97 protein-coding genes and 2 pseudogenes (2 of these 99 only partly in view) are annotated in these 115,343 nt (G+C 67.2%); 50 read left to right on the top strand and 49 right to left on the bottom strand.

What is annotated here, in order from left to right; translation table 11 throughout:
- Positions 1 to 1,354, bottom strand: partial view of a helicase-related protein gene (locus PX554_RS08190; protein WP_093224899.1) — the 5' portion only. 1,139 nt of this gene lie to the left of the window's left edge; the window shows 1,354 of its 2,493 coding nt (coding positions 1-1,354); its start codon is at positions 1,352 to 1,354; the stop codon falls past the left edge of the window.
- Positions 1,355 to 1,649: 295 nt separating this feature from the next.
- Between PX554_RS08190 and PX554_RS08185 the strand changes: the two genes are divergently transcribed.
- A complete protein-coding gene (locus PX554_RS08185; protein WP_275500576.1) occupies positions 1,650 to 3,128 on the top strand; it encodes a M23 family metallopeptidase in 1,479 nt (492 codons plus the stop codon).
- 15 nt (positions 3,129 to 3,143) lie between these two features.
- Here the strand turns inward: PX554_RS08185 and PX554_RS08180 are convergent, their stop codons facing one another.
- The 3 genes from PX554_RS08180 to PX554_RS08170 form a co-directional block, all read right to left on the bottom strand.
- Complete coding sequence (locus PX554_RS08180; protein WP_275500574.1) at positions 3,144 to 4,799, bottom strand: ATP-binding protein; 1,656 nt, start codon at positions 4,797 to 4,799, stop codon at positions 3,144 to 3,146.
- Positions 4,800 to 4,870: 71 nt separating this feature from the next.
- Positions 4,871 to 5,614 carry a TIGR02186 family protein gene (locus PX554_RS08175; RefSeq protein ID WP_093225091.1) on the bottom strand — a complete coding sequence of 248 codons (744 nt, stop codon included), beginning with the start codon at positions 5,612 to 5,614 and terminating at the stop codon, positions 4,871 to 4,873.
- A gap of 107 nt (positions 5,615 to 5,721) precedes the next feature.
- Positions 5,722 to 6,636 carry a sulfite exporter TauE/SafE family protein gene (locus PX554_RS08170; RefSeq protein ID WP_093224895.1) on the bottom strand — a complete coding sequence of 305 codons (915 nt, stop codon included), beginning with the start codon at positions 6,634 to 6,636 and terminating at the stop codon, positions 5,722 to 5,724.
- 180 nt (positions 6,637 to 6,816) lie between these two features.
- On the opposite strand from PX554_RS08170, the gene PX554_RS08165 reads away from it, so the two are divergent.
- From PX554_RS08165 to PX554_RS08150, 4 genes and pseudogenes are all read left to right on the top strand, one after another.
- Positions 6,817 to 7,083 carry a FeoA family protein gene (locus PX554_RS08165; RefSeq protein WP_371128293.1) on the top strand — a complete coding sequence of 89 codons (267 nt, stop codon included), beginning with the start codon at positions 6,817 to 6,819 and terminating at the stop codon, positions 7,081 to 7,083.
- 16 nt (positions 7,084 to 7,099) lie between these two features.
- Positions 7,100 to 8,956 (top strand): ferrous iron transporter B, encoded by a 1,857-nt coding sequence (gene feoB / locus PX554_RS08160; protein WP_275500568.1) that lies wholly within the window; start codon positions 7,100 to 7,102, stop codon positions 8,954 to 8,956.
- Positions 8,957 to 8,965: 9 nt separating this feature from the next.
- On the top strand, positions 8,966 to 9,523 hold the full coding sequence (ssb, locus tag PX554_RS08155; protein ID WP_275500566.1) for a single-stranded DNA-binding protein: 558 nt from the start codon (positions 8,966 to 8,968) through the stop codon (positions 9,521 to 9,523).
- An 11-nt stretch (positions 9,524 to 9,534) separates the two neighbouring features.
- Positions 9,535 to 10,014: pseudogene (locus PX554_RS08150) on the top strand (GAF domain-containing protein); the annotation flags it as partial.
- Between the two features lie 117 nt (positions 10,015 to 10,131).
- On the opposite strand, the gene PX554_RS08145 reads toward PX554_RS08150, so the two are convergent.
- Positions 10,132 to 10,569, bottom strand: coding sequence for a GNAT family N-acetyltransferase (locus PX554_RS08145; RefSeq protein ID WP_275500564.1), 438 nt, complete (start codon positions 10,567 to 10,569; stop codon positions 10,132 to 10,134).
- Positions 10,570 to 10,680: 111 nt separating this feature from the next.
- Here PX554_RS08145 and PX554_RS08140 point away from each other — a divergent pair, with 111 nt between their 5' ends.
- Positions 10,681 to 11,589, top strand: a complete 909-nt coding sequence (locus tag PX554_RS08140; RefSeq protein ID WP_275500562.1) for a prephenate/arogenate dehydrogenase family protein — start codon at positions 10,681 to 10,683, stop codon at positions 11,587 to 11,589.
- 98 nt (positions 11,590 to 11,687) lie between these two features.
- Here PX554_RS08140 and PX554_RS08135 read toward each other — a convergent pair whose 3' ends face one another.
- Genes PX554_RS08135 through PX554_RS08125 form a run of 3 tightly spaced genes read right to left on the bottom strand, consistent with a single transcriptional unit; the run spans position 11,688 to position 17,434 of the window.
- A complete protein-coding gene (locus PX554_RS08135; RefSeq protein WP_420833429.1) occupies positions 11,688 to 13,100 on the bottom strand; it encodes an efflux transporter outer membrane subunit in 1,413 nt (470 codons plus the stop codon).
- Positions 13,081 to 14,235, bottom strand: a complete 1,155-nt coding sequence (locus PX554_RS08130; protein WP_093224885.1) for an efflux RND transporter periplasmic adaptor subunit — start codon at positions 14,233 to 14,235, stop codon at positions 13,081 to 13,083. Before PX554_RS08130 ends, PX554_RS08135 begins: the two co-directional genes overlap by 20 nt.
- Entirely contained in the window at positions 14,228 to 17,434 is a 3,207-nt protein-coding gene (locus PX554_RS08125; RefSeq protein ID WP_275500560.1) for an efflux RND transporter permease subunit, read from the bottom strand. Before PX554_RS08125 ends, PX554_RS08130 begins: the two co-directional genes overlap by 8 nt.
- A 141-nt stretch (positions 17,435 to 17,575) precedes the next feature.
- On the opposite strand from PX554_RS08125, the gene PX554_RS08120 reads away from it, so the two are divergent.
- The gene (locus PX554_RS08120) at positions 17,576 to 18,487 is read left to right on the top strand and encodes a LysR family transcriptional regulator (RefSeq protein WP_275500559.1); all 912 of its coding nucleotides are present in this window, start codon (positions 17,576 to 17,578) and stop codon (positions 18,485 to 18,487) included.
- A 42-nt stretch (positions 18,488 to 18,529) separates the two neighbouring features.
- Here PX554_RS08120 and PX554_RS08115 read toward each other — a convergent pair whose 3' ends face one another.
- Both PX554_RS08115 and PX554_RS08110 read right to left on the bottom strand, forming a co-directional pair.
- On the bottom strand, positions 18,530 to 19,555 hold the full coding sequence (locus PX554_RS08115) for a hypothetical protein (protein WP_256326249.1): 1,026 nt from the start codon (positions 19,553 to 19,555) through the stop codon (positions 18,530 to 18,532).
- Positions 19,552 to 20,952, bottom strand: coding sequence for a glycosyl transferase family protein (locus PX554_RS08110; protein ID WP_275500553.1), 1,401 nt, complete (start codon positions 20,950 to 20,952; stop codon positions 19,552 to 19,554). The genes PX554_RS08115 and PX554_RS08110 overlap by 4 nt, the downstream gene beginning before the upstream one ends.
- 143 nt (positions 20,953 to 21,095) lie before the next feature.
- Between PX554_RS08110 and PX554_RS08105 the strand changes: the two genes are divergently transcribed.
- Positions 21,096 to 26,894 carry an alpha-2-macroglobulin family protein gene (locus tag PX554_RS08105; RefSeq protein ID WP_275500552.1) on the top strand — a complete coding sequence of 1,933 codons (5,799 nt, stop codon included), beginning with the start codon at positions 21,096 to 21,098 and terminating at the stop codon, positions 26,892 to 26,894.
- Between the two features lie 228 nt (positions 26,895 to 27,122).
- Positions 27,123 to 29,246, top strand: coding sequence for a penicillin-binding protein 1C (pbpC, locus tag PX554_RS08100; protein WP_420833428.1), 2,124 nt, complete (start codon positions 27,123 to 27,125; stop codon positions 29,244 to 29,246).
- Between the two features lie 143 nt (positions 29,247 to 29,389).
- Here pbpC and PX554_RS08095 read toward each other — a convergent pair whose 3' ends face one another.
- Both PX554_RS08095 and PX554_RS08090 read right to left on the bottom strand, forming a co-directional pair.
- Positions 29,390 to 29,896, bottom strand: coding sequence for an RcnB family protein (locus tag PX554_RS08095; RefSeq protein ID WP_275500549.1), 507 nt, complete (start codon positions 29,894 to 29,896; stop codon positions 29,390 to 29,392).
- A 152-nt stretch (positions 29,897 to 30,048) separates the two neighbouring features.
- On the bottom strand, positions 30,049 to 30,537 hold the full coding sequence (locus tag PX554_RS08090) for an outer membrane protein assembly factor BamE (RefSeq protein WP_093225083.1): 489 nt from the start codon (positions 30,535 to 30,537) through the stop codon (positions 30,049 to 30,051).
- Positions 30,538 to 30,691: 154 nt separating this feature from the next.
- On the opposite strand from PX554_RS08090, the gene PX554_RS08085 reads away from it, so the two are divergent.
- Both PX554_RS08085 and PX554_RS08080 read left to right on the top strand, forming a co-directional pair.
- Positions 30,692 to 31,180: a ubiquinol-cytochrome C chaperone family protein gene (locus tag PX554_RS08085; protein WP_275500546.1), complete on the top strand. Its 489-nt coding sequence runs from the start codon at positions 30,692 to 30,694 to the stop codon at positions 31,178 to 31,180.
- The gene (locus PX554_RS08080; protein ID WP_275500543.1) at positions 31,177 to 31,707 is read left to right on the top strand and encodes a YceD family protein; all 531 of its coding nucleotides are present in this window, start codon (positions 31,177 to 31,179) and stop codon (positions 31,705 to 31,707) included. Before PX554_RS08085 ends, PX554_RS08080 begins: the two co-directional genes overlap by 4 nt.
- A 46-nt stretch (positions 31,708 to 31,753) precedes the next feature.
- On the opposite strand, the gene PX554_RS08075 is transcribed toward PX554_RS08080, so the two are convergent.
- The 8 genes from PX554_RS08075 to PX554_RS08040 form a co-directional block, all read right to left on the bottom strand.
- Complete coding sequence (locus PX554_RS08075; RefSeq protein WP_093224875.1) at positions 31,754 to 32,293, bottom strand: SixA phosphatase family protein; 540 nt, start codon at positions 32,291 to 32,293, stop codon at positions 31,754 to 31,756.
- A 13-nt stretch (positions 32,294 to 32,306) separates the two neighbouring features.
- Positions 32,307 to 35,015 carry an ATP-dependent DNA helicase gene (locus PX554_RS08070; protein WP_275500540.1) on the bottom strand — a complete coding sequence of 903 codons (2,709 nt, stop codon included), beginning with the start codon at positions 35,013 to 35,015 and terminating at the stop codon, positions 32,307 to 32,309.
- A gap of 83 nt (positions 35,016 to 35,098) precedes the next feature.
- Positions 35,099 to 35,395, bottom strand: coding sequence for a glycine zipper 2TM domain-containing protein (locus PX554_RS08065; RefSeq protein WP_275500538.1), 297 nt, complete (start codon positions 35,393 to 35,395; stop codon positions 35,099 to 35,101).
- A 94-nt stretch (positions 35,396 to 35,489) separates the two neighbouring features.
- Positions 35,490 to 36,248, bottom strand: coding sequence for a hypothetical protein (locus tag PX554_RS08060; protein ID WP_275500537.1), 759 nt, complete (start codon positions 36,246 to 36,248; stop codon positions 35,490 to 35,492).
- The gene (locus tag PX554_RS08055) at positions 36,245 to 36,406 is read right to left on the bottom strand and encodes a hypothetical protein (RefSeq protein ID WP_176787184.1); all 162 of its coding nucleotides are present in this window, start codon (positions 36,404 to 36,406) and stop codon (positions 36,245 to 36,247) included. Before PX554_RS08055 ends, PX554_RS08060 begins: the two co-directional genes overlap by 4 nt.
- A 73-nt stretch (positions 36,407 to 36,479) precedes the next feature.
- On the bottom strand, positions 36,480 to 37,214 hold the full coding sequence (locus PX554_RS08050) for a class I SAM-dependent methyltransferase (RefSeq protein WP_093224869.1): 735 nt from the start codon (positions 37,212 to 37,214) through the stop codon (positions 36,480 to 36,482).
- A gap of 110 nt (positions 37,215 to 37,324) precedes the next feature.
- Positions 37,325 to 38,866, bottom strand: coding sequence for a CehA/McbA family metallohydrolase (locus PX554_RS08045; RefSeq protein ID WP_275500533.1), 1,542 nt, complete (start codon positions 38,864 to 38,866; stop codon positions 37,325 to 37,327).
- Positions 38,866 to 41,367, bottom strand: a complete 2,502-nt coding sequence (locus PX554_RS08040) for a TonB-dependent receptor (protein ID WP_275500532.1) — start codon at positions 41,365 to 41,367, stop codon at positions 38,866 to 38,868. Before PX554_RS08040 ends, PX554_RS08045 begins: the two co-directional genes overlap by 1 nt.
- Positions 41,368 to 41,696: 329 nt before the next feature.
- Here PX554_RS08040 and PX554_RS08035 point away from each other — a divergent pair, with 329 nt between their 5' ends.
- The 7 genes from PX554_RS08035 (at position 41,697) to PX554_RS08005 (ending at position 52,604) form a co-directional block, all read left to right on the top strand.
- Positions 41,697 to 42,275 carry an RNA polymerase sigma factor gene (locus PX554_RS08035; protein WP_093224864.1) on the top strand — a complete coding sequence of 193 codons (579 nt, stop codon included), beginning with the start codon at positions 41,697 to 41,699 and terminating at the stop codon, positions 42,273 to 42,275.
- Complete coding sequence (locus tag PX554_RS08030) at positions 42,242 to 43,189, top strand: FecR family protein (protein ID WP_093224862.1); 948 nt, start codon at positions 42,242 to 42,244, stop codon at positions 43,187 to 43,189. Before PX554_RS08035 ends, PX554_RS08030 begins: the two co-directional genes overlap by 34 nt.
- Positions 43,190 to 43,332: 143 nt before the next feature.
- A complete protein-coding gene (locus tag PX554_RS08025; protein WP_275500528.1) occupies positions 43,333 to 46,086 on the top strand; it encodes a TonB-dependent receptor in 2,754 nt (917 codons plus the stop codon).
- Positions 46,087 to 46,270: 184 nt separating this feature from the next.
- On the top strand, positions 46,271 to 47,662 hold the full coding sequence (locus tag PX554_RS08020) for an efflux transporter outer membrane subunit (protein ID WP_275500526.1): 1,392 nt from the start codon (positions 46,271 to 46,273) through the stop codon (positions 47,660 to 47,662).
- The gene (locus PX554_RS08015) at positions 47,659 to 48,732 is read left to right on the top strand and encodes an HlyD family secretion protein (RefSeq protein ID WP_093224856.1); all 1,074 of its coding nucleotides are present in this window, start codon (positions 47,659 to 47,661) and stop codon (positions 48,730 to 48,732) included. Before PX554_RS08020 ends, PX554_RS08015 begins: the two co-directional genes overlap by 4 nt.
- Positions 48,729 to 51,467: a ribosome-associated ATPase/putative transporter RbbA gene (rbbA, locus tag PX554_RS08010; protein WP_275500523.1), complete on the top strand. Its 2,739-nt coding sequence runs from the start codon at positions 48,729 to 48,731 to the stop codon at positions 51,465 to 51,467. Before PX554_RS08015 ends, rbbA begins: the two co-directional genes overlap by 4 nt.
- 54 nt (positions 51,468 to 51,521) lie before the next feature.
- Positions 51,522 to 52,604, top strand: coding sequence for an ABC transporter permease (locus tag PX554_RS08005; protein WP_093225081.1), 1,083 nt, complete (start codon positions 51,522 to 51,524; stop codon positions 52,602 to 52,604).
- A gap of 69 nt (positions 52,605 to 52,673) precedes the next feature.
- Here PX554_RS08005 and gyrB read toward each other — a convergent pair whose 3' ends face one another.
- The 3 genes from gyrB to PX554_RS07990 form a co-directional block, all read right to left on the bottom strand.
- Entirely contained in the window at positions 52,674 to 55,187 is a 2,514-nt protein-coding gene (gyrB, locus tag PX554_RS08000; protein WP_093225079.1) for a DNA topoisomerase (ATP-hydrolyzing) subunit B, read from the bottom strand.
- A gap of 62 nt (positions 55,188 to 55,249) precedes the next feature.
- Entirely contained in the window at positions 55,250 to 55,912 is a 663-nt protein-coding gene (locus tag PX554_RS07995; protein WP_093224853.1) for an HAD family hydrolase, read from the bottom strand.
- A complete protein-coding gene (locus PX554_RS07990) occupies positions 55,909 to 56,589 on the bottom strand; it encodes a YggS family pyridoxal phosphate-dependent enzyme (protein ID WP_093224852.1) in 681 nt (226 codons plus the stop codon). Before PX554_RS07990 ends, PX554_RS07995 begins: the two co-directional genes overlap by 4 nt.
- Positions 56,590 to 56,611: 22 nt before the next feature.
- On the opposite strand from PX554_RS07990, the gene PX554_RS07985 reads away from it, so the two are divergent.
- On the top strand, positions 56,612 to 57,238 hold the full coding sequence (locus tag PX554_RS07985) for a thiamine phosphate synthase (RefSeq protein WP_093224850.1): 627 nt from the start codon (positions 56,612 to 56,614) through the stop codon (positions 57,236 to 57,238).
- Positions 57,239 to 57,265: 27 nt separating this feature from the next.
- Here the strand turns inward: PX554_RS07985 and PX554_RS07980 are convergent, their stop codons facing one another.
- Positions 57,266 to 57,949: a hypothetical protein gene (locus PX554_RS07980; RefSeq protein WP_338061576.1), complete on the bottom strand. Its 684-nt coding sequence runs from the start codon at positions 57,947 to 57,949 to the stop codon at positions 57,266 to 57,268.
- A gap of 264 nt (positions 57,950 to 58,213) precedes the next feature.
- Between PX554_RS07980 and PX554_RS07975 the strand changes: the two genes are divergently transcribed.
- Genes PX554_RS07975 through holA form a run of 4 tightly spaced genes read left to right on the top strand, consistent with a single transcriptional unit; the run spans position 58,214 to position 62,721 of the window.
- Positions 58,214 to 58,651, top strand: a complete 438-nt coding sequence (locus PX554_RS07975) for a DUF3576 domain-containing protein (RefSeq protein WP_093224849.1) — start codon at positions 58,214 to 58,216, stop codon at positions 58,649 to 58,651.
- A 34-nt stretch (positions 58,652 to 58,685) separates the two neighbouring features.
- Complete coding sequence (gene leuS, locus PX554_RS07970) at positions 58,686 to 61,217, top strand: leucine--tRNA ligase (RefSeq protein WP_275500507.1); 2,532 nt, start codon at positions 58,686 to 58,688, stop codon at positions 61,215 to 61,217.
- Positions 61,214 to 61,711 (top strand): LPS assembly lipoprotein LptE, encoded by a 498-nt coding sequence (gene lptE, locus PX554_RS07965; RefSeq protein ID WP_275500505.1) that lies wholly within the window; start codon positions 61,214 to 61,216, stop codon positions 61,709 to 61,711. The genes leuS and lptE overlap by 4 nt, the downstream gene beginning before the upstream one ends.
- Positions 61,708 to 62,721: a DNA polymerase III subunit delta gene (gene holA, locus PX554_RS07960; protein WP_275500503.1), complete on the top strand. Its 1,014-nt coding sequence runs from the start codon at positions 61,708 to 61,710 to the stop codon at positions 62,719 to 62,721. Before lptE ends, holA begins: the two co-directional genes overlap by 4 nt.
- A 3-nt stretch (positions 62,722 to 62,724) precedes the next feature.
- On the opposite strand, the gene PX554_RS07955 is transcribed toward holA, so the two are convergent.
- The 6 genes from PX554_RS07955 to PX554_RS07930 form a co-directional block, all read right to left on the bottom strand.
- Positions 62,725 to 63,555, bottom strand: coding sequence for a ParB/RepB/Spo0J family partition protein (locus tag PX554_RS07955; protein ID WP_420833427.1), 831 nt, complete (start codon positions 63,553 to 63,555; stop codon positions 62,725 to 62,727).
- 68 nt (positions 63,556 to 63,623) lie between these two features.
- Entirely contained in the window at positions 63,624 to 64,424 is an 801-nt protein-coding gene (locus PX554_RS07950; RefSeq protein WP_093224841.1) for a ParA family protein, read from the bottom strand.
- Positions 64,412 to 64,975 carry a 16S rRNA (guanine(527)-N(7))-methyltransferase RsmG gene (rsmG, locus tag PX554_RS07945; protein WP_338061574.1) on the bottom strand — a complete coding sequence of 188 codons (564 nt, stop codon included), beginning with the start codon at positions 64,973 to 64,975 and terminating at the stop codon, positions 64,412 to 64,414. Before rsmG ends, PX554_RS07950 begins: the two co-directional genes overlap by 13 nt.
- A gap of 59 nt (positions 64,976 to 65,034) precedes the next feature.
- Positions 65,035 to 66,876, bottom strand: a complete 1,842-nt coding sequence (gene mnmG, locus PX554_RS07940; RefSeq protein ID WP_275500496.1) for a tRNA uridine-5-carboxymethylaminomethyl(34) synthesis enzyme MnmG — start codon at positions 66,874 to 66,876, stop codon at positions 65,035 to 65,037.
- A gap of 54 nt (positions 66,877 to 66,930) precedes the next feature.
- Complete coding sequence (gene mnmE, locus PX554_RS07935) at positions 66,931 to 68,214, bottom strand: tRNA uridine-5-carboxymethylaminomethyl(34) synthesis GTPase MnmE (protein WP_275500494.1); 1,284 nt, start codon at positions 68,212 to 68,214, stop codon at positions 66,931 to 66,933.
- A gap of 2 nt (positions 68,215 to 68,216) precedes the next feature.
- On the bottom strand, positions 68,217 to 68,444 hold the full coding sequence (locus tag PX554_RS07930; RefSeq protein WP_093224835.1) for a DUF6489 family protein: 228 nt from the start codon (positions 68,442 to 68,444) through the stop codon (positions 68,217 to 68,219).
- Positions 68,445 to 68,494: 50 nt separating this feature from the next.
- Between PX554_RS07930 and PX554_RS07925 the strand changes: the two genes are divergently transcribed.
- Positions 68,495 to 68,962 carry a methylated-DNA--[protein]-cysteine S-methyltransferase gene (locus PX554_RS07925; protein WP_093224833.1) on the top strand — a complete coding sequence of 156 codons (468 nt, stop codon included), beginning with the start codon at positions 68,495 to 68,497 and terminating at the stop codon, positions 68,960 to 68,962.
- A gap of 98 nt (positions 68,963 to 69,060) precedes the next feature.
- On the opposite strand, the gene rho is transcribed toward PX554_RS07925, so the two are convergent.
- The 3 genes from rho to hemE all read right to left on the bottom strand — a co-directional run bounded on the left by rho (position 69,061) and on the right by hemE (position 71,940).
- Complete coding sequence (rho, locus tag PX554_RS07920; RefSeq protein ID WP_093224832.1) at positions 69,061 to 70,317, bottom strand: transcription termination factor Rho; 1,257 nt, start codon at positions 70,315 to 70,317, stop codon at positions 69,061 to 69,063.
- Between the two features lie 154 nt (positions 70,318 to 70,471).
- Entirely contained in the window at positions 70,472 to 70,924 is a 453-nt protein-coding gene (locus PX554_RS07915) for a CopD family protein (protein WP_275500487.1), read from the bottom strand.
- Positions 70,921 to 71,940, bottom strand: a complete 1,020-nt coding sequence (gene hemE / locus PX554_RS07910; protein ID WP_275500485.1) for a uroporphyrinogen decarboxylase — start codon at positions 71,938 to 71,940, stop codon at positions 70,921 to 70,923. The genes PX554_RS07915 and hemE overlap by 4 nt, the downstream gene beginning before the upstream one ends.
- A gap of 327 nt (positions 71,941 to 72,267) precedes the next feature.
- On the opposite strand from hemE, the gene PX554_RS07905 reads away from it, so the two are divergent.
- The 11 genes from PX554_RS07905 (at position 72,268) to PX554_RS07855 (ending at position 79,093) form a co-directional block, all read left to right on the top strand.
- A complete protein-coding gene (locus tag PX554_RS07905) occupies positions 72,268 to 73,077 on the top strand; it encodes a pyruvate, water dikinase regulatory protein (RefSeq protein ID WP_093224827.1) in 810 nt (269 codons plus the stop codon).
- Positions 73,074 to 73,670: a Maf family protein gene (locus tag PX554_RS07900; RefSeq protein WP_093224825.1), complete on the top strand. Its 597-nt coding sequence runs from the start codon at positions 73,074 to 73,076 to the stop codon at positions 73,668 to 73,670. Before PX554_RS07905 ends, PX554_RS07900 begins: the two co-directional genes overlap by 4 nt.
- The gene (locus PX554_RS07895; RefSeq protein ID WP_275500479.1) at positions 73,667 to 74,476 is read left to right on the top strand and encodes a shikimate dehydrogenase family protein; all 810 of its coding nucleotides are present in this window, start codon (positions 73,667 to 73,669) and stop codon (positions 74,474 to 74,476) included. The genes PX554_RS07900 and PX554_RS07895 overlap by 4 nt, the downstream gene beginning before the upstream one ends.
- Positions 74,473 to 75,066, top strand: coding sequence for a dephospho-CoA kinase (gene coaE / locus PX554_RS07890; protein WP_275500477.1), 594 nt, complete (start codon positions 74,473 to 74,475; stop codon positions 75,064 to 75,066). The genes PX554_RS07895 and coaE overlap by 4 nt, the downstream gene beginning before the upstream one ends.
- A 7-nt stretch (positions 75,067 to 75,073) precedes the next feature.
- On the top strand, positions 75,074 to 75,766 hold the full coding sequence (gene dnaQ, locus PX554_RS07885; protein ID WP_275500475.1) for a DNA polymerase III subunit epsilon: 693 nt from the start codon (positions 75,074 to 75,076) through the stop codon (positions 75,764 to 75,766).
- Between the two features lie 55 nt (positions 75,767 to 75,821).
- Positions 75,822 to 76,424 carry a ribosome hibernation-promoting factor, HPF/YfiA family gene (hpf, locus tag PX554_RS07880; RefSeq protein WP_093224820.1) on the top strand — a complete coding sequence of 201 codons (603 nt, stop codon included), beginning with the start codon at positions 75,822 to 75,824 and terminating at the stop codon, positions 76,422 to 76,424.
- Between the two features lie 71 nt (positions 76,425 to 76,495).
- Positions 76,496 to 76,963: a PTS sugar transporter subunit IIA gene (locus PX554_RS07875; RefSeq protein WP_275500472.1), complete on the top strand. Its 468-nt coding sequence runs from the start codon at positions 76,496 to 76,498 to the stop codon at positions 76,961 to 76,963.
- Positions 76,923 to 77,417 (top strand): PaaI family thioesterase, encoded by a 495-nt coding sequence (locus tag PX554_RS07870; protein WP_275500988.1) that lies wholly within the window; start codon positions 76,923 to 76,925, stop codon positions 77,415 to 77,417. Before PX554_RS07875 ends, PX554_RS07870 begins: the two co-directional genes overlap by 41 nt.
- Positions 77,414 to 77,755, top strand: a complete 342-nt coding sequence (locus PX554_RS07865) for a DUF1491 family protein (protein WP_275500470.1) — start codon at positions 77,414 to 77,416, stop codon at positions 77,753 to 77,755. The genes PX554_RS07870 and PX554_RS07865 overlap by 4 nt, the downstream gene beginning before the upstream one ends.
- Positions 77,756 to 77,844: 89 nt before the next feature.
- Positions 77,845 to 78,549, top strand: coding sequence for a cell wall hydrolase (locus PX554_RS07860; protein WP_338061572.1), 705 nt, complete (start codon positions 77,845 to 77,847; stop codon positions 78,547 to 78,549).
- Between the two features lie 58 nt (positions 78,550 to 78,607).
- Positions 78,608 to 79,093, top strand: coding sequence for an MmcB family DNA repair protein (locus PX554_RS07855; protein WP_275500468.1), 486 nt, complete (start codon positions 78,608 to 78,610; stop codon positions 79,091 to 79,093).
- 47 nt (positions 79,094 to 79,140) lie between these two features.
- Here the strand turns inward: PX554_RS07855 and PX554_RS07850 are convergent, their stop codons facing one another.
- Entirely contained in the window at positions 79,141 to 79,749 is a 609-nt protein-coding gene (locus PX554_RS07850; RefSeq protein ID WP_093224812.1) for an ankyrin repeat domain-containing protein, read from the bottom strand.
- 73 nt (positions 79,750 to 79,822) lie between these two features.
- On the opposite strand from PX554_RS07850, the gene PX554_RS07845 reads away from it, so the two are divergent.
- From PX554_RS07845 to PX554_RS07835, 3 genes are read left to right on the top strand one after another with little or no spacing between them, the layout of a single operon-like run.
- On the top strand, positions 79,823 to 80,428 hold the full coding sequence (locus PX554_RS07845; RefSeq protein WP_093225076.1) for an SCO family protein: 606 nt from the start codon (positions 79,823 to 79,825) through the stop codon (positions 80,426 to 80,428).
- Entirely contained in the window at positions 80,425 to 80,859 is a 435-nt protein-coding gene (locus tag PX554_RS07840; RefSeq protein ID WP_093224810.1) for a YcgN family cysteine cluster protein, read from the top strand. The genes PX554_RS07845 and PX554_RS07840 overlap by 4 nt, the downstream gene beginning before the upstream one ends.
- On the top strand, positions 80,856 to 81,533 hold the full coding sequence (locus tag PX554_RS07835; RefSeq protein ID WP_275500461.1) for a M48 family metallopeptidase: 678 nt from the start codon (positions 80,856 to 80,858) through the stop codon (positions 81,531 to 81,533). Before PX554_RS07840 ends, PX554_RS07835 begins: the two co-directional genes overlap by 4 nt.
- Here PX554_RS07835 and PX554_RS07830 read toward each other — a convergent pair.
- Both PX554_RS07830 and rpoZ read right to left on the bottom strand, forming a co-directional pair.
- The gene (locus PX554_RS07830; RefSeq protein ID WP_275500459.1) at positions 81,506 to 83,686 is read right to left on the bottom strand and encodes a transglycosylase domain-containing protein; all 2,181 of its coding nucleotides are present in this window, start codon (positions 83,684 to 83,686) and stop codon (positions 81,506 to 81,508) included. The two genes, PX554_RS07835 and PX554_RS07830, sit on opposite strands and share 28 nt — an antisense overlap.
- Positions 83,687 to 83,832: 146 nt before the next feature.
- Entirely contained in the window at positions 83,833 to 84,177 is a 345-nt protein-coding gene (gene rpoZ / locus PX554_RS07825; protein WP_093224805.1) for a DNA-directed RNA polymerase subunit omega, read from the bottom strand.
- 179 nt (positions 84,178 to 84,356) lie between these two features.
- Between rpoZ and PX554_RS07820 the strand changes: the two genes are divergently transcribed.
- Together PX554_RS07820 and nhaA are read left to right on the top strand one after the other, a co-directional pair.
- Entirely contained in the window at positions 84,357 to 85,535 is a 1,179-nt protein-coding gene (locus tag PX554_RS07820) for a phospholipase D-like domain-containing protein (protein WP_275500985.1), read from the top strand.
- A 71-nt stretch (positions 85,536 to 85,606) separates the two neighbouring features.
- Positions 85,607 to 86,869: a Na+/H+ antiporter NhaA gene (nhaA, locus tag PX554_RS07815; protein ID WP_093224803.1), complete on the top strand. Its 1,263-nt coding sequence runs from the start codon at positions 85,607 to 85,609 to the stop codon at positions 86,867 to 86,869.
- Here nhaA and PX554_RS07810 read toward each other — a convergent pair.
- Positions 86,770 to 87,969, bottom strand: coding sequence for an MFS transporter (locus PX554_RS07810; protein WP_093224801.1), 1,200 nt, complete (start codon positions 87,967 to 87,969; stop codon positions 86,770 to 86,772). The two genes, nhaA and PX554_RS07810, sit on opposite strands and share 100 nt — an antisense overlap.
- Positions 87,970 to 88,068: 99 nt before the next feature.
- Between PX554_RS07810 and PX554_RS07805 the strand changes: the two genes are divergently transcribed.
- Complete coding sequence (locus tag PX554_RS07805) at positions 88,069 to 88,995, top strand: DMT family transporter (RefSeq protein ID WP_275500454.1); 927 nt, start codon at positions 88,069 to 88,071, stop codon at positions 88,993 to 88,995.
- Positions 88,996 to 89,001: 6 nt separating this feature from the next.
- On the opposite strand, the gene PX554_RS07800 is transcribed toward PX554_RS07805, so the two are convergent.
- The 7 genes from PX554_RS07800 to PX554_RS07770 form a co-directional block, all read right to left on the bottom strand.
- Complete coding sequence (locus tag PX554_RS07800) at positions 89,002 to 90,042, bottom strand: sensor histidine kinase (protein ID WP_275500452.1); 1,041 nt, start codon at positions 90,040 to 90,042, stop codon at positions 89,002 to 89,004.
- On the bottom strand, positions 90,042 to 90,485 hold the full coding sequence (locus tag PX554_RS07795) for a response regulator (RefSeq protein WP_093224796.1): 444 nt from the start codon (positions 90,483 to 90,485) through the stop codon (positions 90,042 to 90,044). Before PX554_RS07795 ends, PX554_RS07800 begins: the two co-directional genes overlap by 1 nt.
- Positions 90,482 to 91,942 (bottom strand): sensor histidine kinase, encoded by a 1,461-nt coding sequence (locus PX554_RS07790; protein WP_275500449.1) that lies wholly within the window; start codon positions 91,940 to 91,942, stop codon positions 90,482 to 90,484. The genes PX554_RS07795 and PX554_RS07790 overlap by 4 nt, the downstream gene beginning before the upstream one ends.
- A 143-nt stretch (positions 91,943 to 92,085) precedes the next feature.
- Entirely contained in the window at positions 92,086 to 92,826 is a 741-nt protein-coding gene (locus PX554_RS07785; protein ID WP_275500446.1) for an exonuclease domain-containing protein, read from the bottom strand.
- A gap of 125 nt (positions 92,827 to 92,951) precedes the next feature.
- Positions 92,952 to 94,322, bottom strand: coding sequence for a phosphoglucomutase/phosphomannomutase PgmG (gene pgmG / locus PX554_RS07780; protein ID WP_275500445.1), 1,371 nt, complete (start codon positions 94,320 to 94,322; stop codon positions 92,952 to 92,954).
- A 10-nt stretch (positions 94,323 to 94,332) separates the two neighbouring features.
- On the bottom strand, positions 94,333 to 94,587 hold the full coding sequence (locus PX554_RS07775) for a J domain-containing protein (protein WP_093224789.1): 255 nt from the start codon (positions 94,585 to 94,587) through the stop codon (positions 94,333 to 94,335).
- Positions 94,587 to 95,381: a division plane positioning ATPase MipZ gene (locus tag PX554_RS07770; RefSeq protein WP_275500443.1), complete on the bottom strand. Its 795-nt coding sequence runs from the start codon at positions 95,379 to 95,381 to the stop codon at positions 94,587 to 94,589. Before PX554_RS07770 ends, PX554_RS07775 begins: the two co-directional genes overlap by 1 nt.
- Before the next feature lie 79 nt (positions 95,382 to 95,460).
- Here PX554_RS07770 and panC point away from each other — a divergent pair, with 79 nt between their 5' ends.
- Positions 95,461 to 96,312: a pantoate--beta-alanine ligase gene (panC, locus tag PX554_RS07765; RefSeq protein WP_275500441.1), complete on the top strand. Its 852-nt coding sequence runs from the start codon at positions 95,461 to 95,463 to the stop codon at positions 96,310 to 96,312.
- Between the two features lie 135 nt (positions 96,313 to 96,447).
- Here panC and topA read toward each other — a convergent pair whose 3' ends face one another.
- The gene (gene topA / locus PX554_RS07760) at positions 96,448 to 99,036 is read right to left on the bottom strand and encodes a type I DNA topoisomerase (RefSeq protein WP_275500438.1); all 2,589 of its coding nucleotides are present in this window, start codon (positions 99,034 to 99,036) and stop codon (positions 96,448 to 96,450) included.
- Between the two features lie 278 nt (positions 99,037 to 99,314).
- Between topA and rpsD the strand changes: the two genes are divergently transcribed.
- A complete protein-coding gene (gene rpsD, locus PX554_RS07755) occupies positions 99,315 to 99,929 on the top strand; it encodes a 30S ribosomal protein S4 (RefSeq protein WP_093224782.1) in 615 nt (204 codons plus the stop codon).
- A gap of 176 nt (positions 99,930 to 100,105) precedes the next feature.
- Here the strand turns inward: rpsD and PX554_RS07750 are convergent, their stop codons facing one another.
- The 3 genes from PX554_RS07750 to PX554_RS07740 all read right to left on the bottom strand — a co-directional run bounded on the left by PX554_RS07750 (position 100,106) and on the right by PX554_RS07740 (position 104,241).
- On the bottom strand, positions 100,106 to 102,091 hold the full coding sequence (locus tag PX554_RS07750; RefSeq protein WP_275500434.1) for an alpha/beta hydrolase family protein: 1,986 nt from the start codon (positions 102,089 to 102,091) through the stop codon (positions 100,106 to 100,108).
- Between the two features lie 144 nt (positions 102,092 to 102,235).
- Positions 102,236 to 103,375 (bottom strand): aldose epimerase family protein, encoded by a 1,140-nt coding sequence (locus PX554_RS07745; RefSeq protein WP_371128292.1) that lies wholly within the window; start codon positions 103,373 to 103,375, stop codon positions 102,236 to 102,238.
- Positions 103,376 to 103,485: 110 nt separating this feature from the next.
- Entirely contained in the window at positions 103,486 to 104,241 is a 756-nt protein-coding gene (locus tag PX554_RS07740) for a FadR/GntR family transcriptional regulator (RefSeq protein ID WP_256326243.1), read from the bottom strand.
- Between the two features lie 229 nt (positions 104,242 to 104,470).
- Between PX554_RS07740 and PX554_RS07735 the strand changes: the two genes are divergently transcribed.
- From PX554_RS07735 to PX554_RS07705, 7 genes and pseudogenes are all read left to right on the top strand, one after another.
- Positions 104,471 to 105,400: a Gfo/Idh/MocA family protein gene (locus tag PX554_RS07735; protein ID WP_093224776.1), complete on the top strand. Its 930-nt coding sequence runs from the start codon at positions 104,471 to 104,473 to the stop codon at positions 105,398 to 105,400.
- 14 nt (positions 105,401 to 105,414) lie between these two features.
- The gene (locus PX554_RS07730) at positions 105,415 to 106,974 is read left to right on the top strand and encodes an alpha-N-arabinofuranosidase (RefSeq protein WP_093224774.1); all 1,560 of its coding nucleotides are present in this window, start codon (positions 105,415 to 105,417) and stop codon (positions 106,972 to 106,974) included.
- A 102-nt stretch (positions 106,975 to 107,076) separates the two neighbouring features.
- A pseudogene (locus PX554_RS07725) lies at positions 107,077 to 108,108 on the top strand (glycoside hydrolase family 43 protein); the annotation flags it as partial.
- 5 nt (positions 108,109 to 108,113) lie between these two features.
- Positions 108,114 to 109,457 (top strand): glycoside hydrolase family 27 protein, encoded by a 1,344-nt coding sequence (locus PX554_RS07720; RefSeq protein WP_275500428.1) that lies wholly within the window; start codon positions 108,114 to 108,116, stop codon positions 109,455 to 109,457.
- Positions 109,458 to 109,461: 4 nt separating this feature from the next.
- Positions 109,462 to 111,495, top strand: coding sequence for an MGH1-like glycoside hydrolase domain-containing protein (locus PX554_RS07715; protein ID WP_275500426.1), 2,034 nt, complete (start codon positions 109,462 to 109,464; stop codon positions 111,493 to 111,495).
- A gap of 66 nt (positions 111,496 to 111,561) precedes the next feature.
- Complete coding sequence (locus tag PX554_RS07710) at positions 111,562 to 113,187, top strand: M28 family metallopeptidase (RefSeq protein ID WP_275500425.1); 1,626 nt, start codon at positions 111,562 to 111,564, stop codon at positions 113,185 to 113,187.
- A gap of 9 nt (positions 113,188 to 113,196) precedes the next feature.
- Positions 113,197 to 114,168, top strand: coding sequence for an agmatine deiminase family protein (locus PX554_RS07705; protein ID WP_275500423.1), 972 nt, complete (start codon positions 113,197 to 113,199; stop codon positions 114,166 to 114,168).
- A gap of 77 nt (positions 114,169 to 114,245) precedes the next feature.
- Here the strand turns inward: PX554_RS07705 and PX554_RS07700 are convergent, their stop codons facing one another.
- A protein-coding gene (locus PX554_RS07700) for a DNA replication/repair protein RecF (protein ID WP_275500422.1) crosses the window boundary here: on the bottom strand, positions 114,246 to 115,343 show its 3' portion. 72 nt of this gene lie beyond the right edge of the window; the window shows 1,098 of its 1,170 coding nt (coding positions 73-1,170); the start codon falls outside the window, past its right edge; the stop codon is at positions 114,246 to 114,248.

The following is a 115,343-nucleotide window of genomic DNA, read 5'->3' as shown; positions in this document are numbered from 1 at the left end:
CGGCGCGCGCGCTCCAATGTGCCGGGTCGGCAAGCCAGTCGGCGCGGTTGGCGATATAGGCCCAACTCCGCGCCGCCGCGATCCGCCCGGCAAGCGTCTCGACATCGCCCGCAACATTGTCGAGCCGGGCGATCTCGTTGGCGAACCATTCGTGCGGGACATGGCCGAGACCGTCGCTCAGATAGCCGAACACGCGCCCGACGAAGCGCGCGTGCGGATCGACCCCGAGCTTGCGGAAATCGGGCAGCCCGCAGGCGGCCCACAGCCGCGCGACCATCTTCGTGCCCCGCACCCGGTCGCGCACCCAATCTTCGCCCGCGAGCCGCTTGAGCACGGCGAGATCGGTCGCCTCCGGCGCGGCGCGCAACACGCGCGCTTCGGGGCGCTGCTCGAGGCTCGCGATCAGCGCGCCGATGCTCGACAGATCGGGCACGCCCTCGCGCCAATAGAGATGGTCGAGCGGGGCGAAGCGATGTTCCTCGATCGCCAGCACCTCCTCGGGGCCGAACGCGCTCGGGCCATCCTCCACCAGCGCGCCGAACGTGCCGTCGCGCTGGTGCCGCCCGGCGCGACCCGCGATCTGCGCCATCTCGGCGACGGTAAGGCGGCGCTGGCGATGCCCGTCGAACTTGTGGAGCGACGCGAAAGCGACATGGCTGACATCCATGTTGAGCCCCATGCCGATCGCGTCGGTGGCGACGAGATAATCGACCTCGCCCGCCTGGAACATCGCCACCTGCGCGTTGCGCGTGCGGGGGGAGAGCGCGCCCATCACCACCGCCGCGCCACCACGCAAGCGCCGCAGCATCTCGGCGACGGCATAGACCTCCTCGGCCGAGAAGGCGACGATCGCCGAGCGCTTGGGCAAGCGGCTGATCTTCCGCGCGCCGGCATAGCTGAGCGTGGAAAAGCGCGGCCGGGTGATGATCTCGGCGTCTTTCACAAGCGCCTTGACCATCGGGCGGAGCGCCTCGGACCCGAGCAGCATCGTCTCCTCGCGCCCCCGCGCGCGCAGAATGCGATCGGTGAAGACATGGCCGCGCTCGGGATCGGCGCCGAGTTGCGCTTCGTCGAGCGCGACGAACGCGACTTCGCGGTCGAGCGGCATGCTCTCGGCGGTGCACAGGAACCAGCGCGCGTCCTTGGGGACGATCTTCTCCTCGCCAGTGATGAGCGCGACCTGGTTGGCGCCCTTGAGTTTGACGACACGGTCGTAGACTTCGCGGGCGAGCAGCCGCAACGGGAAGCCGATCATCCCGCTCGAATGCGCACACAGCCGCTCGACCGCGAGATGCGTCTTGCCGGTGTTGGTCGGCCCCAGAACGGCGGTGACCCGGTGGTCGGCGCGTGACATGACGCTGGTAACATCGGCTGCCGGGAGGGGATGCGCAACCACAAGATCGTCCTTGACCGGCGATTTTCGCGCCGTGATGTTCGCGGGCGTCTTGCGAAAGGCGGCGCGTAACCCCGTACAAAGAGCGCGATATCCGCATGTCGAAACTTCTTGCCCGACTCGGCGAACGCCTCGCCGCAGCGGCGGGAAAGCGGGTGGCGGGTTAAATTGACTTTCATCCTTTGGCGCCACACACATCCTGACCTCACGCCGGGGGTCGATGTATTGGGCGGCGTCATGAGGGGGGCGGTCAGCCGTGTTCTTGCGTAGCGATTCCGGGATCGAACTGGCTGGCGGCACGGCCACCGTGTCGCTCGGCCGGACGCTGTCGCCGCTTCGCGCCCCCACCCCGCTCGAACGCTTTCGCGCCGCGCTGGAGAAGATCGACTGGGTGCCCGACCTGGGCGCGCGGATCGGGTCCGCGGACTGGTGGCGGGGTGCGCTGACCTGCACGCTCTTGTGCGCCGGCGCGGTGGCGCTGGCGCCGCGCATCCACCCGATCGCCGGCACCGTGGCGCCGCCGCTCGCCGGCGCGCAGTGGGACGAAGCGCGCGCGCAATCGATCGCGCCGCTCGCTTATGGCGCCAACACCGGGCATCGGATGGCCGCCAATGATTTCGTCGCGCCGCTCACCGAGACGCCCGAGCGGCCGAGCGTCGACCTGTCGGCAAGCTATGGCGCGGGCGACAGCTTCGCCGCGGTGTTGCGCCGCGCGGGCGTGTCACAAGGCGATTCGGACGCGGCGATGCGGCTCATCACGGCGGCGACCTCGCTCGACGAGCTCAAGCCCGGTACGCAGATCGACCTGACGCTCGGGCGGCGGGCCAGCAAGCGTGTGGCGCGCCCGCTCGACCAGCTCTCGTTTCGCGCGCGCTTCGATCTGCAACTCTCGCTGAAGCGCGTTGGCGGGGCGCTCACCCTTAGCCGGCAGGTGATCGCGGTCGATCATACGCCGCTGCGCATTCAGGGGCTGGTCGGATCGAGCCTGTACCGCTCCGCACGCGCCGCCGGCGCCCCGGCCAAGGTGGTCGAAGCCTATATCCGCGCGATCGCCAGCCGGCTCTCGGTCGGGCGCGACGTGCATGCGGCGGACAGTTTCGACCTGATCGTCGAGCAGGCGCGCGCCGCCACCGGCGAGGTGCAACTCGGCGGGCTGCTGTTCGCCGGGCTGAAGCGCGGCGGCGGCAAGCCGCTCCAGCTCGTCAAATGGGGCGACGGCGAGCGCGCGCAATGGTTCGAATCGTCGGGCCAGACCGAACGGCGCGGTGCGATGGGAATGCCGGTTTCGGGCCACGTCACCTCCACCTTCGGGCTGCGCATGCACCCGATCCTCGGCATTCTCAGGATGCACAAGGGCATGGATATCGGCGCGCCCTGGGGATCGCCGATCCACGCCGCGACCGATGGCGTGATCCAGTTCGCCGGCCGCACCGGCGGCTACGGCAATTTCGTCAAACTCGCCGGGCCGGGCGGGATCGCGACCGGCTATGGCCATATGAGCCGGATCGCGGTGCGCACCGGCACGCGCGTCGCGCGTGGGCAGGTGATCGGCTATGTCGGCTCGACCGGGCTTTCGACCGGGCCGCATCTGCACTGGGAGGTGTGGCGCAACGGCGTGTCGGTCAATCCGCGCACGATCTCGCTGTCGAGCGTGGTGCAGCTTTCGGGCGACGCGCTGCGCGCGTTCAAAGCGCGGGTGGGGTCGCTGCTGGCGGTGAAGCCGGGCGCCCGGTGACAGGCGTCGCCGGGCTTACCGCCCCTGCGCGCGCCAGCGCGTGATCGTGCGCGCAATGATCTCGTCCTCGCCGCCGACTTCGGTCCAAAGCGCCGAGAACACCGGATCCTCGGAGGCCGGGCGTTTCACCTCTTCCAGCCCGTCGAACGCGACGCGGATCGGGATCGCGACGCCTTCGCCGCAGATGATGCATTCGCGGTTGCGCAGCGCGGGGATCGCATCGAGGAAGCCGCGCGCGCCCTCGGGCATCGCCGCGCGGACGAACGCCTGATCGCGATCGTTGTTGAGCCGCATCGCGATGATCGTGCCGCATTGCGACAGCACGCCCTCGGCGAGATCGGACGGGCGCTGCGTGATGAGGCCGAGCGAGACGCCATATTTGCGGCCCTCCTTGGCGATCCGGCCGAGGATGCGCCCGACCGACGAGGCATCGGCGTTGCGCTCGTTGGGGATGTAGCGGTGCGCTTCCTCGCAAACGAGCAGGATCGGGCGCCGCGGTTCGTGGCGCGACCAGATCGCGAAATCGAACACCATCCGGCTCAGCACCGCCACCACCACGGAGGTGATCTCGGAAGGCACGCCCGACACGTCAATGATCGAGATCGGCTTGCCGCCGCCGGGCAAGCGGAAAATCCGTTCGATGAACCCGGCCATCGTATCGGCGACCAGCAGGCCCGAGAACATGAAGCCGTAGCGCGGATCGGCCTTGATCTCCTCGATCTTGGTCTTGAGCCGCATATACGGCGCGGTGTCGCCGGCGCGGTCGAGCTTACCCATTTCAAGCTGGATGAAGGCTGTGAGATCGCTGAGCAGATAGGGGACCGGCGCATCGACCGTCAGCTTCGCGATGGCCTGCCCGAGCCGGCCCTTACCGCGCGCGAGCAACAGGCATTTGGCGAGAATGTCGGCATCGGCCTGGCGCGACGAGCCGGTCGTGGTGAGAAACACCTCGCAATGCTCGGCGAAGTTCATCAGCCAATAGGGCATCTGGAGGTTCGAGACGTCGAAGATCGCGCCGTTGGTCTTGAACGCGGCGGCATATTCGCCGTGCGGGTCGATCATCAGGATATGGCCCTGCGGTGCGAGATCGCAGATACGGTGCAGGATCAGCGCGGCGCTGGTCGACTTGCCGGTGCCGGTGCTGCCGAGCAGCGCGAAATGCTTGCCGAGCATCGCATCGACGTACAGCGCGGCACGGATATCGCGGGTCGGGTGGACGGTGCCGATTTCGATATGGGCGCGATCTTCGGTGGCGTAGATCTGGCGCAGATCGGCGGTGGCGACCGGATGAACGTGGCAGCCCGGCATCGGATAGCGCGTGACGCCGCGCCGGAAGCGGGCGAGCACGTCGGTTCGCGGGCTCGCATCGCCTTCGCCGAGGAAATCGACCAGCGCGACGATCCGCTCGCCATCGTCGGCGAGTTCGAGCGATCGCACGCTGGCGACCAGCCAGACGCCGCCGACGCGAAGCTTGATCTGGCTGCCGACCGAACCGGCGGCGGCGACGATTGGATCGTCCTGCCGCTCGAGCGCGGCGAGCCGGCCGGGATCGAACACGACCCGCCCGCATGATCCGGCGATCTCGATAACGATCCCGATCGGGTCGCGCGGGCTGGCCGCACGCGGCGGGGCGGGTGTGGCGAAGGCGTGGCCGCCCGGCATCTCGATCATTCGCGGCTCGTCCCAATTGAGGGCGGTGTGCTTAACGCTCGAGTCGTAAAGATTGGGTGTGGCGCGATCGCTCAGAACCGCCGCGCGATCAGCCCCGCGCCCCAGCCGAACGCGACCGACAGCGCGACCGCGACCAGCCCGTAGAGGACCGCGTTGCGTTCCGCCGAGCGGGCGACGAAGCGTTCGAAGCCCGATTTGCGGATTTCGATGTCGCGCGTCGCCACCGCCAGCACATGGCCGTCGCGCACCAGGAAGGTCTCCGCAGTGAAGCGGCCGACCGGCACGCGCGCGGGGATCGTCACCACCGCCCGGTACAGCACGCCGTCGGTGATCTCGACCGCGCCGGGCGCCTCGACATACAGGCCGGCGCGGCGCTTGAGATCGACCAGCCCGCGCGCGAACCGGTCCTGCCGGTCGTCGAGCGCGCTGGTGGCGGGCGAGAGTTGCAGGCTGTCGAGCCCGAGTTCGTAGATCGCGCGGGTGCGCTCATCGAGCAGGCTGGCGATCGGCCGCGACGAGGCGATCGCGTAGAAGCTCGGCGCGGAGCGATAGCGCAGCCGCGCGGCATTGACCCAGATCAGCCCGCCGAGCTTCTCCTTCTCGCGCACCAGGATCGATTGCGTCGGCCCCTTCACCACCACGACGATGTCGGTCGGCTTGTCGTCGTCGGGCAGGCGCCCGCCGGGATAGAGGATCGCGCCGAACAGCAGCAGGTCGGCGCCGGTGAAGCTGTAGACGATCTCGACATTGCGCTGCGACACGTCGGGGACGAGCACCGGCTTGCTCTCCGCCGCGATCAGCAGCGGCGCCAGCATCAGCGCCAGCCAAAGACGCGTCCCCACGCCCGCTCGTCCCGAGCGAAGTCGAGGGACACGCCCCGGACGGTGCCTCGACGTCGCTCGGCACGAACGGGCGGGCTGTTTCACGACACTTCGACCGAGTAGATTTCGGCGGGCCGCCAACCGAGCCCGATCGCGATCCACACCGCGAGCGACAGCACGATGATCGCGAGGGCAAGCCGCAGATATTCGGGCTTGGCCTTGGCGGCGAAGCGCGCGCCGACCTGCGCGCCGGCGACCGAGCCGATCAGCAGCAGCGCCGCGAGCACGATATCGACCGCCTTGGTGGTGGTGGCATGGACCATCGTCGCCATCGCGGTGACGAACAGCGTCTGGAACAGCGAGGTGCCGACCACCACCTGGGTGGTCATGCCGAGCAGGTACAGCATCGCCGGGACCAGGATGAAGCCGCCGCCGACGCCGAGCAGGATCGTCAGCATGCCGACGAAAAACCCCAGCAGCAGCGGCGCGAGCGGCGAGATGTACAGCCCGGAGCGATAGAAGCGCGTGCGGAACGGCAGCGCCGCGACCAGCGGGTGGTGCCGCCGCTTGCGCGCGCGCGGCGGCACCGCGCCGCGCGCGACCCGGATCGCGCCGATCGACTCGCGCGCCATCATCGACCCGATGAAGCCGAGCAGCAGCACGTAGATGATCGCGATCACCGTATCGATCTGCCCGGTCGCCTGAAGCAGCCGGAACACTTGCCCACCGGCGACGCTGCCGAGCAGCCCGCCCGCCACCAGCACGCCGCCCATCTTGGTATCGACCCCGCCGCGCCGGAAATGCGCGAACACGCCGGAGACGCTCGCGCCGGTCACCTGGCTCGCGGCGGAGGCGGCGGCGACGGTCGGCGGGATGCCGTAGACGATCAGCAGCGGCGTGGTGAGGAACCCGCCGCCAACGCCCAACATGCCCGACAACAGCCCGACCCCGCCGCCGAGCAGCACGATCACCAGCGCGTTGACCGACAGATTGGCGATGGGCAGGTAGATGTCCATTGCCGCCACGCGATACCCGGTTGCGCGCACGAGGCAAAGCGCGGCCGGGTGTTCGGTCGAAAATTGCCGGGGCGGCGTCGCCGCACCTTGCGCGCGCCGTTCGCGGGAGAACGCCCGGCTTCACCGCACGATAACGCTGGCGTTGGCGCCGTTCTATTGATAATCACTCGCATCATGAACATGTTCTCGCGTGTGGACACACAGCTCAGTCTGGAATCGCTGCCCAATCGTCAGCCCGCGACCGTCGCGGCGATCGACTGGACGCGGCTCAGCGTGCCCGAGGCGCGCCGGTTGCGCGAACTCGGTTTCGACGAGGGGGTTGGGGTCGAAGTGCTGCACCGCTCGCTGATCGGCAAGGGACCGATCGCCTGCCGGATCGGGCGGATGACAGTGGCGTTGCGCCGTACCGTCGCCGGCGCGATCCGCGTGTCGCAGCACGCCGCGTGACGATGGCGGCCTGACCATGAACGCCGCACCGTTGGTGGCGCTGGTCGGCAACCCCAATGCCGGCAAGAGCGCCCTGTTCAACGCGCTGACCGGCGCGCGCCAGAAGGTCGGTAACTATCCCGGCGTCACGGTCGAACGCCACTCGGGCCGGCTGGTGCTGCCCGATGGCCGCCCGGCCGAACTGGTCGATCTGCCCGGCGCCTACAGCCTCGAACCCTCCAGCCCCGACGAACGCGTGACGCGCGACTTCCTCGCCGGCACGCAAGCGGGCGAGCGGCTGCCCGACGCATTGGTGGTGGTCGTCGATGCCTCCAACCTCGACAACCATCTGCGCTTCACGCTGCAACTGATCGCGCTCGGCCTGCCCGTCGTGGTCGCGCTCAACATGATCGACCTCGCCGAGCGCGACGGACTGAAGCTCGATCCCGATCGGCTCGCGCGCGAACTCGGCGTGCCGGTGGTGCCGACCGTTGCGGTGCGCCGGCGCGGCCTCGACGATCTGCGCGCGCAGGTGGATGGCGTGCTGACCAGCCCGCCGCGCGCCAGGCCGGCAAACGCGGACGCCGAGGACATCGTCACGCTGCAACGCCGCGCCCGGAAAATCGCCGCGCTCGCCACCGTGTCGGAAGCGCCGGCGCGGCGCTGGGGCCATGCGCTCGATTCGGTCGCGCTCCACCCGGTCTCGGGCGTGCTGCTGCTGCTCGCGATCCTGTTCGTGATGTTCCAGACGGTGTTCTGGGCCGGTGCCGCCCCCGCCGATGCGATCGCGGACGGGTTCGATTGGCTCTCCGGCCTCGTCAAGCAGGTGATGCCCGATTCGGTGCTGCGCTCGCTCATCACCGACGGCGTGATCGCCGGGGTCGGCGCGGTGGTGAAGTTCCTGCCGCAGATCCTGGTGATGTTCTTCTTCATCCTCGTGCTGGAAGCGAGCGGCTATATGGTGCGCGCCGCGTTCCTGATGGACCGGCTGATGGCGCATGCCGGCCTGTCGGGGCGCGCGTTCATTCCGCTGCTGTCGTCTTTCGCCTGCGCGGTGCCTGGCATCATGTCCACGCGCACGATCGACGACGAGAAGGACCGGCTCACCACCATCCTGATCGCGCCGCTGATGACCTGCTCGGCGCGGCTTCCGGTCTATACGCTTATCATCGGCGCGCTGATCCCCAACGTCCGCGTGCTGCCGTTCGTCGGGTTGCAGGGGCTGGTGATGCTCGGCCTGTACGTCATGGGCGTGGCGGGCGCGTTCGTGGTCGCGGTGGTGCTCCGCAAGACGGTGACGCAGGGCGCGTCGTCGGGCTTCATGATGGAGATGCCCAAATACCAGCTTCCCCAACTCAACCATCTCGCGATCGGACTATGGAGCCGCGCGGCGATCTTCCTCAAGCGCGCCGGCACGACGATCGCCTTCACGACGATCGTGCTATGGGCGCTGCTCAGCTTCCCCAAGCCGCCCGAGGGCAGCGCCGCCTCGCCGGTCAATTATTCGGTCGCGGGCCGGATCGCCAACGGGATCGAGCCGGCATTTCGCCCGATCGGCTTCAACCGTGACATCGTGCTCGCGCTGATCCCGGCGATGGCCGCGCGCGAGGTCGCGGTGGCGGCGCTCGGCACCGTGTACGCGATCGATGAATCGGGCGGCGACAAGGGCGAGGCGCAGATCGCGACGACGCTCGCCAAACGCTGGAGCCTGCCGACCGCGCTCGCCTTCCTGATGTGGTTCGTGTTCGCGCCGCAATGCATCTCGACCATCGCCGTGACGCGGCGGGAAACCAACGGCTGGAAATGGCCGGCCTTCATGGTTGGCTATTTGTTCGCACTCGCCTACGGTGCCGCCGGAGCGACCTATTGGGTCGCGAAATCGTTCGGTTTGTAGGAAAAGAAGATGGCGGGCAGCGTCAATAAGGTGATTCTCGTCGGCAACCTCGGGCGGGATCCCGAGAGCCGTTCGTTCCAGAACGGCGGCAAGGTGGTCAACCTGCGCATCGCCACGTCCGAATCGTGGAAGGACCGCAACACCGGCGAGCGCAAGGAAAAGACCGAGTGGCATTCGGTCGCGATCTTCAGCGAGGGCCTCGCCAACGTCGCCGAGCGCTATCTGCGCAAGGGCAGCAAGGTCTATATCGAAGGCCAGCTCCAGACCCGCAAATGGCAGGACCAGCAGGGGCAGGACCGCTACTCGACCGAGATCGTGCTGCAAGGCTTCAACGCCGTGCTGACGATGCTCGACGGCCCGGGCGGCGGGGCTGGCGGCGGCGGCGGAGCCGTTCGCGACGATTTCGGCGGCAGCGAGGATTTCGGCGGCGGTGCGCGCGGCGGGTATAGCGGTGGTGGCGGTGGCGGCGGTTTCGGGGCCGGCGGTGGCGGCCGGTCGAACGCCCCGGCCGGCGGCAATCGTGGCGGCGGCTTCGCCGACGATCTCGACGACGACGTGCCGTTTTGAGCGCGCTCGACATGACCGTGGCCGGCCGCGGCTGGCGGATCGACGAGGCGGCGCGCGCGGAAGCCCTCGCCGCGTACGATCTCGCGGCGTTGCGCGGCGCCGCCGCATTGCGCCGCATCACCGATTTCGCGGCGGCGCTATGCGGCACGCCGGTCGCGCTCGTCAGTCTGGTCGAGGAGCATGTCCAGTGCTTCGTGTCGCGCACGGGCACCGACCTCACCGAGACGCCGCGCGATGTGTCCTTCTGCCAGTTCGCGATGACCGGCGACGACGTGATGGTGGTGCCTGACGCCCGTGCCGATCCGAAATTCGCCGACAACGCGCTGGTGACGGGCGAACCGTTCATCCGCTTCTACGCGGGCGCGCCGCTGGTCAGCGACGCGGGCGTGCCGCTCGGCGCGCTATGCGTGATCGATACGGAGCCGCACACCGGGCTGACTCCGCTCCAGCATCAGGGGCTGCTCGTGCTCGCCGAGGACGTGATGGCGCGGTTCCGGGCGGTGGAGATGGCGCGGCGGTAAGGCGCTACCGCCTCCTTCTCCTTTCGCACTGAGCCGACCGCGACACGTCCTTCGACTTCGCTCAGGACGAACGGCGTATTCCGTGCCTCACGGCTCGTTGCGCAGCATCTCCGCCATGCCCGGCTGGAGCCGCTCCATATAACGGTCCGCGCGCGCGAGCGGGTGAAAGCCCAAGGCCGCATAGACGCCATGCGCGTCCCTGGTGACGAGGCCGATGCGGCGGAGCCCGGCGAACTCGGGATGGTCGAGGAACCACCCGACCATCCGCCGCCCCAGCCCCCGCCCGCGCGCGGACTCCTCGATCCACACATCGGCGAGCCAGGCGAAGGTGGCATGATCGGTGATCATCCGCGCGAACCCGACCTGTTCCCCGTCCCGATACGCGCCGAGGCAGTGCGACCCCGCGATCGCCTTCTCGACCACCGCGCGCGCGATGCCGGGTGACCAATAGCTCGACGCCAGCCAGCCGTGGATTCGCTCGACCTGCAACAGCGCGGCGTCGTCGGACAATGTGATCGCGGTCATTAGGATTCCCCCCATCGCTGATAGCAAGCGCGCCCTGATAGCAAGCGCGGGGCGGAGCGCCAGCCCGCGCCCAGCTTGCCTTGACACGCGGCATCCGCCATCTGCGGCACCATGCTGCCCTTTTCTCGCGTCACCATCATCGGCATCGGCCTGATCGGCTCCTCGATCGCGCGCGCGGTGCGCGCGACCATGCCGAGCGTGCGGCTGACCGGATATGACGCCGACGCCGGTGTGCGCGAGATCGCCGATCGGCTCGATCTGTTCGACGACGTCACCGACACGCCGGGCGCGAGCGTGATCGACGCCGATCTCGTCATCCTGTGCGTGCCCGTGGGCGCGATGGGCGCCGCGGCGGCGGCGATCGCCGAGGATCTGCCCGCCGACGCGATCGTCAGCGATGTCGGCTCGTGCAAGGCCGAGGTGGTGCGCGCGCTTGCAGAGGCGCTCCCGGACGCGACCGTCATCCCCGCGCATCCGGTCGCCGGTACGGAGAACAGCGGCCCGGAAGCGGGCTTCGCGACATTGTTCAAGCATCGCTGGTGCATCGTCACCCCGCCTGAGGGCGCGGCGCCCTTCGCGGTCGAGCGGGTGTGCGAGTTCTGGCGGCGGCTCGGCTCGGACGTCGAGACGATGGCGCCCGACCATCACGATCGCGTGCTCGCGATCACCAGCCATTTGCCGCATCTGATCGCCTATACGATCGTCGGCACCGCATCGGACATGGAGGAAGTCACCCAGTCCGAGGTCATCAAATATTCGGCGGGCGGGTTCCGCGACTTCACCCGCATCGCCGCTTCCGATCCGACGATGTGGCGCGACGTGTTCCTGTCGAACCGCGAAGCGGTGCTCGACATGCTCCAGCGCTTTTCCGAGGATTTGAGCGCGCTGCAACGCGCGATCCGCTGGGGCAAGGGCGACGAGCTGTTCGACCTGTTCACCCGCACCCGCGCGGTGCGCCGCAGCATCATCGACCAGGGCCAGGACGATCCGGCGCCGGATTTCGGGCGAGCGCGGGAATAGTCGGGATCGTCGCCCCGGCGTAGGCCGGGGCCGCTGCGTAATCTGCCGAGCCGCTCGCCCCATAGCCATCGGCCCCGACCTTCGCCGGGGCGCCGATCTTATTTGCCCGCGCGAAAATCCCCGCCCAGCGCGCGGAACGTGTCGCTCGCCGCCTGCAATTGCCGCGTCCGCAACTGAAGCAGCGCGCGTTCGGCATCCAGCGCGGCGGTCTGCGCGGTCAAGACCTCCAGATAATCCGCCGCGCCATCGCGGTAGCGGATCAGCGCGAGGTCGCGCGTGCGTTCGGCGGCCTTGGCGGCGGCGGCCTGATCGGCTTCGCCCGCGACGAGCAGCCGTTGCGTGGCGAGATCGTCCTCGACCTCGCGGAACGCGTCGAGCACGGTCTGGCGATAGGTGGCCGCGGCCTCGTCGAACTCGGCGCGCGCTTGCCGGACCTGCGCCGCGCGCCGGCCGCCGTCGAACACGGTCAGCGCCGCCTGAAGCGGGCCGAGTGCCCAGAAGCTGCTCGCCGCATTGAGCCAGTCGCCGCCGACCGATTCGAATCCGCCCTGCGCGCCGAGCGTCACGTTGGGGAAGAACGCCGCGCGTGCCACGCCGATCCGCGCGTTGGCGGCGGCGACGCGCCGCTCGGCGGCGGCGATGTCGGGCCGGCGTTCGAGCAGGGTCGATGGGAGGCCGGGCTGGATCGTGGGCGGACGCGTTTGTGGATCGGCGACGGTGATCGAGAAGGTCGCGGGGGCCTCGCCAACCAGCACGGCGATGGCATGTTCGTCCCTCGCACGGTCGATCTCGACCGCCGACAGCTCGGACCTCGCGCTCGACAATTGCGCCTGCGCGCGGCTGACGTCGATGCCGGAGGCGATCCCACCCGAATGGCGCGTATCGGTCAGGTCGAACGCGCGCTGGAACGATTCGACGGTCTGGCGCAGCAGCAGGATGCGCGCGTCGAGCCCGCGCAAATCGAAATAGGTCGCGGCGAGTTGACTCTGCAGGCCGAGCCGCACGCCTTCGACGTCGAATGCGGCGGCGTGCGCGTTGGCCCGGCCCGCGGCGATGCTGTTGCGCACCCGCCCGAACAGATCGAGCTCGTACGCGAGCGAGCCGCCCATGATCTTGTCGGTCTGCGTCGACGCAAGGCCGCGACTGATCGGCCGATTGGCGGAGAGCCGGTTGCGGTCGACGCTCGCGCTGACTCCGATCTGCGGGAAGAGATCGGCGCGCGCCTGCCGCACCAAAGCCTGCGCCTGATCGTAGCGAGCCGAGGCCGCGGCGAGATCGAAATTGCCGGCGTCGATCCGCGCTTCGAGCGCATCGAGCGCGGGATCACCGAACGCCTGCCACCATTTTCCGGCGGGCGCCGGGGTCGTGGTGGCCGCCTGCCACGGTGCGCCTTCCTTGAACGTGGCCGGTGGCGTCATCGCCGGGTGCTGATACGCGGGCGCGAGCGAACACCCGCCGAGCAGCGCCGCCGCGCTCAGCAGCCAGCCGGTCTTACTTGCCACCGGCCGCACCCTGGCGCTGCGCGATCTGCACCTTGTCGCCCGACTGGAGCGAATCGGGCGGGCTGTCGATCACGCGGTCGGTGGCGGAGAGCCCCGCACTGATCTGCACGCGATCGCCGAGATCGTGCGCGATCGTCACGGTCTTGAGCATCGCGCGCCCGTCGTTGCCGACCACGGCGACCTGCGTGCCGTTCTGCCCGACGATCATTGCGCTCGCCGGCAGCTCGACCGCGCCGCCGCTACCCGAAACCGGGAAGCTCGCCTGCGCATAGGCGCCGGGTTTGAGCGCGCGGTCGCCGTTGGGCGCCTGCAACTCGACCAGCACCGTGCCCGAACTGGTATCGACCGCATCGGCCGAGCGCGTCATCGTCGCGGTGAAAGTGCGGCCCGGATATTCGGGCAAGGTCAGCTTCACGTCCATGCCGGGGTGGACCTGCGCCGAATAGGCCTGCGGAACCTTCACATAGATGCGGATGCGGCTGATGTCGGAGACGGTGAACAGCGGCGTCGAGGCCGCGCTTCCCGCCGTCACCAGCGTGCCGACGTTGGTCGAGCGCGTCGTGACCACACCCGAGAACGGCGCGATCAGCCGGGTGAAGCCCTGCGTGTAGCGCAAGCGGTTGACGTTCGCGCTCGCCGCGTTGGCGAGCGCGGTCTTGGCGGCGAGATCGCCGACCTTCTCGTCGGTCTCCTGCTTGGACACCGCATCCTTGGCGAGCATCGTCTTCCAGCGAGTCGCGGTGCTGGCGGCGAGCTGCTGGTTGGCGCGAGCGGTCTGGTAATCAGCTTGCGCCGCGGCGAGCTGCTGATCGACCTCGGGCGCGTCGAGCACCGCGAGCACTTGACCACGCCGCACGTCGTCACCGATGTCGACATACCATTTGCGGATATAACCGCTGGTGCGCGCGAAGATCGGCGCGGATTGCAGCGCGGCGAGCTGCCCGGGCAACACCAATGCGCCGGTGCCCTTGCTCACGCTCGGGCGGATCACGGTGACGGTCGGCACCGCCTGCGTGCTCGTCCAGGTCGCGAGTTCGGTCTCGGAATGCGAGCGCGCGGCGATCCCCGCGCCGACCACCGCCACCGCGGCGACCACGCCGATGATGCCGATCCGTTTCAAGTTGCGGGCATCGCCTTCAGGCATTTGCAAGCTCCAGATGGCCCGGCGTCGCGCCAGGTGCGGTTTTGGTATGGCGGCGATGCACCAGGCTGAAGATGACGGGCACGAACATCAGCGTCGCGAAGGTCGCGACGGTGAGCCCGCCGATCACCGCGCGGCCGAGCGGCGCGTTCTGCTCGCCGCCCTCGCCGAAGCCCATCGCCATCGGCAGCATGCCGATGATCATCGCGAGCGCGGTCATCAGCACCGGGCGGAAGCGGACCTGCCCGGCTTCCAGCGCGGCGGCGGTGGCGTCGCCCAGCACCTCGAGCCGCTCGCGCGCGAAGCTGACCACCAGGATCGCGTTCGCAGTGGCGACGCCCATGCACATGATCGCGCCGGTCAGCGCCGGCACCGACAAGGTGGTGCCGGTAATGAACAGCATCCACACGATCCCGGCGAGCGCGCCCGGCAGCGCGGTGATGATGACGAACGGATCGAGCCAGCTCTGGAAGTTGACCACGATCAGCAGGTATATCAGTACGATCGCGGCGATCAGGCCGAAGCCCAGCCCCGAGAAGGCGGTGCGCATCGTCGCATATTGGCCGCGTAGCGTCACCGTCACGCCCTTGGGGGTCTCGCTCTTCAGGCTCGCGATCACCGCGTTGATGTCGCCGGCCACCGCGCCGAGATCGCGGCCGTTGGTGGTGGCGTACACGTCTGTCACCGGCGCGATGTTGTAGTGCGAAACGACCGCCGCCGCGTTGGCGCGGCTGATGTTGCCGATCCCGCCGATGATCTGCGCGCTGCCGCCATTGCCGGCGGTGACCGGCACGTTGGCGAGATCGCTGAGCGAGCCGATCTGATATTCGGGCGTCTGCGCGACGATCGGGTAGGACACGCCGTTCTTCGGATCGAGGAAGAACACCGGCGCGGTCTGCGACGTGCCCGCGAGCGAGCTCGCCAGGCTCGTCGTCACGTCGCGTTCGTTGAGCCCGTATTGGCCGGCGCGGCTGCGATCGATGTCGACGTTGAGCTGCGGATAGCGCGCCGATTGCTGGATCCGCGCGTCGGCGACGCCGGGGATCGTGCCGATCCGCCGCAGGATCGCCTTGGCGAGCTTCTGGTTGTCGGCGTCGTTCTTGCCGGCGATCTGGATGTCGATCGGGGCGGGGGCGCCGAAGTTGAGGATCTGGCTGGTGATGTCGGCGGGCAGGAACGAGAAGGTCGTGCCGGTGAACGCCTTGGGCAGCACCTCGCGCAGCTTGCGTACATATTCGGCGGTCGGCTTGTGATCCTCGCTGAGTTGGATCAGGATATCGCCGTCCTGCGGACCGATCGTGCCTGAGTTGTTGTAAGTCGTGTTGATCGAGCTGACTGGCAGGCCGATGTTGTCGACGATCGAAACCAGCTCTTTCGCGGGGATGATCTCGCGGATCTTGCGCTGGATACGGTCGAACTCGGCCGACGTGTCCTCGATCCGCGATCCCACCGGCGCGCGCACGTGCAGCGCCATCTGCCCGGCATCGACCGAGGGGAAGAAATTCTCACCGAGGAACGGCGCGAGCAGGAACGACAGCCCGACGCAGACGAGGAAGCCGACCACGAACATCTTCCGCGCACCGAGCGCACGTTCGAGCAGGCCGATATAGCCGCTGCGCACCTTTTCGAACTGCCGTTCGAAGCCGCGCTGGAACCGAACCAGCGGGTTACGCGACGCCGGCGTGCCGGCCTCGTGCAGCGATTCGTCGTCGTGACCGGCATGGGGTTTCAGCAGATACATCGCCATCGTCGGCACCAGCGTGCGCGACAGGATGAACGACGCGATCATCGCGAACACCACCGCGAGCGCGAGCGGCACGAACAGGAAGCCCGAGACGCCCGGCAGGAAGAACATCGGTACGAACACGATGCAGATGCACAGCAGCGACACGAACGCCGGCGTCACGATCTGCGCCGCGCCGTCGAGGATCGACTGGGTGACGCCCTTGCCCTGTTCGAGATGCCAGTTGATGTTCTCGATCGTCACCGTCGCATCGTCGACGAGGATGCCGACCGCGAGGCTGAGGCCACCGAGCGTCATCGTGTTGAGCGTGTTGCCCGTCACCGACAGCGCGATGATCGCCGCCAGGATCGACAGCGGAATCGAGATCGCGATGATGACGGTCGAGCGCCACGAGCCGAGGAAAAGCAGGATCATCACCGACGTCAGCGCGGCGGCGATCGCGCCTTCCTTGATGACGCCCTCCACCGCCGCCTTCACGAACAGCGACTGGTCGGCAAGCGGCACGATCTTCAACTCGGGCGGCAAGGTCGCCTGAATCTTCGGCAGCGCATCCTTGATGCCCTGCACGATCGCCAGCGTCGAGGTCGCGCCGTTCTTGAGGATGGTGATGAGCACCGAGCGCGAGCCATCGACATGGACGACGTTGGTCTGCGGCGCGGAGCCATCGCGGACATGCGCCACGTCACGCATGTAGATGGTCGCGCCGTTGACCACCTTGATCGGCAGCGCGTTGAGTTCCTCGATCGTGCTCGGCGCGTTGTTGAGCTGGACGCTGTACTGGAAGCCGCCGATCTTGGCAAAGCCGGCGGGGTTGATCTGGTTCTGCGCGGCGATCGCGTTGCCGACATCCTGGCCGGACAGACCCTTGGATTGCAGCGCGGCCGGATCGAGGTCGATCTGTATCTGCCGCGTCCGCCCGCCCGAGGGATACGGCACCGCCGCGCCCGGCACCGTCACCAGACCGGGGCGGATCTGGTTCTGCGCGAGATCGAACATCCGCCCTTCGCTCAAGCCTTTGCCCGAGAGCGCGAGCTGGAGGATCGGCACGGTCGAGGCGTTGTAGTTAAGGATCAGCGGCGGCGTGATGCCCGGCGGCAATTGCTTGAGCACGGTCTGCGACACGCTCGTCACCTGCGCCGTCGCGGTGCGGATGTCGGCGCCGGGCTGGAAATAGATCTTCACCACGCCGATGCCGGGCAGCGACTGGCTCTCGATATGGTCGATGTCGTTGACGGTGGTGGTCAGCACGCGCTCGAACGGCGTGATGATGCGCCCGCTCATCTGGTCGGGCGGCAGGCCGCTATATTGCCACGCCGTCGCGATCACCGGCACGCGGATGTCGGGGAAGATGTCGACGGGGGTGCGGATCGCGGTCAGCACGCCGATGATCGCGATCAAGATCGCCATCACGATGAAGGTCAGCGGCCGCGTCAGCGCCATCCGGACGATACCGATCATCGCAGGTTCCCGATGCTGGACTGGTGCGGCGGAGCGACCCGTGCGCGTGTCATGGTGAGCTATCGCCGTCAGATATTGTGCGATGCGGCGAACTGCGCCTCGCAAACATCGCTGTCCAATATTGTTTACGGCATGATTGATATGGTAGCCCTATCAATCATGGAGCTGCGCCACCTCCGCTATTTCGTCCAGGTCGCCGACGATCTGCACTTCGCGCGCGCCGCCGCGCATCTCGGCATCTCGCAACCGCCGCTCAGCCAGCAGATCCGCGCGCTGGAGGACGAGTTGCAGGTGCGACTGCTCGAACGCACCAGCCGCCGTGTCGCGCTCACCCCGGCGGGGCGGCTGTTCCTTGATGCCGCGCGCGCGACGCTGCGCGAGGCGGACAACGCCATCTCGGTCGCGCGCCGAGCGGCGCGTGGCGAACTCGGCGAACTTGCGATCGGCTTCAGCGCCTCGGCGCCGTTCGTGCCCGAGATCGCGCACGCCATCTCCAATTTCCGTGATCGCTATCCGCAGATATCCCTGGTGCTGCGCGAGATCGCCGGCTCGGACCATCTCGAACAGATCGAGGATCATCTACTCGACATCGGTTTTCGGCGGGGGCGCGCGATCCCCGACCTGCCCGATACGGTGATCGCCGAACCGTTCCTCAGCGAACGGCTCTATGTCGCCTGCCCGCCCGGCCACCGGCTCGCGCGGCAAGCCGGCGTGCGCATCGTAGATCTCGCCGACGAACCGATCGTACTGTATGCCAACGAGCGCAGCACCTTCACCAGCCACCTGCTCGATCTGCTCCGCGAAGGCGGCGTCGAGCCGCGCATCGCCCAGATCGTCACCGACGTGACCTCGCTGTTCGGGCTGGCCGCGGCGGGAATCGGCGTGATGGTGATGGTCGAATCGCTCTGCACCCTCCAGTCGCCGATGCTGACCTACCGGCTGATCGAGGACGATGCCGCGACGATCATGCTCTGGCTGGTCCGCCACCGCGATCCGACGCTGCCGTGCCGCAACTTTCTCGCGCTGCTGGATTCGCCTGGGCGGAACCCATGATTGGCGGATCCGTCCTTGCTCGCCGGTTGCGTGCCAGGCGCCTCAGAAATCCGCGCCCAGCGTCAGCGCCACGCCGGAGCCGGGCCGCGCCGCGCCGGCGACGCGTTCGCGCCAGTCGAGCGAGAGGCGCGCGGCGCGTCCGGCGATCGGCACGGTCGCGGTGATCGAGGGGCCGACGTCCAACCGCTCGGCGCCGCGTTGCGCGCCGCCCCACAGGCCCGCGCCGAGGTCGATCGGGATTGGGCCGAGCGCGCCGATCGGGTGCGACAGGTGCGCCGCGCCATCGACGAAGCCTTCGGTGCGCTCGCGGTGGATTGCGCCCGCCTGCGCGTAGCTTTCGAGGCGGAACCCGCCGCCGACCGGCAGCGGCCCGAAGCCGCCGACCAGTTCGACCGCGGGGCCGCCCTTGCCATCGGCGATCGCGATGCGCTGCTCCGCGACGATCCGCACCGGCAGCCGCGTCGGCTGCCATTCGACGCCGAGCGCCGCCTCGCGCAGCCCCGATCCGAGCGGGCTGGTGACACGCGCCATCGCCGCGAGACGGTGCTTGCGATCGAGCAGATAGGCCAGCCGCAACCCCGCCTGCGACCCGCCGAGCTGCCCGCCGAGCGGCGCGCTGGTGACGCCCCCGCCGCCGCGCGCGACCAGCCAGAAGCTGCCAGAGAGCCGCGACGCGCGGGCCGTGCCGACAGCAGCCGGGGCGGGACGCGGCAGGCCGGCGATCGGCGGCGCGACTGCTTGCGGACGCTCGGGCGCGTCAATCGCCCCGGCCGAGGGCAGAACGGGCTGGGCGATCCCACCGAGGCGGTTCGCGACCGCGCGCGTGCCATGCCACGGCCCCGCCACCCGGATCGGCGCGATCGGCACTACCGACGGGCCAGCGTCGGTGGCGACCGCCACGCCCGCCGTTCGCGCGCCTGCGATCGGCGCGCGCACCGTCGGCGCGGCGCGGCGCGCGGGGTCCGGGACCGCGTCCGCTTGCGGCCACAGCATCACCGCGCGTACCCCGATCCAACCCGCGACCAGCACGCCGATGAAGCGCAGCGGGCGCCCCCGCCCCGCGATCATGGTTCGATCGCCGCGTCGTCCGGGAAGACATGCGCGGTCTTGTCCCAGCGCACATGCGCGCCGCGCAACATCGCCGCGTAGCGCCAGAGCGCGCGGCGCACCGCGAGCAGCGCGATCAGATTGCCGACGAGCATGCGCGGCAGCGACCACAGCCCCTCGCGCCAGCCGTAATCGCGGGTCGTGAATGCCACGCGCGCGACGATCCGCCACAGCAGCATCGCGGCATTGGCCTGCAACAGCAGCGCGGTCGCGGTGCCCACGCGCGGCATCGGCGCGCCCGCGATCCAGTGCGCGACCTGCGAGGCGCCCCAGCCGAGCAGCGCGACATAGGCCACCGCCAGCACCAGCATCGCCAATGGCGCGCGGCGATCGCGCATCCGCATCCAATGTTCCGACCAGTGCCGCACCCGCCCCCAGCCGAGCCGATCCCAACCGGCGAGCGCGATACCGATCATCCAGCGCGTCTTCTGCCGCACCGCCGTCTGCAGCGTTGCGGGGAAATAGGCGCGTACCGCGACCAGCGGCGTGCCGGCGCCTTCGCGGACGCGCGCGAGCACGCCGGTGGCGCCACGCTGGCTCAGCAGCAGGCCGAGTTCGTAATCCTCGGTGAGACTGCCGCCGTCGAACGGATCGCCGCCGCGCATCGCCGCGACGGCGGCAAGAGCGTCGCACGCGACCGCGCAGCCGACGCCCGCGAGCGGTAACCCAGCGCCAACCGCCTGGCGCACCACTAGATTTTTGGTGTGCGCTTCCGAAAACTCATCGGCGTAGTGGCCCGAGACAAGCCGCGCGCGGCGGTCGATCAACGGCAACACCGGCAGTTGCACGACCGCATAGCGATCGAGCAGCGCGTCGTAGATCCGCAATTCATGGCGATCGACGACATCCTCGGCATCGTGCAGCACGATCGCCGCGGTGCGCGCGCTTTCCGCCGCATCGCGCCGCAACGCGTGCCAGAGCGTGTTGAGACAATCGGCCTTGGTCGTGGGTCCGGCGGCGTCGCCAATCACCAGCCGCACCCGCGAATCCTGTTCCGCGACCGCGGCGACCGCGTCGATCGTCGCGCGGTCATTCGGATAGGTGCCGACGTAGATGCGATAATCGGCCGCGCCGAACCGCGCGAGCGTGGTGCGCAGCATCTGGCCGATCACCGCCGCCTCGTCCCAGGCGGGCACGAACACCGCGAAGCGGCGTGGCAGGGCGCGCGGCGGATATTCGGCGAGCGTCCCGTCGCCATCCCCCACGCTCGCCGGACTCAGCCGCCGCCGCGCCCACACCGCTAGGAAAACGAGATCGACCGCGAGATCGTCGATCCCGCCGATCAGGAAACCCACGCCCGCGAACAACATGGTTTCCCGCGCGGCCGCATCGAGCGCCGCAAGGACGATACCCCCCATCTCCAACGCCTCACCCCCCGAATCAGCGTTAACGATTCTTCAAGAGTGTTTCGCATTTGCAACGATCGAGCAAGCTACAATCAAGGCTTTACGCCCGCCGTGCCGCCGCCTAGCGTCGCCGCGCTCCTGGGGAGGAACGTTCGATGAAGGTCGTAGGCCGTATCGCGCTGCTGATGATGGCGCTCGCGCCAGTCGCCGCGCTTGGCGACGCCTCTCCGCAAGTCGTGATGGCGACGCCCGGCATCGGTGACGGCGCGATCGAGCGTTTCACCACCCGGTTCAGTCAGCCGATGGTCGCGCTCGGCGATCCGCGCGCGGCGTCGCCCTATGACGTGACCTGCGCTGTCGGCGGCACCGGCCGCTGGGTCGATACCCAGACCTATGTCTATGAATTCGCGAACGGCCTGCCCGGCGGCACGACCTGTTCGTTCACGATCCACGACAAGCTCAAGAGCGTGTCGGGCTATGAGGTGACGGGCCAGCGCGTGTTCAAGGTCGATGCCGGCGGTCCGGTCGCGCGCGCGGTGCTCCCCGCACAATATGACGGCGAGATCGAGGAGGACCAGACCTTCCTCGTCGCCGCCAACCTGCCCGCTACCCCCGCCTCGATCGCCGCCAACGCCTATTGCGCGGTCGATGGCATTGGCGAGAAGATCCCGGTCGATGTGCTCCCCGCCGATCTGCCCGGCAAATTGCTCGGCGAGATGGGGACGAGCAACTGGAACGTGCGCAACTTCCTCGACAATGGCGGCTTGCCCGCCGCCGTGCCGGCGAGCGAGGCCGACCGCCAGAAGGCCTATGCCGGCGTCACCGCGCTTAAATGCCATCGCCCGCTGCCCCCGGGCCGCGATATGGCGCTGGTGTGGGGCGCGAACATCGCCAGCGCGGGCGGCAAGACCGCCGGCGCCGACCAGCGCTTCGATTACACGGTGCGGAAACCCTTCAGCGCGCGGTTCGAATGCAGCCGAGTCAACGCGCAGGCCGGCTGTTCGCCGGTCGAGAAGGCGTATGTCCGCTTCACCGCGCCGATCGCGATGTCGGCGGCGCAGGCGATCCGCATCACCACCGTCGACGGTAAGGCGATCGCGCCCAAGTTCGACAAGGACGACGCCAAGAAGGCGACGATCAGCGACATTACCTTCGATGCGCCGCTGCCGACCGCGACCACGGCCAAGGTGACGCTCCCCGCCGGCCTCAAGGACGAGAGCGGCCGCGTGCTGTCCAATGCCGAGCGCTTCCCGCTCGACGTGAAGTTCGACGAGGCACCCCCGCTCATCAAATTCGCCGCGCCGTTCGGCATACTCGAAGCCAAGCAGGGCGGCGTGCTGCCCGTCACTGTGCGCAACGTCGAGCCGGCGTTGCAGGGGCAGAGTCTGGCGATGCCCGGCCAGAGCCTGCGCGTATCAGGGTCGGACGGCGAGGTCGCGCAGTGGCTGCGCACCGTCGCCAAGGCGGGCGAGGAGAAGAGCCACACCGTCAAGCGCGGCGGCAAGGACGTGCGGATCAACGATACAGGCGCGGCGGCGATCCTGAGCGCGGGCCAGGGCAAGGCGCTGTCGCTCGGCCTGCCCGGCAAGGGCAAGGATTTCGAGGTGTTCGGCATCCCGCTTGGGAAGCCCGGCTTCTACGTGGTCGAGCTGGCCAGCCCGGTGCTGGGGCAGGCGCTGCTCGGACGCAATGCGCCGCGTTATGTCGCGAGCGCGGCGCTTGTCACCAATCTGGCGGTGCATTTCAAATGGGGCCGCGAGCGCAGCCTCGCCTGGGTGACACAGCTCGATACCGGCAAGCCCGCCGCCAATGCCGAGGTGCGCGTGACCGATAGCTGCACCGGCGATCTGCTCGCCCGCGGCACCACCGACAGGGCGGGCGGGCTATATGTGCCCAAGGGCCTGCCCGAACCCGAAACCTATGCGAGTTGCGACGAGAGCAGCTCCGCCCACGCGCTCATGGTGTCGGCGCGGCGCGGCGACGATTTCAGCTTCACGTTGACCGACTGGGGGGAGGGCATCCGCCCCTATGATTTCGACCTGCCCTATGGCTATTCGGCGGCGGGCGACCTGCTCCATACCGTGTTCGATCGCGCGCTCGTCCGCCAGGGCGAGACGATCCACATGAAGCACATCCTGCGCCAGCAGATCGGTGCGGGCTTCGGCTTCGCGCCCGCCCTTTCGGGCACGCTCAAGCTGTCGCATCGCGGATCGGACACGGTGTTCGAACAGCCCGTGACGACCGACGCCAACGGCATCGGCGAATCGGAGTGGACCGCGCCGCAGGGCGCCCCGATGGGCGATTACGACATCAGTATCGAAGCGGGTGGCAAAACGCTCTCCTCGGGCCAGTCGTTCAAGGTCGACGAATATAAATTGCCGACGATGCGCGCGACGGTCAGCGGACCCAAGGACGCACAGGTGCGCCCCAAGACGCTGCCGCTCGATCTGTTCGTCGGCTACCTCTCGGGCGGCGGGGCGCCCAACCTGCCGGTCGATCTGCGCATCGGCTATTTCGGCCGCACCGCCACGCCCGAGGGCTATGAGACATACACCTTCGGCGGCGCGGACGTGACCGAGGGCACCAAGCCGCTCGACGGCGACGGCGAGGAGGCCAAGACTCCGCTGCCGCCGACGCAGACGCTGCCCGCCAAGCTCGGCGGCGACGGCACCACCAAGACGAATGTCGATGTGCCGCAAAGCCTCGACGCCGCAACCGACATGCTCGTCGAGATGGATTATCAGGACGCCAATGGCGAGGTGCTGACCGCCTCCAAACGCATCCCGATCTTCCCGAGCGCGGTGCAGCTCGGCATCAAGACCGACGGCTGGCTGATGAAGCAGGACGATCTGCGCCTGCGCTTCGTCGCGCTGACCACCGAGGGCAAGCCGCTCGCCAACCAGAAGGTGTCGGTCGCGCTGTATTCGCGCAAGATCCTCACCGCGCGGCGGCGGCTGATCGGCGGCTTCTACGCCTACGATAACCAGATGACGACGACCAAGCTGTCGGCGAATTGCACCGCGACCACTGACGCGCAGGGCCTCGCGAGTTGCAAGATCGACCCCGGCACCTCCGGCGAGGTCTATGCCGTCGCCACCACTGCCGACGCCAACGGCAATGTCGCGCGCGCGACCGCCTCGGTGTGGCTGGCGGGCGACGAGGATTGGTGGTTCGGCGGCGACAATGGCGACCGCATGGACGTGGTGCCCGAGAAGCTCAGCTACGCGGCGGGCGAGACCGGCCGTTTCCAGGTGCGGATGCCGTTCCGAAGCGCGACCGCGCTCGTCACGGTCGAGCGCGAGGGCGTGTTGTCGAGCTTCGTCACGCGGCTTTCGGGCAAGGATCCCGTCGTCGAGGTGCCGATGCCGGGGGCTTACGCGCCCGACGTGTTCATCTCGGTGATGGTGGTGCGCGGGCGGGTCGAGAGCGGCTTCTGGAGCTGGCTGCACGGCATCGCCCGCTCGCTCGGGCTGGAGAGCGGGCCGCCCGAGGGCCAGGAACCGACCGCTTTGGTCGATCTCGCCAAGCCGAGCTACCGGCTCGGCATTGCCAAGGTGAAGGTCGGCTGGGAGGCGCACACGCTCGCGGTCGCGGTCAAGGCCGATCGCCAACGCTATGCCGCGCGCGATGTCGCGCAGGTCGATGTGTCGGTGAAGACGCCCGACGGCAAGCCCGCGCGCGAGGCCGATGTCGCCTTCGCCGCGGTCGATGCCGCGCTGCTCCAGCTCGCCCCCAACGAAAGCTGGGACGTGCTGACCGCGATGATGGGCGAGCGGCCGCTCTCGGTGCTGACCGCGACCGCGCAGACGCAGGTGGTCGGCAAGCGCCATTACGGCAAGAAAGCGGTCGAGGCAGGCGGTGGCGGCGGCGCCGATTCGTCCGGGCTCAACCGCGAGAATTTCCAGCCGGTGCTGCTGTGGAAAGGGCATGTCGCGCTCGACGCGAACGGCCATGCGCGGATCGCGGTGCCGATGTCGGACGCGCTCTCGGCGTTCAAGCTGGTCGCGATCGCGACGCAGGGCGCGCAGCTTTACGGCACCGGATCGGCGGAGGTGCGCACCGCGCAGGATCTGTCGATCTATGCGGCGATGCCGCCGCTGGTGCGATCGGGCGATTATTACGCGGCCGGGTTCACGCTCCGGAACGGCTCCGACAAGCCGATGACCGTCACCGCGACGGTCGATCTCACGCCGCGCATCGCGCAGGGGCGGCCGCTGACGGTGCAAATCCCGGCGGGGGGCGCGGTGCCGATCGCCTGGAACCTGACGGCGCCCGCGAATGTCGCCAATCTGCGCTGGCATGTCACCGCGAAGACGGCGGACGGCAAGGCGGCGGACCAGTTGACCACCAATCAGGACGTGGTGCCCGCCTTCCCGGTCGAGGTATGGGCGGGGACGCTCGCGCATGTCGGCGAGAACACCACCATCCCAATCGCGCCGCCCGCCGGCGCGCTCGCCGGGCGTGGCACGGTCGATATCCGCCTCGACGATAGCCTCGCGCCGCCGCTCGCTGGCGTGCGCGCGTTCATGGCGGCCTATCCCTACACCTGTTTCGAACAGCGGCTATCGCGCGCGGTCGCGCTCGGCGATGCCGGTGCCTGGACGGCGCTGGCGAGCGACATTCCGACCTATCAGGCGCCCGACGGGCTGTTGCGCTATTGGCCGTCGGATACGCTGAGCGGCTCGGAGGCGCTCACCGCCTATGTGCTGTCGATGACCTCCGAAGCCGGTTTCCCGATCCCGGATGCCGCGCGCACGCGGATGATCGAAGGGCTGAAGGCGGTGCTCGACGGGCGGGTACGGCACGAGACCTATGGCGATCCGCGCCCGCAGAAGATCGCGGCGTTCGCGGCGCTCGCCCGCGCCGGCGCGGCGACCCCGGCGATGCTCGGCCAGATCGGCATGACCCCCAAGGAGATGCCGAGCGCGAGCCTCGCCGACTATCTGATCGCGCTTGATCATGTGCCCGGCCTCGCCAACGCCGCCGCGCTCAAGGCCAATGCCGAGGCCGAGCTACGCACGCGGCTGGTCTATGAGGGCACGCGGCTCGACCTGTCCGACAAGGCCAACAGCCTGTGGTGGCTGATGTCATCGACCGACGAAGCCTCGATCAAGGCGGTGATCGCCACGCTCGGCCGGCCCGGCTGGCAGGACGAGGCGGCGAAGATGATGGTCGGTGTCGCGCTGCGCCAGCTCCACGGCCATTGGGATACCACTACCGCCAACGCTTGGGGCACGATCGCCGCGCGGAAATTCGGCGCGCTCTATCCGGCGAGCGCGATCACCGGCGCGACGACGATGACGCTCGGCGCGAAGACGATCAGCAAGAACTGGCCGCTTGCCACCGATCAGCGGCTCGCCAGCTTCGCTCTGCCGCCGACGCAGACGCCGCTGGTGCTGCGTCAGGCAGGCGGCGCCGGGCCGTGGGCGAGCGTGTCGGTGTCGGCGGCGGTGCCGCTCAAACAGCCGCTGTTCGCGGGCTACCGGATGGTGCGCTCGGTCGAGGTGGTGCAGCGCCGCACGCCCGGCAAGCTGACGCGCGGCGACGTGCTGAAGATCACCATCGGCGTCGAGGCGAGCGCCGAACGCAACTGGGTTGTCATCAACGATCCGATTCCGGCGGGCGCGACGATCATCGGCGATCTCGGCGGGCAATCGCAGATGCTCGCCGACAAGGGACAGGCGGGTGACGGCACCCGCTTCAACATCCGCGATGCCGACGGCAAGCTCTGGGATGTGCAGGCGGGCGTATCGGCGGCCTATGTCGAGCGGCGCAACGATAGCTGGCGCGCCTATTTCGATTGGGTGCCGCGCGGCAAGTTCGCCGCGTCGTACCTGATCCGCTTGAACGGCGCGGGCCGCTTCCAACTGCCGCCGAGCCGGGTCGAGGCGATGTATTCGCCCGCGATCCGCGCGCAGGTGCCGCTCGCGCCGGTGGTGGTGGAGCAGCGGTGATGCCCGCCCGCCTCCCCCGTTCGTCCTGAGCGAAGTCGAAGGACGTGACACAGGCGCAAGCGTTTGAGGCGCGTGCTTCGACTTCGCTCAGCACGAACGGGTGGGGGTTAGGTGCCCTTACTTCGGCATGCGCATAAGCAACGGAAATGATGCGTGTTGAGCCGTAGCGCGATCTTACGGAGGTTCGCGGACCTCCGTTTCGCGGTAAGTCGGCGCGGTGACGCGCTGTTGAAAAGCCTGTGGACAAAGCCGGGCATAATCCTCGCCAAGCTCGTTCTCGCGCTACTCGCCTTCGTCGCAATCGACTATGCCACCTTCCCACCGCCGCTCCCCGCCTACGCACAGGTACGCGGCGCGTGGCACCCGTCCGAAGCATGGCTCTACGATCGCAACGGCGCGCTGATCGATTCCGCCCGCGTCGACTTCAAAGCGCGCCGCTTGGCATGGACGCCCCTTTCCCGCGTCGCGCCGATCGCGCGCGACACGATCGTCGCCGCCGAGGATCAACGCTTCTACGCGCACGGCGGGGTCGATTGGCTCGCCCTGCTCGGCATCGCGCGCGACAAGGCGCGCGGCGAACGCGGGCGCGGCGGATCGACGCTGTCGATGCAGCTCGCCGGCTTCCTCGCGCCGGATCTCGCCGCGCCGGGGCGGCGGCATTTGTGGGACAAGCTGCGCCAGATGCGCGCCGCCTGGGCGATCGAGCGCGGCTGGAGCAAGGACCAAATCCTCGAAGCCTATCTCAACCTCGCCGGCTTCCGCGGCGAGGCGCAGGGGATCGGCGCGGCCGCGCTCGGGCTGTTCGGCAAGACCCCGGACGCGCTCGCGCGTGACGACGCCTTGCTGCTCTCGGCACTTCTGCCCGAGCCGCGGGCGACCGCGACCGTCATCGCCCGCCGCGCCTGCGCGATGAGCCGCGACGCCGATTGCGGCCGGTTTGAAGGCGAGGCGGCGGCGATGCTCGGCCCGGCGCGCAGCCTCGCGCTCGACCCGGGCCTCGCGCCGCATCTCTCCGACCGGCTGCTCACCAAGCCGGGGCTGCGCATCACCACCACGCTCGACAAGCGCGTGCAGATGATCGCGATCCAGGCGCTTCGCCGCCAGCTTCAGGGCCTCGGCGGCGCGCGCGCGCGCGACGGCGCGGTGGTGGTGCTCGACAATGCCAGCGGCGACGTGCTCGCCTATGTTGGCGGGATCGGCGGTGCCTCGACCGCGCCGTCGGTGGACGGTGCCAACGCCTATCGCCAGGCGGGGTCGACGCTCAAACCGTTCCTCTACGCCGAGGCGATCGAGAAGGGCTATCTCACCCCCGCCTCGATCCTCGACGATTCGCCGGTGCAACTCGACACCGCCTCGGGCCTCTACGTCCCACAGAATTACGATCGCGGCTTCAAGGGGCCGGTGTCGGCGCGCTCCGCGCTGGCGGGCTCGCTCAACGTGCCGGCGGTGCGGACTCTGCTGCTGGTCGGGGTCGATGCGTTCCGCGACCGGCTGTGGGACAGCGGCTATCGCGGGCTGGTCGAGGATGGCGACTATTACGGCTATTCGCTCGCGCTCGGCTCGGCGGAGGTGACGCTGATCGAACAGGCGAACGCCTATCGCAGCCTGGCGCAGGGCGGGCGCTGGGCGCCGGTGCGGCTGACCCGCGACGATCCACGCGAACCCCCGCGCGCGGTCACCACCCCGCAAGCCGCGTGGATCGTCGCCGACATGATCGCCGATCCCAACGCACGCGCCGCCACCTTCGGGCTCGATTCGGCGCTGCGGCTACCGTTCTGGGCGGCCGTGAAGACCGGCACGTCCAAGGCGATGCGCGACAATTGGTGCGTCGGCTTCACCCGCCGCTACACCGTCGCCGTGTGGGTCGGTAATCTGGAAGGCGATTCGATGCGCGCCGTCTCGGGCGTCAGCGGGGCCGCTCCCGTATGGCGCGACGTGATGGTGGCGTTGGACGACGGACAGGACCGTGGCTCGCCGCCGCGCCCGGCGGGGATCGAGCGCGCCAACGTCCGCTTCGCCGGCAATGTCGAGCAGCCGCGCGCCGAATATTTCCTCGCCGGCACCGCGCAGCGCCTGATCGCGTTCGCCCCCGATGCAGCGCGGCGGCCGCGCATCACCAATCCGGTCTCAGGCAGCGTGTATGCGATCGATCCCGACATCCCGCCCGATCGCCAGCGGCTCGCGGTAACGGTCACGGGATCGGCGGCGACGCACCGGCTGCTGCTGGACCGGCGCGATCTCGGCCCGGCGACCGCGCAACCGCAAATATTGGCGCCGCCAGGGCAACACCGGCTTCGGCTCGTCGATGTTGCGGGTCGTGTCGTCGATCAGGTGCTGTTTACGGTGCGTTGAGACGAAAAAGCCGTGAACCATTCCGGGTGGGCGGCGTTCAACACCACAGTCCCTTTCCCCCCTTTCGGGACTAGTGCCTAGTAGCTTTGACCCGGCACCGGCCGCGCACCTCCCCCACCCTGTGCGCGGCCGACCGGGACGGCTTACCGGTAGAAGCCGCGGATCACGTCCACGACATAGCCGCGCCGCGTATCGACCAGCACCACGTCGTTATAATGCCGAACCCAGGTCTGGCCGAAGCGGACCGGCGGCAGGTGATAGCGCCACGGATCGACGATGACGTACCGCGTGCCGTAGTAATTCGGCGCGATCCGCACGCCGGGGCGGAAGGCGGTGTAGCGGAACGGCGCGCGCCAGTCCCCGGCCGCATAGAGCCGCGCGTTGCGATCGCGCCAGCCGCGCCAGTCGTCGCGCCCGAAGCGGCGGTTGCGATCGGCGATGTCCTCGCGATATTCCTGCCGTGCGTCGCGCAGGTCGCGATGTTCGGCGCGGATACGGTCCGGGTCGCCGCTGCGATAGGCGCGATCGAGATCGCGGCGCTGCTCCTGGATCTCGCGGCGATCGTGGCGGAGCTCGCCCGCCGATTGCGCCTGTGCCGCCACCGGCAGCGCGGTCGCCGCCATGAGCGCGGTGATGATGAATGAGCGCATGATGCTGTTCCTTTCCTGACCTGTGGATCGCGGAATGCACCGCGATCACGGGACGGTTGTGGAACGCCCGCGCTGAACCGCGCGGGAATGCCGCCTTCATCAACCAGCAAGGATGGCGTCGCGGCGCGGGCGGCGCCGAAACGGCCCGCCGGTTACGGCCGATCGCGCCCGCCGCCCTGCTGGCCGCCGCCGCCGCCGACCGCGCCGACCGTTCCGATATTGCCGAACAGCTCGGAGAAGAAGCTGCTCTTGCGCCCAAGCGTCGGGGTGGTCTTCTTCATCGGCGAGATCGACGCGATCTGCTCGGCGCCGGTCTTGCGGATGCCGGTGACGACGCCCTTGCCGTCGAAGCTGATCCGCAGCGTGGTCTGCGATTTCACATGCGGGTTGTTGTACGCGAAGTTGCGCGCGTCACGGGAGACGTAATACCAGTCGCCCTGGTTGAATTCGCTGGTGAAGGTCGGCTTGCCCAGCACCTGCAACACCGACTGGCGGGTATCGACCCCGGCCTGCACCGAATTGACGAGATCGGCGTCGATCACATAGCCCTGATGCGAGCGAAGCTGCGTGCAGCCGCCGGCGGAGAGGCCGGCGAGGATCAGGGCAGGCCCCAGAAGCGAACGGGCCGAAAACAACGTCATCACAATCTCCCCGGCACGCGGCCATGTCACAAGGCCGCCGCCCGCGCGAAAACCGCGCATTGCATCGTACCGCGATCGCCTCAATATGCCGAGCTTGATGGCCAAACAAGGGCCGCCCTGTCGGGAGTCGATGCGCTTGAACTGGATCGGTCGAATGCTTGGCGCGCGCGATACCGAAGCGTTGCCGCTCTACACCGCGATCGTCGCGCGCGGGCGCGAATTGCATTGGTATGTGGAAGGGCAGGTCGCCGACACGATCGACGGCCGCTTCGACATGATCGCGGGCGTGCTCGCCTTCGTACTGCTGCGGCTGGAGGACGATCCCGCAGGCGCCGAGACGGTGGCGCGCGTTACCGAGCGGTTCGTCGACGACATGGACGGGCAGCTTCGCCAGATCGGGATCGGCGACATCATCGTCGGCAAGCATATCGGCAAGATGATGAGCATGCTCGGCGGCCGGATCGGCGCGTATCGCGACGCGCTCGCGGCGGGAGACCTCGACGCGGCGCTGGTCCGCAACCTGTATCGCGGCGAGACGCCGTCCGAACCCGCCTTGCGCCATGTCGCCGCACGGCTGTACGCGTTGCGCGACGCGCTCGTCGCCGCGCCCACGGCCGCGATCATCGCCGGAGACCTGCCATGACCCCAGAATTTTCCCGCCCCGAGCGGATCGACACGATCGGCGCGGGCGAGCGCGGCGTGACCATCACCGCCGAGCCCGCCGAACGTGCCGCGCTCGCCGCGCGCTTCGGGCTGCTCGCGGTCGATCGGCTCGAAGCGAGCCTGTCGGTGCGACGCGGGGCCGGGGGAATCGCGGTACGCGGACGGGTCGGCGCCGATGTCGTCCAGGCCTGTACCGTCACCGACGAGCCGATCCCGGTCACGATCGACGAAACCGTGGCGCTGCTGTTCGTCGAGGAGAGCGATGGGGGCGAAGACGACGAGATCGAACTCGACGTCGGCGCGCTCGACACCATCCCTTATGAAGGCGGGGCGATCGATCTCGGCGAGGCGGCGGCGGAGACGATGGCGCTCGCGCTCGATCCGTTTCCGCGCAGCGCCAACGCCGCCGCCGTGCTGCGCGAGGCCGGCGTGCTCAGCGAGGATGAGGTGAAGCCGCTCAATGCGCTCGCGGCTCTTGGCGACTTATTGAAGAACAAGCCTTCGTAAGATCGCGAATACGCTGGCCACCTACCTCAAGCGCGTCGAAGGACGGTCAAGCCTGGTCCGGGCCGAGCGTCGGGTCGAGATCGCGCGGGCGCACGAAGCGTTCGAGCACCGCGCCGCCGGCATTCACGTCCGACCAGTCCATGACGTCGAACGCCATCCGCGCGACGCTCGCGGTCGGGTATTTCCGCTCGACCGATTCGCGCAGCCCGTCGGCGACTTCCGGCACCAGCATCAGCACCAGATCCTCAAGCCCCGGATTGTGCCCGACCAGCAGCACGTCGTCGGTGCTTTCGGGGAGTTCCCGCACGACATCGAGCAGGGTCTCCGCCGAGGCGAGATACAGCCGCCGGTCCCATGCAGTGTTCAGCGCCCTGCCATAGCCGCGCTCGATCTCGTCGAGCGTTTCCATCACGCGCACCGCCGGCGAGGCGACGACATGATCGAACGACAGGCCGATCGTACGCAGATACCGGCCCATCATAGCAGCGGCGCGCTTGCCCTTGCCGTTGAGCGGCCGGTCGAAATCGCGCGCGACCGGATCGTCCCACCCGGACTTGGCGTGGCGGAGCAGCGTTAGGGATTTCAAAGGGCCGTCTCCGTCAGGCGTCGATCACCTCTTGCCCCGATTCGATGACGGAAGGAAGACGCCGCGCACGCGCGATCGCCTCGTCCAGCGTGACGCGCGCGACCGGCACGCCCGGCGGGAAGGCGGACAACAGCCGCGACGGCATCGCCGACGAGAGCAGCACGAACAGTCCGCGATCATCGGCCCGGCGGATCAACCGCCCGAACGCCTGCGCCAGCCGCGCGCGCACGATCCGGTCGTCATAGGCCGAACCGCCGTTCGCGAGCCGCCGCGCCGCGTGAAGCACGCTCGGCTTGGGCCAGGGCACACCCTCCATCGCAACCAGGCGGAGCGAGCGGCCCGGCACATCGACTCCGTCGCGAAGCGCATCAGTGCCGAGCAGCGAGGCGGAGAGATCGTCGCGGAAGATATCGACCAGCGTGCCGGTATCGATCGGATCGACATGCTGCGCGTAGAGCGGCAGCCCTTCGCGCGCGAGCCGGTCGGCGATGCGGGCGTGAACCGCGCGCAGCCGCCGGATCGCGGTGAACAGCCCAAGCATGCCGCCCCCGCTCGCCAGCGCGAGCCGCGCATAGGCGTTGGCGAGCGCACCGAGATCGCCACGCTTCACGTCGGTGACGATCAACACCTGCGCATGATTGGCGTAGTCGAACGGGCTCGTTGCCGAGAACCGCGCGCCGGGGCGGATGAGGTGCTGCGCGCCGGTGCGTGCCTCGGCGACGCTCCAGCCTTCGTTCGGGTCCGCGCCACCGCCGCGCAGCGTTGCCGAGGTGACGAGCGCGCCGTGCGCCGGGCGCAGCACGATCTCGGCGAACGGCTTGCTGGGATCGAGCCAGTGCCGCAGTAGCCCGATATCATAATCGCGCCCCTCGATGCGGTTGACGATCAGCCAATCGACGAACTGTTCGGCGGCGGGGCCGCCGACGCGCGCGAGCAACGCCAGCCACGACGCCACCGTTTCGGCGCGCCAACCGAGCGAGGCGATCGCGCCTTCGATCCGCGCGCGCGCCGGCGCATCCATCCAGTCGGGCGCGTCGGCCAGCACCGCCTCGAGCCTACGCCCGAGCGCGACCAGCGGCCGCACCAACGCATCGAGCGCGTGCGCCGCCTGCCCGGCCGCTTCGACCAGGGCCGCATCGGGTTCGACGAGTTCGGTCTCCAGCCCATAGCCGGCGTCCCCATCGCTTTCGGCGCGCGCGTAGGTGAGCCCGCGCACCGCGGCGAGCAAATGCTCGATTGGCCCGAACGGCGCCCCTTCCGCGATCCGTTGCAGCCACCCGTCGGCGGCGAGCGCCCCCGCCGCCTTGACCGCGTCGGCAATGGCAAGCGCGCCCGCTTCGTCATAGCTCGCGACATCGGACAGCCGTGCGGCGAGTCCGCGCCGGCGGCCCCGCCCGCCCGATTCCGGGCCGAGCAGCCAGCGCCTGAGTTCGATCGTCTCCTGACCGGTCAGCGCGGTCGAGAACATCATGTCGGCGGCGTCGAACAAATGATGGCCTTCGTCGAACACATAGCGTGTCGGGCGGGTGGTCAGTTCGCGGCCGCGCACCGCGTTGACCATCACCAGCGCATGGTTGGCGATGACGATATCGGCCTCGACACTAGCGCGTGCGGCGCGTTCGATGAAGCATTTGCGATAATGCGGGCAGCCGGCATAGACACACTCGCCGCGCCGGTCGGTCAGCGCGGTGTGGCCGGCGCGCCGGAACAACGTGGTGAGCCAGCCCGGCAGATCGCCGCCGACCATATCACCATCGGCGGTATAGGCCGCCCAGCGCGCGACGAGTTGCGCCAGCACCGCCGCGCGCCCCGCGAACCCGCCTTGCAGCGCATCCTCGAGGTTGAGCAGGCACAGATAGTTCTCGCGGCCCTTGCGGGTGACGACCTTGACCCGGCGCTCGGCCGGATCGGGGAACAGCCGCGCGGTCTCCTGCGCGAGCTGGCGTTGCAGCGCCTTGGTATAGGTCGAGACCCACACCGCGCCGCCTGCCCGCTCCGCCCACAGCGAGGCGGGCGCGAGGTAGCCGAGCGTCTTGCCGATCCCGGTGCCCGCCTCGGCGAGCACGAGATTGGGCGCGTCGCGCACCATGCGCGGCGCGAACGCCTCGGTCGCGGCCTGCGCGAACGCGCGCTGGCCGGGGCGTTCCTCGGCACCCGATCCGGTCAGGCTGGCGAGCCGCGCGGCGGTCTCCTCCGCGCCTAGGCTGATCGTGCGCGGCGCCGGGCGCGGCGCGGCTTCCGACCATTCCGGCAGCTTGGTGAACAGCCAGCGTTCGGCGGTGGCGGGACGGTGCAGCCGGGCAGCGAGGATCGGCGCCCACGGCCAGCGCAGCCGCCCGAGATTTTGCGTCGCGCTCCACGCGCCCTCGCGCTCGGGCCAATCGCCATCGGTGATGTCGAGCAACGCCGACGCCGCGCGGCGCAGGAAGCCGGCGACGTCCGCATCGCTGGCCGGCACATCGATCCCGGCGGCGCGGGCCAGCCCCTTGGGGGTCGGCACCATGAAGCGTGCGGGAAACAGCACGGCGAACAGTTCGAGCACATCGAGCCCCGACAGCTCGGCATAGCCGAGCCGTTGCGCCACCAGTGGCGCGTTGAGCAGGATGACCGGCGTATCCGCGGCGATACGGATCGCCTCGCCCCGCCCGATCGGCCGGGTGCCATCGGCATCGGCGAACCAGATGCCGCCGTGGCTGGCGTGAAGGGCGGGATGCGGCAACACGCTATCGAAATAGCGCCTCGGAACAGATTGGCAACTCGTTCAGCCGGCCGCCGCATCGGCGCGGCGGCCCGCTGAACGTGGAATCAGCAGCCGTTGCGGCGGTTCTGCGCGGCGTCGTGCTTCTTGTCGAGGTGGCGCCCGAGCAACGCGCCGCCGACACCGCCGGCGACGGTGCCGAGCGTGCCGCCGCCGAGTGCATTGCCCGCGAGCGCGCCGCCCGCGCCGCCCGCGATCGTGCCGGTGGTGCCGCTGCTGCGCTTGCAATCCTGGCGATAGGTGCGGCTGTGGTGCTTGCGATCGCTGCGGTGGCTGTCGCGCTGCGCCACGGCCGGCGCGGTCGCGACGATGGCGAGCATGGCGAATCCGATGATGGTCTTCATGATATACTCCCGATACGTAACCCGGCTGCGGACCGGTCGCGTACAAAACGCTTGGGAGCCGATTTGTTCAGCGCGCCGTTGCGATCCGTCGCCGTCAGCCGCGCGAATCCTCGTCAATGGGCGGTGTCTCGACATCTTCGAACACCTCGAGCGCGACGTTCACGAACTGCTTCGCCTCGAGCTGGATCAGCGGAATGGGCGCATGATCCGAATCGATCCGCTCGACGCGCGCGCTGGTGATGCGGACGAGGAAACGGTCGCAACTGCTGAGCACCAGCATCGCGATCGCCTTGTTGTCGTCGAGCGCGATGTTCTCGACGATCCCCTCATAGGCGACATTGGCGCCCTGATGTTCGAGCGTGGTGACGACGTACGCGATGATGAAGCTGTTGGACGGTCGCGCGAGATCGACCCAGCGCTTGAGCCACCCGAAGGTCGCGGCTTCGCGCATGTCGCGCACCATTTTCCAGCCGCTGGCCAGATAGGCGAGCGCACCGGTGATCAACGCGGGGGTCGCCAGCGACACGAACCAGCACAGGAACGCCCAGTCGGACGGAACGCCCGCCGACCGCCCGTTGGTGAGGATGACGCGATACACGTTCGGATCGAAGCTCAGCCGCACGCACGGCGCGATGAAGCGGCACGCCCCGGATTGCAGCGCGAACAGACCCGACAGGATGATGTGGCCGGCGAGCGCGCCGAACACGATGACGAGCAGCGAAAAGGTCGATCCCGGCTTCTCGGGCGCCTGCGAGATCAGTTCGGATCGCTCACCCGCGCGCAAGCCCGCCCATACCGCCAGACCGGGCGCGAGCAGAAGCAGCGCCAGGAACAGCGTGTAGCTGAAACTCACTTCGTCCCGGACGCGCCCTGATCGCCGCGCATGGCCATGCTGCGAACGACATATTTGCCGTCCTTGAAGCTCGACGATTCCTTCGCCGCCTTCCAACTGCCGAAGCGGTTGTGAACGCTCTTGGCGGTCTTGATCGACTGGCTGGTGTTGACGCGCATGCTGACCTCCGATCCGACAATAGGTACGCGCGCGGCGGCTTGCAATCGGCGCGCCGCCCGCGCGCGCGTGCGGTTAGCGGCGGCGGAACTTATAGACGAACTGGTCGGTATGGCCCCGGATCGCGGGATCGAACACCTTGAGCGTATGATCGTCGGCCGGGTTGGCGAGCGCCCTGGATTCGCCGACGAAGACGAAGCCGGCGTTCACCACCTGCCGCTTGACGACGGCAGGGTCGATGCGGTGGAGCGTCTCGGTATCGGCGAGGCCCGAGCCGGCGGGTGCGGCATGGTCGATCACGACATAGGTGCCGCCCGGCTTGAGCGCCTTGAACACCGCCGCGTTGAACGCGCTCAGCGCCGATTCGCCGCCGCCCTTGTTGGCGATGTCGTGATAATTCTCGACCGTCCAGACGAGATCGACCGGCTTGGGCACGGTGATGATCGCGGGATCGACCGCCGCCGTCACATTGGCGAGGCCGCGCGCCTGCAGCGCCGCGACGCCCTTGGCGCCGTAGGCCGCCGCGGCATTGGGCCACAGCGCATAGACATGGCCGCCCGGCCCGACGATGCCGGTGAAGATACGCGTCCAATAGCCGCCGCCCGGCAACAGATCGACGACCTGCTGGCCCGGCTTCACGCCCGCGAACGCGAGCACCTCCGCCGGCTTGCGGCGCGCATCGTCGCCCTGCTGGTCAGCGCGCGCGGGATCGGCGAGCGCCTTTTCGATGGCGGGCGTCACCGCCGGCGCGGCGATGATCGCGCCGGGAACGACGAGCGCGGCGACGGCGACAGCGGCAAGGTAACGCATCGGCTGATCCTCTTGTGGATTTGCGCGTACTTTACGCCTGCCGCGCGACTCCGCAATGACGGCTTCGCCGGAATTCGCGCCGCCCGGCCGTCCGCTCAGATGCGAGAGCTTCAGCCGGATACGGGCCCGGCCGATGCCACGTAGATCGGATTGCCGATGAGGATAAGGCGGCCTTGCGCGTCGCGGACTTGGGCGCTGATCCAGTGCGGGCGGCCGTCGGCGCGCCACGGCGCGAACGTCGGAGAACGCCCGCCGCCAAACGCCGCGCGATATGCGGTATCGGCCGCGCCATCGATCACGAGTTGCACCGCGCCGTCGGCCACGCCCTTGAGATCGACCGCGAAGCGGACCGAGCCGCCGCGCGGCAGGTGCAGCGTCTCGCCCATCACCGCGTGCCGCTTCCCGGACACCGCCGACAGATCGAGGAGGCGATCGCGCGTGCCGTCGACGTCGACGAACACGCGGCCCGAGCGGATGCCCGCCAGCAGTCCGTGTACCGACAGTTCGGGCATATAGACGACGGTGGTGGGGCTGCCCACCGCGCCGGCTTCGCGCGCCGGCCGGTCCGCCTCATGGCTGTCGCTGCCGCCGACCGCGGTGACATGGCGCCCGGCGTTGAGCAGTTTCGCCCAATAGCTCAGGCCCTGCAACCTGCCGTCGGCCGACCCGGTCTCGCGCATCGTGCCACCGTTGACGACCTCGACCGAATCTACCGCGCCGTCCGGCAGGCCATCGACCCGCCAGCCGCAGCCCATGCAGATCGCGCCCGATGGGGCGCCGGGATGGTTGATCGAAACGACCCCGCCCTCGCGATGCACCGCGTCGATCCATTTCCGTGCCTGCTCCCAGTTCGGCCCGGTCATGCGGAAATCGAGGAAGTCGGTGGGTCCGAAGACGTTGCCATGCCCCCAGAAGGTCGTGATCTCGCGGCCCGGCACGAGCAGCATCCGGTCGAAAGCACCCTGCAGCTCGCGCAACTGGTTGAATTGCGCGGCGGTGTTATGATCGCTGAGCGCGATGAAATCGAGCCCGCGCGCGGCCGCCGCCTCGACCGTGCGATAGACCGGGCACGGGATGCTCGCGCCCGACTGCGCCTTGCATTTCCCGTCGCTCTCGCCGCTGTGCATGTGCAGATCGCCACGATACCAGCCCGGCTTCGCCGCGATCGGCGCATCGGCGAATTCGGTCACGCTCGGCGCGCGCTCGATGAAGATTTTCGCCGTATAGGGTGCGTGCGCATTCTCGCTGATATTGGGCGCGCCGAGGATCAGGTTCCAGCGCCCCGCCGGCAACGGCCCGGGCAGATAGCCCGGCGTCGCATCCTCGGTGCTGAGCGTCATGTGATCGCGGGTTCCGCCGCTCCAGCCGCGGAACCGCTCGGGATCGCGCAGACCCAGATCGATGACCGAGCGCTGCTCCTTGCCGCCGTAGCTGAAATATATGGTGAGCCGCGTCACCCCCGCCGGAAGATCGAAGGATACGTCGGTATAACGCTCGTAATCGGCGCGGGTCAGGTCGCCCTGGAGCACGCGCCAGGGCGTGCCCGCGTCCGCGCGGGGCGGGGGCGCCCCCGCCTGGCCATCGCGCGCGAGCGCGGGGACGGCCAGGGCGAGAAGCGTGGCGAAGAGGGCGGACGCGGGACGCATCTTCATCAGAACCGGTACATCACGGCCATGCGGAAGTTCCGCCCGATCAGCGGCCGGGCGATGAAGGTGTTGGCGCCGGCATCGCCGTTCTGAACCTCGCCCGCGCGTGGATTGCCTTCGGTGAGGCCCAGCGAGTTGTTGACGTTGTCGATATAGCCATAGAGCGACAGCCTGCTCGAAACGTCGAAGCGCGTGCTGATGTTGACCGTGGCATAAGCCGGCAGCTTCACCGAGTTGGCGGTGTCGACGTAGCGGCCGCCTTCATATTCCCACGAGGCCTGCAGGCGGAAGCGCCCGTCCAGCAGGTTGACGCCCGGCACGAGGCGGAGGCTGACGGTCGGCACGCGGATCAGGCGGTTGCCGTCATAATCGAACGACTTGCCGGCCGCATCGACGTAGGTGAGGCCCTTGTACTTGGGATCTTGCAGCGTGGCCGTGCCCGATAGATCGAACCAGCGTACCGGGCGAACGGTCCCCTCGAGCTCGACGCCGAACGTCTGCGTGTCGGCGAACAGCGCCTCGGTCACCGACGCGCCGGTGTTCAGATCGAACCGGTAGTTGGTGAAGGAGACGTTGTTGTATTTGGTCCAGAAGCCGGTCGCATAAAGCTGCACCAGCGGGCTCGAATATTTCAGCCCGATCTCGCCGAGATCCATCGTCTGGGTGATCGGCTTGGCGGAGGCGCTGGTGATGTAGTTCCCCAGGCTCGGCATGCGATTGGCGGCGGTGAAGCGCGCGAACATGCCGGCGCCGCGCGTGAACTGATAGTCGACGCCCACGGTCCAGGTGGCATGGCTGAACGTATCGTCGTAATTGGCGTAGACACCGCTGCCGGTGATGATCGACGACGTCGCGGGCGTGCCGAGGTTGACCGTCTTCTTGAGCCCGACCGTGCCGCGCGCGGTCATCGTTTCCCACCGCACGCCGCCATCGAGCCGCAGCTTCGGCGTGATCTGCCATTCGTCGGCGAGATAGAGCGCGTTGGTGGTCTGCTCGCCGCGCGCGTCTTCCCACTCATAGCCATATTTGTAGATGCCGTGATCGGTGAAGGTCTTGACGACATTCCCCGCCGCATCGACCGCGACGAGATCGAGCAGGCGGGCATTGTCCCGCACATCGAGCAGCGCGGTCGACGAATAGCGGCTGAAATCCTCGTCGATATGCGCGAAATAATAGCCGAAGGTGATGTCGTGCGTGGTCGAACCCATGTTGAAGCGGTGGGAGACGCGCGTGTCGCTCATGAACTCCTTCACCGGCAGCGTCAGGCCACGCAGACCGCCGATGATGACGAGACCGTTGCCGTTCTGGTTGGCGGTATCGAAGGTCTGGCCCGGCGTGGTCGTATAGCGCAACTGGAGCGCGCTTGCGCCAGGCGCCTGGGCGAGCAGACCGGCTTGCGAGGCGAGCAGGCTCGATGCGCTGAGCAGCGAGTTGGGATATACGCCGTTCCGCTGCGTCTTGCTGTCGTTGTAGCGCGAGGTGTTGGAGATCTTCCAGTCGTCCCACGGTTCGAACTCGAACTTGCCGGTGATCTGGGTCCGCTTCACCTGCGTGCCGACGCTGTTGTCGAAATCATAGATGCTGCCGTCGCCCTCGATCATCTTGATGCGTTCGGTCTCGGGGCCGGCGCCGGTGCCGTAATTGCCGCTGAAGCCGGGCACCGCGCGAATCTTGCCGTCGGCATAGGTGCGCATCGGGATGCCGGTGTAGAAACCGACGATGTCGTCGAGCCGCTTCACGTCGAGGCTGAACTTGGCGCGCTCCCATTCGCGCGACACCGTGGCGCGGATCTGGCCGCCGCGGTTGGCGGTGAAGCCGGGATCACGCACGCCGCCTTCGGACCGGTAGAAGCCGCCCACCGCGAGCTTCCACTCGCCGATCGGCGCGCCCGCCCAGAAGTCCATCCGATACTGGCTGTCCGCGCCGAGCGTGAGCTTGGCGAGACCCTCGGCATGGTCGCCGACCTGGCGCGGGATGAAATTGACCGCGCCCGCCGGCGCGTTCGAATAGAACAGCGAGGCCGGCCCGCCGCGCACGACTTCGATCCGCTCGATCGTTTCGTCGAGGCGGAACACCTGGTCGGCGTTGAGATAGCCGAGCGCCGGATCGTGCTGGACGGGGATGCCGTCCTCCAGCAACTGGATCGAGCCGAAGCCATCGACGGGCACGCCGCGCGCGCGGACGTTGCCGCTCGCTTCGCCGCCCGACGATTCCACCCAAAAGCCGGGCACGGACTTGAGCGCCTCGGTAACGCTGGTCGGCGCTTGCAGGCGCAGCGCCTCCTCGCTGATCCGCGTGACCGAATAGCTCATCTGCGCCTTCGTCCGGTCCTCGGTGCCGGCGCGGCCGGTGACGATGATGTCGTCGGGCTGGCCACCCTGCGCGGGGTATGCGTCGGTGCCGGCCGCTTCGGCCCGCGACGGGACTGGCGCGTCCTGCCCCCATGCAGGCGCGGTGCCCGCGCACAGGATCGCAAGCAGTGATGAGGTCGTCAGCAACAGCTTCATGATATTCCCCCTTGGTTCGTTCAGGCGTCTTCGGCCCGGCGCACGAGGTTCGTGACCGGTCGTTCCGGCGCGCGGGTTGCGCGTCGGTTAAAGCGTTCGATTGTGCTTTCGTGGCGCAGACGGGATCGCGGGCGCTTTCCACTACCGCAGCGCGGAAAAAATTTGGTCGGAGCTCCCGCCTCGCCGGATTTCCGACGTAAGCTACTGACAGTGTGACATTAAAAATATGAGCCGCGCGACAACCCCGCGAGCCGCACTGTCAAGCTTCTGTAACAGCAGCCGCCTAGGCGAAGGGTCGTTCCGGCATTTTCGATAGAGGCGGCGACGATATGGCTTGGCTGCGCGACATCGACATCTGGTTTGCCGACCATGTGTATCCCTATCACGCTCAAACCCGTCGCTACGCGATCAGCTTGGTGCGTCAGCCCGACGAAGCCGAGGAGCTTGTGCAGGAAGCCTATGCGCGGCTGTTCGCGCTCAGCGACTGGGCCGCGATCGCCAATCCGCATGCGTTCACGATGCGGATCGTGCGCAATCTCGCGATCGAGCGGTTCCGGCGTGCCGAGGTGGTCCGGCTCGACCAGAGCGCGATCCTGCACACGCTCGAGATCGCCGACCAGCACCCCACGCCCGACGTGGTGGCGATGGACCGCTCCGAGCTCGACCGCGTCGTGAGCGCGATGCGGGAGATGCCGCCGCGCATGCGCGAAGCCTTGCATCTTCGGCGAATTGAAGGCTTACCCCCGCCCGAAGTAGCGGAAAGAATGGGTATCTGCGTCTCCACGGTGGAAACGCATCTGAACAAGGCGCTGCGGCTGCTGATGCGGACACTCAACCGGCAAGATGCTCGGGCGAAGACGGAACGGGAATTTGGATGGGAGACGCGCGAAAGACGGGAGCGGAGCTGAACGAGCGAGCCATCGACTGGCTGGTGGCGCTCGATTGCGGCACCGCCGACGAACAGGCGTTCGACGCCTGGCGCGCGGCGGACCCCCGGCACGCCGCCGCCTTCGCTCAAGTCGCCGCGACGTGGCGGCGCACCGCCGACCCGCGCCTCGGCCCGCTGCTCGACCAAAGCGTTGAAGACCCGCGCGAACCGGAACCCGTCGTGCAACGCACATGGTCGCGCCGCGCCGCCGTGGGTGGCGTGTTCGCGGCGGTGCTGGGCCTGGGTGCCGGGGGCACGATGCTCGCATGGCCGGCCCGCGCCCATGCCGAGACGGCGGTGGGCGAGCGCCGCTCGATCCGACTGCCCGATGGCAGCCATGCGATGCTCAACACCGACACGCGCATCGCTTGGCGCTTCGGTGACGAACGGACCGTGTGGGTGGAGCGGGGTGAGGTCGCCCTGCTCGTCGGGCCGTCGCGGCAACCCTTCCGTGTCCACAGCGACCCGATCGACGGGCGCTTGAGCACGGGCAGTTACAGCCTGCGGATCGAGCCGACCGGTGGGCGGTTGCTGGTCCTGTCGGGGCAGGCGACGATCGGTGCCGAGACGGTTCGGGCGGGGAACGGTCTCTTCATCAACAATGGCGGCACCGAGATCGCCACGCTATCGCCCGATGCGATCACCAGCGCGACGGCATGGCAGGCGGGCAAGATCGTGTTCGATGGCATGCCGCTCGGTCGGGCGATCACCGAGTTCAACCGCTACCTGCCCGACAAGATCGTGCTTCAGCAGCCCGATCTCGCCACCACGCGGCTGGGCGGCGAATTCCGCACCGACGACCCCGCCAATTTCCTGATCGCGCTGCGCGACGGGTTCGACATCGACAATCGCCGGCAAGGCGACCGGATCTTGCTGTTCCGCAAGCACGATTGACCGGCGACGCTGCGCGACGCGCGACGGTGTGACACGAATCTGTCGCGTACCGCCGCCAGTGACGGCGTATGGGCGTGATTCGCGGTTTTCTCCCCATCATCGGACCACCGGGCCGGCGCGCCCTTTGTCTCGCCGGGGGGGTGATGTGCGGCTTCGCTCCGCCCCTCGCCGCGCCTGCGCGCGCGGCATCGGCCGAACGGTCGGTGCGCTTCGACATTCCCGCGCAGAATCTCGCCGCGACGCTCGACCAGATCGCCCGCCAGTCGGGCGTGCAGATCCTCTATCCTTACACGCTCGCCGCGGCGCGGCGCGGCGGCGCGCTCCATGCGCGGATGACCGTGCGCGCGGCGCTCGACCGGATGTTGCGCGGCAGCGGGCTGACGGTGGTGCGCGTCACCGATCGTCTCGTGATCCTGCACGCGGCGGCAGCGGCGCCATCTCCGCTGAGGCCGTCGAGCGGTCCACGGGGCGCGATGCCAACACCCCCGCCGCTGGTAACGGCGCCGCCGCGCCCCCTTGAAGATATCGTCGTGACCGGACGCGCGAGCGAGGCACCGCTTGACGAGACCGAACTAAGCTACGCGGTCACGCGGCTGGACGCAGCGGCGCTCGCCCGGAAGGGGCCGCAATCGACCGCCGACCTGTTCAAGCAGGTGCCGGGCTTCTGGGTCGAGGCGACCGGCGGCGAAGCGAGCAACAACGTCCGCTCGCGCGGCATCCCGACCGATGGCTATTCGTCGGTCGCGCTGCTCGAGGACGGCCTGCCCGTGCAATATGACGGCGGCCTCGGCTATCTGAACACCGACCAGATCTACCGGGTCGACTCGACGATCGACCGCGCGGAAGCGGTACGCGGCGGCCCCTCGGCGATCTTCATGGCCAACGCACCCGGCGGTAGCCTCAATTTCATCACTCGCACCGGGCTGCGCCACCCCGGCTACACGCTCTCTGTGACAGGCGGCGGCTCCGGATATCAGCGGGTCGACGGCTTCGCCGGCGCGCGTATCGCGCCGAATCTCGGCGTTTCGCTTGGCGGCTTCTATCGCCGCGACGACGGCCTGCGCGATCCGGGGTATCGCGCCGATCAAGGCGGGCAGCTTCGCGCGGGAATCGATTATGACGATGGCCACATCCGACTCGCATTCAACGTCAAGCGGCTCGACGACCGGGTAATCCTCTATCTCCCCGTGCCGCTCCGCTTCGAAGGCAGGGGCGATGTTCGCGCCATTCCCGGCTTCGACCCGCTCCGGGACACGCTGGCCGGGCCGGATACCGAGCACGTCCTCTTCAAGACCGCGAACGGCCCCCGCGACTTCGACCTCTCGAAAGGGACGCGAAGCCGGATCACCTTCTACACGCTGAGCGGTCGGCTGGGGTTGGGCGATCGGGGCGCGCTCGAGCTGAACGCGCGCCTGCGCACCGGCGACACGCTGCGCAACGGGCTGTTCCCGATCGGCCGACCCGTGGCCGGGGGCGACTATCTCGCAAGCGTGCTGCCGCAACTGACGGCGGCATATCCGGCTACCGCCACCGCCGCGCTCCGCTATGCCGACACTGGCGCGCCGTTCCAGCGTGACGGCAACGGCAATGGTCTGGTCGTCGGCGGCAACCTGCTGTCGGTACGGATGCCGATGACCGAGTTCATCGGCGACGCGCGGCTGACCCGCAGCATGGACCGCTTCGGCCACCACGATATCGCGCTCGGCCTGACCTATGCCGACACGCGGCTGGACTTCGCTCGCACGATAGGCACGGTGCTGCTCGACGTGCGCGGCCAGGCGCGCAGGCTCGATGTCGTGGCGCTGGATGCGGCGGGTCGGCGGATCGGCGCGCTCACCGACGGCGGCTTCGTGCGCTATGGCTCGTTGTTCGACAATGTCAGCATCCGCGCGTCGAACATCGCGATATATGCGGCGGACGAGTGGAAGATCGCGCCGCGCTGGCGCATCGATCTGGGCGGACGATGGGAGCGCATCCGGATCGGCGGCGGCGCGGAGGGTAGCATGCCGGTGGATCTCGGCGACCCAGCCACCCTCGCCGACAACGCCGTGCTCACCGGCAATGGCGTCATCGCGCCGATCCGCCGCGCATTCTCGGGCGTCAATGGCACGATCGGACTCAATTTCCGGCCAAGCCAGAGTACCGGCCTGTTCATGCGCCTCACCCGGATCGCGCGATTGCCGGGCGCAACCGATTTCAACAGCTCACCGAATCGCACCGACGACGCGGTCGTGCCGATCACCATGGCGGAAGCGGGCATCATCCTGTCGCGTCCGCACTGGCGCCTGTCCGCCGTCGGTTATGGCACACGGTTCGCGCGCTTGCCGTTCACCGATTTCCGCTTCGATACCGCTTCGAACGCGTATGTCGAACGCACGTCGATCGCGGACACATCGACGATCGGCCTCGAACTGGCCGGGCATGCCGATCTGGCCGGGCCGCTGGCGCTGGACGCGCAAGCGACGCTGCAAGATCCGCGCTACCGCAACTTCAGCTATGTCGAGTTGGTCGGCGCTCAGCCGGTCACCCACGATGCCACCGGCAATCAGTTGATCCGCGTGCCCAGGCTGTCGCTGCGGCTGACGCCGAGCCTTACCCTCCTTGCCGGCAGGCTGCGCGTCGACACCGAGTTCACGCACTATTCCGCACGCTTTTCGGACATCGCCAACACCCAACGCCTGCCGCCCTATTCACTCGTGAACGTCAACGTGAACGCGAAGATCACCGACCATCTCGCATTCGCGTTTCACATCACCAACCTCACCAACACGCTCGGGCTGACCGAGGGCAATCCGAGAGCCGGCGCGTTCGACGCAGGCGGCAGCGGCATCAGCTATTTCCTGGCACGCCCGGAGTTCGGCCGAACGCTGCGGGCGACGTTGCGCGCTTCCTGGTAAGCCGTTCGCGGACCACTCCGCCGCCGCCCGCCGGGTCGAGTCGCCCCCCCGCGCCGCTACGCCCGTGTGATCCGCGAGTCCGTAGTACCCCTAATGTCCGCCATTGCTGCAGCGCGGTAGCTCGACGGTGCAACAAGCTACGGGACGGATCACTTTGGACAGGCGAACGGCAACCGCCTTTGCGATGCTGGCTGCGCTGCTGGCCGCCGGCTGCACGCTGGCGCCCCGGCCAGCCCATCCGGACCTGCCCACGCCGACCCGCTATCCGAGCGTCGCGGCTTCGCCGCCGGGGGCGAGTAGCGCGCGGATCGGCTGGCGCACCTTCTTCGCCGATCCCGAACTCACCGCGCTGATCGAGCGCGCGCTGGCCAACAACCGCGATCTGCGCGCGGCGGCGGCGCGAATCGAGCAAGCACGCGCAGTCGTGCGGATCCGCGGCGCCGATCTCGCGCCGCAGATCAGTGGCTCGCTCGATATGGCGAAGATCGGCGTACCCGACGATTTGGCGATGCTGTTGCGCGACGATACGCTCACCACATATGCGGGTCTGCTCCAGACGCGGTGGGAGATCGACCTGTTCGGCCGGCTGCGCAGCCTGCGTGCGGCGGCGCTGGAACAGTATCTCGCGAGCGCCGAGGCGCGGCGCGGGCTGGCCACCAGCCTGATCGCGCAGGTCGCCGCCGGCTACCTCGCCGATCGCGAATATGCGGAGCGGCTGGCGCTGGCGCGCGACACGCTCGCCAACCGTGAACGCGCGCTCCACCTACTCGAACGTCGCTATCAGGTCGGGTCGGGGTCCAAGGTCGATGTCACGCAGGCAGAGACGCTGCGCACGCAGGCGGCTGGTGAGATTCAGGGTCTGGAACTCGCCCGCGCGCAAAATCTCAACGCGCTGGCGCTGCTGCTGGGCGCGCCCATCGACGCCTCCAGCCTCTCCCACGGCCTCGCACAAGTCGGGCTCGACCAGCCGATCCCCGCCGGCCTGCCCTCCGATCTACTGGCCAACCGGCCCGATATCGCCGCGGCGGAACATCAGCTTCGCGGCGCGGAGGCGAACATCGGCGCAGCGCGCGCGGCCTTTTTTCCAAACATCAGCCTGACCGCGATCGCGGGCAGCAGCAGCGACGATCTTGACGGGCTGTTCGCCAAGGGCACCGGACTCTGGCTGTTCCGCCCCACCCTATCGCTGCCGATCTTCACCGCAGGAAAGCTGCGCGCCAACCTGCGCGGCAGCGAGGCGGCGCGCGACGAACTGCTCGCGGCGTATGAAAAATCGATCCAGTTGGGCTTTCGCGATGTGGCGGACGCACTGGCGCAGCGACGCTGGCTCGCCGACCAGCTCGCCACCACCGAGGCTCTGGTCGCGACGCTCGTCGAACGCGCCCGGCTGTCGCAGCTCCGCTACGATGCGGGCCGGGCCGCCTATCTCGAAGTGCTCGACGCCGAGCGCGACCGCTTCTCTGCCGAACAGAGACGTGTGCAACTCCAGCGCGCGTGGCTGGCGAGCGGCGTCGCGCTGTACGCCGCGCTCGGCGGCGGCTTCCCCGAAACCGAGCCTCAAGGGCGAATTCCATGAACAAGCAAATGAGGACATGGGCGATCCGGCTCGCCATCGCGGCGGTGATCGTCGCCGCGCTGTTGATCGCGCGCATCTATCTGACGCGCGATCGGCTCGGCGAGGGTATCGCGGCAGGCAACGGCCGGATCGAAGCGACCGAAGTCGATATCTCGGCCAAGGCGCCCGGACGCATCCGCACGATCCTCGCCGAGGAGGGGCAGGAGGTGAAGGCTGGCCAGATCCTCGCCACGGTCGATGTCGATTCGCTGGAGGCGCAACGCGCCCAGGCACAGGCGCAGACGCTCGCGGCGCAGACCGCCGTGCAATCGGCGCAGGCACAGGTCGCGCAGGCGCTGGGCCAGCGTGGCGCGGCGCTCGCCCAGCTTTTCGCGCGCGAGACCGATCTCGACACCGCCCGGCAGCATCTGCGCCGTTCGACCACGCTCGCCGCCGAAGGCGCGACGCCGCAGCAGGAGCAGGACGATGACCGCGCGCGTCTGCGGAGCGCCAGTGCCGGCACCGACGCGGCGCGCGCGCAGCTCGCGGCGATCGATGCCGCGGTCGCGACGGCGCGCGCGCAGGTGAACGGCGCCCGGGCCAATGCCGAAGCGGCACGAGCGACGATTCGCCGGATCGACGCCGACATCGGCGACGCGGTGCTGCGCGCGCCGCGTTCGGGCCGGATTCAATATCGCATCGCCGAACCCGGCGAGGTGGTCGGCGCGGGCGGCAAGGTGCTCAACATGATCGACCTGAGCGATGTCTATTTGACCTTCTTCCTGCCGGAGCAGGCGGTGGGCAAGGTCGGGTTGGGTGACGAGGCGCGGATCGTGCTCGATTCGGCGCCGGGCCGCGTGATTCCGGCGCGCATCTCCTTCGTCGCCGACGTCGCGCAGTTCACGCCCAAGACGGTCGAAACCAGGGACGAGCGCCAGAAGCTGATGTTTCGCGTGCGCGCCTCGATCGCGCCTGAGCTGCTCGCCCGGTTCCACAATCTCGTGAAATCGGGGATGCCGGGGATGGCCTATGTGCGGATCGATCCCGCCAAGCCCTGGCCCGCGAAGCTCGCGCTGACGCCCGCCAAATGAGCGGTTACGCCGCCCGTCTTTCCGGCGTGCGCCTGCGCTTCGGCGACACGGTGGCGCTCGATGGCGTCGATCTCGATCTGCCGGCCGGCAGCACGGTGGCGATGGTCGGGCCGGACGGGGTGGGCAAGTCGAGCCTGTTCGCGCTGGTCGCCGGGGCGCGCGCGATCGAGGAGGGAACGGTGGAGGTGCTCGGCGGCGACATGGCCGACGCCAGGCACCGGCAGCGTGTCTGCCCGCGCATCGCCTATATGCCGCAGGGGCTCGGCAAGAATCTGTACCCCACCCTCTCGGTTTTCGAGAACATCGACTTTTTCGCGCGGCTGTTCGGTCAGGGCCGCGCGGAGCGCGAGCGCCGGATCGACCAGTTGCTCGACGCGACCGGACTCGCGCCGTTCCGCACCCGCCCCGCCGGCAAGCTCTCCGGGGGCATGAAGCAGAAGCTCGGGCTATGTTGCGCGCTGATCCACGATCCCGACCTGCTGTTGCTCGATGAACCGACCACGGGCGTCGATCCGCTGTCGCGGGTTCAGTTCTGGGAGCTGATCGACCGCATCCGCGCGAGCCGGCCAGGGATGAGCGTGCTGATCGCTACCGCCTATATGGAGGAGGCCGCCCGCTTCGATCAGCTCGTCGCGATGGACGCCGGCCGCGTGCTGGCGATCGGCACCGCCGCCGATCTGCGCGCGCGCACCGGCGCCGCCACGCTGGAGGAAGCGTTCATCGCGCTGCTCCCCGAGGCGCGGCGCCGCGAGCATCGCGCCGTGACGATCCCGCCGCGTGACCGCGCGCTGAATGGCACACCGGCGATCGAGGCGCGTGGCCTCACCAAGCGTTTCGGTGATTTCACGGCGGTCGATCACGTCGATTTCCGCATCGAACGCGGCGAAATCTTCGGATTCATCGGCTCGAACGGCTGCGGCAAGACAACGACGATGAAGATGCTGACAGGGCTGCTCCCCGCGAGCGAGGGCGAGGCGCTGCTGCTCGGCCGCGCTGTCGATCCGCGCGATATCGAGACGCGCAAACGGGTCGGGTACATGTCACAGAGTTTCTCGCTCTATGCCGAGTTGACGGTGCGGCAGAATCTCGAACTGCACGCGCAGTTGTTCCACGTGACCAAGGCGCACATCCCCGCGCGCGTCGCCGAGATGGCGGAGCGTTTCGGTCTTGCCGAACTCATGGAGACGTATCCGGACAGCCTGCCGCTCGGTCAGCGCCAGCGGCTCAGCCTGGCCGTGGCGATGATCCACGCGCCCGAGATACTGATCCTCGACGAGCCGACCTCTGGCGTCGATCCAATCGCGCGTGACGCCTTCTGGCAGATGATGGCCGATCTCGCGCGCAAGGACGCCGTGACCATCTTCATCTCCACCCATTTCATGAACGAAGCCGAGCGATGCGATCGCATCGCGCTGATGCACATGGGCAAGGTGCTGGCGGCCGATACGCCGGCGGAGGTGGTGCGGGCGAGCGGCGCGAGCGATCTCGAAGCGGCCTTTATCGGCCACCTCCGCCGCATCGGCGGCGTGGATGCGGACGGCGCCGCCCTCGCCCCCGCGCCGACGGTGCCGATCGCGGCGGCCAACCGCCCCGAGGCGCGACCGCGCCCGTTCAGCCTGCGCCACATGCTGAGCTACAGCCGGCGCGAGGCGCTGGAACTGCGCCGCGATCCGATCCGCGCGACGCTGGCGCTGCTCGGCAGCATCTTCCTCATGTTCATCATGGGCTACGGGATCAGCCTCGATGTCGAGAACCTCAGCTTCGCCGTGCTCGATCGCGATGGAACGACGACCAGCCAGAATTATGCGCTCAATCTCGCCGGTTCACGCTATTTCGTCGAACATGCGCCGGTGCACGGCTATGCCGAACTCGATCGGCGGATGCGCGACGGCGAGTTGAGCGTCGTCCTGGAGCTGCCCGAGCATTTCGCGCGCGACATCCGCCGCGGCACCCCGGTCTCGGTCGGCATCTGGGTCGATGGCTCGATGCCGAGCCGGGCGGAAACCGTGCTCTCCTACGTCCAGGCGATGCATGTGTCGTGGCTGTCCGACTTCGCGATGCGCGAACTCGGCGTGCGCCCCGCGCTGGGGCTCGCTACGATCGAGACGCGCTACCGCTACAATCCGGACGTCGCCAGCCTGGTCGCGATCGTCCCCGCCGTGATCCCGATCCTGCTGTTGTTGATTCCGGCGATGCTGACGGCGCTGAGCGTGGTGCGCGAAAAGGAACTGGGGTCGATCGTCAATCTCTACGTCACCCCCGTCACCCGCACGGAGTTCCTGCTTGGAAAGCAGCTTCCTTATGTGGTGCTCGCGATGCTCAACTTCGCGCTGCTCACCGTCCTCGCGGTGACGGTGTTCGGCGTCCCGATCAAGGGCAGCCTGTTCGCGCTGACGGTCGGCGCGCTGCTGTTCGTCCTCTGCTCCACCGCAATCGGGCTGATCTGCTCGACCTTCCTACGCAGCCAGATCGCGGCGATCTTCGGGACCGCGATCATCACCATCGTGCCGGCGGTACAATTCTCCGGCATGCTGACCCCGGTCGCCTCGCTCGAAGGATCGGGGCGCTTCGTCGGCGAGATCTACCCCGCCACCCATATCCTCACCATCAGCCGCGGCATCTTCTGCAAGGCGCTGGGGATCAGCGATCTGCCGAGCGCCTTTCTCGCGCTCGCCATCACCGCGCCGATCCTGATGGCCGCCGGCATCGCGCTGGTCCGCAAGCAGGAGCATTGAGCGGTGAACCCGGCGAAGACGACCGCGAATATCTGGCGGCTCGGCATCAAGGAGATGCGGAGCCTGTGGCGCGACCGGATGATGGTCGGGCTGATCCTGTGGGCCTTCACCGGATCGGTGTATGTGGCCGCGACGGGCATCCCCGAGACGCTCAACAAGGCACCGATCGCCATCGTCGATGAGGACGGCTCGCAGCTCTCGCAGCGAATCCGAAGCGCCTTCTACCCGCCCTACTTCAACGCGCCGGCGGTCATCTCGCAGCGCCAGGTCGATGCCGCGATGGACCAGGGCTTCTACACGTTCGTGCTCGACATCCCGCCCGATTACCAGCGCGACCTGCTTGCGGGACGGGCACCCACGATCCAGCTCAATGTCGATGCGACGCGAATGGCGCAGGCCTTCTCCGGCAACGCCTATGTCCAGCAGATCGTCAATACCGAGGTCGCGACCTTCGCCACGCGCAACGGCCGCGCGAACCCGCTCCCGGTCGATGTGGCGGTGCGTTCGCGGTTCAATCCCAACCTGACCGCGCTGTGGTTCGGCGCGGTGATGCAGGTCATCAATCACGTCACGCTGCTCTCGATCATCCTGACCGGCGCCGCGCTGATCCGCGAGCGCGAGCACGGCACGGTGGAGCATCTGCTGGTGATGCCGATCACGCCCTTCGAGATCATGGCCGCGAAAGTGTGGTCGATGGCGCTGGTGGTGCTGATCGCGACCTGGTTCTCGCTCATGCTGATCGTTCAGGGCGCGATGCACGTGCCGATCGCGGGATCGATCGCGCTGTTCCTGGTCGGCGCGGCGGCGCACCTGTTCGCGACCACCTCGATGGGAATCTTCCTCGGCACTTTCGCGCGCTCGATGCCTCAGTTCGGCCTGCTGGTGATCCTCACGATCGTGCCGCTGGAGCTGCTGTCGGGCGGCAGCACCCCGCGCGAGAGCATGCCGCAATTCGTGCAGGACGTGATGCTCGCGGCGCCCACCACGCATTTCGTCCGGCTCGCGCAAAGCATCCTCTACCGGGGTGCCGACATCGGCGTGGTGTGGCCGCAGTTGCTCGCGATCCTCGCGATCGGCGCGACCTTCTACACGATCGCGCTGGCCCAGTTCCGCAAGGCCATCAACACCATGGCCTGACCGTCGCGTGCAAACGGCACGCCGGGCGCGGGATGGCCCCGCATCCGGCGCACACCATCACCCCGGTTCTCAGACGTCGAGATTGGCGACGTTGAGCGCATTCTCCTGGATGAACTCGCGGCGCGGCTCGACGACATCGCCCATCAGCCGCGTGAAGATCTCGTCGGCGATATCGACCTGCTCGACCTCGACGCGCAGCATCGAGCGATTCTGCGGGTCGAGCGTGGTCTCCCACAATTGCTCCGGGTTCATCTCGCCGAGACCCTTGTAGCGCTGGATCGAAAGCCCCTTGCGGCCCGCCGCCAGAATCGCTTCGAGCAGTTGCGAGGGTCGGGCGACCATCGCCTCTCCCTTGCCGACCGCGACCGGCGCGGCCTCCGCGTCGCCGTCAGACGACGGTTCGGCTTCCGCCGCAACGGCGGCGGCGCGCGAGGGCACCAGCCGCGCGGTGCGCGCATACTCGCTCGCCTGTTCGGACGCGAGCGCATGCAGCTTGCGCGCCTCCGCCGACACCAGGAACGCCGCTTCGAGGACGTGGTGATCGGTCACGCCGCGCCACCAGCGCTTGAAGTGGATGCCGCCCTCCTCGCTGACCTCGGCCGACCAGCGCGCTTCGGGATCGCCTGCGTCGAGCGCCGCGACGACGTCCTCGACCCGCGCGGCGCGAGTCGCGACGTCGAGCGTCGGATCGAGCGCGCCGACCAGCGCGAGCGCCTCGACAATGGTTGGATCGTAGCGGCGCGGCACATAGCGCATCAGCGTCCGCATCCGCCGCGCATGATCGACCAGCGCGCGCAGATCGGCGCCGGAGCGCGACCCGCCCGCGCCCTCCAGCACGCTCGCCGCGACGCCGTTCTCGACCAGATAGTCGTCGAGCGCGGGATCGTCCTTGAGATAGACTTCCGATCGCCCGCGCGTCGCTTTGTAGAGCGGCGGCTGCGCGATGTAGAGGTGTCCGGCTTCGATGATCTTCGACATGTGCCGGTAGAAGAAGGTCAGCAGCAGGGTGCGGATATGCGCGCCATCGACGTCCGCGTCCGTCATGATGACGATCTTGTGATAGCGCAGCTTCTCGATGTTGAACTCGTCGAGGATGCCTGTACCCATCGCCTGGATCAGCGTACCGATCTCGCGGCTCGAAATCATCCGGTCGAAGCGCGCACGCTCGACGTTGAGGATCTTGCCCCGCAGCGGCAGGATCGCCTGGAAATGGCGGTCGCGGCCTTGCTTCGCCGAGCCGCCCGCCGAATCGCCCTCGACGAGGAACAGTTCGGACTTGGCGGGATCACGCTCCTGGCAGTCGGCGAGCTTGCCGGGCAGTGAGGCGATGTCCATCACGCCCTTGCGCCGAGTGAGCTCGCGCGCCTTTTTCGCGGCTTCGCGCGCCGCGGCGGCATCGATGATCTTGGCGACGATCGCCTTGCCGTGCGCGGGATTCTCTTCGAGCCACTCGGCGAGCTTGTCGGCCATCAGCGATTCGAGCGGCTGGCGCACCTCGGACGAGACCAGCTTATCCTTGGTCTGCGACGAGAATTTCGGGTCGGGCAGCTTGACCGAGACGATCGCGGTGAGCCCCTCGCGCATATCGTCGCCGGTGAGCGTCACCTTCTCCTTCTTCAGCAGCCCGCTCTTATCGGCATAGGAATTGAGCGTGCGCGTCAGCGCCGCGCGGAACGCCGCGAGATGGGTGCCGCCGTCGCGCTGCGGGATGTTGTTGGTGAAGCAGAGGACGTTTTCGTAATAGCTGTCGTTCCATTCGAGCGCGACGTCGATCGTCACGTCGTCGCGCGTGCCGGCGATCGCGACCGGCTCGGGCATCAGCGCCTGCTTGTTGCGATCGAGATACTTCACGAACGCGGCGATGCCGCCCTCGTAGAACAATTCGACCGTCTTGATGTCCTCGTGCCGCGCGTCGGTGAGGAACAGCCGCACGCCGGAATTGAGGAACGCCAGTTCGCGGTAGCGATGTTCGAGCTTGTCGAAATCGAACTCGGTGATCTTGAAGGTGGCGGGCGACGGGAAGAAGGTGACGCGCGTGCCCTTCTTGCCGTTGGCATCGCCGACGACCTTGAGCGGCGCCACCGCATCGCCGAACGCGAAACGCATGTAATGTTCCTGCCCGTCGCGCCAGATCGTCAAATCGAGCCACTCGGACAGCGCATTGACCACCGAAACGCCGACGCCGTGCAGACCGCCCGAGACCTTATAGGCATTGTCGTCCGAGGTGTTCTCGAACTTACCGCCGGCGTGGAGCTGGGTCATGATGACCTCGGCGGCCGACACGCCTTCCTCGCTATGGATGCCGGTCGGGATGCCGCGACCGTTATCCTCCACCGAGACCGAGCCATCGGCGTTCAAGGTGATGTCGATCCGGTCGCAATGCCCGGCGAGCGCCTCGTCGATCGCGTTGTCGGACACTTCGAACACCATGTGGTGCAGACCCGAGCCATCGTCGGTGTCGCCGATATACATGCCGGGTCGCTTGCGAACCGCGTCGAGGCCCTTGAGAACCTTGATCGAGTCAGCGCCATATTCGTTGGGATTGGATGGCTGGCCGGGGGCGGCGGAAGTCGGTGTCGTCATGGCGAGCATATAGGGATTCGCGCCCGCAAACGGAAGCGAAATGGCGAATCGCCGCTGGCGGGTCAGCCGATGAGGCGGGCGACCTCGTTGAAGTCCGACGCAACCGCGCGGACGCCCAGCGCGCGGAGCCGTTCGGCATGGTCGGGCGAACAATGGCTGCCACCGCAGAAACCGATCACGAACGCACCAGACGCGACCGCGCCGGTCGCGCCGACGATCGAATCCTCGAGAATCGCGGTGCGCGTGATGTCCACGCCGATCGCCGCCGCGGCATGATAATAGAGATCAGGAGCGGGCTTGCCACGCGCGACATGCTCCTTGCCCGAGTAGAGGTGGTCGCCGAACGCCTCGCGCAGGCCGATATGATCGAGGTGGCGCGCGATCCACGCGGTCGAACTCGACGAGGCGATCGCCTTGGGAAGCTCTTCGGGAAGCGCTTGGACGAACGCCACCGCGCCTGCCACGGCGTCGATACCCGCCGCCATCACGCGCGCATCCTCAATGCGGCGCGCGGCGTGATAGTCTTCGCCCAGCGTCGCGCCGATATGCGTCTCGATCGCATCGATGAAGCTGCGGCCGGACAGACCCATGAAGCGCGCCATCGCTTCTTGGCGCGAAATCGTGTGGCCGATACTGTTGAGATAGTCGGCGAGATGCGCGTTGCCGATCGATTCGCTCTCGATCAGCACGCCATCGAAGTCGAAAATGATGCCGTCGAATTTCATGCGCGTGCTCCAAACAGCGCGCTGCCGACGCGGACATGCGTCGCCCCAAGCGTGACCGCGGTTTCGAAGTCGGCCGACATGCCCATGCTCAGCCCGGCAAGTCCATGATCACGTGCGAGCTTGGCGAGCAGCGCGAAATAGGGCGCAGGCTCGACGTCCGCTGGCGGCACTGCCATCAGGCCGGCGACTGGCAGGCCGGCGGCACGTGCCTCGGCGAGCAATGCGGGTAGATCCGCGACCGCGCAGCCGCCCTTTTGCGGCTCATCGCCCATATTGACCTGCAGGAAGCAGTCGGGACGCCTGTCCTGCCGGTCCATCGCCTTGGCGAGCGCCGCGATCAGCGATGGCCGATCGACCGAATGGATCGCATCGAACAAGGCGACCGCGTCGTCGGCCTTGTTCGACTGGAGCTGGCCGACCAGGTGGAGCCTGATGTCGGGCCAGCGTTCGCGAAGCGGGGGCCATTTCGCCTCGGCCTCCTGCACGCGATTTTCGCCGAACACACGCTGCCCGGCGGCGAGCAGCGGCTCTATCGCCTCGGCGGGGTACGTCTTGGAAACCGCGATAAGCGTGACATCCCCCGGCTCTCTGCGCGCGAGGCGCGCGTTGTGTTCGATCGCCGCTTGGATGGCGGCAAGGGCGGCAACGGGGGCGGAGACGGGATCGTCGGATGACATCGGCGGCGCTATAGGCTGTGAAATGCGTGCCCGCCACCCCGTCCCCACGCTCTGGCTGATGACCGACGAGCGGCTCGGCGATGGCATGTGGGACGCGGTCGGGCGGCTGCCGCGCGGGGCGGGAATCGTGTTCCGGCACTATGCCACCCCCCTGCCCGAGCGGCGCGCGCTGTTCTCAAGCCTGTCGCGAATCGCACGACGGCGCGGGCTGGTGCTGCTGCGCGCCGGCGACGAGCGGTTGGCGGGGCACGAACGCGGCGTACATAATGGCCGCGCAGCGAACCTTTCGACGCGGTCCGCGCACACGCGCCGCGAGGCGCTGGCCGCATGCCACATGGGCGCGGCGGCGATCTTCGTTTCGCCCGTTTTCGCGACCCGCTCACACCCCGGCGCGCCGGCGCTCGGGCCGCTACGCGCGGCTGCCATTGGACGCGGGCTGGGCGTGCCGGTGATCGCGCTTGGCGGCATGAACGCCCGCCGGTTCGCCCGCCTGCGGGCGCTCGGCTTTCATGGCTGGGCGGCGATCGATGCGTGGAGCCTATCTCCGCACACCGGCGCCTCCGCGTGCAATATCGGTTCACGCGGAACCGCGGAGGCGCCGAGAGAAGAAGGGTATGGCGCTACGTGCGCTTCCGTCGCCAACAATTGAATAATAGCGGTCTTGGAACGGCTCCGCTTAGAAGCGGAAGGCGGTGCCGATATAGACGGCCTGGCTATCATGCCGATCGACGTTCAGATCGGCCAGCCGATCGCTACGCTCGGCCTTGTAGCGCACGCCCGCCGTCACATCGAGATTGCGCGTCAGCCGGTATGAACCGCCGACATCGACCGAATAGACCGGCGCTTCCTCGATCAGCTTCGGCCCGCCCGGCAGCGCGCGGTCGGCGCCCGCCTTGACCTGACCGCTAAACCGCTTGCCCGAATAGCTCACGCCCACATCGGCGGATTCGCGGCTGCCCGGCATCCCGGCGAGATCGACCTTGGCCATATCGCCCGACAAAGCGAACCGGCGCCAGCCGACCGCGACGCCGAGATTATACGCGATCGGCGCCAATGCCACGGTGTTCGCCGTGCCGTCGCCGGCGCGGTCCGCCGTCACCGCACCGCGCACCGAACGCGCCTGCACCGCCACGGTCACCGCGCGACTGCCAGCACGCCGAGAATCGGCGGGCGTGAAGCGGAAGCCCGAAGGATCGAGACCGCCGCGCGCGAAAATCGCCGCCAGCCGCGGGTCTGCGGAGGCAGGCGTGAATCCACCGATGCCATGCAATACCGGCACAGCCGCGCGCGCAACGCGCGCCTTGGCATCGTCCGATGCACCGATCGCCGGCGCCGCGACGAGACCGACGGCGACAAGCACCCCCAACCCAATCCCAGACAGCAGCCGAGTCGAAATCACCGGAAAACCCCGTCGTCCCTGCACCAGACACGGCCCCGCGCCATGCCTGTTCTTATCAGTTAGAACGCGCCTATCACGATTCCATCCCCGGCTGCCACTATCTTGACTCAATTTATCCGCCATGTGGCGCTCGGGACACAGCCGGAGACCGGTGCGCGGCTTGCGGCTGGCTCGGCATAATCTATAGAGACACTCTCCTTCATGACCACGCTCAGGAAACCGCCCATGTCCCGCCCGTTGCGCACTGCGATCGTGGTCTCGCTGCTTCTGTCGAGCGCCGCCTGCGCCCACAAGGGCAGCCACCCGAAATCGGCGGCGCTCGCACCGTCCAAGGTCACCACGATCGGCGTAAACGCCTATCTATGGCGCGCGAGTCTCGACACGTTGAGCTTCATGCCGCTGCTTCAGACCGATTCCAACGGCGGCGTGATCGTCACCGACTGGTACGTCAATCCGGCGGCACCGACCGAGCGGATGAAGGTCACGGTCACGATTCTCGATCAGGATTTGCGTGCCGATGGTCTGCATGTCGCGGCGCTCCGCGAGGTCAACCAGAACGGGCAGTGGGTCGCGTCACCGGTGCAGGCCGCGACCGTCCAGAAGCTCGAAGACATCATCCTCACGCGCGCGCGCGATTTGCGCCGCGCTGCCATGGTGAATTAAGCGCGCGGTTTTCGCGCAGGAGTAACAACGAACAATGTCTCGCTTCAACAGCCTGAAGTCGGATGCGGCATGGCAGGCGGTGTGGGACGAGCGCCGCACGTTCGCCGCCGACGACGCGACGACGAAGCCGCGTACCTATGTGCTCGAGATGTTCCCCTATCCTTCGGGGAAGATCCATATGGGTCACGTGCGCAACTATACGATGGGCGACGTGCTCGCGCGGTTCCGCCGGATGACCGGCCACGAAGTTCTGCATCCGATGGGATGGGACGCGTTCGGTATGCCTGCCGAGAACGCGGCGATGGAAAAGCACGTCCATCCTGGCGGCTGGACGCGCGATAACATCGCCACGATGAAGGCGCAGTTGAAGCGGCTCGGTTTCGCGCTTGATTGGACGCGTGAGTTCGCCACCTGCGATCCCGAATATTATGGCCAGGAACAAGCGTTGTTCCTCGACCTGTTTTCGCATGGGCTGGTGTATCGGAAGGAATCTTCGGTCAACTGGGATCCGGTCGATATGACCGTGCTCGCCAACGAGCAGGTTATCGACGGGCGTGGGTGGCGGTCGGGCGCTTTGGTTGAGCGGCGCAAGCTCAGCCAATGGTTCCTGAAGATCACCGCGTTCGCCGATGAGCTGCTGGAGGGGCTGGAGGGGCTCGATCATTGGCCGGACAAGGTCAAGCTGATGCAGGAGAACTGGATCGGCAAGAGCCAAGGGCTACGTTTCACGTGGAACATGAGCGACGGCGAGACGGTCGAGGTGTTCACCACCCGGCCCGACACAATCTTCGGCGCGAGCTTCATCGCGGTCGCTGCCGATCACCCGATCGCGCAAAAGCTGGGCGCGGAGAATGGTGAAGTCGCGGCGTTCATCGAGCGATGCAAGCAGGGCGGCACCACCGCTGCGGAGTTGGAGACCCAAGAGAAGCTCGGCTATTTCACCGGGCTGACCGCGACCCATCCGTTTGATTCCGCTTGGCAGGTTCCGGTCTACATCGCCAATTTCGTGCTGATGGAATATGGGACCGGCGCGGTGTTCGGCGTTCCCGCGCACGACCAGCGCGATCTCGACTTCGCGCGCAAATATGACCTTCCCGTCCGGCGCGTCGTGGCGGAGGGCGCGAACACCGATCCTATTCTCACGGGCGATGAGGCCTATACCGGCCCTGGTACCTTGGTGAATTCGCATTTCCTAGACGGCATGAGCATCGCGGATGCGAAGCGGACCGTCATCGCGCGGGCCGAGCAAGGCGGCTGGGGTATGGGTTCGACCGTGTTTCGCCTTCGCGACTGGGGCGTCAGCCGTCAGCGGTATTGGGGCACGCCCATCCCGATCATTCACTGCGACGCGTGCGGCGCGGTGCCGGTGCCGCGCGATCAATTGCCCGTCGTCCTCCCTGAGGACGTCAGCTTCGACATTCCCGGTAATCCCCTCGACCGTCACCCGACATGGAAGCATGTCCCCTGCCCCACCTGCGGCGGCGAAGCGCGGCGCGAGACGGACACGCTCGACACGTTTGTCGACTCATCCTGGTACTTCATCCGCTTTGCTAGCCAGCCCGGCAACAAGCCATTCGATCGGGAGGCGGCCGAGAAGTGGCTTCCGGTCGCGCAATATATCGGAGGGGTCGAGCATGCGATCCTTCACCTGCTCTACGCTCGCTTCTGGACGCGTGCGCTGAAGCACATCGGCATGCTCGATATCGCCGAGCCGTTCGCCGGGCTGTTCACCCAAGGCATGGTGACGCACGCGAGCTATTATCAGCGCCCGCACGAGCATGAACGACCGATCTATTTCGAACCCGCCGCGATCTCGCGCCGGGCCGATGGTACGGCCTATGTTACCGAGACCGGCGAGGACGTGATCGTCGGACGCGTCGAGAAGATGTCGAAGTCGAAGAAAAATACCGTCGATCCGACCGAGATCGTCGATCAATATGGTGCCGATGCGGTGCGCTGGTTCGTACTGTCGGATTCGCCGCCCGAGCGCGATCTCGAGTGGAGCGAGGCGGGCATCGAGGGTTCGTGGCGTTTCGTCCAGCGCGTGTGGAGGCTGTTCGACGGACTCGGCGAAGCGGCGGCCATAGATGGCCGTGACATCGCGCTCGACCGCAAGCTCCATCAGACGATCGCCGGCATCGCCGCCGACATCGAAGCGCTCGCCTTCAACAAGGCGGTCGCCAAGCTGTACGAGCTCGTCAATGCGATCGAGCGCGCCGCACCATCCGCTTCGCGCAACGCGGCAATTCGTACGCTGGTTCTGCTGGTGGCACCGATGGCGCCGCATCTGGCTGAGGAAGCCTGGGCGGCGCATGGCGGCGAAGGTTTGATTGCCGATGCCGCCTGGCCGGTCGTCGATCCTGCGCTGCTCGTCGAGGACGAAGTGACGATCGCGGTGCAGGTCAATGGCAAGCTCCGCGACACGCTCACGGTGGCCAAGGGCGCGGACAAGGCGGCCTTGGAAGCGATGGCACGCGGATCGGACAAGGTGATCGCCTTCTTGGATGGCAAGGAACCGAAAAAGGTTATCGTCGTGCCAGACCGTCTCGTGAACCTCGTCGCATGAAGCGTCTCGGCGTCCTTCTGCTTGCGCTCGCGCTGCCCGGCTGCGGGCTGCACCCGCTCTATTCGGGTGGCAGCGATGGTGCAGTCGCGACGATGCTGACCCGCGTCGAAGTCGCCCCAATCGACGGAAAGGCAGGCTGGCTGATGGGCAATGCGCTACGCGACAAGCTTGCCGCGCGAGGTGAAGCGCCATTGTATCGACTAGAGGTGCGGCTCGACGACAAGATCATCGGCCTCGGCGTGCGGAGCGATGACAGCGTCTCGCGCGAGCGCCGCACCTTGCGAGCGCGATACCAGCTCGTCGAACTCGCGCGGGGGACGGTAGTGCTCGACGCGTCGGCCGGATCGGACGCGGGCATCGACGTCGTCAGCTCGGACTATGCGACCATCGCGGCCGAGAACACCGCGCTCGAAAACCTGTCGGAGATCGTCGCCGACCAGATCGTGTCGCGCGTCGCGCTGTACGCGGAACACGCGCCCGCCTCCGAGCCGTGAAGGCCAACGCGAATCAAATCCGCATCGCGATCGACGCGGCCAGCCCCGACGTCCGCCTGTACCTGTTCCACGGCCCAGATGAAGCGGGCGCGCGCGAACTGGCTGCGCGGGTCGGCCGCGCACTCGGACCCGAGGCCGAACGGATCGACCTTGAGCCTGCGCAAATTCGCATCAATCCTGGCCTGCTCGCGGATGAAGCTGCAGCGCTGTCGCTTTTTGGCGGCGCGCGGCACATCCGCGTATCCGGGGCTGGCGAGGAGTCGCTCGAAGCGCTGACCTTGCTGCTCGACGCGGAACGCACCGGCAATCCGGTCGCCGTGATCGCCCCCACCCTCAAGGCAACCTCGAAGGTAGTGAAGCTCGCGCTGGCGCATCCGCGTGCGATGTGCCTCGCCTGTTATCTGCCCGAGGGCAGTGATGCCGACCGCCTTGCCACCGCGATCGCGCGGGAGCAGGGACTGCGTACTACAGGGGGGACCGCCGCGCGGCTCGCCGCCGCCAGCGGCGGAGACAGGGCGGTAATGACTCGTGAGCTGGAAAAGCTGGCACTCTATCTCGACGCTGCCCCCGAACGGCCGCGTGAGTTCGACGATGCGGCGCTTGACGCCGTGGGTGCCGATCTCGGCGATACCGAGATGTCGCGCGCGATCGACGCTGCGCTTGATGGCAGCCCGGACATGCTCGCCAATGAGCTCGCGCAGCTCGCGGAAGCGAGCGTCTCACCGATCCCGGTTCTGCGCCAGCTCACCCGACGCTTGGTCACCCTGGCAGAGATGCATGCCGAACTCGATGCTGGCGCCGACCCCAAGGCCATTATCGAACGCGTCTTCTTTCGCGAACGCGCCACCACCTCCCGCGCGCTGCGGCTGTGGGATTCGCGCCGGATCAACGACGCGATCAAACGCATTCGCGAGGCCGAACGTGCGGTGATGGCACCGCAAAACCCTGGTAACGTCGTTGCCGACGCCGCTATCGTCGTACTGGCGCGCATGGCGGCGCGCCAACGCTGATGTTCAAATCCGCTCGCCGCTCAGCCGCTGGCAGAGCATGTCGAGTTGGTCGAGCGTCGAAAAGCCGAGCGTGAGCGCCCCGCCCTTGGCGCCATACGAAATGCGCACCGAAAGCCCAAGCAAGTCGGCGAGCTGATGCTCGAGCGCACTGAGATCGGCATTCTTCTCGCCGCTGCCGTGCCCGCGCACCCGCGCGGTATCCGGCTTGACCGTCCGCGCGAGCTTTTCGGTATCGCGAACCGACAGGCCTTTGGCGACGACCTGGTCGGCCAGGGCCTCGACGTCCGGTGCGCCGATCAGCGCACGGGCATGTCCCATACTGATTGCGCCTTCGACGACACGATCCTGCACCGGCTTGGGCAGATCGAGCAAGCGCAACAGATTGGAGATGTGGCTGCGCGACTTGTGGACGATCTTGCCAAGTGCATCCTGCGTATGGCCGAAGTCGCTAAGCAGCCGCTGATAGGCCTCCGCCTCTTCGATCGCGTTAAGATCCTGCCGCTGAATATTCTCGATCAACGCTACCTCGAGCGTTTCGGTGTCGGTGAAATCGCGGACGATCACCGGCACCTCGTGCAAACGCGCGCGTTGCGCCGCACGCCAGCGACGCTCGCCCGCGACGATTTGATAGCCAGTGCCGTGCGGCCGGACCACGATCGGCTGGATCAATCCGCGTGCAGCGATCGACTCCGCCAGCTCTTCCAGTGCCTCCTCGCGAAAATGGCGGCGCGGCTGGTCAGGATGCGGCGTGATCGAGCCGACCGGAAGCATCCGCACGCCCTGCGCGACCGGCTCGTTGGCGCCGACCGGCTGCTCGCGCGCCATATCCCCCATCAGTGCGCCTAAGCCGCGCCCTAGTCCGGAGCGACCCTTCGGCCGCGCGATCGGTGTAACGCCATCGCTCATGCCGCCACCTTGGTTGCGCGGTCAGGCGCGGACGTGTCAGGCAAGCGCGTGATAAGCTCGCGGGCAAGCGCGATATAAGCTTCCGAACCCGAGCAGCGGAAATCGTAGATCAATGCCGGCAGACCATGGCTTGGCGCCTCGGACAGCCGCACGTTGCGCGGGATGACCGTTTCGAACACGACGCGGCCAAGCACGGCGCGCACATCCGCAGAGACCTGCTCCGTCAGACGGTTGCGGCGATCATACATCGTTAGCGCGACACCGATGATCGACAGGCCAGGATTGAACCGCTCGCGGATCCGCTCAACGGTGTTGAGAAGCTGACTCAACCCTTCCAGCGCGAAGAACTCGCATTGCAGCGGCACGAGCAACGAATTCGACGCGACCATCGCATTGAGCGTCAACAGCCCAAGCGACGGCGGACAGTCGATCAGTACAACATCCCAGCGCTGATCCGAACGTCGGATCGCTCGGCTCAGCCGGTGCGTGCGCTCCTCATATTCAACCAGTTCGATCTCCGCACCCGAGAGATCGACCGTCGCGGGGACGAGATCAAGGCCGGGCACGCACGTGCCGATCACCGCGCTCGCCAGTGGCATTTCGCCGAGCAGCACGTCGTAGATCGAGCGTTCGCGATCGTTGCGACCTACCCCAAGGCCCGTGGACGCGTTGCCCTGCGGATCGATATCGATCAGCAACACGCGCAAGCCGGTCGCGGCGAGTGCCGTGCCAAGATTGATCGCGGTCGTCGTCTTGCCGACTCCGCCCTTCTGGTTGGCGACCGTTATGACTTGCATCGACGTGCCACTCCCCGCGCTACCACGATCAGCGATTCCTTATTGGTAAGGCTCTGTTCCACGTGAAACGCACCATGCCATGCGCGCCGCGCGATTGCCACCTCATCCCGCGCCAATTGCCCCTTGGGCAACAGCCAGAGCGTGTCTTTCGTCGCCAGGTCGGCCGCGCCGGCGAGCAAGTGATCGAGCGTGGCCACTGCCCGAGCGGAGATGACTCCGACCGGCGCTGCCTTCAACGCCTCGACTTTTCCAGCGAAGATGGAGGTTCGCGCCGCGATGCCTAACGCCTCTGCCGCCGCTTCAAGAAAGGCGACACGTCGCTTCCTGGGTTCGGCCAGTGTCACCGGTCTGTCGGTCAGCGTCGCCACCACCACACCGGGAAATCCCGCCCCGCTACCGATATCGAGCCAAGCACCCGGTGTATGTTCCGCGAGCGGAAGAAGCTGCGCGGAATCGACGACGTGCCGCGTCCAGATTTCGGCGAATGTCGATCGCGCGATCAGATTCTGCTGTTGGGACTCCGCGATCACGAGATCGACGAACCGCTCCATCCGCGCGACACCGGCGGCTCCAAAGCGCGCGTTGATCCAGTCCCGTGCTTGGTCTTCGGTCATGCGGCACGCCGTCGGGCATGAAGCAGGATCGCGGCGAGCGCTGCGGGCGTGATACCCCGCAGCCGGCCCGCCTGCCCCAATGTCGCTGGCCGCGCGGTGCTGAGCCGCTCGACCATTTCGGCCGATAGGCCCGGGATCGCCGCGAAATCGAGATCGGGCGAAAGCACGATCGCGTCGTTCCCTCGGACCATCGCGATCTCTGCCTCCTGACGCAGCAGATACGGCGCGTAGCGAACATCCTCGACGATTTCCGCCAGCAGTGCCGGGTCCGCATTGGCGACCAGATCGGGTGCTACATGCGCAACGGTAACGCCGGCAAGCCGCAGCCACTCGGAACCAGGCCGACGATGCGGGCCCGCTGCAATCACTGCGCCTCGTTCGATCAGTTCGGCCGGAGAGAGCGGCCGCTCGAATACCGCTTCGATCTCCTCGCGCGCTCTGCCCCGCTGATCGAGGCGCGCTCGCCGAACGTCCCCTAGGCAGCCCGCAGCATCCGCTATTGGGCCGAGCCGTGTTTCGGCATTGTCGGCGCGCAAGCGCAACCGATATTCGGCCCGCGCGGTGAGCATTCGGTAGGGCTCGGTCACGCCTTGGAGCACGAGATCATCGATCATCACGCCGAGGTAGCTGCTCGCGCGATCGAGGATTACCGGACGGGTGCCGAGTGCGTGCGACGCCGCATTCAGGCCCGCGATCAAGCCCTGTCCCGCTGCTTCCTCATAGCCCGTCGTGCCATTGATCTGTCCGCAACAAAACAGACCTGGGATGGCACGAAGTTGGAGAGTCGCATCGAGGGCGCGCGGATCGATATGATCATATTCGACCGCGTAACCCGGCGTCAGGATGCGGGTACGTTCGAGTCCGGGGATCGAGCCAACCAGAGCTTCCTGCACATCGACCGGCAGCGAGGTCGAGATCCCATTGGGATACACCACCGGATCGTCCAGGCCCTCGGGTTCGAGAAAGATCTGGTGCCCGTCACGATCGCCGAACCGATGAATTTTGTCTTCGATAGACGGGCAATAACGGGGCCCGGCTCCAGAAATCGCGCCGCCGAACAAAGGCGAGCGATCGAGACCGGCGCGGATGATCGCGTGCGTTGCCTCGGTCGTCCGGGTTATCGCGCAATGTACCTGCGGAAGCATCCGAGCCGGAGTCAGCGGAGACATCGTCCATGGCTCCGCATCGCTCGCCTGCTCTTCGAGCCGGGCCCAATCGATCGTGCGACCATCGAGTCGTGGCGGCGTTCCCGTCTTCAAGCGTGCCATCGGCAAGCCAGCGCCACGAAGCTGCTCGGCCAAGATGCTCGCGGACGCCTCGCCGACCCGGCCGCCGACCTCGCGTTCCTCGCCCCGAAAAATTCGGCCGCCCAGAAACGTCCCCGTAGCCAGGATTACTGATGGCCCACCTAGGGTACGCCCATCTGCGAGCTTGATACCGGCAACCTGTCCAGCCGCTAGGTTCAGCGCCGCCGCCTCTCCAGCAACGATCGTGAGGTTCGGTTGGGAAGACAGCATCGTCTGGATCGCCGCTGCGTAGCGCCGACGATCTGCCTGCACGCGCGGGCCCTGGACTGCCAACCCCTTGCTACGATTGAGCATGCGGTAATGAATGCCTGCCGCATCTGCCGCCCGCGCGATCAAGCCATCGAAGGCATCCACCTCGCGCACGAGGTGCCCCTTGCCCAGCCCTCCGATCGCAGGGTTGCATGACATGGCACCGATCTTCGCCGGATCGAAACTTACCAACGCCGTCCGCGCACCGCGTCGCGCGGCCGCAGCGGCAGCCTCGGTGCCGGCATGGCCGCCGCCCACTACGATGACATCGAACTGGTTCATAGGGTTTCGCTATGCTCGTCGAAAGACCAAGTCAAAGCGTTCCACGTGGAACAATCACTTCCCGATGCAGAACCGCCCGAACAGAGCATCTAGCACAGCCTCGACGTCGGCCCGTCCCGTTACGCTATCGAACGCCGCCCGCGCGCTCCTGATCGCCTCCGCACGGAGCAGAATATCGCTCTCTGCAACGCCATCCCGCAACACCGCCTCGGCGCTGGTAAGAAGCGCGCGCTGGCGCGCGTTGATCGTCATCTCGTCTGCACCGACCCACAACCGCCCGGCCTGTTCTTCCAGCAAAGACCATAAGGCCGAGATTCCCTCACCGCTCGCCGCCGAGATCGCGAGGTCCGGCCCGGGCGGAAGCGACGCCCGCCCCGGAATATCACACCGCGCATGCAGCCACATCGCGCTTGGATATGGTGGCGCTACGTCGTCGAGCCACAGCACGATATCGCCCGCGGCGATCGCATCGATCGCGCGACCGATCCCGATCCGCTCGATCTCATCAGCCCCGTCATCCCGCAGGCCCGCGGTATCGACGAGGAGATAGGCAACGCCCGAGCGCATCACCGACACCTCAATGCGATCGCGCGTCGTGCCAGCGGTCGGAGAGACGATCGCCGCATCGCGACCGGCGAGCCGGTTGATGAGCGTCGATTTACCGCTATTCGGCGGCCCCGCGATCACGACGCGTACACCGTCCCGCAGGCGTTCGACCGACGGTGCCACAACCACCGCGCCGATTTCATCTGCCAGCGCTGCTAATACGCTCGCCGACTCGGCAGTCACTGCCTCGGGAACGTCGTCTTCGTCCGAGAAATCGAGCGCCGCCTCGATGGATGCCGCCACATCGACGAGGCGATCGTTCCACCGCTCGATCTGTTGACGAAGCCCGCCTTCCGACAGGCGCAACGCGGCGCGACGCTGATGCTCGGTTTCGGCGGAGAGGAGATCGCCCAACCCCTCCGCCTCGGTCAGATCGATACGGCCATGTTCCAGAGCGCGCCGCGTGAACTCACCTGGTTCGGCCTGACGCAACCCGGCGATCGTCCCCAGCGCCGCTTCAAGCGCGCGCTGGGTCGCGCGGCCGCCGTGGATGTGAAGTTCCACGATATCCTCCCCCGTCGCGCTGTCGGGGCCAGGAAACACGAGCACCAGCCCGCGATCGAGCAACGTGCCGGTCGCCGGATCGCGGAGCGCGCGCAACCCCGCGACACGTGGCGCGGGCAATGTACCGCTCAGCAGCCGTGCCGCCGCAAACGCCTGCGGCCCGCTGATGCGAAGGATCGAGATCGCCGCCGGTGCCGCGCCGCTCGAAACCGCGAAGATCGTGTCCACGGCTATTTCGACGTCGATGTCTCGAACATCTTACGCCAGAAATTCATACCAGCGTCTCCAACGGGCACCCAGCTCCGCATCATGTTTTCAACCATCTCATGCGAGATATTACCTTCCATCGAGTTGGTCAGCATCTCGATATATTTCTCATGCACCGGCGTGAAATCGGGCAGGCCCATCACGCGCCGCGCCTCCTCCGGAGTACATTCGACCTCGACATTGATCTTCATCCGCGCGTCCTCCGCTTGAGCGCCTCGATCGAACGCTCCATAATCGTGACATGTATGCGCGCGACTTCGCCCTGATCGCAACGCCCATCGGCATGGTGCGGCTCCACGGTGGTAACGATTGGCTCGATGCCATCACTATTGAGCGTGACGTGCAGCCCGAGGTTGCGGGAACCGGTGCGCTTGCGGAGGGCGCTGCTCAGATTTCCGCATATTTCGCGCGTCGGCTGACCGTGTTCGATCTGCCACTGAGCCCGCTGGCCACCCCGCGCGGAACGGCGATGCGCGAAGCGATGGTGGCTATCGGCTTCGGGGAGACGCGGAGCTATGGCACGCTGGCGCGTTCGATCGGGTCTGGCGCGCGGGCGATCGGTCAGGCCTGCGCGCGCAATCCGCTGCCGATCGTGGTGCCGTGCCACCGCGTGACCAACGCCGACGGATCGCTCGGCGCCTATTCCGCAGGCCAAGGGACGGCGACGAAACGGTGGTTGCTCGATCATGAGCAAGGACGGCTGATTTAGCAGCGACGCGGGCAACGCCCGCGTCGTGGGTCGAGGCTGAGGCCTCGCCTGCCCGGCCGGAGCGAATCCTGCCGCAGCATGCAGCAGACCGCTCTCGGCTACTGATTCATGCTGTCGAAGAAATCCTCGTTGGTCTTCGAGTTCTTCATCTTGTCGAGCAGGAATTCCATCGCGTCGATCGTGCCCATCTGCATGAGGATACGGCGCAGCACCCACATCTTGGAGAGCTTGCTCTGATCGACCAGCAGTTCCTCCTTGCGCGTGCCGGATTTGCCGACATCAAGCGCCGGGAAGATACGCTTGTCGGCGACCTTGCGATCAAGGACGATTTCGGAGTTGCCTGTGCCCTTGAACTCCTCGAAGATCACTTCGTCCATGCGGCTGCCGGTATCGATCAGCGCGGTCGCGATAATCGAGAGCGACCCGCCCTCCTCGATGTTGCGCGCCGCGCCGAAGAAGCGCTTCGGACGCTGGAGCGCGTTGGCGTCGACGCCGCCGGTCAACACCTTGCCCGACGAAGGAACGACGGTGTTGTAGGCACGACCGAGGCGGGTGATCGAATCCAGCAGGATCACCACGTCCTTCTTATGCTCGACGAGGCGCTTGGCCTTTTCGATCACCATCTCGGCGACCTGGACGTGGCGCGTGGCGGGTTCGTCGAAGGTCGAGGAGACGACCTCGCCTTTCACCGAACGCTGCATGTCGGTGACTTCCTCGGGCCGCTCGTCGATCAGCAGCACGATCAGGAACACCTCGGGATGGTTGTCGGTGATCGCCTTGGCGATGTTCTGAAGCATCACCGTCTTGCCGACGCGGGGGGGCGCGACGATCAGCGTACGCTGACCCTTGCCCTGCGGCGAGACGATGTCGATCACCCGCGCCGACTTGTCCTTCATCGTCGGATCGCTCGGATCGAGCGTGAGCTTCTGCTCTGGATATAGCGGCGTAAGGTTGTCGAAATTGACCCGGTGACGCACCGCATCCGGATCATCGAAGTTGACCGAAATGAGCTTGGTCAGCGCGAAATAGCGTTCGCCGTCCTTGGGGCCGCGGATCTCGGCTTCGACGGTGTCGCCGGTGCGCAGACCGAACTTCCGCACCTGATTGGGCGAAATGTAGATGTCGTCCGGGCCGGCGAGGTAATTCGCCTCGGGGCTACGCAGGAAACCGAAGCCATCGGGCAGCACCTCGATCGTGCCGAGCCCCATGATCTGATCGCCATTTTCGGCCTGCACCTTGAGGATCGCGAACATCAGATCCTGCTTGCGCAGCGTCGACGCGCTCTCAATGCCGAGCGCTTCCGCCATCTCGACGAGTTCGGCGGGTTTCTTGTTCTTGAGGTCTTTGAGATGCATTGAGGGCGTCCGGAGCGAGATGTGCTGGGAAAATGAGCGTCAGTCAGCAGGATACGCGACGAGGCTGAGGCAGGATGCCACACAACGGTCGCCAGGACGGCGCCGCGCGTTAACATTGATCGGACAGCTAAGTGCGGCGCGCACCCAAGTCAAGTCAGAAGGGGCGGACGATCACCAGAATGACGATCAGCGTCACCAGCACCGCCGGCACCTCGTTGACCATCCGCAGCGTCCGGCCGGTCAGCGTCGCCTGTCCCTTCGCGAGCTTCTTCGCGTAAGACACCGCCCAGCCGTGATAGGCCGTCAGGACGATTACCAGCACCAGCTTGGCGTGCAGCCATGCCAGCCTCGGCACGCCGCTGAACAGGCCCGCATTCGCCGCCAGCAGCAGCCCGAAGGCCCATACCAGCACCATCGCCGGGGTCAGGATGATCGCGCGGATCTTGCTTTCGCGATCGGTCCAGCGCGCCGCCTCCTCGGGGTTGCCGAGTGCTTCCTGATGATAGACCAGATAACGCGGCAGCATGAACAGCCCGGCCATCCAGAACACTACGAAAATGACATGCGCCGCCTTGACCCAAAGATAGGCGTTGCCGAGGAAGTTCATCGCGCTCTCCGCACCAGCGCCAGCAGACGCTCGACATTTCCGATGGGCGTGTCCTGTAGGATGCCATGCCCGAGGTTGAAGATATGGGGGCGATCCGCGAACGCCTCAAGCACGTTCGCCACCGCCGCCTCCAGCGCCGCACCGCCGGCGATCAGCACGAGCGGGTCGAGATTGCCCTGTACCGGCAGACCGACGGGCACATTCAGCGCCGCCCAACGTGGATCGACCGTCTCGTCGAGCCCGAGCGCATCGACGCCGGTCTCGCGCGCGTAGGCCGGCAGTTTGCCCCCCGCACCTTTGGGGAAACCGATCACGGGTACCTGCGGGTGGCGCGCGTGGAGCGCGGCGACAATCGTGGCGTTGGGTGCGATCACCCAGCGTTCGAACTGCGCCGGGCTGAGCGACCCAGCCCAGCTATCGAACAGTTGCACCGCCTCGACGCCCGCCTCGATCTGGTGCGATAGATAGTCGATCGTCATCGTCACGATCGCATCGATGATCTCGCCGAAGCGCACCGGATCGGTGTAAGCGAAGCGGCGCGTCTCGCTCTGGTCACGGCTCCCGTGCCCCGCGACCATATAGGTGGCCACAGTCCAGGGACTGCCCGCGAAACCGAGGAATGTCATCTCCGGTGGCAAGGCGGCGGCGACGTTGCGGACCGTGGCATAGACCGGATCGAGGAAGGCCGGGTTCGGTGTCAGCGCCGCCAGCGGGTGACCGAGCAGCGGCGGTGCCAACGCCGGCCCCTCCCCCGCTCCAAAGGTGAGCGACTGGCCAAGCGCGGCCGGCACCATCAGGATATCGGAGAAAAGGATCGCGCCATCGAACCCGAAGCGTCGGATCGGCTGTAACGTCACCTCGGCCGCCGCCTCCGGATCGGTTGCAAGCGCGAGGAAGCCACCCTTCTCCGCCCGCAACGCACGATATTCGGGCAGATAGCGCCCCGCCTGCCGCATCAACCAGACCGGCGAGGTAGCCTGTTTTTCCCCACGCAGGGTCGCAAGTAAGGGTTTCACCGGGTCATCTCGATCGCAAACACGGCGTACCTCTTACAATAAAGAAGAATCTAAAGGGATGTTGAAGCTGTTGGCGCGTGGAAGCCGGGGCTTATGCGGTCGTCCCCGAAATGCCAACAGCTTGACGGGCGAGACTCCGCCGAATGCCTCGGATTCGATTCCGTCGCACCCGCTTTCCACAGGCTGTGGATAAAATCGGCGGATGTGCGCCGAACTGTGGGTAAGTGGCGAATTTTCCACCGTTCGATCGGCCTTTGCTGGCGTGCGAAGTTACGGTAGCGACGATCCCGATGTTATCCACACTTCTGTCCCGTTGAGGCCCCGCCGATGCGGCTCCACCTCCATCTCCTTTCGGATTCAACCGGCGAGACGCTGGAGAACATCGCCAAGGCCGCGCTCGCGCAATATGACGACGTCGAGACGATCCGGCACTTCTGGCCAATGGTGCGAACCGAGGGCCACCTGGAGCGCATCCTTCAGGAGATTTCGCAGAATCCGGGGCTGGTGTTGTTCACGCTGGTCAACAGCGAGACGCGTCGCAATCTCGAGATGCGCTGCCGCGCGCTGGGCCTGCCCGCGGTCGCGCCGCTTGATGCGGTGACCGGGGCGCTCTCCAGCCTGCTCGGCCAGCAGGCGAAGGCGCGGCCCGGACGCCAGCACATGCTGGACGCCGCCTATTTCGCGCGTGTCGATGCGATCCAATTCACCATCGCGCACGACGATGGCCTCGGCTCGGAGGACTGGGAAGAGGCCGATATCGTCCTCGCCGGCGTGTCGCGGTCCTCGAAGACGCCCACCTCGATCTATCTCGCCAATCGCGGCTATAAGACCGCCAATATCCCGATCGTGGTGGAAAGCCCGCCGCCACCGGTGCTCTTCGCGCTCAAGCGACCGCTGGTGGTGGGGCTGACGACGAGCGCCGACCGGTTGATTCAGGTCCGCCGCAACCGTCTCTTGTCGCTCAACCAGGCCCCGGAGACGGCCTATGTCGATCATGAGGCCGTCTCGCGGGAGGTGGCGTGGGCACGGCGGATGTTCGCCGACAATGGCTGGCCGGTGATCGACGTGACGCGCCGATCGATCGAGGAAACCGCCGCCGCGATCATCGCGCTGGTCGCGGAACGGGGGGAAGCATGACTTTGATATTGGCTTCGAACAGCGCGTCGCGCCGCGCGATGCTATCGGCGGCATTGGTGCCGTTCGAGGCGGTCGCAGCGGGGGTGGATGAAGAAAGCGCCAAAGCGGCGCTGCGGGCGGAGGGCCTCGCCGCGCGCGACCTCGCCGACGCGCTTGCCGAACTGAAGGCTTTGCGCGTGTCGCAGCGCGCGCCCGGCGCCCTGGTGCTCGGTTCGGACTCGATCGTCGAACTCGAAGACGGCACCATGCTCGACAAGCCGGTATCGCGTGAAAATGCCGCCGACCATCTTCGCCGGTTGTCGGGCAAGCGCCACGATCTCGTCAGCGCGGCGGTGATCGCCGAAGCGGGGCGCCCAGTATGGCGGGTTGTCGATCGCGCGAAGATGCACGTTCGCACGCTTTCCGATGCCTTCATCGAGCGCTATCTCGACGCGGAATGGCCAGCGATATCGGGCTGTGTCGGCTGCTACCGGATCGAGGGAGCGGGCGCGCAATTGTTCTCCCGGATCGAGGGCAGCCAGTTCACCGTGCTGGGGCTGCCGCTGCTGCAAGTGCTCGACTATCTGCGTGTCCGGGGAGTGATGACGGCATGACGATGTATGCGGAGGTGATCGGCGACCCGATCGCGCATTCGAAATCGCCGCTGATCCACGGTTTCTGGATCGACGCGCTCGGTCTCGATGCGCGCTATGCGCGGCGTCATGTCCTGCCTGACGATCTCGCCGGCTATTTCGCGGAGCGGCAGACGGATGCCGATTGGCGTGGGTGCAACATCACGATTCCGCACAAGCAGGCCGCGCTCGATCATGTCGAGGATCCCGGCGGCGTCCGGGAGTCGATCGGCGCGATCAACACCGTGCTGCGTCAGCCCGACGGCGCGATGATCGGCACGAACACCGATGCCGCCGGCTTCTACGCGCCGATTTCCGACCGCGATCTGGCCGGCAAGCCGGCGGTGGTGGTGGGCGCCGGCGGTGCGGCGCGCGCGGTGCTGTTTGCGCTGGCGCGTGCCGGCATCGGGCCGGTGACCTTGCTCAACCGAAATGTGCTGAAGGCGGCCGCGTTGCTGTCGGCGTTCGGCTTGAAGGGCAAGGCGTTGCCGCTGGGCAGCGCGATCCCGCCCGCCGCGCTCATCGTCAATACCAGCGCGCTCGGCATGGTCGGCCAGCCCGCTCTCGAGATCGATCTGTCTCCCCTCCCCGACGACGCGCTGGTGTATGATGTCGTCTACGCACCGGTCGAAACCGAGTTGCTCGCCCAAGCCGACGCGCGGGGACTCGAGACGGTGGATGGGCTGGAGATGCTCGTCGGGCAGGCGGCGGTCGCGTTCGAACTGTTCTTCGGCGCGGCCCCCCCGCGCGACCGCGACGAGGAACTGCGCGCGCTGTTGCTGGCGTGATCAAACTGGGCCTGACCGGTTCGATCGGCATGGGTAAATCCACCGTCGCCGCGATGTTCGCGCGCAGCGGCGTGCCTGTGTTCGATGCCGACGCGGTAGTTCACCGCCTGCAAGGCCCCGGCGGCCGATTGGTCGGCGCGATCGAGGCGGCGTTCCCCGGCACGACGGGGCCGAGCGGGGTCGATCGTGCGCGGCTCGGCAAGGCGGTGCTCGCCGACGCGCCTGCGCTCAAGCGGCTCGAGGCGATCGTCCATCCCGCCGTCGCGGAAGAGCGGGCGGCGTTCCTGCACGATCACGCGGATGCGCCGATCGTGCTGCTCGACATCCCGTTGCTGTTCGAAACCGGGGGCGAAGCCGGGGTCGATCGCATCGCCGTCGTCGATGCGCCGAGTTCCGTACAGCGCGCCCGCGTTCTGGCGCGGCCCGGCATGACGGACGAGAAGTTCGAGGCGATCGTGGCGCGTCAGGTGCCAAATGCCGAAAAGGTCGCGCGCGCCGATTTCGTCATCCCGACCGGGGGCGGCATCGCCGAAACCGAGGCCGCCGTCGCTACGGTGATCGCTTGCCTGCGGGACGGCAAAGGCGGATAACATCAGGATGCGCGAGATCGTGTTCGACACCGAAACCACCGGATTCAGCTTCGCCGATGGCGACCGCCTCGTCGAGATCGGCTGTATCGAAATGTTCAACCGCGTGGAGACCGGACGCTCCTTCCACGCATATTTCCACCCCGAACGCACGATGCCGGCCGAAGCGCAACGTGTCCACGGGTTGAGCGACGCCTTCCTCGCCGACAAGCCGCTGTTCGCGCATGGGGTCGATGCCCTGCTCGAATTTTTGGGCGATGCGCCCCTCGTCGCGCACAATGCGACGTTCGATTTCGGCTTCCTCAACGGCGAGCTCGCCCGTTGCGGACGCCCGCTGATCGGCATGCACCGTATGGTCGATACGATCGTCATCGCGCGCACCCGGCACCCCGGCGCGAAGCACAGCCTCGACGCGCTTTGCTCGCGCTATGGCATCGATCGCAGCGCACGTACCTTCCACGGCGCATTGCTCGACGCGCAATTGCTCGCGCAAGTCTATGTCGAGTTGACCGGTGGCCGGCAGATCGGCCTTGGCCTGGTCACCGAGGAGCGCGTCGAGGAACGCCCGATCCTGGTCGATACCGCCCCCAGGATCGCTCGCCCGGCGCGCGTCTTTGCCGCGAGCGAGGCGGAACTTGCGCGCCACGCAGCCTTTCTAAACTCCGTCTCCAACCCTTTATGGGGCGCGGAGGCTATTGGTTGACGATAGCGGACGGACGGTTCAGCCTGTCCGGCCGCGTTGAAAAAGGAGAATGCGCATGGATATCCGAGTCTCCGGCCATCAGGTCGAGACAGGCGAGGCGATCAAGGTCCATGTCGACGAACGCCTTCAGGCGATCGCCACGAAATACTTCGCGCGTGCGATTTCCGCGCAAGTGACCTTCGGCCGCGGCCCGCACGAGGCTTTCACCTGCGATATCGTCGCGCACGTCATGCAGGGGCTGGTGCTCAAGGCGAACAATAGCGGTATGGAAGCCCATGTCGCGTTCGATGGCGCCGCCGACAAGATCGAGAAGCAGCTCCGCCGCTACATGCGCCGCCTCAAGGATCGTAGCGCCGTGCCCGCCGGCGGGGCGACGATCGCCGATGATGGCACCGTTACCGACAATGCCGGCTACACCGTCTTCCAGGAAACCGCCGAGGAAGAGATCGAGCAGGATTTCCCGCCGATCATCGCGGAAACGCGCGTCGATGTGCCCGACGCCACGGTTTCGGATGCGGTGATGATGCTCGATCTGCGCAACACCACCGCCTTGTTGTTCCGCAATGTCGGCTCGGGCGCCTATAACATGGTCTATCGCCGTGGTGACGGCACGATCGGCTGGGTCGAGCCGCATCGGGCCACCAACGGAGTGGCCTGACGCTTCCGCCGGCGCGCAATCCGGTCTATGCGCGCCGGCGGAGAAGCGCCGGTGAACGGCCGAGGAAACTGATGACCGAGTTTAGCGATCTGCTCTTGCCCGGCGCGGTGGTGGCGAATCTCGCCGCCAGCGCCAAGAAGCCCCTGTTTCAGCAGATCGGCGCGATTGCGGCGTCCGCCTATGGCCTGGACCCCGCCGATGTCGCGAATGCCCTGGTCGCGCGTGAGAAGCTCGGCAGTACCGGCTTCGGCGGCGGCGTTGCCACGCCGCACGGGCGGATCGACGGGCTGGCGCATGTCGTCGGCGTGTTCGCGCGGCTTGCGCAACCGATCGATTTCAAGGCGGTCGACGATCTGCCGGTCGATATCGTTTTCACCTTGCTGTCGCCACCGGACGCCGGCGCGGCGCACCTCAAGGCGCTGGCGCTGGTGTCGCGCAGCCTGCGCGACCGCGCCTTCGTGGCGAAATTGCGCGGCGCAGGGTCGCCCGATGCGCTTTATGCGCTGTTCAGCACCGGCGAGGCGCGTGACGCCGCCTGATCCTGCCACCGCCGGGGAAGCAGCGCATTTCCGTGCGTTGGAGAACCTGTATGCGGCGGCGCCGATCAACCGGCTGTTCGAATCCCGGCTCGAGATTCCCGAGCCGGGCATCGCGCGCATCCACTTCGATATCGACGAGCGCTATTTCCATGCCGGGGGCGCGGCGCACGGCACGAGCTACTTCAAGATGCTCGACGATGCCGCTTTCTATGCGGCCAACAGCCTTGTCTCGGACCGCTTCCTCCTCACGACCGCATTCAACCTGTTGCTCACCAAGCCGCTGCGAAGCGGCCCGGTGGTCGCGGAAGGGCGCTGGATCAGCGGACAGCGTCGCGTGTTCGTCGCCGAAGCGCGGCTTATCGACGAAGCAGGCGAAGAGGCCGCGCGCGGCACCGGCACGTTCATGCGCTCGCGCATCGCGCTGGCGCGTTTGCCCGGATATCGGGTCGCGTGAACGGTCGGCTGCCGATCGATCTGCTCGTGTCGGCTTTGCTGCGGCGCGCCAACGATGCCGGCGGCATGGCGATGGTGTTGGCGAAAGGCGATTCCCAGGCAGGCAGCATCCTGCTGATCCTGAACGACAAGGGCAGGTTCTCCGGGATGCTAGAACAAGGCCGCGATCTGGACGGCCGGATAGCGCTGGTGTCCGCAGGACCGCCTGATACGTCGTTGCCCGACGAGGTGACATCCTATTGGCAACGCCGACGTGCGCGTGACCCGGACCTCTGGGTGATCGATCTCGACATCCCGTCTGCGCAACGATTCGCCGCAGAAACGATCGCGCAACATTGACGATCGGGACCATTGCCGGGATAGGGCGAGCATCAGTTTTGGCGTTGTGTCAGCACGGGTGCGATCCGGGTTGATTACGCAGTCGGGGGATGTCCGGGAAGATTGCGTCGTTCGAGGCGATCTTTTGCGCGCACCACCGCATATTTGTCGGTTTAATGTCGCTTCTTCACCGTGCCGCAACCATCGCGGCGATTTTTGCCAGCATCACCGGACTCGCCGGGGCCAGCACACCTGGCTTCGCTCTCCAAATCAACCAGCCTATCAACGCACAGCCGACCTCGATGGTTCCGGCAGTCGCGGTTACCCAGACCCCTTCCGATAGCCAGACGCCCGCGGTCGATCCTGCCGATCCCGCCCCGTCTTCGGAAAAGCCCACCACTTCCTACGCCTCGCTTGCCGACGCCGTCGCGGCCCAGTCCGACGATGATGCGCGCAGCGACGATCTTCAGTGCCTTGCCGGCGCGATCTATTTTGAGTCCAAGGGCGAACCGCTGAGCGGACAGCTCGCCGTCGCCGAAGTCATCATCAACCGCAGCAAGTCAGGCCGTTTCCCGGGCTCGATTTGCTCGGTCGTCACCCAGCCCGGCCAGTTCTCGTTCGTGCGCGGCGGCCACGTTCCCGAAATCAACGCGAACCGCAATTATCGCACCGCGCTCGCGGTCGCTCGTGTCGCGCTCGCCGACGCTTGGGACAGCCCCGCTTCGAAGGCACTGTTCTTCCATGCGCGCCGCGTCAACGCGAACTTCAATCGTACGCAGGTCGCCTCAATCGGTAACCACATCTTCTATCGTTGAGGCGGTGAACCGGCCCCTGCCGGTTTGACGCGTTCGTGAAATGTTCTAGGATCGGGAGATGCTCGCCATTCCCGATCCCGTCACCGCCCACGATTCGCTATGCGCCGCTGAGGTGGCGCGTGGCACGGTTCGGATGCTGCTTCGCCACGATCTGGTCGCCATTGGCGAGGTTCCGCTCGAAGGGGGGCGGCGCGCCGATTTGATGGCGCTCGACGCGCGGGGAAACGTCGTTATCGTCGAGATCAAGGTGTCGCGCGCGGATCTGCTCGGGGATTCGAAGTGGACCGATTATCTCGGCTGTTGCGACCGCTATTTCTGGGCGGTGCCAGCGGGATTCGACATCTCACCGCTGAACGGCGCGGCGTTCCTTCCCGGGCGTACCGGAATCATCGTCGCGGATCGCTATGATGCCGTCATCACGCGTGAGGCGTACACCCATCCGCTTCCAGCACCCGCACGCAAACGGATAACCCTCGCCTTCGCCCGCCGCGCCGCGCGCCGGCTGACCACGGCGCTCGACCCTGAGGCCGACGGCGCGTTTTGAGCCATGCTCCGTTCAGGAGCGAGGAAGCCATCCACAAGAGTGGCGAACTACAGCCGCGGCCCGGATACGGCGCGTTTGGCGGCTTTGGGTGTCTCGTCGATCAACTTGGCTATGGCTGGGGAACGCGTGTCCTGATGCGCATAGTCCCGCGCAGACATGCCGGCGATCACATCGGCCTGATCGGGATCGGCCTTCTCCGCCAGCAAGGTGCGAACCGTCGCGAGATCACGATGCTGCACCGCACGGATCAGTGGAGTCTCGCCGCTATTATTGGCGAGATTGACGTTGGCGCCGGCTTTTTTGAGAATCTCGAGGATGTCGGTGCGACCGTTGCCGGCTGCGATCAGCATTGCCGTTTCGCCCTTGTTGTCGCGCAGATTGGGATCGGCCTGATTGGCGAGCAGGTAGTTGAGATACGCAATGTCGCCGCGCTTGGTGACGATGTGGATCGCGCCCTCGCCGGTGTTGAAATCGCGCGTGTTGACGATCGTCGAACCCGGTTTGGACAACGTCGCGATGACTTCGTCGTTCTTCGACTCGCGGATCGCCTGGAGGAATTTATATCCCGCCGACTGGCCGAGTTGCGCCGCGGCGGGGGTCAGCGGGAGCGCGAGCGCCACGGCGAACAGCGACAGTCCGGCAATACGTGCTTTCATGGATGGATTCGACCTCTTGCCTGCATGGTCAGACTTGCGCCTTTGCCGCTATCAGATCAATGCTGCGCGCACCATGAATGAGATTGTCCGCGTACCGGTCGCGTCGCTGGTCGCCCTGCTGGTGGCGGCTGCCCCGGTTGCCTGTTCCAAACCGGTCGACACCGCCCCACCGCCGCTGGCCGGCGCGAAGATCGGCGGAGCCTTTCGCCTGACCGATCAGGATGGCAGGAGCGTCACCGACACGAGCTTCGCCGGCAAATACCGCGTGATGTACTTCGGCTATACATTCTGCCCCGATGTCTGTCCGACCGACATGCAGACGCTCGGGCAAGGCTTGCGCGCGTTCGAGGCGAAGGATGCGGCGCGCGGTGCCAAGGTGGTGCCGGTGTTCGTCACGGTCGATCCCGAACGTGATACGCCGGCGGTGCTCAGGCCGTTCGTTGCTGCGTTCCACGCGCGCATGGTGGGGCTGACCGGCTCGCCGGCCGCCATCGCGGCGATCGCCAAGGAGTATGCGGTCTTCTACGAAAAGCAGCCACCCGCGCCCGGCGGCGGCTATATGGTACAACATTCGCGTGTCGCATATCTGATGGACCCGAATGACAAGCCGCTGGCGCTGATCCCGGTCGACAAGACCCCCGGCGACGTCGCCGCCGAGCTCGGACGGTGGGTGCGATGAGCACGCGGTTTTGGGAAGACACGCCGCTCGAAAAGCTCGACCGGGCGCAATGGGAGGCGCTGTGCGATGGCTGCGGCAAGTGCTGCCTGCACAAGCTCGAGGATGAAGAGACCGGCGAGATGTTCCCGACCAACGTGTCGTGCCGTCTGCTCGACCGCGCGACCGCGCAATGTTCGGATTACCGCCATCGCCACGCCTATGTGAGCGAATGCGTTCGGCTCAATCGCGACAATGTCTACACGATCGACTGGCTGCCCTCGACCTGTGCGTACGGCCTTCGCGCGGCTGGCAAGCCGTTGCCGGAGTGGCATTATCTGGTCAGCGGGGATCGCGACGCGGTTCACCGCGCAGGTGAATCCGTGCGCGGTTGGACGATCTCCGAGGATGATGCCGGCGATTTCGAAAATCACGTGATCGATCGGGAGTTGTGAGCGAACCGTTCGAGGTCGTCCGGCATCCGCGCGCGCGCCGTGCTCGGTTGTCGGTCGATCCGGCGAGCGGGCGCGTCCGGCTCACGCTGCCGCCACGTGCGCCGGTCAAGGCGGCGCTCGCGTGGGCGGCCGGGCAGCAGGCGTGGATCGATGCGCAACGCGCGCGATTACCAATGCCGCGCCCGTTCGCGCCAGGCGCGCTGGTGCCGTTCGGCGATGAGACGCTGACGATCGATTGGGACGCTGCCCACCCGCGTGCGGTGACTCGCATTGACGACCGGCTGGTCTGTGGCGGGCCGGCCGAGAGTCTGTCGCGGCGCGTCGAGCTATGGTTACGGCGCGAGGCGCTTCGGGTGCTGTCGCTCGAAACCGCGGAGTGCGCGGCGCGCGCCGGCGTGTCGGTCAGCAGGGTGACGGTCGGCGATCCGCGCGGCCGTTGGGGAAGCTGCGCATCGAGCGGGGCGATCCGCTATAGCTGGCGGCTGATCCTAGCGCCGGCGTTCGTGCGCCGCTCGACGGTCGCGCACGAGGTCGCGCACCGCGTCCATATGAATCACAGCCCGGCGTTCCACGCGCTCGCAGCGAACCTTGATGAGCGTGACCCCGCCGAATCGCGCGCATGGCTGCGCGCCCACGGCGCGGGCCTTCACTGGTTCGGGCGCGAGTCCGAATAGCGATCCGGCCGCGCTGGCGGCGGTGCGGCGGCTGGACGATCGCCGCGCGGTCGATTTGGCGCAGGCGTGTCGCGGCCCAGGACATGATCCATCCATTGCTGGTCAAGCTTCTCGGGCCGGCCCTGCTGGTCGCCATCGGGCGCGATGATGCCGTCGTCGATCGGGTTGCCATCGGGATCGACACGTTGCCGATCGTTCTGCCGCGGTTGAGCACCCCCACCCTGCACCGGATTGCCGTCGTCATCGACGAAGACGCCATTGTCCGGCGCGCCGAAATAGCTTTCCTCGTCGGGTTCCATCGACATGTCGGGCAAAGTCACCTGCGTCTCGAACTGCTCGACCGGGCGGTTCGCCACCGCGACCGCCATGAAATCATGGAAGGCGCGTGCCGGCGCGGTGCCGCCGTGCAGCCCGGCGATCGGCTTGGCGTCGTCGCGGCCCATCCACACGCCCGTCGTGAGGCCGCTCGAGAAGCCGAGGAACCAGCCGTCCTTGCTCGACGTGGTCGTCCCGGTCTTGCCCGCGACCGGGCGGCCGATCTGCGCGGCCTTGCCCGTGCCGGTGTTGACCGTGGTCTGGAGCAGATCGGTCATCTCGGCGGCGACATAGGGCGCGACGAGAACGTGGCTGGTGTCGATCTGCTGCGTGTAGATCGTCTCCCCCGCCGCCGTCACCTTGGTGATGCCGTAGGGCGTCACCGCGACACCCTTGTTGCCGACACTCGCGAACGCACGCGTTAGATCGAGCAGCCGTACTTCCGACGTACCGAGCACCATTGAGGGATGCGTGTTGACCGGCGTGGTGATGCCGAAACGCCGCGCCATGTCGGCGACGGTGCTGAAGCCGACCTGCTGACCGAGCTTGGCCGCGACCGTGTTGATCGAATAGGCGAAGGCGGTGCGGAGCGTCGTCGCGCCGATGTTGCGGCGTGAGTCGTTGCGCGGACTCCATCCGTCGATCGTCACCGGCTCATCGACGATCGAATCCTCGGGCTTGTGCCCGGCTTCCAGGGCGGCGAGATAGACGAACAGCTTGAACGCCGATCCCGGCTGACGCACCGCCTGTGTTGCGCGGTTGTAGATCGACGAGACGTAATCCTTGCCGCCGACCATCGCGCGCACCGCGCCATCGCGGTCGATCGCGACCAGCGCGCCTTGCGCACCCGCGGGCGCATTCTTGCGTACCGCCGCGTCGGCGGCGCGCTGCATGCCGAGATCGAGCGTCGTCCAGACTTCGAGCGGGCGGCTCGGCTCGTCGATCAACGTCGCGAGCTGCGGCAGCGCCCAGTCGGTGAAGTAGCGCACGCTGTTCTGTTTGGGTTCCGGCGCGAACGTCACGTTCTGCACGTCGGCGTCGGCGGCCTGCTGCGGGGTGATCGCGCCGGTTTCCTCCATCAGCGAGAGGACGACACCGGCGCGGTCTTTCGCGGCGGCTTCGTCGGCGGTCGGCGAATAGACAGAGGGGGCCTTGACCAGGCCGGCAATGATCGCGGCCTCGGCCAGCGTCAAATGCTCGGCGCCGTGGCCGAAGAATTTGCGGCTTGCCGCATCGATGCCGTAGGCGCCGCCACCGAAATAGACCTTGTTGAGATACAGTTCGAGGATCTCGTCCTTGCTGAACTTGCGCTCCAGCGCGAGAGCGAGGAACCCCTCGCGCATCTTGCGGCCAAGATCATATTTGTTGGAAAGGAAGATCGTACGCGCGACCTGCTGCGTGATCGTCGATGCGCCTTGCTGACGCCGCCCGGTGCCGCGATTGGCGATGCCCAAGCGGATCGCGCGTGCCATGCCGATCGGATCGACGCCGAGGTGCGACCGGAACCGGCGATCCTCGACCGAGATCATCGCTTCGCGCATCACCGCCGGAATCTGGTCGTAGCTCAGCCAGTCGCCGTAGCTCGGCCCGAGCGACACGATCACGGTGCCGTCGGCGGCATGGACGCGGATCATCTGGCCATTGGGCGAGGATTTGAGCTGCTCGAAGCTCGGCAATTGCGCGCGCGTCACGTAGACCGTGATCGCCAGCGCGGCGAGCGCCAGTGCGGCGATGCCCAACCCGATCTGGATCAGCAGGATAAGACGACGACGCCAGAGCGGCTTGTCGGACACCCGCGCGCTTTGCGTGCGGGAACGGGCTTTGGAAGATCTGGCCATGCGATGGCCCAAGCGAATACGCGCTTAACGGGGGCCGAACAAGCTGGTGTGTTCAGCGCCCGCGCGGTGAAATGCTTCGGACGTACGACATGAAAAAGGGCGACCGCGCGAACGGCCGCCCTCTCGTGATCGGGAAGATTTTCGGCTCAGCCGTCGTAATCGGCGCCGAGGTTCTGGTTGCGCGGGGGCGCGGCGGCCGTGAGGCGAAGCGCCTCGGCCGAAGCCGCGAGCGAACCGACCTCATCCGGAGCGTCCTCATCATCGACCTGGACCTTCTGGAGACCCGACACGACCGACTCCTCGAGATGATCGGGACGGACGGTTTCCTCGGCGATCTCGCGCAAGGCGACGACGGGGTTCTTGTCGCGGTCACGATCGAGCGTCAGCTCGGCGCCGCCCGAAATCTGCCGTGCGCGCTGCGCGGCGAGCAGCACCAGATCGAACCGGTTCGGAATCTTGTCGACGCAATCTTCGACGGTGACGCGCGCCATGAATGGCTTCCTTCGTGGATAATGCTGAAAGGATAAGCCAAGCGCTGTAGTCCCGCCCTGCCGAAGAGTCAATAAAACGCCCCGCCAGGCATGGAAACCTCCGCGTGCGCTCGCGTTGAGCCAATGTGAAGCCCGATACCCTGCTTGCGCGCCGGCCCGCCGCGCGCCACGACGCCGACATGGATCGTCCCGCGCCACAGCCCGTCTTCACCGTCGATGGCAACCGGTTGCGGATGCTCGTCAACGGCCCGGAACGGCTCGAGACGCTCGTCGCGCTGATCGACGAGGCGCGGGCGACGCTGCGGATGCTCTATTACATCTATGTCGATGATCGCGCCGGCGAAGCCGTCCGCGCCGCGCTGATCCGCGCGGCCGAGCGCGGCGTGCGGGTTTCGCTGATCGTCGATGGTCTCGGCAGCGAACATGCCGAGCAGCGCCATTTCTTCGACCCGATGCGCGATGCGGGCGTGACCGTCTGCCGGTTCGTGCCACGCTGGGGGCGGCGGTATCTGCTGCGCAACCATCAGAAGCTCGCGCTTGCCGACGGTGAACGGGCGGATACGGCGCGCGCGATCATCGGCGGGTTCAACGTCGAGGACGGGTATTTCGGCACGCCGGCGGAACAGGCGTGGCGCGATCTCGGCCTGCTGGTGGAGGGCGATGCCGCGCATCGCATCACCGGCTATTTCGACACGCTGTCAGGCTGGGCGAAGCAGCCCAAGCCGCCGCTGCGCTCGCTCCGGCGCGCGCTGTCGAACTGGAGCGAGCCGCAAGGCACGGTGCGCTGGCTGTTCGGCGGGCCGACGCGGCGGTTGTCGCCCTGGGCGCGCGCGGTCAAACGCGACATGGAGGGTGCGCGCGAGATCGGGCTGATCGCCGCCTATTTCGCGCCGAATCCCGGCATGCTCAGGCGGCTCGACAGGGTGGGGATGCGCGGGCGGGTGCGGATCGTCCTCGCCTCCAAGAACGATCACGGCGCCGCGATCTGGGCGTCGCGCTTCACCTACGCCGGGCTGTTGCGCAAGCGCGTCGAGATCTACGAATACCAGCCGACCAAATTGCACACCAAGCTCTTCCTGATCGACGACGTGGTGTATATCGGTTCGGCCAATTACGATGTGCGCAGCCTGTTCCTCAACCTGGAGATGATGCTGCGGATCGATGATGCGGCGTTCGCCGCGCATGTCCGCGCGTATTTCGATGGCGAAGTCGCCGATTCCGAGGCGATCACGCCTGAACTTTACGCGTCGCGCAGCGGGTGGTGGACGCGCACGAAGCAGGCGGCGGCGTTCTTCGTGATGACCGTGCTCGATTATAACGTCACGCGGCGGCTCAATTTCGGGCCGGAGCGGCGATAGCGGGTCGGCCCATCGACGGCGCGGCGACCGGTTTTGGTTTCGTCGCCTCCTTCAATCGGTTAGGGTCGGGCATGGCGAAGTCGATCACGAAGAAAGCGCGATCGGCGCTGCGCGATTTGTTGCGACGGGAAGCGGCGGGCGGCATCGTGCTGATGGTGGCGGCGGCACTCGCGCTGATAATCGCCAATTCCCCGCTCGGCGCCGGTTACTTCGATCTGCTTCACGTGCGCACTGGCCCGGTGCTCGCGCCCATGATCGGGCCGATGACGGTGCATCTGTGGATCAACGACGCGCTAATGGCGCTGTTTTTCCTCTACGTCGGGCTGGAGATCAAACGCGAGCTGATCGACGGGCAATTGTGCAGCCCAGCGCGACGGCGGCTGCCGGTGATCGCGGCGGTGGCGGGGATGGTGATGCCCGCTTTGGTCTTCCTCGCGGTGACAGGCGGCGACACGGCGCTGCGCCCCGGCTGGGCTATTCCGGCCGCGACCGATATCGCCTTCGCGATCGGGGTGATGGCGTTGCTCGGCAAGCGCGTGCCACCCTCGCTCAAGCTGTTCCTGACCACCGTCGCGATCGTTGATGACATGGGCGCGGTCGCGATCATCGCGGTCGCCTATACTGGGGAAATCGACTGGATCGCGCTCGCGGGCGCGGCGGGCATGCTGCTGGTGATGGCGGCGCTCAATCGGCGAGGGGTCAAGCGTCTCACGCCCTATCTGATCGCGTTCGCGCTGCTCTGGTGGCTGGTGCTGCTGTCGGGCGCGCACGCGACCGTGGCCGGGGTGCTTGCGGCGGCGCTGATCCCGATCACGCGCTCGCCGGGCGCGCCCGACGCCGCGGATTCACCGCTGCATCGGCTCGAACATGCGCTCTCGCCCTGGGTCGCGTTCGCGATCGTGCCGCTGTTCGCGTTCGCGAACGCCGGGATCGCGCTAGGCGGGTTGCCGGCGGGCGTGTTGCGCGCGCCGTTGGTGATCGCGGTGACGCTCGGGCTGTTCTTCGGCAAGCAAGCCGGCATCTTCGGCGGGGTCGCGCTCGCCCAGCGGCTTGGCATCGCCGAGCGGCCCAAGGGCGCGAGCTGGCGGCAGCTTTACGGCGTCGCGCTGCTTGCCGGGATCGGGTTCACGATGAGCCTGTTCATCGGTGGACTCGCCTTCCCCGGCGCGGCCGCGCTGCAGGACGAGGTGAAGGTGGGCGTGCTACTCGGCTCGCTGCTGTCGGCGGTGGGGGGCTACGCGGTCCTGCGGTCGTCGAGCATTGCGACGCCGAGCACGGTTAATCCGCCCAAAGCGAGAAGCGCGCCGACCCAGCCGGTCGACGTCCAGCCGTAACCCGCCGCGATCGCGATGCCGCCGAGCCACGGCCCGAGCGCGTTGGCGGTGTTGAACGCCGAATGGTTGAGCGCGGCGGCGAGCGCCTGCGCCTTGCCCGCCACGTCCATCAGCCGCGTCTGCAACACCGTGCCGAGCGCGCCGGTGAAGCCGATCGCGAAGACATCGACGCAGATCGACCAGAAGTGCGTCGCGGCGAGCGGATAGAGCGCGAGGCTCACGATGCTGCCGACGAGCAACACCGCGCCGGTCGGCATCAGCGCCTTGTCGGCGAAGCGCGGCGCGACGATGTTGCCCAAGGTCAGCCCGACGCCGAAAACCATCAGCACGACCGGCAGCATCGCCGCGGAGACGCGCGTCACCTCGAACAGCGTCGAGGCGAGGTAGGTGTACACGCAGAACATCCCGCCAAAGCCGATCGCGCCGATCGCGAGCGTCAGCCACACGCGCTTGTTGGCGAGCGCGCCGAGTTCGGTGAGCGGACTCACCCCCGGCTCAGGTTTGTCGCGGGGTGCGAACAGCGCGACCAGCGTCACCGTGAGCAACGCCAGCACCGCGACCACGCCGAACCCCCAGCGCCAGCCCACCGCCTGCCCGAGCCAATTGGCGAGCGGGACGCCGAGAATCGTCGCGACGGTGAGCCCGAGCATTACGCGCCCAACCGCCTGCGAGCGTTGGTTGGTCGGCACCAGCGATGCCGCGACCAGCGCCGCGATGCCGAAATAGGCACCGTGCGGCAGGCCGCTGAGAAAGCGAAACAGCAGCATCCAGTGATAGGTCGGCGCGAGCGCGCTCAGCCCGTTGAACAGCGCGAACGCAGTCATCAACAGGATCAGCAAGGTCCGCCGCGACAGCTTGGCTGCCGCCACCGCGAGCAATGGTGCGCCGACCACCACACCGAGCGCATAGGCGCTGATGACATGCCCTGCCGTCGGCTCGTCAATGCCAAGCCCCTTGGCGAAATAGGGGACGAGGCTCATCGTGGCGAATTCGGTGGTGCCGATCGCGAACCCGCCCATTGCGAGGGCGAAATGGACCAGCGCGACGGGCGCGGCGGGGCGCTCGGCGACGATCGGGGCGAAATGGGCGGGGGCATTCATACTGCCTCAAGTGGCTATGCTGCGGTGCAGCGTCAACCGCAGGGGTTGCAAGCGCGCGGCCCGGTGCCGCAATCGTCACCGCGGTGGTAGCACGCGGTGGTGGCATCGACTCCGCTCCTGTGCGACGGTGCGGCGATGCTGCCCTTCCTGTTCCTCGCCCTCGCGGGCATCTTCTGGGGGCTCGGCTTCCCGTTTGGCAAGATCGCGCTGCACGAGATGGGGGCGGCGCATATGGTGCTGCTGCGCTTCGCGATCGCCGCGGTCGTCTCGCTGCCCTTCGCGCTGGCTTCGCGCGAGGCGCGCGCGCTGTTCCGCTCGGCGCCGGTCGTGATCGCCGGCATCTGCTATGGCGTCGCGTTCGTGGTGCAGTTCGAGGGGCTGGCGCACGTCACCGTCACGCTCGCCGCGTTGCTGGTCGGCGCGATGCCAGCGCTGATCGCAATCGCAGCGTTCCTGCTGCGCGAGCGGGTGAGTCGCGCATCGTGGATCGGCGTGGCCGCCGCGACGCTCGGCGCGGTGCTGATCGCCGGCAAGCCCGACGGCTCGGGCACGCCGTTCGGCATCGCGCTGTCGCTGATCGCGCTGTTGATCTTCCTCGCGTGGCTGCTCGCTTTGCGGCGGGCGCCCAAGACCGCGAGCGCGATGGCGGTGCCCGCCGTTACCGTTGTCATCGCCGCCCTGGCCGTGTTGCCGATCGCGCTGCTGCTGCACGGGGCACCGCCGCTGCGGATGTCGGCGGCGGCGTGGGCCGGGATCGCCGGTCAGGGCCTGCTTTCGACCTTCCTCGCCACGGTCGCGTGGAACATCGGCGCGAGCCGGGTCGGCAGCGCGGCCGCGGGCGTGTTCATCAACATCGAGCCGCTGGTCGGGTCGATCCTCGGCATCGGCTTCTTCGGCGATCCGGCGGGGGCGACGATCCTCGTCGGCGGCGCGATGATCATCGTCGGCAGTATCGTCACCGTCCTTGGCGAGCGGCCTGCCGACGGCGGCCTCGCGAACGCGGCGCACGGACTATCCACGGACTGATGGGGCCTACCCCAGCGCGGCGCGTAGCGTCGCGCGCACACCCCGGTGCCCGACATCATATTCGACGATCGTATGGAGGCTCTGCGCCATAGCCCGGATGAGCTTGGTGCCGACGCCCGTGCCGCGCGCCGGCGCGGCGACGTCCATGCCGACGCCATCATCCTCGACCGCGAGCTGGAACTGGTCACCATCGACCTGCGACAGCGCGATCCGCACCTCGCCGGCCTTGAGCGGATACGCATATTTGCACGCGTTGCTGACCAGCTCGGTGACGATCACGCCGAGCGAGACCGCACGGTCGGTCGCGAGACGAATCGGTTCGGCCGACAGGCTGAGCGTGCGCGGCTCGGCGTCGCTCGACCATGTCTCGCCGAGTTCGTCGACCAGCGCGCGCAGATATTCGCGCATATCGACCTGTTCGACGTCGTTGGTGGTGTAGAGCCGGCGGTGCACCTGCGCGATCGCGGTGATGCGGCGCTGCGTATCCTCCAGCGCGGCGCGCGCATTCTCGTCGGCGAGCGCGGTCGATTGCATCCGCACCATCGCCGAGACGATCTGCAGGCTGTTGGCGACGCGGTGGTTGACCTCGCGCAGCAATGCTTCGAGCCGCGCATTGCTCGCGCGCAGCATCTGCTCGGCGGCGTGCTTGTCGCGTTCCAGCTTGGCGCGTTCGAGCACCTGTGCGAACGCGGAGGCAAGCAGATCGAAGAAATCGGCGCCCACCGACTTCACGACGTAATCTGCTGCGCCGGCTTTCAGCGCGGCAACCGCGATGCGGCCTTCTTCCGAGCCGGTGACATAGACGACCGGCGGCGCATCGGGCAGCGCGGTCAGGTGTCCGAGCGTTTCCAGCCCGTCCATTCCGGGCATGTAATGGTCGACCGCGATCAGGTCGAACCGCTGTTCCCGCGCGAGCGCGACCCCCTCGGCGCCGCCTTCCGCCACCGTGACGACGAACCCGTGCCGCGCGAGCGACCGCGAGGCGAGGCGGCGCAGGCCAGCATCGTCATCGATGTAGAGCACATAGGTGGGCGGCGTGTCGGCCATCAGTTGCCTTCGATCTCCGGCACCTGGATCACCGACAGGAACAGGCCGAGCTGACGGATCGCCTGCGCGAAGCTCTCATAATTCACGGGCTTGGTGATGTAGACGTTGCAGCCGAGATCATAGCAGCGCTGGATCTCGACCTTGTCGTCGGTGGTGGTGAGCACAACCACCGGCGTGCGCTTGAGGGCTGGGGTGCTCTTGATCTTGGCGAGGATGGCGGTCCCGCTCATATCGGGCAGGTTCAGATCGAGCAGCACCAGGGCGGGGCCATTGTGGGCCGGGCCGTCGGCATGGTTGAACAAATAGTCGAGCGCGGTGGTGCCGTCGGTGAAATGGGTGATGTCGTTGAGGATGCCGGCACGACGGATGTTCTTCTCGATCAGGCGCGCGTGGCCTTCATCGTCCTCGATCATCACGATGCTGACGGAACGGTGGTCGTTCATGCGGGGTCTCGCTCGGTTCGAGTGGTCGGGGCTTCGACATAGGTGATGGGAAGGTTGATGCGGAAGGTCGAGCCGCGGCCCAGCTCGGACGCCACGTCGATAGTCCCGCCGAGCCGGTACGCCAAGGCGCGAACATGCGCGAGGCCGATGCCCTCGCCGGGTTGGTCTTGCTGGCCGGAGCGGCGGAACAGGTCGAAGATGCGGGCATGATCGGCAGGCGCGATGCCACGGCCATTGTCTTCGATCTCGAAGATCGCGCGCACGCCTTCGCGACGGCTGCGCACGATGATGCGGCCGGGCCGCTTGGGATCGAGATACTTGACCGCGTTCTCGATCAGGTTCGAGAAGATCTGCTCGAGCGCCAGACGATCGCTGACGATCGTGAGCATCGGCTGCGCGATCTCGAGCTCCGCACCGCGGTCGTCGAGCAGATGCTGCACGCTGGCCCGGACCGTCGCCGCCAACGCACCCGTGTCGAGCGGCTCGGGCGTGATCACCCGGCGGCCCTGGCGCGACAGCTTGAGGATCGCGTTGATGAGCCGGTCCATCTTCTGCGTCGACGTGCGGATGAAGCCGATCGCCTCGGGCAGATCCTCGCGCGCGGCCAGCCGCACCTCGTCGCTCAGGATCTCGGGGGCGTCCTGCTCGGCTCGGTCGATCAGCCCGGTGATCGTCGCGGTCGCCGCTTCCAGTTCGGCGGTGAAGCCCATCACGTTGACGAGTGGTGAGCGCAGATCGTGGCTGACGATATAGGCGAAGCGTTGCACCTCCTCGTTGGCGCGGGTCAGTTCGGTGGTGCGCTCGGCGACGAGATCCTCCAGCGAATCCGCGAAGTCGCGCAGCGTGTCGCGCGATTGGGCGAGGTCGCGCGTATAGCGTTGCACGGTCGTGATCGAGAGCAGCGCGACGATCATCAGCAACACGCCCGCCGCCGCGAGCACGCCGTAGAAAGCGCGCACGGTGTTGCGCTGCTCCATGTCACGAACGCCGAGCAATCGCGTTTCCTCATCGCCCATCGCGGCGAGGACGGCACGGATATGGTACATCCGACGCGCGCCCTTTTCGTTGAGGAAACTGGTGAGCGCGTCCGCCTTATCGCCCCGCGCGATCTGGCCGTTGGTGGAGGCGCGTTGCGCAAACAGCGCGCGCAGATAGGGCCGGAGTGTCGCGAGGTTCCGCCGCTGAACCGGATTGTCGCCGGTAAGCCTTGCGATCCGCGCGATTTCGGGCGCGGTCTGCAGCGCCGCCACGTCGTAATTATGCCGGTAATCAGAATCGCCGGTCAGCAGATAGCCACGCCGCGCCGTTTCGCCCTGTTCGATCAGCGTCTGCGTGTGCGCGATCGCGAGTTTGACCGTATAGGTGTGGTTGACCATGTCGGTATGCGCTTGGCTGCGCATCGTCGTCCACACCGCAGCTACGCCCGCCGCGAGCAGCGCGGCGAAACCGATACTCATACAGGTGATCAAAAGGCGGCCGATCGCACCTTCGCTTTCGCCGAATATTCGTAGCGCTCGCCGGATCATCGTGCGGGGTGGTAGAGGGCGTCGGCGCAAAACACCAGCCGCCCCACCTTGATGTGGATCAACATAGCAAACGCTTACAATAGTCGATCTTGCAACGTCTGCCGTCCGACGAAGCCGCCGCCCTGACGGCGCGCGAGTTCGGTCTCCGCCGTGAAACGCACGTCGATATCGCGGTCGCCGAGAAATTTGGCGAGCGATTCATCCTCGATCTCGTGCCATTCCTTGCCGCGATCGGGGCCGAAGCGCACGCGCGGCAGCAGGCCGGGCAGCCGCGACCATTCGAGCAACTGCTCGACACCGACCAGATTGATCATGTCGCGCAGATGGAACGCGGTCACATATGCGTCGGGGAAGGCGCGATGCGCGGGCAGGCCGCGTTCATGCTCGATGCCTTCGGGCTTGCGCCAATAGCGCAACACCTGATTGGAGAAGCTCGGCGCGTCGGGCCACAGCCGCATCGCGCATTTCCACGTGCAAATCCATTCAGCGCTACGGGTGAGCGCGGGCGTGCAGAATTGCTGCTCGAAATCGGCACGATGCGCGGCGAGCGCGAGCCGGCGCGGCCACGGATCGAGCGCCTGGCGCGCGACATCATGCCATATCGGCGCGTCCGCGACCTGCTCATCGAGGATATGGTGGATCGCCTGCGTGATCGGCGGCATCGATCGACCGGGGTTGACCAGCCTCGAACCGCCCTCGCCGACCAACTCCCAACGGCCGTCGGGGCCCTGCGCGACATCCTGCCAGCCGATCTCACAGACGCCGTGTGCGGGCGGGGCGGGGCCGGTGGTTTCAAGATCGACGACCCGGATCATCGGCGGGGGCGGGGGAGGGGGCATGCCACTTAGGTGGCGGCTCGAGCGGCGAAAAGCCAGTCCCTTAACTCTACCCTAATGCGCTCACGTCCGCGCCCGTTTTCGCTCGGCACGAGCGGGAGCGTTCATCCGGTCCGCGCGATGCCGCTCGCCGCGAGCTGTGCGTCGATCTGCGCGAGCAGCCGGTCGAGCGCGGCCTGGTCGCGCGCCTCGGCCCGCGCCACCAGCGCGCCTTGCGTGTTCGATGCGCGTAGCAGCCACCAGCCCTCCGCGGTATCGACACGCGCGCCGTCTGTGCGATCCACGGTGGCGCCGTCGGCGGCGAGGCGGTCGAGCACGTCCTCGACAACCGCGAATTTGCGCGCCTCATCCACCGGAAAGCGTAGCTCCGGCGTGTTCACCATTACTGGCATCGCGTCGCGCAAGGCGGCGAGCGAGCGCCCGGAGCGGTGGATCGCATCGATCAACCGCACTGCGGCGTAGTGCGCGTCGTCGACGCCATAAAAGTCTTGCCCGAAGAAGATATGCCCGGTCAGCTCGCCGGCGAGTGGCGCGCCGGTTTCGGCGAGCTTCGCCTTCATGTGGCTGTGGCCCGTCTTCCACATCAGCGGCACGCCGCCGAGATCGCGCACGCGATCAAACACGGTGCCACTCATCTTCACGTCGCCGATGATCGTCGCGCCCGGCAGGTCACGCAGTACCGGTTCGGCGAGCACGGCGAGAATCTGATCGCCCGCCAGGATGCGGCCCCGCGCGTCGATCGCGCCGATCCGGTCTCCGTCGCCGTCGAAAGCGAAACCGAAATCCAGACCTTCGCGCAGGACCAATGCTTTGAGATCGGCGAGATTCTCCGCCTCGGATGGGTCGGGATGATGGTTGGGAAAGCTGCCATCGACCGTGGTGAACAGCAGATGATGCTCGCCGAGCAGGCGTTGCACCAATCGCTCGATCACCGGGCCGGATGCGCCGTTGCCCGTATCCCAGCCGATCCGGTACGCGCCGCCCGAATGGCCCATCATCAGCCGATCGACATAGGCGTCGAGCACGTCCGCGTCGGAGACGGCTCCCGCGCCCTCGCTCCAGCCGCCTTCCCGCGCGAGCGTCGCGAGGTCTTGAAGTTCGGCCCCGAAGAAGGGTGCATGCCTCAGCACGAATTTGAAGCCGTTCTGATCGGCCGGATTGTGGCTGCCGGTGATCTGGATGCCGCCATCCACGCCGAGATGCGCCTCGGCGTAATAGAGCATCGGCGTCGGTCCCAAGCCGATCCGCACGACATCGACCCCGCCTGCCGTCAACCCCGCGACCAGCGCCGCTTCGAGCGCCGGTGAGGACAGCCGCCCGTCATAGCCGACCGCGATGCGGGAGCCGCCCGCCCGCCGCACGCGGGTCGCGAACCCGCGTCCGATCGCATGGGCATCGCTCTCGTGGAGCGTTGTCCCGACCACTCCGCGCACGTCGTATTCGCGCAGGATCGTCGGATCGAAACGGTGGCTCACGGGCGTGGCGTCACCGCTTGAGCAGCAGGTCGCGCGCCGCGTTGATCCGCCGCGCAAGCTCCGGCGAACCGCCGTCGCGATCGGGATGGACGGCGGAAACGAGGCGGCGGTGCGCGGCGCGGATCGTCTCGGCGTCGGCGGAGGCGCTCACGCCGAGGATCGCACGCGCCTCCCGCTCGTCGATCCGCGGCTTGGCGTTGGAACGGCGCAAGAAAAAATGCCATCCGGCTGCGAGCAACGCGGCCAGGAGCAGGAACTTCGTCATCAGGCGAACATCGGCACGGCCGGATCGGGCAAGGAAAGGGCGTTCATCATCTCGCGCAGCTCCTGCCGCGCGGCGACATGGCTCAGCCCCATCTCGCCGAACGCGCCCGAATCGAGCATAGTCAGCCCCTTTGGAAACAGCTCGCGGTAGATCACCCGCTCGCCGAGCCCCGGGATGATGCGGAAGCCGACGCGCTTGGAAAGCTGGTCGAGCGCTTCGGATACGCGCCGCATGTTGCGTGCCTCGATATGCTGGACGCGGTTGCGCAACACCACCCAGTCGATCGTCGCGCCATCGGTGCGGGCGCGCACCTTGCGCGCCTCCCAGATCAGCTCGGCATAGAAGCTCGGGCGGGTCACTTTGTAGGTGTCGGGATCGACCTGACCGATCAGATCGAAGTCGACGAAACTGTCGTTCATCGGCGTCACCAGCGTGTCGGCGCGCTGGGCCGCCATCCGTGCGAACGGATCGTCGCGACCGGGCGTATCGATGACGAGGAAATCGGCATTTTCGGACAAGGACGCGAACAAGTCCTCGAACTTCGCGTCGGTCTTGCCGTCATGCGTGGCATGGCGCGGCGTGATGAGTTCGCGCTCGGTGCGCTTCGCCGTTACGGCGCGATTGTCGAGATAGCGCCCGACGGTGCGCTGACGGTGGTCTAGATCGAACGCGGCGACACGGCCGCCCTTCATCGCCAGCGCGATGGCGACGTGGACCGCGGTGGTCGATTTCCCCGTGCCGCCCTTTTCGTTGGCGAAAACGATGATGTGCGGCTTTTTCCCGTCACCCGGCAATGTCTCAAATTCCTCTTATTGCCCGTTCGGGCTACCGCCCATAGAAGGCCCAGCCATTCTTACCGGAGGCTCGACGCCCGTGCAAACCATCCGTCAGATCGCGGCACTTCGCGATGCCGTCGCCGCCTTCCGCGCAGCGGGCGAGTCGATCGCGCTGGTGCCGACGATGGGCGCGCTCCACGCCGGCCATATCGCGCTGATCGAGGCGGCGAAGCGGCCGGGGCGGCGGATCGTCGCGTCGATCTTCGTCAACCCCCGCCAGTTCGGCGCGGGCGAGGATCTGTCGCGCTATCCGCGCCGCGAAGGCACCGATTCACAGATGCTCACCCGCGCCGGTTGCGACGTGCTCTGGGCGTCCACCGTCGAGGAGATGTATCCAGCCGGCTTCGCCACCAACATCTCGGTCTCCGGGGTCAGCGACGGTCTCGATGGCGCGGCGCGGCCTGGGCATTTCGACGGCGTCGCCACCGTCGTCACCAAGCTGTTCAACCAGGTCCGCCCCGATGTAGCCCTGTTCGGTGAAAAGGATTTCCAGCAGCTCGCGGTGATCCGCCGGCTGGTCGCCGATCTCGATTTCGGCATCGAGATCATCGGCGTTCCGACCCAGCGTGAGGATGACGGCTTGGCGCTGTCCTCACGCAACATCTATCTCGACGAGGCGGAACGTGCCCGCGCGGTCGCGCTTCCACGCGCGCTCGGCATCGCGGCGCGCGAGATCGGGCGAGGCGGCGACGTCGCGACGGCGATGGCGAGCGCACACGACATGCTGAACGCGGCGGGTTTCGCGATCGATTATGTCGCGCTGGTCGATGCCGAGACGCTGACCGAACATCCCGAGCCGGGCCGGCCGTTGCGGCTGCTCGCCGCCGCGCGGCTCGGCACCACGCGACTGATCGACAATGTCGCGGTGGAGATGCAGACGACCGCCTGATCGCGGCGATGCGCGCCCGCCAAACCTGATCTCGCCAGTCTAGCTACCCGTTCGTGCCGAGCGAATTCGAGGCACCTGCGCACGGCGCCATCCCTCCACTTCGCTCCGCACGACCGGTTCTGACGCGTTGGAACGTCAGACTTTCTTAGTCGCCTTGGGCGCCGCCTTCTTGGCGGGCGCCTTCGCAGCGGGCTTGGCGGCGGCCTTGGTCGCTGCCGGCTTCTTGGCCGCGGCCTTTTTGGCGGGCGCCTTCTTCTTGGGCTTGGCCGGCGCGGCGGCGGCGCGCGCGTCGATCAGTTGCGCGGCTTCCTCAAGCGTCAGCGCGTCCTTCTCGATCGACTTTGGCAGGGTCGCGTTGGTTTCGCCGTCGGTGACATAGGGGCCGTAGCGGCCCTCCATCAGCTTGATCTCGGCCTCGGTGCGCGGATGCTTGCCGAGAACCTTGAGCGGTTCGCGGGCGGCACCGCGTTGCGGTCGTCCGCCGCCCGCCGCTGCCTCAGCGAGCTTGACGACGGCAGCGTTCATGCCGGTCTCGAACACGTCGGCGGTCGAGGTCAGCCGGGCATATTTGCCGTCGTGCACCAGATACGGACCATAGCGCCCGATCGACGCGGTGATCGGCAGCCCGGTCTCGGGGTGCGTGCCGATCGTGCGCGGCAGCGAGAGCAGCTTTAGCGCCCATTCGAGATCGAGCTTGGGCACGTCCTTGGGAATCGACGCGCGCTTCGCCTCCTTGCCCTCGCCGAGCTGGATATATGGCCCAAACCGCCCCGACTTGCGCTCGACCGGCAGCCCGGTCTCGGGATCGTTGCCGAGAATCTCATTCTCGAGCGCGGCGCCATCCTCGGCCGCTCCGCCCTGGCCGAAGCGGCGGGTATATTTGCAGTCCGGGTAATTGGAGCACGCCACGAAGGCGCCGAACTTGCCGCCGCGCAGCGCGAGCTGCCCCTTGCCGCAGCTCGGGCACAGCCGCGGATCGCCGCCGTCCGCGCGTTCCGGGAACAGATAGGGCGCGAGGAACTTGTCGAGTTCGGCGGTCACCTCGGAGGGCTTTTGCTCCATCACCTCGGTGGTGCGTGGCTTGAAGTCCTTCCAGAACGCTTCGAGCACCGCCTGCCACTGCGCGCGCCCGCCGGAGACTTCGTCGAGTTCGTCCTCGAGGCCAGCGGTGAAATCATAGCCGACATAGCGTTCGAAGAAGCGTTCGAGGAACGCCGTCACCAGCCGGCCGCTCTCCTCGGCGAAGAAGCGGTTCTTCTCGGTGCGCACATAGGCGCGATCCTTGAGCGTCTTGATGATCGACGCATAGGTCGATGGCCGGCCGATGCCGAGTTCCTCGAGCCGCTTGACCAGGCTCGCCTCGGAGAAGCGCGGCGGCGGCTGGGTGAAATGCTGCTCGGCATCGACCGCCTTCTTGGCGGGCGCATCGCCTTCGCGCATGCGCGGCAGACGGCGGGCGTCCTCGTCCTGGCTGTCGTCGGTGCCTTCCTCGTACAGCGCGAGATAGCCGGGAAACAGCACGACCTGCCCGGTCGCGCGCAAGGCGGTGCGGCCAGTCCCTTCGGCGAGTTCGACCGTGGTGCACTCGAGCCGCGCCGACGCCATCTGACTGGCGAGCGCGCGCTTCCAGATCAGATCGTACAGGCGGGCATGATCGCCCGAGCCGGCGCGGTCCTTGCTGAAATCGGTCGGGCGGATCGCCTCGTGCGCTTCCTGCGCGTTCTTGGCCTTGGACGTGTACTGGCGCGGCTTGTCGGGCACATAATGCGCGTCATAGCGGTTAGCGATCGCGAGCCGCGCGGCCGAGATCGCGCTGCCGTCCATCTGCACGCCGTCGGTCCGCATATAGGTGATCGCGCCGTCCTCGTAGAGCCCTTGCGCGATCCGCATCGTGTGATCGGCCGAGAAGCCGAGTTTGCGCGCGGCCTCCTGCTGCAAGGTCGAGGTGGTGAACGGCGGTGGCGGGTTGCGCGTGGCGGGCTTGGTCTCGACCGTATCGACGGTGAACCGGCCCTGCTCGACATCGGCCTTGGCGCGCAGCGCGGTGCCTTCGTCGCCGATCGACAGCCGATCGAGCTTGTCGCCGTTCCAGCGGGTGAGCCGCGCGACGAACGGCGTGCCGTCGTGCTCCATCTGCGCGGTCACCGACCAATATTCCTGTGCGCGGAACGCCTCGATCTCGCGCTCGCGCTCGACGATCAGCCGCAGCGCGACCGACTGGACCCGGCCCGCCGACTTCGCACCGGGCAGCTTGCGCCACAGCACCGGCGAGAGCGTGAAGCCGACCAGATAATCGAGCGCGCGGCGCGCACGGTAGGCGTCGATCAGATCGGTATCGAGTTCGCGCGGGTGCTTCATCGCTTCGGTGACGGTCGCCTTGGTGATGGCGTTGAACGTCACGCGCTGCACGTCCTTGGGCAGCGCCTTGCGCCCGCGCAGCACCTCCTGCACGTGCCACGAAATCGCCTCGCCCTCGCGATCCGGGTCGGTCGCGAGGATCAAGCGGTCGGCGTGCTTGGCTTCGTCGGTGATCGCCTTGAGCTGCCGCGCCTTGTCGGCGTAATTTTCCCATTCCATCGCGAAGCCCGCGTCGGGATCGACCGAGCCGTCCTTGGGCGGCAGATCGCGGACATGGCCGTAGCTTGCCAGCACCCGGTAGTCGGAGCCGAGGTATTTCTCGATGGTTTTCGCCTTGGCGGGCGATTCGACGATGACGAGCTGCATGGCGTTGAGTCACATCCTTACGTGTACGCGCGAGGGTGGAAGGGGCGGCGGGGTGGCGTCAAGAGCGGCGCTCCCTTAGCGGCTGCGGCCGGCTTCGTCTCCGGATCGATTGGCTTGACTCGCACGCGCGCCCCCGCTAACGGCCCCCTTCGCATTTGGCCCCGCACCCCGGTGAAGCGGTGGCCCCGGCATCCGTGCCGGAGCGATTACCGGGATCTGATCGGCACCGCCCGCGTGGCGGCGCCGGTCTCGTTATTGGCATTTGCAAGGAAGAGAATATGTCGAAGCGCTCCAGCGCCAAGCACAAGATCGATCGCCGCATGGGCGAGAATATCTGGGGTCGCCCCAAGTCGCCTGTCAACAAGCGCGAATACGGTCCCGGTCAGCACGGCCAGCGCCGCAAGGGCAAGGTTTCGGATTACGGTCTGCAGCTTCGCGCCAAGCAGAAGCTCAAGGGCTATTACGGCGACGTCACCGAGAAGCAGTTCCGCGCTTGCTACACCGAAGCCGCGCGCATGAAGGGCGACACCAGCCAGAACCTGATCGGCCTGCTCGAGCAGCGCCTCGACATGATCGTCTATCGCGCCAAGTTCGCGCCGACGATCTTCGCCGCGCGCCAGCTCGTCTCGCACGGCCACGTCCGCGTCAACGGTGTGAAGTGCAACATCGCGTCGCGTCGCGTGTTCGCCGGCGAAGAGATCACGCTGGGCAGCAAGGCGCAGGAAATGGCGCTGGTGATGGAAGCGCAGACCCTGTCCGAGCGCGACATCCCTGATTATGTCGCGCCGGACGGCGCGGCGAAGGTGACCTTCACGCGCGTTCCGACACTCGACGAAGTGCCCTATCCGGTGAAGATGGAACCGAACCTGGTGGTCGAGTTCTACTCGCGCTGATCGAGATTTGGCGAAGCTAAATCGAGAAACGCACAGCGCGAGCGGCCGGCGGCGCCAAGGCGCCGACCGACGATGCGGGCTTCGCCCGCGTCGCGCTCCGAATCAAAAAAGGGCGGCCCGCGACGGCCGCCCTTTTTCGTGTCTTGCCTTCGCGTGGATCAAGCTTTCCGCGCCGCTCACGGCGCGGAGGGCAACACCAAGGTCGTACGCAGGAAGCCATCCATCTTGTCGAGCATGTCCGCCCGCACCGCATTGTCCTCGAGCTGATGGTCGAGCGCGGGATACTCCACATAGGTCACGGCTTTGTGCGCGCCCTTGAGACGGGATGCCATCAAGCGTGACTCGGCGACCGCCACGTTGCGATCGAGGTCGCCGTGGAACAGCAGCACCGGCGCCGTGAAGTGGTCGGCATGTTGGGCGGGCGAGCCGGCCTGGACATGCGGACCATGGCCGATTTGCGTGTCGACCAGCGAATAGTTGGTGAACTCGTGCCATTCCTCCCGGCGGCTTTCCAAATCCGTGACCGGTGCGACCGCGACGATCGCTTTGAACAGAGCAGGATCGAGAACCGCGGATTGCAATGCGGCATAGCCGCCGTACGACCAGCCGACCACCGCGAGCTTCGCCGGATCGGCGATGCCTTGTTTGATCAGCCAGCGCCCGCTGTCGTTCACGTCGCCGACGGCGACAGGCCAGGACTGGAAGCCGTTTTTCTCGAAGAAGGCGACGCCATAACCAGTCGATCCACGAAAATTGGGCTGGAGCACCGCATAGCCGCGGTTGGCGAAGAACTGCGCCAGCCAGTCGAAGCCCCATTCGTCCCGCGCATCCGGGCCGCCGTGCGGCATGACGATCGCGGGCAGCCCCTTGGCCGCCCCACCCGGCGGTAGTGTCAGATAGGCAGGGATCGTCGTGCCATCGGCGACAATCACGTTGACGGGCTTCACGCTTGCCAAAGGCGTCTTTGCCAGCGCCTGCCGCAACGGCAGCAGCTCCGCCAGTTTGCGGGTTGCCTTATCATAGAGGTAGTACCGCCCGGGATCGACATCGCTGCCGGCGAAGATCACCAGCTTGCTCTCGTCTCCGGTGGCATCGACGATGTTGACCAATGGAAGGCCTGGCAACGCCTTGGACAGCGAGGCGGACAGCTTGGCGAGTTCTGGATCGAAATATACGGTCTGACGCTTGTCGGTGGCGAAGCCGACACCGACCATGCGATTCTGCCGTCCCACCGACACGAGATCGTCGACATCGACATCGGGGCGTGCCAGCACCAGTTCGCGCTTGAGCGATCCATCAAGCGCCACCGAATACAGAGCGTTGCGACCGCCGACGGTGTCGAAGCCATATGCCACGTTCTTGTCGCGATCCACCGCGACCGGATCGAACCCGGTGCTGACACCGCCGGATTGCTTCACGGTGCTGAGCGGCTTCCACTGGCGGCTGTCTGGCGTGCGATAGAGGACATTGACCGTGTCCTTCATGTAACCGGTGTTCGTTTCACCCCGAACTTCCATGATCCGCACCGTGCCATGCCCGTCGCTGATATAGCCCTCGGCCCCGCGGCGCGGCGGCTCCACCATCGTATGCTTCAGAGTCACGGTGTCGATGCGGTCGACGCCAAGACCCTCTTGGGTAGAAGTAACGAGGCTGCCGGTCGTCGCTTCCGGGATGTAGGTGTGCGTCATCAGCACGCTGCCGTCGGCTTTGTCAGGCTGCCAGTCGATGATCTCGCCGCCGCCCAGCGAAAATCCGAGCGTGCGGTCGTTCGTGCGCGCGCTCAGCATAGTCGAGCGCTTGCCATCGGCATCAAGAGCGAAGATGCGCGAGAAGGGTAAAATGCGCTGGCGGCTGTCCGTAACCACCATATAGATCGCGCATGTCAGCCGCGTATCGGTGGTCCAATGACAGGATTGCAGTCGGTCCGGATTACCGGAAGATGCGGTGATCGCCTTCAGTTCGCCGGTCGCCACGGTCGCGATTATTACGGTATCGCCGCGCGTGCCGGTCGGCGCGATATACGCGATCCGCTTGCCGTCGGGTGATATGCTGATCTGGCGGACATCCTCGCGCGCGCCGAAACGCAGTGCCGCATCGCTCGCCGCCCCGGCTTGCGACGCGGTTGATAGCAGCGCCAAGCCGGCCCAATACGCGTATTTCATATCGCCCCCTGAATGTCCCCATCGCGAAATTAGCCTTGGCGATGAAGGGCGTAAAGCGGGGCTGTATGTGCTTCGATAGCAAACGGGCCACCTGCTCGATCAAGCAGATCGCCCGTTTTCACGTGGAACATGGGAGCGGCGAGATCAGCGCCGCGCGACCGACAGCTTGAAGATCATCTCGCTATGGTACGGCTTGCCCGGATCGACCCGCGCCGAGACGAAATCGGGATGGTTGGGCGAGTCCGGGAACTTCTGCGGTTCGAGCGAGACCGAATCGCCCATCCGGTACACGTGCCCACCCTTGCCGACGAAGGTGCCGTCGAGGAAGTTGCCGGTGTAGAATTGCACGCCCGGTTCGGTGCTCAGAATCTCGAGGACTCGGCCCGAGGCGGGATCTTCCAGTCGCGCGGCGAGCTGGGGTGTCGCGGTCAAACCCTTGTCGAGCGCGAAATTGTGATCGTAGCCCTGGCCGAAGCGAATCTGTTCATCGCGCCCGTCGCGAATGCCATCGGCGATCACACGCGGTTTGCGGAAATCGAAAACGGTGCCGGCGACCGGACGGCGTTCGCCGGTCGGGATCAGGTGCGCATCGACGGGCGTATAGGTCTGCGCGGGAATCACCAGCGTGTGGAAGGTCGCACCAGCCGGCGCGCCTTCGCCGGCGAGATTGAAGAAGCTGTGGTTGGTGATGTTGACGACGGTCGGCTTGGTGGTCTTGGCGTCATAGCTGACCTTCAGCGCGCCGCTTTCGTCGAGCGCGTAGGTCACCGTCACGTCGAGCGCGCCGGGATAGCCAGCGTCGCCATCGGGGCTCGAATAGGCGAGCACCACCGATGCGACAGGGCCGGACTTGACCGAAACGATCTTCCAGAGCTGCTTGTCGAAGCCCTTGCCGCCGCCGTGCAACGAATTGACCTTGTCGTTGAGCGGCAATTGATACGTCTTGCCATCAAGCGTGAATCGGCCGCCGGCGATGCGGTTCGCATAGCGGCCGATGGTGGCACCGAAATAATTCGGATGGCTCTGGTACGTCGCGGCGTCATCATAGCCGAGCGCGACATCGGCGAGCTTGCCGTCCCGGTCGGGCGCGATCAGCGACTGGAGCGTCGCGCCATAGGTGAGGATGCGCGCGGAAACGCCGCGACCGTTCGAGAGCGTGATCGCCTCGATCGTCGAGCCGTCGCTGAGCTTGCCGGCCGCTTCGCGTTTTGCCTCCGCCGCGTTGGCCGCGTACGGCGTGAGAGCGGTAGCGGCGGCCAGTGCCACCACGCCGACGCGCATCATCTTCAGCATCCTCTGTGTTCCCTCATAGCGCGCCTGAAAAGCGCGGCGCCGTTTGCATGCGGCTTATAGTCGGACCAAAATTGTCAGGGCAAGGCTTTGATCGTGGACGATTAGACGGGGGCGCCCATCGCGCTGGCGGTATCCTGAAGCGCGAGATCGACCAGCACGCGCATCGCCGCGCTGGCGCCGGCCGCATCCCCGGCCGCAATGGCTTCGTAGACGCGAGCATGGTCGGGGATCGGATTGCGAGGCAAGGCGCGCGCGCGCTGCTTGTACTGCGTGGTCCAGCTCACCGCCGCGCCGATGCTCGCCGCCAGCACCATCATCGCGTCGTTGCGGGTTGCACGCAGGATCGCATCGTGGAAGTCGCGGTCGGCGATCCGGCCCGCCTCGGTAGCGAGCGAATGGCGGCGCATCTGGGCGAGCGCCTCCTTGAGGACGCGCAGGTCTTCGCGGTCGCGCCGTTCGGCGGCGAAGCCGGCGGCGGCAGGTTCGACGACGGCGCGCAATTCGAACAGGTTGCGGACGAATTGTGCGTCAGGCTCGCCCGCGAACGCCCAGGTCAGCACGTCGGGATCGAGCAGATTCCAGCGCGCGCGGGGCAGCACGCGCGTTCCCGCCTTGGGCCGGCTCTCGACGAGTCCCTTGGCGGCGAGCGCGCGGATCGCCTCCCGGTAGGCCCCGCGCGACACATCGAGCGCCTCGGAGAAATCCACTTCGCTCGACAGGATATCACCGGGCGCATAGGTGCCCGAAACGATCGCCACGCCGATCTTGTGCGCGATCGACCCGTGCAGCCGCCGCCCAGTTCCGCGCGGCGTCCGCTCCATCGCCATGCCTTCGACGTCCTCGCCGTGTTCGGTCATCCTCGTCTCCTTGCGAAGCCGTAACAGCCGTTTCGGCTTTGCAAAACGAAAGATTGCGTTTCGCCGCTTGCGGAAATAAGTAGGAGTAATTGGATGGCCGTGCGAACGGGCTGAAAAGGCACGGTGTTTGCCCGTGACGAGAGAGAGGATGGATCGCATGGCCCTGTGCCGGTTGCAGCACCGAACCGCGTCCGGCTTTCGTCCCGCCATCGCCAAGGTGCTCTGATCGGTGAACCCCTTTCGTATCGGCATCGTCGGCATGGGCAAGATCGCGCGCGATCAGCATCTGCCCGCGATTCGTGGCGATGCGGCGTTCAGCCTTGCCGCGACGGTGAGCCCGATCGCCGATCAGAACGTGGCCGGCGTGCCGCACCTGCCGAGTCTGGACGCGCTGCTGGCGCAAGGCCCTGCGGTCGATGCGATCGCGCTCTGCACCCCGCCGCAAGTCCGCTACGATCTCGCCGCGCATGCGCTCGCGCGCGGTATCCACGTGCTTCTCGAAAAGCCGCCGGGCGCGACGCTGGCCGAAGTCGATGCGCTGGAAGCGCGGGCGGTCAAAACGGGCGCGTCGCTGTTCACGGCATGGCACTCGCGCTTCGCGGCAGGCGTCGCTCCGGCGCGCGCATGGCTGGCGGAACGGCGTATCGAACGCGTCTCGATCATATGGCGCGAGGATGTCCGCGTCTGGCATCCCGGGCAGGCGTGGATTTGGGAACCGGGCGGACTCGGTGTTTTCGATCCCGGCATCAACGCGCTGTCGATCGCGACGCATATCCTGCCGCGCCCGTTCTTCTTGCGGTCGGGTACGATCGCCATTCCCGCCAACCGCGCCGCGCCGATCGCCGCCGATCTCAGCTTCTCCGATAGCGCGGGTGCTGAAATCCACCTGGATCTGGACTGGCGCCAGACTGGCGCGCAAAGCTGGGACATCATCGTCGAAACCGACGCGGGCACCTGCAGATTGTCGCGCGGCGGCGCGGTGCTGACGCTGCCGAGCGGCGACGAGCATCATGAGGACCGCGAATATCGAGGGCTGTACGCGCGCTTCGCCACGCTGATTCGCAGCGGGCGTAGCGATATCGATACCGGGCCGCTCAAGCTGGTCGCCGACGCGTTTCTGCGCGCACGGCGCGATGTGGTCGAACCATTCAACGATTAACCGGGAGGACGAGGATGAGAAGACTTTTACGCATGCTGCTGGGCGGTATCGCGATCGCCGGGGCGGCCACCGGGAGTGTGGCGCAGCAGGCAGCACCCGACACGGCGACGGTGACGCTGCACGGTGAGACGCCGGGGCCGATCTATGATCGTCACATCTTCACCCAGTTCGCGGAGCATCTCGGCAACGGCATCTATGGCGGGCTGTGGGTCGGCAAGAATTCGAAGATCCCCAACACGCGCGGCTTCCGCAACGACGTGGTCGGCGCGCTCAAGGAACTCGGCGTGCCGATGGTGCGCTGGCCGGGCGGCTGTTTCGCCGACGAATATCACTGGCGCGAAGGCATCGGCCCGCAGGCCAAGCGCCCGGTCAAGATCAACACGCATTGGGGCGGCGTCACCGAACCGAATGAGGTCGGCACCCACGAGTTCATGGACCTGATGGATCAGATCGGGTCCGAAGCGTACATCTCGGGCAATGTCGGCAATGGCACGCCGCGCGAAATGGCCGAGTGGGTCGAATATATGACCTCGCCCGCCGGCAGCCTGGCCGATGAGCGCGCGAGGAACGGCCACAAGGCGCCGTGGAAGGTGCCCTATTTCGGCATCGGCAACGAGCTGTGGGGCTGCGGCGGCAACATGAGCGCGGCCTATGCCGCCGATGAGACCAAGCGCTATGCCACCTTCGTCGTCGCGCCGGAGGGCACCCGGATTCTCAAGGTCGCATCGGGCGCCAACGGCGACGATTACAAGTGGACCGAAACCATGATGCGCGACGCCGCGAAGCAGATCGACGGCGTATCGCTCCATTATTACACGATGACGGGCGGCTGGCCGCCGAGCGCGTCGGCGACCGAATTCGACGAGGCCGGCTGGGCGCACACGCTTGCCGACGCGTCGCATATGGAAGAGCTCGTCGCCAAGCACAGCGCGATGATGGACAAGTTCGATCCGCAGAAGAAGCTGTTCCTCGCGGTCGATGAATGGGGCACCTGGTTCAAGGCGCAGGAGGGCACCAATCCCGGCTTCCTGCGCCAGCAGAACACGCTGCGCGACGCGCTGGTCGCCTCGGTCCATCTCGACATCTTCGCCAAGCATGCCGATCGCGTCCGTGTCACCGCGATCGCGCAGATGGTCAACGTGCTCCAGGCGATGATCCTCACCGACGGCGCCAAGATGGTGAAGACGCCGACCTATTACGTCTATGAGATGTACAAGCCCTACATGGACGCGACCGTGCTGCCGCTCGACATCAAGGCGCCGTGGTACAACAAGGACCAGTGGACGATGCCGGGCGTGTCCGCCTCGGCGGTGCGCGACAAGGCCGGCAAGGTCCACGTCGCGCTGTCGAACCTCGATCCGAACAAGCCCGCCACGGTCAGCGTCGCGCTTGGCGGAGTGAGCGCGAGCAGCGTCTCGGGCCGCATCCTCACCGCGGCGACGATGAACGCGCATAACGACTTCACGACGCCGAACGCCATCGCGCCCGCCGCCTTCACCGGTGCGCGGATCGACGGCACGACGCTGACGGTGGCGCTGCCGTCCAAGTCGGTGGTGATGCTCGACCTGCAATAGCCGGTGACGAGACGGCGCGGGCGGAAATCGTCCTCGCCGTCACCGCGCGGGCGCTCGCGGATTCCGCGAGCGCCCGCCAGACCCGCAAGCAGAGGATCGCACATGATTGAGCTGACCCGTCGTGGCTTCGTTGGTGGCGCGGCCGCCACGCTCGTCGCCGCCCCCGGCGCGGCGCGAATCCGGACAGAAGCGGCAATCACCAATCCGCTGGTCAGGAACCGCGCGGATGCGCAGATCTTCCGCCATACCGACGGCATTTACTACATGACCGGATCGGTGCCCGAATATGACCGGCTGGTCTTGCGCCGTGCGAAGACGCTCGCCGGGCTCGCGACCGCGTCGGAGCGAGTGGTATGGCGGCATGAAACGTCCGGGCCGATGTCGGGTTTCCTCTGGGCGCCTGAGCTGCATCTGGTCGACGGGCGCTGGACGATGTATTTCGCCGCTGGCCCCAGCGGCGGTGGCGAGGACGTGTTCCGCATCCGCACCTATGCGGTGGTGTGCGACGGGGCGGACCCGATGACGGGCAACTGGGCGGTGCTCGGCCAGCTTCAGACCGCATGGGACAGTTTCAATCTCGATTCGACCTCGTTCGTCCACAAGGGTCAGCGCTACCTGGCATGGGCGCAACGCGAGCCGGGGATCGACACCAACAGCAATCTCTACCTCGCGCCTTTGAAGACCCCGCTGACACTCGCCGCGCAGCAGGTGCGCCTGTCCGTCCCGACGCTCGACTGGGAAGTGCGCGGTTACAAGGTCAACGAGGCCCCGGCGGTACTGGCACGCAACGGGCGTTTGTTCATGACCTATTCGGCGAGCGCGACGGATGCGCGCTATTGTCTGGGCATGCTAACCTGCCGCGAGGACGCGGACATCATGGACGCGGCGAATTGGTCGAAAGCACCGCTGCCGGTGTTCCGGTCGTCGCCCGCGCACAAGGTTTACGGCCCCGGCCACAACAGTTTCACCACCGACGAACGAGGTCGCGACATGCTGGTCTATCACGCGCGCGATTACGCCGAGATCAAGGGGGATCCCTTGTTCGATCCTAACCGCCACACCCGCGTACAGCCGATCCGCTACGCGCCGGACGGCACGCCCGATTTCGGCGCGCCGGTGGCCAACGGGGTGCTGCGGGTATGAGCGGTATCGATCGCCGCACGGTGCTCGTCGCCGGCGCGGCGGCGGTAGCTCTGCCGGGCGCCACCAGCGCCACGCCGCGCGCCGCCGCTTCGCTCGCGCCGAGGCCGCCGATGGGGTGGAATAGCTGGAACAGCTTCGCCACCACCATCACCGAGGCGCAGGCGATCGAGACCGCCGGCATCATGGCGGCAAAGCTGCTGCCCGCCGGCTACGACATCTTCACGGTCGATATCCAATGGTATGATCCCGACGCGAAGAGCTACGAGTATAACGCCAAGCCGGTGCCGGTGATCGACGCCAACGGCCGGCTGCTCCCTGCGCCGAATCGTTTCCCGTCGAGCGCTGGCGGTCTTGGCTTTGCCCCGCTCGCCGCACGGGTTCATGCGCTCGGCTTGCGGTTCGGCATCCATGTCATGCGCGGCATTCCCCGGCTCGCGGTCGAACGCAATCTGCCGGTGCTCGGCACGCAGTATCGCGCGCGCGATGTCGCCGACGTGACCAGCGTGTGTTCGTGGAACCCCGACATGTACGGCGTCGATATGCGCGAACCCGGCGCGCAAGCCTATTACGACAGCGTGTTCGCGCAATATGCGCGCTGGGGCGTCGATTTCGTCAAGGTCGACGACATGAGCCGCCCCTATGATGCGCATGCACCCGAGATCGAAGCGGTCGCGCTGGCGATCAAACGCTCGGGTCGCCCGATGGTGCTCAGCCTCTCGCCCGGCGAGACGCCGGTGATCCGCGCCGATCACGTCCGCCGTCATGCCGAGATGTGGCGGATCGCCGATGATTTTTGGGACGAATGGCCGCAGCTCACCGCGCAGTTCACCCGCTTCGAAACCTGGAGCCCGCATATCGGCGGCGGCCGCTGGCCCGATGGCGACATGCTGCCGCTCGGCCGGCTCGCGCTCGGCGCGCGCGATTCGCGTTTCACCCCCGACGAGCAACGCACGCTGATGACCTTATGGTCGATCGCGCGTTCGCCGCTCATTATGGGCGGCGATCTGCGCCACCTCGACGCGGCGACGCTGGCGCTGCTGACCAACCCCGAGGTGATCGCGGTCAACCAGGCGAGTTCGGACAACCGGCCGCACATCCTCGAAGACGGCACGCATCTGTGGAGCGCGACCGCACCCGCCGGCGGGCATTATGTCGCGCTGTTCAACACGTCGGGAAAGCCTCGCCGGGTGGCGCTGCCGCTCGATCGGCTCGGCGTGCGTGGCATGGTATCCGCGCGCGACCTGTGGGAACGGACGCCGCTCGCCGACATGACCGGGGCAGTGGCGCGGGATCTGCCCTCGCACGGCGCCAGCCTGTTGCACGTTCGCCAGCGGAGTTGAGCGGATGATCGCCCTGAAACGCAGGCTGCGGGCCGCGCTCCTTTGCGCAGCACCGCTCACGCTGATCGCCGCCGCGCCCGCGCCCGCCCCGCGGCTCGATCGCGACGCGATCCTCGCGCGGCAGTACGGCAACGACGCCGACTGGTATCGCGATCGCATCCCGCTGTTCGACAGCTCGGACGCGACGCTCGACGCGGTCTATTATTACCGCTGGCAGGTGTTCCGCGCACACCAGCGCGATCTCGGCGCCAAGGGGTTCATCTCCACCGAGTTCCTCAACGACGTGGGTTGGCAGCGCGAGCCCTATGCCAGCCTCAACGACGCCACCGCCTTCCACATCAACGAGGGGCGCTGGCTGCGCGACCGCCGCTTCGCCGACGATTATATCAATTTCCTCTATCTCGACGGCGGCAACGACCGTCATTTCAGCGAAAGCATCGCCGATGCGGTGTGGGGCCGCTACCTCGTCGATCACGACCGCGACGGCGCGGTGCGGCTGCTGCCGGCGATGCGGCTGGTGTACGGCCTGTGGGACGATCGCTTCGACTTCACCAAGGGGCTGTACTGGATCGAGCCGCTGCTCGACGCGACCGAATATACGATCTCGTCGATCGATGCGTCGGGCGGCAAGGACGGGTTTCGCGGCGGCGATGCGTTCCGCCCGTCGATCAACAGCTTCCAATATGCCAATGCGATGGCGATCAGCCGGCTGTCGGCGCTCGCGGGCGACACCGCGACGGCGGCGGACTATGCCGCGCGCGCCGAGCGGTTGCGCGGTCGCGTGCTCGATGCGTTGTGGAGCGACAGGTTCGGCCATTTCATCGACCGCTACAAGGTCAGCAACGATCATGTGAAATACTGGGATCAGATCCGCGGCCGCGAGCTGGTCGGCTATTTGCCCTGGACGTTCGGGCTGATCGGCGCCGACGCCAAGTTCGATCGCGCCTGGACGCATATCCTGTCGGCGAACGAGCTAGGCGGTCCGGCGGGGCTGCGCACCACCGAGCCGAGCTACCAATATTACATGCGGCAATATCGCTATGACGCCGCGACGGGCCTGCGCGAATGCCAGTGGAACGGGCCGGTGTGGCCGTTCCAGACCACGCAGGTGCTGACCGGTCTCGCCAATCGCCTCCACGCCGGCCCCGACGGGGCGATCGGGCGCGGCGATTACCTGCGGCTGCTGCGCCAATATGCGCGGATGCACTATCAGGGCGACCGGCTGGATCTGGAGGAGGATTACGACCCCGCGACCGGCAAGCCGATCGTCGGGCTGCCGCGCAGCCACCATTATTTCCACAGCGGGTTCGACGATCTCGTGATCTCCGGCCTCGCCGGCATCACCCCGCAGCCCGACGACAGCGTGGTGGTCGACCCGCTGCTGCCCGCCAGGGATCGCGCGAAGGACCGACTTCGCTGGTTCGCGGCGCAGGACGTGCCGTATCACGGCCGGCTGCTGTCGGTGGTCTATGACGAAGACGGGCGGCGGTATCGCGGCGGTGCGGGTCTGCGCGTCTATGTCGATGGCGCGCTGGCGGCATCGCGCCCGACGCTCGGCAAGCTGGTCGTGCCGGTCGCGGCCAAGGCCAATCCACCGGTGGATCGGCCGATCGCCCAGTCGATCAGTCTCGTCCGCACCGATTACCCAAAGCCGAGCGCATCGAGCGGCACCGATCCCGAGCGGCTGCACCAGGGTATCGACGGGCGCGTGTGGTTCATGCCCGAACTGCCCAACGGCTGGGATTCGACCGGCGCGGCGCAGGACGAATGGTTCGCGGTCGATTTCGGCAAGCCGGTCACGCTCGGGCGCGGCGAAGTGTCGTTCTTCGCGGGCGGTGCGTTCGGAGCACCGGACAGCTACCGGCTCGAATATCGTGTCGATGGCGCATGGCGACCGCTCGACACGCGCGGCGCGGCACCGCGCGCGAACGCCACCGATACGCTCACCTGGCAGCCGGTCCGCACCGATGCGATCCGCCTCGCGATCCGCAAGCCGCAGGGGAAGCAAGTCCGTCTCGCCGAGCTGAAGCTGTTCTGACCGGCGCGCGTTGCGCTCGGCGCGGCGCGCTGCCAAGACAGGCGCATCCTCTTCAGCGGAGTTCGTATGCGCGCCCTTCTGCTCGGCCTGACGTTCCTTGCCGCCCCTGCGCTCGCGCAGGCCCCCGCCATTTCGGTGCAGACGCTCGAGGACGTGACCAAGACGCTCTCGTCCGACGCGTTCGAGGGGCGCAAGCCGACCACGCCGGCTGAGGACAAGACCACCGCCTATATCGTCGAGCGCTTCAAGGCGGCTGGGCTCAAGCCCGGCGTCGATGGCGGCTGGTTCCAGAACGTGCCGCTGGTCGAGACCACCGCGACCAATGTCGCGCCGCTGACGATCACCGGCGGCGAGACCCCGCTCAGCCTCGCCTATCGCACCGACATGGTCGTGAAGACCTTCCGCGTCGCGCCACATATCGCGGTGACGGACAGTGACGTGGTGTTCGTCGGCTATGGCATCACCGCACCCGAGCGTGGCTGGAACGACTATGCCGGCGTGGATGTGAAGGGCAAGACGGTCATCATCCTCGTCAACGATCCCGACTGGCAGTCGTCCGAGCGCACCGGTGTGTTCGAAGGCAAGGCGATGACCTATTACGGCCGCTGGACCTACAAGTACGAAGAGGCGGCGCGGCAGGGTGCTGCTGCGGCGATCATCGTCCACGATACCGAGCCGGCCGCTTACGGCTGGGGCGTCGTCCAGTCGAGCAACACCGGGCCGCAGCTCGAACTCGACGAGAAGGGCGACCATATGGGCGAGAGCGCGGCGATCGGCTGGGTCCAGCTCGACAAGGCCAAGGCGCTGTTCGCGAGCGCGGGCCAGGATTTCGCCGCGCTGACCGAGGCCGCCAAGCACAAGGGCTTCCGCGCGGTGCCGCTCGGCGTCAAGGCGTCGGTGTCGTTCGACAACACCATCCGGCGGCAGGCGTCGAAGAACGTGGTCGGCATCCTGCCCGGCACGTCCGCGCCGAACGAATATGTCCTCTACAGCGCGCATTGGGATCATCTCGGCCACTGTGACGCCGTGAAGGGTGACGGTATCTGCAACGGCGCGCTCGACAATGCGAGCGGCGTCGCTGGCCTAGTCGCGCTCGCCGAGGCGCAGGCCAAGTCCGGGCCGGCCAAACGCTCGCTCGTGTTTCTGTCGGTGACGGCGGAGGAGGCGGGGCTGCTCGGCTCGCGTTACTATGCCGAGCACCCGGTCTCTCCGCTCGCGCGCACCGTCGGCGGGGTCAACATGGACGTGCTCAACGTGAAGGGCCGCACCCATGATTTCGAGATCACCGGCGCGGGCAAATCCGAACTCGAAGACATGATGAAGACTTTGGTCGAAGCGCAGGGCAGGGTGGTCAAGCCCGAGCCTAACCCGGAGCGCGGCAGCTATTTCAGATCGGACCATTTCAGCTTCGCCAAGCTCGGCGTGCCGATGTTCGATGGCGGCGCGGGCGAGGATCTGGTGGTGGGCGGCGAGGCCGCCGGCCACGCCGCGACGCTCGACTATATCGCCAACCGCTATCACAAGCCGCAGGACGAATATAATCCCGCCTGGGATTGGTCGGGCGCGGTCGAGGATCTCACCCTATATTATCGGCTGGGCCGCGAACTCGCCGATGGCGACGCTTGGCCCAATTGGTACAAGACCGCCGAATTCCGCGCGATTCGCGACAAGCAGCGTGCGGCCGCGCAATAGGAATCCCGAATGACGACTATCGTACCCCCCGCCGAATGGGCGCCGCACACTGCCGTCTGGATCGGTTTCCCGAGCCACCCCGAATTGTGGGAAGAGGATCTCGAACCGGCGCGCGAGGAAGTCGCCGCGTTCGGCCGTGCGGTCCACGCCGGGGGCAAGGGCGAGCGCGTGATCCTGGTCGCCGCCGATGACGCGGCGGCACAGGCTGCGGCGCAGATCGCCGGCGACTATGCCGAAGTGGTGGTTCAGCCGTTCGGCGACATCTGGCTGCGCGACACCGGGCCGATCCTGCTCGGCGACGGCAGCGCGCGGTCGTTCCGCTTCAACGGCTGGGGCGGCAAATACGACCTGCCCGGTGACGATGACGTCGGGCTGCGGCTGGCGGCGACGATCGACGCACCGGTCGAGCGGCGCGACTGGGTGCTCGAAGGCGGCGCGATCGACGGCGATGGCACCGGCCGCCTCGTCACCACCGCGCAATGCCTGCTCAACCCGAACCGCAATCCTGACCTGAGCAAGGACGAGATCGCCGCGCGGTTGCGCGACGATCTGGGCTTCAGCGACATCCTGTGGCTCGGTGACGGGCTGCTCAACGACCATACCGACGGCCATGTCGACAACCTCGCGCGGTTCGTCGCGCCGGGCGTGGTGGCGATTCCGCAAGCGGCCGAGGATGATCCGAACGCGGCGGTGTACCGCACGGCCGCCGAGGCGGCGGTGGCGGCGGGCCTCACGGTCGCGCCGATCCCCTCACCGGGGCGCGTGCTGCGCGACGACGAGATCGTGCCGGCGAGCTATATGAACTTCTACATCGGCAACGCCGCGGTCGTCGTGCCGCTCTACGGCGCGCCCAACGACGAGGCCGCGGTGGCGGCGGTACAGGCGCTGTTTCCGGATCGCACGGCGGTGGGCTTGCGCGCCGACGCGATCCTCACCGGGGGCGGCAGTTTTCACTGCATCAGTCAGCAGATTCCGGCCTGAACACCTCCTGTTCGTTTCAACCGGCGCCTGGGGCGGCATCGCAGTGCGGCGCCTCTGCCCGCAGCGGCTCAGGGCATTCAGCGCACGAACGGCAGCGCTACGTGCGAGGCTTCGCCATGCAGTTCCGCGAACAGCGCCGCCTCCGTGCCGGTCATCCACACCTGTCCCTTGCCCGCCAGCGCCGCGAACAAGGCGGCGCGACGGCGCGGATCGAGGTGCGCGGCGACTTCGTCTAGCAGCAGCACCGGATGACGCCCGGTGCGCTCCGCCACGAGCTCCGCATGCGCGAGCACGATACCGAGCAACAGCGCCTTCTGTTCGCCAGTCGAGCATAAGGCGGCGGGCTGGGCCTTGCCGAGATGGCTGACCGCGAGATCGGTGCGGTGCGGGCCGATCAACGTCCGGCCCGCCGCCATGTCGCGCCGCCGCCCGGTGGCGAGATCGCCGGCGAGCGTTTCGCCGGCGCCGGTCCAGCCTTCCAGCGCGAGCCCGGCGCGCGCGAACGGCCCGTCGGGTTGCTCGGCAAGTCGGAGACCGAGCGCCGCGACCGTCTCGCGCCGTGCCGCATCGATGGCGGCGCCATGCTCGGCCATCTGCACCTCCAGCGCCGCGATCCAATCGGCATCGAGCGGCGCGCCCTCCGATGCTTCGCCGAGCAGCCGGTTGCGCGCGCGCATCGCCGCATCGTAACGGTTGCTATGGACGGCATGGCCCGGCGCGAGTGCCAGCGTGAGGCGATCGAGAAAGCGGCGGCGTTCGGACGCGGGTTCGACGAACAGCCGGTCCATCGCCGGGGTCAGCCAAAGCACCGTCAGCCATTCGGCGAGCGCGGTGGCGGGAGCGGTCGCACCCTGAATGCGTACGATCCGCCGTTCGGGCGCGGTGGCGATCGTGCCGGTGGCGATCGAAATCTCTCCTCCCGCAGGATTCTCCGCTCCCGCCTGTCCTTCAAGCGTACCGCCTCGTGACAAGCCCTCCCCTAGCCCCTCCCACACGTGGGAGGGGGATTGGGGGTGCGTCGTCTCCAGCGTCGCTGCGACGCCGAACCCGCCCTTGCCGCCTTGCCGTGCCATTTCGCCGAGCGGTGCCGCGCGTAATCCGCGTCCTGGTGCAAGCAGCGACACCGCCTCGATGACGTTGGTCTTGCCCGCGCCATTCTCGCCGGTCAGCACCAC

Source organism: Sphingomonas pollutisoli (assembly GCF_029167165.1).
Classification (GTDB): Bacteria; Pseudomonadota; Alphaproteobacteria; order Sphingomonadales; family Sphingomonadaceae; genus Sphingomonas; species Sphingomonas pollutisoli.
The sequence above is the reverse complement of the archived record's forward strand: the minus strand, read 5'-3'. Positions and strand labels throughout refer to the sequence as shown.

Coding starts and splice junctions, on each gene's coding strand:
- PX554_RS08040 (WP_275500532.1), bottom strand. CDS start 41,367: ATGAAGCTGTTGCTGACGACCTCATCACTGCTTGCGATCCTGTGCGCG.
- rpsD (WP_093224782.1), top strand. CDS start 99,315: ATGTCGAAGCGCTCCAGCGCCAAGCACAAGATCGATCGCCGCATGGGC.
- PX554_RS08045 (WP_275500533.1), bottom strand. CDS start 38,866: ATGAAGATGCGTCCCGCGTCCGCCCTCTTCGCCACGCTTCTCGCCCTG.
- PX554_RS08130 (WP_093224885.1), bottom strand. CDS start 14,235: ATGCCTGAAGGCGATGCCCGCAACTTGAAACGGATCGGCATCATCGGC.
- PX554_RS07985 (WP_093224850.1), top strand. CDS start 56,612: ATGCGTGCCCGCCACCCCGTCCCCACGCTCTGGCTGATGACCGACGAG.
- PX554_RS07750 (WP_275500434.1), bottom strand. CDS start 102,091: ATGAAATACGCGTATTGGGCCGGCTTGGCGCTGCTATCAACCGCGTCG.
- PX554_RS07870 (WP_275500988.1), top strand. CDS start 76,923: ATGCGCTGTTCAGCACCGGCGAGGCGCGTGACGCCGCCTGATCCTGCC.
- PX554_RS08110 (WP_275500553.1), bottom strand. CDS start 20,952: ATGGGGGGTATCGTCCTTGCGGCGCTCGATGCGGCCGCGCGGGAAACC.
- PX554_RS07705 (WP_275500423.1), top strand. CDS start 113,197: ATGACGACTATCGTACCCCCCGCCGAATGGGCGCCGCACACTGCCGTC.
- PX554_RS08080 (WP_275500543.1), top strand. CDS start 31,177: ATGACCCCAGAATTTTCCCGCCCCGAGCGGATCGACACGATCGGCGCG.
- gyrB (WP_093225079.1), bottom strand. CDS start 55,187: ATGACGACACCGACTTCCGCCGCCCCCGGCCAGCCATCCAATCCCAAC.
- PX554_RS08095 (WP_275500549.1), bottom strand. CDS start 29,896: ATGCGCTCATTCATCATCACCGCGCTCATGGCGGCGACCGCGCTGCCG.
- PX554_RS07745 (WP_371128292.1), bottom strand. CDS start 103,375: ATGATGCGCGTCGGCGTGGTGGCACTGGCCGCCGCTACCGCTCTCACG.
- PX554_RS08015 (WP_093224856.1), top strand. CDS start 47,659: ATGAACAAGCAAATGAGGACATGGGCGATCCGGCTCGCCATCGCGGCG.
- PX554_RS07715 (WP_275500426.1), top strand. CDS start 109,462: ATGATCGCCCTGAAACGCAGGCTGCGGGCCGCGCTCCTTTGCGCAGCA.
- PX554_RS07900 (WP_093224825.1), top strand. CDS start 73,074: ATGACTTTGATATTGGCTTCGAACAGCGCGTCGCGCCGCGCGATGCTA.
- hpf (WP_093224820.1), top strand. CDS start 75,822: ATGGATATCCGAGTCTCCGGCCATCAGGTCGAGACAGGCGAGGCGATC.
- PX554_RS07830 (WP_275500459.1), bottom strand. CDS start 83,686: ATGGCCAGATCTTCCAAAGCCCGTTCCCGCACGCAAAGCGCGCGGGTG.
- PX554_RS07790 (WP_275500449.1), bottom strand. CDS start 91,942: ATGAGTATCGGTTTCGCCGCGCTGCTCGCGGCGGGCGTAGCTGCGGTG.
- PX554_RS08145 (WP_275500564.1), bottom strand. CDS start 10,569: ATGACCGCGATCACATTGTCCGACGACGCCGCGCTGTTGCAGGTCGAG.
- PX554_RS08105 (WP_275500552.1), top strand. CDS start 21,096: ATGAAGGTCGTAGGCCGTATCGCGCTGCTGATGATGGCGCTCGCGCCA.
- PX554_RS08050 (WP_093224869.1), bottom strand. CDS start 37,214: ATGCGTTACCTTGCCGCTGTCGCCGTCGCCGCGCTCGTCGTTCCCGGC.
- PX554_RS07875 (WP_275500472.1), top strand. CDS start 76,496: ATGACCGAGTTTAGCGATCTGCTCTTGCCCGGCGCGGTGGTGGCGAAT.
- PX554_RS07895 (WP_275500479.1), top strand. CDS start 73,667: ATGACGATGTATGCGGAGGTGATCGGCGACCCGATCGCGCATTCGAAA.
- PX554_RS07795 (WP_093224796.1), bottom strand. CDS start 90,485: ATGAACGACCACCGTTCCGTCAGCATCGTGATGATCGAGGACGATGAA.
- PX554_RS07785 (WP_275500446.1), bottom strand. CDS start 92,826: ATGATCCGGGTCGTCGATCTTGAAACCACCGGCCCCGCCCCGCCCGCA.
- rho (WP_093224832.1), bottom strand. CDS start 70,317: ATGCATCTCAAAGACCTCAAGAACAAGAAACCCGCCGAACTCGTCGAG.
- PX554_RS08175 (WP_093225091.1), bottom strand. CDS start 5,614: ATGCTGGCGCCGCTGCTGATCGCGGCGGAGAGCAAGCCGGTGCTCGTC.
- PX554_RS07925 (WP_093224833.1), top strand. CDS start 68,495: ATGTATGCGCGCGACTTCGCCCTGATCGCAACGCCCATCGGCATGGTG.
- PX554_RS08005 (WP_093225081.1), top strand. CDS start 51,522: ATGCGGAGCCTGTGGCGCGACCGGATGATGGTCGGGCTGATCCTGTGG.
- rpoZ (WP_093224805.1), bottom strand. CDS start 84,177: ATGGCGCGCGTCACCGTCGAAGATTGCGTCGACAAGATTCCGAACCGG.
- PX554_RS07775 (WP_093224789.1), bottom strand. CDS start 94,587: ATGACGAAGTTCCTGCTCCTGGCCGCGTTGCTCGCAGCCGGATGGCAT.
- PX554_RS08115 (WP_256326249.1), bottom strand. CDS start 19,555: ATGATCGCGGGGCGGGGGCGCCCGCTGCGCTTCATCGGCGTGCTGGTC.
- PX554_RS07905 (WP_093224827.1), top strand. CDS start 72,268: ATGCGGCTCCACCTCCATCTCCTTTCGGATTCAACCGGCGAGACGCTG.
- PX554_RS07710 (WP_275500425.1), top strand. CDS start 111,562: ATGCGCGCCCTTCTGCTCGGCCTGACGTTCCTTGCCGCCCCTGCGCTC.
- PX554_RS07990 (WP_093224852.1), bottom strand. CDS start 56,589: ATGTCATCCGACGATCCCGTCTCCGCCCCCGTTGCCGCCCTTGCCGCC.
- PX554_RS08120 (WP_275500559.1), top strand. CDS start 17,576: ATGGTAGCCCTATCAATCATGGAGCTGCGCCACCTCCGCTATTTCGTC.
- PX554_RS08025 (WP_275500528.1), top strand. CDS start 43,333: ATGTGCGGCTTCGCTCCGCCCCTCGCCGCGCCTGCGCGCGCGGCATCG.
- nhaA (WP_093224803.1), top strand. CDS start 85,607: ATGGCGAAGTCGATCACGAAGAAAGCGCGATCGGCGCTGCGCGATTTG.
- PX554_RS07955 (WP_420833427.1), bottom strand. CDS start 63,555: ATGGGGGATATGGCGCGCGAGCAGCCGGTCGGCGCCAACGAGCCGGTC.
- PX554_RS07820 (WP_275500985.1), top strand. CDS start 84,357: ATGGATCGTCCCGCGCCACAGCCCGTCTTCACCGTCGATGGCAACCGG.
- PX554_RS08020 (WP_275500526.1), top strand. CDS start 46,271: ATGCTGGCTGCGCTGCTGGCCGCCGGCTGCACGCTGGCGCCCCGGCCA.
- topA (WP_275500438.1), bottom strand. CDS start 99,036: ATGCAGCTCGTCATCGTCGAATCGCCCGCCAAGGCGAAAACCATCGAG.
- PX554_RS07860 (WP_338061572.1), top strand. CDS start 77,845: ATGTCCGGGAAGATTGCGTCGTTCGAGGCGATCTTTTGCGCGCACCAC.
- mnmG (WP_275500496.1), bottom strand. CDS start 66,876: ATGAACCAGTTCGATGTCATCGTAGTGGGCGGCGGCCATGCCGGCACC.
- rsmG (WP_338061574.1), bottom strand. CDS start 64,975: ATGGAGCGGTTCGTCGATCTCGTGATCGCGGAGTCCCAACAGCAGAAT.
- PX554_RS07730 (WP_093224774.1), top strand. CDS start 105,415: ATGAGAAGACTTTTACGCATGCTGCTGGGCGGTATCGCGATCGCCGGG.
- PX554_RS07810 (WP_093224801.1), bottom strand. CDS start 87,969: ATGAATGCCCCCGCCCATTTCGCCCCGATCGTCGCCGAGCGCCCCGCC.
- PX554_RS07995 (WP_093224853.1), bottom strand. CDS start 55,912: ATGAAATTCGACGGCATCATTTTCGACTTCGATGGCGTGCTGATCGAG.
- leuS (WP_275500507.1), top strand. CDS start 58,686: ATGTCTCGCTTCAACAGCCTGAAGTCGGATGCGGCATGGCAGGCGGTG.
- rbbA (WP_275500523.1), top strand. CDS start 48,729: ATGAGCGGTTACGCCGCCCGTCTTTCCGGCGTGCGCCTGCGCTTCGGC.
- PX554_RS07840 (WP_093224810.1), top strand. CDS start 80,425: ATGAGCACGCGGTTTTGGGAAGACACGCCGCTCGAAAAGCTCGACCGG.
- PX554_RS07850 (WP_093224812.1), bottom strand. CDS start 79,749: ATGAAAGCACGTATTGCCGGACTGTCGCTGTTCGCCGTGGCGCTCGCG.
- PX554_RS08170 (WP_093224895.1), bottom strand. CDS start 6,636: ATGGACATCTACCTGCCCATCGCCAATCTGTCGGTCAACGCGCTGGTG.
- feoB (WP_275500568.1), top strand. CDS start 7,100: ATGAACGCCGCACCGTTGGTGGCGCTGGTCGGCAACCCCAATGCCGGC.
- PX554_RS08090 (WP_093225083.1), bottom strand. CDS start 30,537: ATGACGTTGTTTTCGGCCCGTTCGCTTCTGGGGCCTGCCCTGATCCTC.
- PX554_RS08030 (WP_093224862.1), top strand. CDS start 42,242: ATGGGAGACGCGCGAAAGACGGGAGCGGAGCTGAACGAGCGAGCCATC.
- PX554_RS07855 (WP_275500468.1), top strand. CDS start 78,608: ATGCTCGCCATTCCCGATCCCGTCACCGCCCACGATTCGCTATGCGCC.
- dnaQ (WP_275500475.1), top strand. CDS start 75,074: ATGCGCGAGATCGTGTTCGACACCGAAACCACCGGATTCAGCTTCGCC.
- PX554_RS08125 (WP_275500560.1), bottom strand. CDS start 17,434: ATGATCGGTATCGTCCGGATGGCGCTGACGCGGCCGCTGACCTTCATC.
- PX554_RS07950 (WP_093224841.1), bottom strand. CDS start 64,424: ATGCAAGTCATAACGGTCGCCAACCAGAAGGGCGGAGTCGGCAAGACG.
- PX554_RS08140 (WP_275500562.1), top strand. CDS start 10,681: ATGCTGCCCTTTTCTCGCGTCACCATCATCGGCATCGGCCTGATCGGC.
- PX554_RS08035 (WP_093224864.1), top strand. CDS start 41,697: ATGGCTTGGCTGCGCGACATCGACATCTGGTTTGCCGACCATGTGTAT.
- PX554_RS08065 (WP_275500538.1), bottom strand. CDS start 35,395: ATGAAGACCATCATCGGATTCGCCATGCTCGCCATCGTCGCGACCGCG.
- PX554_RS08055 (WP_176787184.1), bottom strand. CDS start 36,406: ATGCGCGTCAACACCAGCCAGTCGATCAAGACCGCCAAGAGCGTTCAC.
- PX554_RS07930 (WP_093224835.1), bottom strand. CDS start 68,444: ATGAAGATCAATGTCGAGGTCGAATGTACTCCGGAGGAGGCGCGGCGC.
- PX554_RS08085 (WP_275500546.1), top strand. CDS start 30,692: ATGCTTGGCGCGCGCGATACCGAAGCGTTGCCGCTCTACACCGCGATC.
- PX554_RS08165 (WP_371128293.1), top strand. CDS start 6,817: ATGTTCTCGCGTGTGGACACACAGCTCAGTCTGGAATCGCTGCCCAAT.
- PX554_RS07720 (WP_275500428.1), top strand. CDS start 108,114: ATGAGCGGTATCGATCGCCGCACGGTGCTCGTCGCCGGCGCGGCGGCG.
- PX554_RS07845 (WP_093225076.1), top strand. CDS start 79,823: ATGAATGAGATTGTCCGCGTACCGGTCGCGTCGCTGGTCGCCCTGCTG.
- ssb (WP_275500566.1), top strand. CDS start 8,966: ATGGCGGGCAGCGTCAATAAGGTGATTCTCGTCGGCAACCTCGGGCGG.
- PX554_RS07915 (WP_275500487.1), bottom strand. CDS start 70,924: ATGAACTTCCTCGGCAACGCCTATCTTTGGGTCAAGGCGGCGCATGTC.
- PX554_RS07740 (WP_256326243.1), bottom strand. CDS start 104,241: ATGACCGAACACGGCGAGGACGTCGAAGGCATGGCGATGGAGCGGACG.
- PX554_RS07975 (WP_093224849.1), top strand. CDS start 58,214: ATGTCCCGCCCGTTGCGCACTGCGATCGTGGTCTCGCTGCTTCTGTCG.
- PX554_RS08180 (WP_275500574.1), bottom strand. CDS start 4,799: ATGATCGAGATGCCGGGCGGCCACGCCTTCGCCACACCCGCCCCGCCG.
- lptE (WP_275500505.1), top strand. CDS start 61,214: ATGAAGCGTCTCGGCGTCCTTCTGCTTGCGCTCGCGCTGCCCGGCTGC.
- PX554_RS07800 (WP_275500452.1), bottom strand. CDS start 90,042: ATGGCCGACACGCCGCCCACCTATGTGCTCTACATCGATGACGATGCT.